76 protein-coding genes, 6 tRNA genes and 2 pseudogenes (1 of these 84 running past the window's edge) are annotated in these 115343 nt (G+C 69.3%); 44 read left to right on the top strand and 40 right to left on the bottom strand.

The annotated features are described in order from the left end of the window. Window positions 1–14: the 3' end of a 16S rRNA (cytidine(1402)-2'-O)-methyltransferase gene (rsmI, locus tag JGU66_17835; GenBank protein MBJ6762629.1), read on the top strand. 820 nt of this gene lie to the left of the window's left edge; 14 of the gene's 834 nt are visible here — the last part of the coding sequence; its start codon lies beyond the left edge, outside the window; its stop codon occupies window positions 12–14. 43 nt (window positions 15–57) lie between these two features. Here the strand turns inward: rsmI and JGU66_17830 are convergent, their stop codons facing one another. The 5 genes from JGU66_17830 to JGU66_17810 all read right to left on the bottom strand — a co-directional run bounded on the left by JGU66_17830 (window position 58) and on the right by JGU66_17810 (window position 5400). After that, the gene (locus JGU66_17830; protein MBJ6762628.1) at window positions 58–1353 is read right to left on the bottom strand and encodes a hypothetical protein; all 1296 of its coding nucleotides are present in this window, start codon (window positions 1351–1353) and stop codon (window positions 58–60) included. Between the two features lie 75 nt (window positions 1354–1428). Then, window positions 1429–2493: a peptidoglycan DD-metalloendopeptidase family protein gene (locus JGU66_17825; protein ID MBJ6762627.1), complete on the bottom strand. Its 1065-nt coding sequence runs from the start codon at window positions 2491–2493 to the stop codon at window positions 1429–1431. A 98-nt stretch (window positions 2494–2591) separates the two neighbouring features. Then, window positions 2592–4013, bottom strand: coding sequence for a sigma-54-dependent Fis family transcriptional regulator (locus JGU66_17820; protein ID MBJ6762626.1), 1422 nt, complete (start codon window positions 4011–4013; stop codon window positions 2592–2594). An 11-nt stretch (window positions 4014–4024) separates the two neighbouring features. Beyond that, window positions 4025–4891, bottom strand: a complete 867-nt coding sequence (locus JGU66_17815) for a bacteriocin family protein (GenBank protein ID MBJ6762625.1) — start codon at window positions 4889–4891, stop codon at window positions 4025–4027. A gap of 50 nt (window positions 4892–4941) precedes the next feature. Continuing rightward, complete coding sequence (locus JGU66_17810; GenBank protein ID MBJ6762624.1) at window positions 4942–5400, bottom strand: ferritin; 459 nt, start codon at window positions 5398–5400, stop codon at window positions 4942–4944. Window positions 5401–5598: 198 nt separating this feature from the next. On the opposite strand from JGU66_17810, the gene murJ reads away from it, so the two are divergent. From murJ to JGU66_17775, 7 genes are all read left to right on the top strand, one after another. After that, window positions 5599–7215 carry a murein biosynthesis integral membrane protein MurJ gene (murJ, locus tag JGU66_17805; GenBank protein ID MBJ6762623.1) on the top strand — a complete coding sequence of 539 codons (1617 nt, stop codon included), beginning with the start codon at window positions 5599–5601 and terminating at the stop codon, window positions 7213–7215. Between the two features lie 225 nt (window positions 7216–7440). Continuing rightward, on the top strand, window positions 7441–9462 hold the full coding sequence (locus JGU66_17800; GenBank protein MBJ6762622.1) for a S1 RNA-binding domain-containing protein: 2022 nt from the start codon (window positions 7441–7443) through the stop codon (window positions 9460–9462). 99 nt (window positions 9463–9561) lie between these two features. Continuing rightward, a tRNA-Met gene (locus JGU66_17795) sits at window positions 9562–9635 on the top strand. A gap of 75 nt (window positions 9636–9710) precedes the next feature. After that, window positions 9711–9784: transfer RNA gene (locus JGU66_17790), tRNA-Met, on the top strand. 75 nt (window positions 9785–9859) lie between these two features. Beyond that, window positions 9860–9933, top strand: a tRNA-Met gene (locus tag JGU66_17785). A gap of 75 nt (window positions 9934–10008) precedes the next feature. After that, window positions 10009–10082, top strand: a tRNA-Met gene (locus tag JGU66_17780). Between the two features lie 149 nt (window positions 10083–10231). Next, window positions 10232–12619 (top strand): cation:proton antiporter, encoded by a 2388-nt coding sequence (locus tag JGU66_17775; GenBank protein ID MBJ6762621.1) that lies wholly within the window; start codon window positions 10232–10234, stop codon window positions 12617–12619. 9 nt (window positions 12620–12628) lie between these two features. On the opposite strand, the gene JGU66_17770 is transcribed toward JGU66_17775, so the two are convergent. Continuing rightward, window positions 12629–13693: a patatin-like phospholipase family protein gene (locus JGU66_17770; GenBank protein ID MBJ6762620.1), complete on the bottom strand. Its 1065-nt coding sequence runs from the start codon at window positions 13691–13693 to the stop codon at window positions 12629–12631. A 98-nt stretch (window positions 13694–13791) separates the two neighbouring features. On the opposite strand from JGU66_17770, the gene JGU66_17765 reads away from it, so the two are divergent. Beyond that, window positions 13792–15486, top strand: coding sequence for an amidase (locus JGU66_17765; protein ID MBJ6762619.1), 1695 nt, complete (start codon window positions 13792–13794; stop codon window positions 15484–15486). 60 nt (window positions 15487–15546) lie between these two features. Here JGU66_17765 and JGU66_17760 read toward each other — a convergent pair whose 3' ends face one another. Beyond that, a complete protein-coding gene (locus tag JGU66_17760) occupies window positions 15547–17835 on the bottom strand; it encodes a zinc-dependent metalloprotease (GenBank protein MBJ6762618.1) in 2289 nt (762 codons plus the stop codon). 427 nt (window positions 17836–18262) lie between these two features. Here JGU66_17760 and JGU66_17755 point away from each other — a divergent pair, with 427 nt between their 5' ends. Further along, window positions 18263–20146 (top strand): M4 family metallopeptidase, encoded by a 1884-nt coding sequence (locus JGU66_17755; protein ID MBJ6762617.1) that lies wholly within the window; start codon window positions 18263–18265, stop codon window positions 20144–20146. A 72-nt stretch (window positions 20147–20218) separates the two neighbouring features. Here JGU66_17755 and JGU66_17750 read toward each other — a convergent pair whose 3' ends face one another. Continuing rightward, a complete protein-coding gene (locus tag JGU66_17750; protein ID MBJ6762616.1) occupies window positions 20219–20413 on the bottom strand; it encodes a hypothetical protein in 195 nt (64 codons plus the stop codon). Window positions 20414–20520: 107 nt separating this feature from the next. Beyond that, window positions 20521–21252, bottom strand: a complete 732-nt coding sequence (locus tag JGU66_17745) for a 2OG-Fe(II) oxygenase (GenBank protein ID MBJ6762615.1) — start codon at window positions 21250–21252, stop codon at window positions 20521–20523. 134 nt (window positions 21253–21386) lie between these two features. Here JGU66_17745 and JGU66_17740 point away from each other — a divergent pair, with 134 nt between their 5' ends. From JGU66_17740 to JGU66_17730, 3 genes are all read left to right on the top strand, one after another. Continuing rightward, window positions 21387–22169: a hypothetical protein gene (locus JGU66_17740; protein ID MBJ6762614.1), complete on the top strand. Its 783-nt coding sequence runs from the start codon at window positions 21387–21389 to the stop codon at window positions 22167–22169. A gap of 126 nt (window positions 22170–22295) precedes the next feature. Further along, window positions 22296–24455 (top strand): hypothetical protein, encoded by a 2160-nt coding sequence (locus tag JGU66_17735; protein MBJ6762613.1) that lies wholly within the window; start codon window positions 22296–22298, stop codon window positions 24453–24455. Between the two features lie 83 nt (window positions 24456–24538). Then, on the top strand, window positions 24539–29986 hold the full coding sequence (locus JGU66_17730; GenBank protein MBJ6762612.1) for a DNA repair ATPase: 5448 nt from the start codon (window positions 24539–24541) through the stop codon (window positions 29984–29986). A gap of 9 nt (window positions 29987–29995) precedes the next feature. Here JGU66_17730 and JGU66_17725 read toward each other — a convergent pair whose 3' ends face one another. Together JGU66_17725 and JGU66_17720 are read right to left on the bottom strand one after the other, a co-directional pair. Then, the gene (locus JGU66_17725; protein MBJ6762611.1) at window positions 29996–30685 is read right to left on the bottom strand and encodes a hypothetical protein; all 690 of its coding nucleotides are present in this window, start codon (window positions 30683–30685) and stop codon (window positions 29996–29998) included. A 98-nt stretch (window positions 30686–30783) separates the two neighbouring features. Then, window positions 30784–32556 (bottom strand): von Willebrand factor type A domain-containing protein, encoded by a 1773-nt coding sequence (locus JGU66_17720; GenBank protein ID MBJ6762610.1) that lies wholly within the window; start codon window positions 32554–32556, stop codon window positions 30784–30786. A gap of 149 nt (window positions 32557–32705) precedes the next feature. On the opposite strand from JGU66_17720, the gene JGU66_17715 reads away from it, so the two are divergent. After that, window positions 32706–33191 carry a VOC family protein gene (locus JGU66_17715; protein ID MBJ6762609.1) on the top strand — a complete coding sequence of 162 codons (486 nt, stop codon included), beginning with the start codon at window positions 32706–32708 and terminating at the stop codon, window positions 33189–33191. Between the two features lie 12 nt (window positions 33192–33203). Here the strand turns inward: JGU66_17715 and JGU66_17710 are convergent, their stop codons facing one another. Together JGU66_17710 and JGU66_17705 are read right to left on the bottom strand one after the other, a co-directional pair. Beyond that, window positions 33204–34232: a DUF1624 domain-containing protein gene (locus JGU66_17710; GenBank protein ID MBJ6762608.1), complete on the bottom strand. Its 1029-nt coding sequence runs from the start codon at window positions 34230–34232 to the stop codon at window positions 33204–33206. Between the two features lie 179 nt (window positions 34233–34411). Beyond that, entirely contained in the window at window positions 34412–34957 is a 546-nt protein-coding gene (locus JGU66_17705) for a DUF3105 domain-containing protein (protein MBJ6762607.1), read from the bottom strand. A 161-nt stretch (window positions 34958–35118) separates the two neighbouring features. Here JGU66_17705 and JGU66_17700 point away from each other — a divergent pair, with 161 nt between their 5' ends. The 3 genes from JGU66_17700 (at window position 35119) to JGU66_17690 (ending at window position 39504) form a co-directional block, all read left to right on the top strand. After that, window positions 35119–36969, top strand: a complete 1851-nt coding sequence (locus JGU66_17700) for a M2 family metallopeptidase (GenBank protein MBJ6762606.1) — start codon at window positions 35119–35121, stop codon at window positions 36967–36969. A gap of 118 nt (window positions 36970–37087) precedes the next feature. Beyond that, window positions 37088–37291 carry a cold-shock protein gene (locus JGU66_17695; GenBank protein ID MBJ6762605.1) on the top strand — a complete coding sequence of 68 codons (204 nt, stop codon included), beginning with the start codon at window positions 37088–37090 and terminating at the stop codon, window positions 37289–37291. A gap of 86 nt (window positions 37292–37377) precedes the next feature. Next, window positions 37378–39504 carry a hypothetical protein gene (locus tag JGU66_17690; protein ID MBJ6762604.1) on the top strand — a complete coding sequence of 709 codons (2127 nt, stop codon included), beginning with the start codon at window positions 37378–37380 and terminating at the stop codon, window positions 39502–39504. 55 nt (window positions 39505–39559) lie between these two features. Here JGU66_17690 and JGU66_17685 read toward each other — a convergent pair whose 3' ends face one another. Beyond that, window positions 39560–40297, bottom strand: a complete 738-nt coding sequence (locus JGU66_17685; protein ID MBJ6762603.1) for an FKBP-type peptidyl-prolyl cis-trans isomerase — start codon at window positions 40295–40297, stop codon at window positions 39560–39562. A gap of 294 nt (window positions 40298–40591) precedes the next feature. Here JGU66_17685 and JGU66_17680 point away from each other — a divergent pair, with 294 nt between their 5' ends. The 17 genes from JGU66_17680 (at window position 40592) to JGU66_17600 (ending at window position 55055) form a co-directional block, all read left to right on the top strand. Beyond that, window positions 40592–40927 (top strand): PilZ domain-containing protein, encoded by a 336-nt coding sequence (locus tag JGU66_17680; protein ID MBJ6762602.1) that lies wholly within the window; start codon window positions 40592–40594, stop codon window positions 40925–40927. Window positions 40928–41079: 152 nt separating this feature from the next. After that, window positions 41080–41889 (top strand): hypothetical protein, encoded by an 810-nt coding sequence (locus JGU66_17675; protein MBJ6762601.1) that lies wholly within the window; start codon window positions 41080–41082, stop codon window positions 41887–41889. A gap of 19 nt (window positions 41890–41908) precedes the next feature. Further along, window positions 41909–43096 carry a flagellar assembly protein T N-terminal domain-containing protein gene (locus JGU66_17670; protein ID MBJ6762600.1) on the top strand — a complete coding sequence of 396 codons (1188 nt, stop codon included), beginning with the start codon at window positions 41909–41911 and terminating at the stop codon, window positions 43094–43096. Next, on the top strand, window positions 43093–43458 hold the full coding sequence (locus JGU66_17665) for a PEGA domain-containing protein (GenBank protein ID MBJ6762599.1): 366 nt from the start codon (window positions 43093–43095) through the stop codon (window positions 43456–43458). The genes JGU66_17670 and JGU66_17665 overlap by 4 nt, the downstream gene beginning before the upstream one ends. Continuing rightward, entirely contained in the window at window positions 43455–44231 is a 777-nt protein-coding gene (locus JGU66_17660; protein MBJ6762598.1) for a FecR domain-containing protein, read from the top strand. The genes JGU66_17665 and JGU66_17660 overlap by 4 nt, the downstream gene beginning before the upstream one ends. A 120-nt stretch (window positions 44232–44351) precedes the next feature. Next, window positions 44352–45455, top strand: coding sequence for an AI-2E family transporter (locus JGU66_17655; GenBank protein MBJ6762597.1), 1104 nt, complete (start codon window positions 44352–44354; stop codon window positions 45453–45455). Next, window positions 45452–46309: a hypothetical protein gene (locus tag JGU66_17650; GenBank protein MBJ6762596.1), complete on the top strand. Its 858-nt coding sequence runs from the start codon at window positions 45452–45454 to the stop codon at window positions 46307–46309. The genes JGU66_17655 and JGU66_17650 overlap by 4 nt, the downstream gene beginning before the upstream one ends. Further along, the gene (locus tag JGU66_17645; GenBank protein MBJ6762595.1) at window positions 46306–46992 is read left to right on the top strand and encodes a uracil-DNA glycosylase; all 687 of its coding nucleotides are present in this window, start codon (window positions 46306–46308) and stop codon (window positions 46990–46992) included. The genes JGU66_17650 and JGU66_17645 overlap by 4 nt, the downstream gene beginning before the upstream one ends. A 101-nt stretch (window positions 46993–47093) precedes the next feature. Beyond that, window positions 47094–47165, top strand: a tRNA-Val gene (locus tag JGU66_17640). A 76-nt stretch (window positions 47166–47241) separates the two neighbouring features. Then, on the top strand, window positions 47242–49170 hold the full coding sequence (thrS, locus tag JGU66_17635; GenBank protein MBJ6762594.1) for a threonine--tRNA ligase: 1929 nt from the start codon (window positions 47242–47244) through the stop codon (window positions 49168–49170). 106 nt (window positions 49171–49276) lie between these two features. Next, entirely contained in the window at window positions 49277–50020 is a 744-nt protein-coding gene (gene infC / locus JGU66_17630) for a translation initiation factor IF-3 (GenBank protein ID MBJ6762593.1), read from the top strand. A 95-nt stretch (window positions 50021–50115) separates the two neighbouring features. After that, window positions 50116–50322: a 50S ribosomal protein L35 gene (gene rpmI, locus JGU66_17625; GenBank protein ID MBJ6762592.1), complete on the top strand. Its 207-nt coding sequence runs from the start codon at window positions 50116–50118 to the stop codon at window positions 50320–50322. Between the two features lie 88 nt (window positions 50323–50410). Further along, complete coding sequence (rplT, locus tag JGU66_17620) at window positions 50411–50758, top strand: 50S ribosomal protein L20 (protein ID MBJ6762591.1); 348 nt, start codon at window positions 50411–50413, stop codon at window positions 50756–50758. 158 nt (window positions 50759–50916) lie between these two features. Beyond that, entirely contained in the window at window positions 50917–51966 is a 1050-nt protein-coding gene (gene pheS, locus JGU66_17615) for a phenylalanine--tRNA ligase subunit alpha (protein MBJ6762590.1), read from the top strand. Between the two features lie 30 nt (window positions 51967–51996). Next, window positions 51997–54411 (top strand): phenylalanine--tRNA ligase subunit beta, encoded by a 2415-nt coding sequence (locus JGU66_17610; protein ID MBJ6762589.1) that lies wholly within the window; start codon window positions 51997–51999, stop codon window positions 54409–54411. Window positions 54412–54508: 97 nt separating this feature from the next. Further along, a complete protein-coding gene (locus JGU66_17605; protein MBJ6762588.1) occupies window positions 54509–54895 on the top strand; it encodes an integration host factor subunit alpha in 387 nt (128 codons plus the stop codon). A gap of 83 nt (window positions 54896–54978) precedes the next feature. Continuing rightward, window positions 54979–55055: transfer RNA gene (locus JGU66_17600), tRNA-Pro, on the top strand. 413 nt (window positions 55056–55468) lie between these two features. Here JGU66_17600 and JGU66_17595 read toward each other — a convergent pair. Further along, window positions 55469–55906 carry a TetR family transcriptional regulator gene (locus JGU66_17595; GenBank protein MBJ6762587.1) on the bottom strand — a complete coding sequence of 146 codons (438 nt, stop codon included), beginning with the start codon at window positions 55904–55906 and terminating at the stop codon, window positions 55469–55471. 69 nt (window positions 55907–55975) lie between these two features. Here JGU66_17595 and JGU66_17590 point away from each other — a divergent pair. After that, window positions 55976–56454: pseudogene (locus JGU66_17590) on the top strand (hypothetical protein). Window positions 56455–56512: 58 nt separating this feature from the next. On the opposite strand, the gene JGU66_17585 reads toward JGU66_17590, so the two are convergent. After that, entirely contained in the window at window positions 56513–57154 is a 642-nt protein-coding gene (locus JGU66_17585; GenBank protein MBJ6762586.1) for a hypothetical protein, read from the bottom strand. 541 nt (window positions 57155–57695) lie between these two features. On the opposite strand from JGU66_17585, the gene JGU66_17580 reads away from it, so the two are divergent. Continuing rightward, window positions 57696–58607, top strand: coding sequence for an acyl-CoA desaturase (locus JGU66_17580; protein ID MBJ6762585.1), 912 nt, complete (start codon window positions 57696–57698; stop codon window positions 58605–58607). Window positions 58608–58639: 32 nt separating this feature from the next. Then, entirely contained in the window at window positions 58640–59551 is a 912-nt protein-coding gene (locus tag JGU66_17575; GenBank protein ID MBJ6762584.1) for an SDR family NAD(P)-dependent oxidoreductase, read from the top strand. Here JGU66_17575 and JGU66_17570 read toward each other — a convergent pair. From JGU66_17570 to JGU66_17555, 4 genes are all read right to left on the bottom strand, one after another. Further along, window positions 59532–60602, bottom strand: a complete 1071-nt coding sequence (locus JGU66_17570; GenBank protein ID MBJ6762583.1) for an LLM class flavin-dependent oxidoreductase — start codon at window positions 60600–60602, stop codon at window positions 59532–59534. The two genes, JGU66_17575 and JGU66_17570, sit on opposite strands and share 20 nt — an antisense overlap. A 76-nt stretch (window positions 60603–60678) precedes the next feature. Then, on the bottom strand, window positions 60679–61137 hold the full coding sequence (locus tag JGU66_17565) for an SCP2 sterol-binding domain-containing protein (GenBank protein ID MBJ6762582.1): 459 nt from the start codon (window positions 61135–61137) through the stop codon (window positions 60679–60681). A 36-nt stretch (window positions 61138–61173) separates the two neighbouring features. Continuing rightward, entirely contained in the window at window positions 61174–61971 is a 798-nt protein-coding gene (locus JGU66_17560) for an SDR family oxidoreductase (GenBank protein ID MBJ6762581.1), read from the bottom strand. A gap of 59 nt (window positions 61972–62030) precedes the next feature. Beyond that, complete coding sequence (locus JGU66_17555; protein ID MBJ6762580.1) at window positions 62031–64385, bottom strand: patatin-like phospholipase family protein; 2355 nt, start codon at window positions 64383–64385, stop codon at window positions 62031–62033. Between the two features lie 116 nt (window positions 64386–64501). Here JGU66_17555 and JGU66_17550 point away from each other — a divergent pair, with 116 nt between their 5' ends. Beyond that, the gene (locus tag JGU66_17550; protein MBJ6762579.1) at window positions 64502–65854 is read left to right on the top strand and encodes a cytochrome P450; all 1353 of its coding nucleotides are present in this window, start codon (window positions 64502–64504) and stop codon (window positions 65852–65854) included. 51 nt (window positions 65855–65905) lie between these two features. Here JGU66_17550 and JGU66_17545 read toward each other — a convergent pair whose 3' ends face one another. From JGU66_17545 to JGU66_17535, 3 genes are read right to left on the bottom strand one after another with little or no spacing between them, the layout of a single operon-like run. After that, a complete protein-coding gene (locus JGU66_17545; protein ID MBJ6762578.1) occupies window positions 65906–68029 on the bottom strand; it encodes a GMC family oxidoreductase in 2124 nt (707 codons plus the stop codon). A 41-nt stretch (window positions 68030–68070) separates the two neighbouring features. After that, on the bottom strand, window positions 68071–69081 hold the full coding sequence (locus tag JGU66_17540) for a hypothetical protein (protein MBJ6762577.1): 1011 nt from the start codon (window positions 69079–69081) through the stop codon (window positions 68071–68073). After that, entirely contained in the window at window positions 69078–70649 is a 1572-nt protein-coding gene (locus JGU66_17535) for an AarF/ABC1/UbiB kinase family protein (GenBank protein MBJ6762576.1), read from the bottom strand. The genes JGU66_17540 and JGU66_17535 overlap by 4 nt, the downstream gene beginning before the upstream one ends. A 119-nt stretch (window positions 70650–70768) precedes the next feature. Between JGU66_17535 and JGU66_17530 the strand changes: the two genes are divergently transcribed. Then, window positions 70769–72361, top strand: coding sequence for an AarF/ABC1/UbiB kinase family protein (locus JGU66_17530; GenBank protein ID MBJ6762575.1), 1593 nt, complete (start codon window positions 70769–70771; stop codon window positions 72359–72361). Between the two features lie 14 nt (window positions 72362–72375). On the opposite strand, the gene JGU66_17525 is transcribed toward JGU66_17530, so the two are convergent. Together JGU66_17525 and JGU66_17520 are read right to left on the bottom strand one after the other, a co-directional pair. Next, complete coding sequence (locus JGU66_17525) at window positions 72376–72630, bottom strand: acyl carrier protein (protein ID MBJ6762574.1); 255 nt, start codon at window positions 72628–72630, stop codon at window positions 72376–72378. 24 nt (window positions 72631–72654) lie between these two features. Further along, window positions 72655–74334: a fatty acyl-AMP ligase gene (locus JGU66_17520; protein MBJ6762573.1), complete on the bottom strand. Its 1680-nt coding sequence runs from the start codon at window positions 74332–74334 to the stop codon at window positions 72655–72657. Window positions 74335–74421: 87 nt separating this feature from the next. Between JGU66_17520 and JGU66_17515 the strand changes: the two genes are divergently transcribed. The 4 genes from JGU66_17515 (at window position 74422) to JGU66_17500 (ending at window position 79924) form a co-directional block, all read left to right on the top strand. Further along, window positions 74422–76758 (top strand): molybdopterin-dependent oxidoreductase, encoded by a 2337-nt coding sequence (locus JGU66_17515; GenBank protein MBJ6762572.1) that lies wholly within the window; start codon window positions 74422–74424, stop codon window positions 76756–76758. Window positions 76759–76855: 97 nt separating this feature from the next. Beyond that, the gene (locus tag JGU66_17510; protein MBJ6762571.1) at window positions 76856–78106 is read left to right on the top strand and encodes an acyl-CoA/acyl-ACP dehydrogenase; all 1251 of its coding nucleotides are present in this window, start codon (window positions 76856–76858) and stop codon (window positions 78104–78106) included. Window positions 78107–78171: 65 nt separating this feature from the next. Beyond that, window positions 78172–78555, top strand: a complete 384-nt coding sequence (locus tag JGU66_17505) for an SCP2 sterol-binding domain-containing protein (protein MBJ6762570.1) — start codon at window positions 78172–78174, stop codon at window positions 78553–78555. Between the two features lie 25 nt (window positions 78556–78580). Then, entirely contained in the window at window positions 78581–79924 is a 1344-nt protein-coding gene (locus JGU66_17500; protein MBJ6762569.1) for an APC family permease, read from the top strand. Between the two features lie 9 nt (window positions 79925–79933). On the opposite strand, the gene JGU66_17495 is transcribed toward JGU66_17500, so the two are convergent. The 15 genes and pseudogenes from JGU66_17495 to JGU66_17425 form a co-directional block, all read right to left on the bottom strand. Next, window positions 79934–82816 carry an aminotransferase class III-fold pyridoxal phosphate-dependent enzyme gene (locus JGU66_17495; protein MBJ6762568.1) on the bottom strand — a complete coding sequence of 961 codons (2883 nt, stop codon included), beginning with the start codon at window positions 82814–82816 and terminating at the stop codon, window positions 79934–79936. An 8-nt stretch (window positions 82817–82824) separates the two neighbouring features. Then, complete coding sequence (locus JGU66_17490; protein MBJ6762567.1) at window positions 82825–83097, bottom strand: acyl carrier protein; 273 nt, start codon at window positions 83095–83097, stop codon at window positions 82825–82827. 20 nt (window positions 83098–83117) lie between these two features. Then, window positions 83118–83933, bottom strand: coding sequence for an SDR family oxidoreductase (locus JGU66_17485; GenBank protein MBJ6762566.1), 816 nt, complete (start codon window positions 83931–83933; stop codon window positions 83118–83120). Then, the gene (locus JGU66_17480) at window positions 83930–85117 is read right to left on the bottom strand and encodes an aminotransferase class I/II-fold pyridoxal phosphate-dependent enzyme (protein MBJ6762565.1); all 1188 of its coding nucleotides are present in this window, start codon (window positions 85115–85117) and stop codon (window positions 83930–83932) included. The genes JGU66_17485 and JGU66_17480 overlap by 4 nt, the downstream gene beginning before the upstream one ends. A 203-nt stretch (window positions 85118–85320) precedes the next feature. Then, entirely contained in the window at window positions 85321–86106 is a 786-nt protein-coding gene (locus JGU66_17475) for a CPBP family intramembrane metalloprotease (GenBank protein ID MBJ6762564.1), read from the bottom strand. A gap of 131 nt (window positions 86107–86237) precedes the next feature. After that, window positions 86238–87017, bottom strand: coding sequence for a glutathione S-transferase (locus JGU66_17470; GenBank protein ID MBJ6762563.1), 780 nt, complete (start codon window positions 87015–87017; stop codon window positions 86238–86240). 52 nt (window positions 87018–87069) lie between these two features. Beyond that, window positions 87070–87318 (bottom strand): annotated as a pseudogene (locus JGU66_17465) (glutamate-1-semialdehyde aminotransferase). A 272-nt stretch (window positions 87319–87590) separates the two neighbouring features. After that, entirely contained in the window at window positions 87591–88823 is a 1233-nt protein-coding gene (locus JGU66_17460) for a hypothetical protein (GenBank protein MBJ6762562.1), read from the bottom strand. 27 nt (window positions 88824–88850) lie between these two features. Beyond that, window positions 88851–91037: a TonB-dependent siderophore myxochelin receptor MxcH gene (mxcH, locus tag JGU66_17455; protein ID MBJ6762561.1), complete on the bottom strand. Its 2187-nt coding sequence runs from the start codon at window positions 91035–91037 to the stop codon at window positions 88851–88853. 15 nt (window positions 91038–91052) lie between these two features. Further along, window positions 91053–92429 carry a 3-deoxy-7-phosphoheptulonate synthase class II gene (locus JGU66_17450; GenBank protein MBJ6762560.1) on the bottom strand — a complete coding sequence of 459 codons (1377 nt, stop codon included), beginning with the start codon at window positions 92427–92429 and terminating at the stop codon, window positions 91053–91055. Next, window positions 92426–96784 carry a myxochelin non-ribosomal peptide synthetase MxcG gene (gene mxcG, locus JGU66_17445; GenBank protein ID MBJ6762559.1) on the bottom strand — a complete coding sequence of 1453 codons (4359 nt, stop codon included), beginning with the start codon at window positions 96782–96784 and terminating at the stop codon, window positions 92426–92428. Before mxcG ends, JGU66_17450 begins: the two co-directional genes overlap by 4 nt. 18 nt (window positions 96785–96802) lie before the next feature. After that, window positions 96803–97702 (bottom strand): isochorismatase family protein, encoded by a 900-nt coding sequence (locus JGU66_17440; GenBank protein MBJ6762558.1) that lies wholly within the window; start codon window positions 97700–97702, stop codon window positions 96803–96805. A 17-nt stretch (window positions 97703–97719) separates the two neighbouring features. Next, entirely contained in the window at window positions 97720–99339 is a 1620-nt protein-coding gene (locus JGU66_17435; protein ID MBJ6762557.1) for a (2,3-dihydroxybenzoyl)adenylate synthase, read from the bottom strand. Window positions 99340–99353: 14 nt separating this feature from the next. Beyond that, the gene (gene dhbC, locus JGU66_17430) at window positions 99354–100583 is read right to left on the bottom strand and encodes an isochorismate synthase DhbC (GenBank protein MBJ6762556.1); all 1230 of its coding nucleotides are present in this window, start codon (window positions 100581–100583) and stop codon (window positions 99354–99356) included. A gap of 64 nt (window positions 100584–100647) precedes the next feature. Next, window positions 100648–101421, bottom strand: a complete 774-nt coding sequence (locus JGU66_17425; protein ID MBJ6762555.1) for a 2,3-dihydro-2,3-dihydroxybenzoate dehydrogenase — start codon at window positions 101419–101421, stop codon at window positions 100648–100650. Window positions 101422–101732: 311 nt separating this feature from the next. Between JGU66_17425 and JGU66_17420 the strand changes: the two genes are divergently transcribed. Next, window positions 101733–115343, top strand: a 13611-nt coding sequence (locus tag JGU66_17420) for an amino acid adenylation domain-containing protein (GenBank protein MBJ6762554.1), incomplete at its 3' end; no start/stop codon positions are given.

The following is a 115343-nucleotide window of genomic DNA, read 5'->3' as shown; positions in this document are numbered from 1 at the left end:
TGAAGCAGCGTTAAGACAAGCCCCAGGGCACGCGTGCCCCAGGGCCGAGGCCCTCGGTCAGAAGCTGAAGCTGGCCGAGAGGTCGAAGCGGAACGTGGTGCTCTCCGTGGCGCGGAAGCGACGGCCGGCCACGTCGTAGCGCCAGTCGAAGTTCGGATTCACCTCGGAGGGGTTCGCCGCCACGTTGACGTTGCCGCTGCTGTCCTCGTCCTTGCCAATGGTCTCGGACGTCAGCAGGTGGTCCGAGTTGTAGAGGAACGTCCCCGAGGCGCGGATGCTGAAGGCCTCGGCGGCGCGCGCCGAGACACCCACGAGCCCACCGACCTGGAAGTAGTCCTCCGACGTCAGCAGCTTGCGCAGCGCCGAAGACAGCTCGTTGTAGTAGCGGCCCTTGCCCACGTAGTTGCCGATGGCGCGCAGGTCGAAGGCGAACTTCTGGAACTTTTTGTCGTTCTGGAAGGGCACCAGCTCCACGCCGAAGAGCATGCTGGCCTGCGTGGGGGACTTGATGCCCGTCTCCCTGCGATCCCATGGGCCCGTGAGGCAGTTCTCTGGCGCGCCCAGGTTGGGGGGCGAGGCGTCGCGCTGATCGCAGTTGGAGTAGAACTTCGGGCCGCGCACCGGGATGGTGTACGAGGCGCGGAAGTACGGGTCCGCGATGCCCATGCGCCGCGAGAACGACGTGTAGATCTGGTACTTGTGCACCCGGTCGCCCACGTTGCCGCGGTTGTCCGGATCCGTGGTGTCCACGCTCGGGTCGCGCTGCTTCGCGGTGGGGGCTTCCCAGTCCAGGCCGATGATCCACGTGGGCTTGGTGTCGTCCTTCTCCTGGTTGAAGAAGGCGTAGGCCATGCCGAAGTGCATGTTGCCCAGGCCGCCGCGGAAGCTCTCCTGCGGCACGCCGAACAGGGGATGCCCCAGCCCGGCCGGGTCCGCGAGGCAGCCCGGAATGGTCGAGCCGTCCGCGTTGATGCAGTTGTTGGTGATGGTGGAGTTGGCCAGCGTGGTGCCGCTGACGAAGTCCCAGCGCTCGTTCTGCTGGAAGACGATGGGGACCGCGAAGGAGAACTCAAGGTCGCGGTAGAGGCCGAAGGCCAGCCGCAGGTTCAGGCGCGAGTCCACGCCCTTGTACCAGAGCTCGTTGCTCTCCTGGAGGTGGCCGCCGTCGACCGACGGAGCCTGCTCCCGGACGAGCTTTGCGCGGGTTTGTGTCCGCTCGAACCCCACGTCGATGAAGAGATCGAACGGATCGTCATCCTCGAACGAGGACGCGATCCGCGTGATATCCGCCGCGCTGGCGGCCAACGGCGCGCTGAGCGTCAGCGCGGCGAGAACGGCGCGAAGCCTGTGCATCCGACCTCCGACGACAAATGGCCAGGGCTGTCAGCTAGCCGTGCCCTCGGAGGGGTGTCAAGAATCAGATGGCGTTTACTTGCCCGCGACCGGGGTCCCCAGGAGTCCATCGAGCCGGCGGACCTCCTGTTCAAAGGCGGACTTCTGCGTCGCCTTAAGTGCGCCACGGTAGGTCTTGTGCTGATCGAAGGGGTCCAGTACGCGGTCATCCTGCGTCATGAGCTGGTAGTGCAGGTGGGGCGCGAAGGAGTGGCCCGTGTTGCCGCTGTGGGCCAGCACCTGGCCCACGTTGAAGCGCGCCCCGGCCTGGAGGCTCTTGGGCAGCTCGGACAGGTGCAGGAAGAGGGCGCGGCGCGCCTTGCCGCCGGACTCGACCAGCTCCAGTGAGTTGCCGTTGCTGCCCCAGTTCCAGTTCTTGCGCTTGATGACGCCGGCGAACGGCGCCTTGACGGGCGTGCCCACCGGGGCGCGGAAGTCCACGCCCTTGTGTCCGCGGCCGTCGCGCAGCAGCGACGTCACCTGCTCATACGTGTCGATGGGGGAGTGCTCGAGCCGCAGCTCCAGCTCCTCGCCCGTGGGCAGGTAGTAGCGGGCGTTGGCCTCGCCCTCGGGCTGGAAGCGATAGGCCCGGTGCGTCTGGCCCGTCTTCGCGCTGACGAACCGGACCGCGTACACGAGCGGCTCCTCGCCGTCGCGGCGCTGGTAGATGACGTCGAGCGTGTCACCCCGGAGCACCTCGCCCGGGACGCGCACCCACCACACCAGCGTGCGGGTGACGACCTGGGACAGCGCGGGGCCCACGTCCGAGCCGGCGGCCTGGACGAACGCGGTCTCCAGCGGACCGTTGATGCGCATGGAGGCGTGCTCCAGGCCCGCGGCCTTCGCCGGGGTCTCCGGCGTCGCGGTGGGCGTCGCGCCGGTGGGGGCCGCGGCGGCGGTCGCTTGCTGGGGCGCCGGGGTGCCGGCATCGGGCGGAGCGGCCTGCGCCTCCGCGCTGACCTCCTGCGTGGCCTGCGCCATGCGCTGCTTCCACCACCACACGCCTCCCGCGGCCGCGCCGAGGATGACGGAGACGGCGACCACCGGTCCGAAGGGGTTGCGCTTCGGTGGGGCACCGAGGGTGGGAAGGTTCGGCCGCATGCAGGCTCCCGGAGGGTGGCAATGGGTACGCGGGCCCGAAACCGCCGGCATTCCGGCGATATTTCGGCCCGCGGTCGTGGGTGGGGAACAGCGAGGGGTTACTCGTCCGGCCCCTCGTCCTGGCCTTCCGGCGACGGGTCGCGGAGGCCAAACTCCTTCATCTTCGTCTGGAGCGACTTGCGGCTGATCTGCAGCAGGCGCGCGGCCCGCGTCACGTTGCCGCCCGTCTCATCGAGCTTCTTCACGATGAGGTCGCGCTCCAACTCGGCCGCCTTCATCCGGACGATGTCCTTGAGGCCCACTTCGCCCGTGGGGACCTCGAGCGTGGCCGAGGAGGACGTGCCCGCGCCCGCGGTCATGCTCGTGCCCTGTCGCACGGGCTCGGGCAGGTCCTTCGCGGTGATGAGGGGACCATCCGCGAAGAGCAGCACGCGCTCGATGAGGTTCTCCAACTCGCGGATGTTGCCGGGCCACGCGTAGGTCTGCAGCAGGGCCAGCGCGTCGTCCGCGATGCCCTCGATCTTCTTGTTGAGGCGCCGGTTGTACTTGTCGACGAAATGCTGGGCGAGCATGGGGATGTCGCTCCGGCGCTCACGCAGCGCGGGCAACACGATGGGGACCACCGCCAGGCGGTAGTACAGGTCCTTGCGGAAGCGTCCCGCTTCAATCTCCGCCTGCAGGTCCCGGTTGGTGGCCGCGACCAGGCGCACATCCACGCGCGTCGTCTTGATACCGCCCACGCGCTCGAACTCGCCCTCCTGGAGCGCGCGCAGGAGCTTCACCTGCATCTCGACGGGGATCTCGCCGATCTCGTCCAGGAAGAGGGTGCCTTCGTCGGCCAGCTCGAAGCGGCCCGGCTTGGAGGTGACCGCCCCGGTGAAGGCGCCCTTCTCGTAGCCGAACAGCTCGCTCTCCAGCAGCGTGGCGGGGATGGCCGCGCAGTTGATCTTGATGAAGGGCTTGTCGCGCCGGCTGGAGGCGCCGTGCAGCGCGGTGGCGATGAGCTCCTTGCCCGTGCCGCTCTCTCCGGTGATCAGCACCGTCGAGGGCGTGTCCGCGACCTTGTCGATGATCTTGTAGACGTCCTGGATGGTCGGGGACTCGCCGATGATGGCCGCGCGCGCCTTGTGGTCCGGGCGCACCGAGCGCTTGGCGCTCTCGTTCGTCTTGGCGGCCTTGGCCACGACGGAGGACAGCTCGGCCTGATCGAACGGCTTGGTGATGTAGTCGAACGCACCGGCCTTGATGGCCTCCACCGCGGAGTCCACCGTGCCGTGCGCGGTGATGATGATGACGGGCACGTCCGAGTTGGCCGCGCGCACGGAGGCGAGGACCTCCATGCCGCCCACCTTGGGCATCACCAGGTCCGTCACCACGATGTCCGCGCCGTTCTTGTGGAACTCGGCGAGCCCTTGCTCGCCGTTCTCGGCGACGGTGACGTCGAAGCCGTCCCGGCGCAGCAGCGCGGCCAGCACCTTGCGCAGGTTGGCCTCGTCGTCGATTACCAGGACCTTGGCCATGGACGCGGGGCCTACGACTGGCGCGGGGCCGAGGGAGTGCCCTCGATGGTGCAGATGGCGTCCGGGTGTTTGATGCGCAACAGCAGCGACTCCAGGACCCGGAACGGGTGGTTCATCTTGCTGGCGCCCAGGTAGGCGGTGACCATGTCCATGGCCACCGCGAGGTCCATGTTCTCGCGGCCGGTGGACACCACCACGCCCGAGTCACCGCGCAGGCGGTTGGACTGGAAGATGCCATCCGAGGCGAGCTGCCGGATGGTCTCGATCTCCAGCACGCCCGACTTCTCGTAGATGCGGTGCAGCTGCGAGTACAGGCGCGGCGACAGCACCACGGCGTAGGGGCCGTAGTGGCCGTGCTCGTTGAGCTTGCGCGTGGCCTCGACGATGGCCTGGAAGCCGCCACCCGCGGCGGTCCAATCTCCGAGCGAGACCGAGAGTCGGCCCACGGCCGTCATCAAGCCCTCGTAGCCGAGCTTGGTGTCGCCGTAGAAGATGAGCTCGTCCTCCTGCTGAGCGCACAGCGCGGCGGCACCCGCGGCGGCGGACACGTCCAGCGGCATGTTGTGCGAGCGCGCCGCCTCGATGTCCCGCCAGTGCAGCAGGAAATCCTTGTAGATGATGGGGATGGTCTTGAACTTGCGCGCGTCGGTGAAGACCATCGCGGTCTCCTGCTCCCCGACGATGTCCACGGCGCCGGGGGACACGCCCTGGTACTCATCGTAGGGCACCGTCTGCACGCCCGCGCCGAGCGGACCGTAGATGTCCAGGATGCGGCGGCCGACGAGCGAGCGGCGGGCGACCTGGATCACCGTCTCGTTCAGGCGCGCCCACTCCTCTTCGCGCAGCGGGTTCTCGGCATGTCCAAGAAAGTCAGGCATCGGAAGGCTCCGTCACGACGGCAACAAACGGGAGGAGAATCGAAAGAGGCTCAGCGTCCACCGCCGCCGCCTCGGCGCAGGGGACCCACGGTCAGCGGATGGCTGCCCTCGGAAGGGGGCGGGGCCGGCATGCCGTAGATGAGGCGGTGGGGGGGCAGGGGAGTCAGCGGCTCGGGAGGCGTGCGGCCATGGGGCGCGGCCGTGGAGGGCGAGGGAGGCGGCGCGGACGCCGCGGCCTTTCCTCCCGCGATGGCCTGCTGGAAGTGCCCGGGCGCGATGGGGTGCGTGAAGTGCGCGTCCTGTCCGGCATCCAGCATGCGCAGCATGTGGGTGGCCTCGAAGACGTGCTCCTTCTCCTCGGCCGCCAGGTGCAGGAAGAAGGCGCGGACTTCCGGATTGGTCGAGGCCTCCGCGAACGCCTCGTACTCGTTGATGGTCTCCAGCTCGCGCGCCAGCACGGCGCGGATGCGCGCCACGTCAGACCGCTCGGTGTCGGAGTTTCCGGCCATGGGGGCGCGACCCTCGCAATCCGTTGGGGGCACCGTCAAGTGAAAGAGGGCTCGGTGGGTTTCCTGCTTCATGGCGCTGGACACGGCGCTAGAGTCCGCGCCCGCGTGACCGCCCCAGCACCCGCATCGCCCGCCGAGCCGCCGAAGCCCGCCGTCGCCACCCAGGCCCCCCCGGAGCGAGGGAGCGGACGGGGGGCCATGCTCGTCGCCATCGGCATCCTGGCCTCGCGCCTCATGGGGCTCGTGCGCGAGCGCGTGTTCGCCCACTACCTGGGCAACGCCGCCGCGGCCGCCGTCTTCAAGGCCGCGCTGCGCATCCCCAACTTCCTGCAGAACCTCTTTGGTGAGGGCGTGCTGTCCGGCTCCTTCATCCCCGTCTATGCCCAGCTGTTGGGCAAGAAGGACGCGGAGGAAGCGGACCGGGTGGCGGGCGCGGTGTTCGGCCTGCTCGCGCTGGTGACGGGCCTGACGGTGGCGATGGGCATGCTCGCCACGCCGATGTTCGTGGAGATCATCGCCCCGGGCTTTCATGGGGAAGAGCGTGAGCTGGCCATCCGGCTGGTGCGCATCATCTTCCCGGGCACGGGGCTCCTCGTACTGAGCGCCTGGTGTCTTGGAATCCTGAACAGCCACCGGCGCTTCCTGCTCTCGTATCTGGCCCCCGTGGTGTGGAACGTGGTGATGATCGCCACGCTGCTCGGGGCGGGTGGCCGCTACGGCGAGGAGAAGCTGGCGGAGATCCTCGCCTACAGCGTGGGCGTGGGCAGCTTCTTCCAGTTCGCCGTGCAGCTCCCCACGGTGCTGCGCCTGCTGGGGCGCTTCCGCCCGGCGCTGTCGCTGGCGAACGCGTCCGTGCGACAGGTGCTGCGCAACTTCGGCCCCGTGGTGTTGGGCCGCGGCGTGGTGCAGTTCAGCGCCTGGGTGGACACCGCCTTCGCGTCGCTCATCTCCAGCCGCGCCCTGTCTTCCCTGCTGTACGCGCAGACCGTCTACCTCATCCCGGTGAGCCTCTTCGGCATGGCGGTCTCGGCCGCCGAGCTTCCCGAGATGGCGCGGGCCACGGGAGAAGGAGACGCGGATGCCCACGTGAAGTTGCGGACGCGCATCGATGGGGGCGCGCGGCGCATCGCCTTCTGGGTGGTGCCCTCGGCCGCGGCGTTCCTCTTCGTGGGCGACCTGGTGAGCGCGGCGCTGCTGCAGACGGGGCGTTTCGACGCGGCGGACTCCCGCTACCTCTGGTACCTGCTCATGGGCGCGGCCGTCGGGCTCGTGGCTTCCACGGTGGGGCGCCTGTACGCCTCCGCCTTCTATGCCCTGAAGGACCCGAAGACGCCCCTGCGCTACGCCGTGCTGCGCGTGGCGCTGGGCACGGCGAAGGCGTACGTGTTGGCGCTGTGGTTGCCCGACTGGCTCGGTGTGCCCCGGGAGCTGGGGGCCGCATTTCTCACCCTGTCGAGCGGCATCGTGGCCTGGTTGGAGACCACCCTCCTGCGCCGCAAGCTCGTGCAGCGCCTGGGGCCCGTGGGCCTGCCGGCGGGACTGCTGCCCCGGCTGTGGCTGGCGGCGGGCGTGGCCGGCCTCGTCGGACTCGGCATCAAGCTGGGGCTGGCCCGGTGGCTGGGACCCATGCCCGGGGTGACAGCGGAGTGGGGGGGGCACCTGCTCGTTCCGCCGCACCTGAACCCCGTCCTGTCGCTGCTCGCCGTGGCGATTCCCTTTGGGGCCGTGTACTTCGCACTCGCGGCCGCCCTGGGCGTCCCCGAGGCGGGCGCCGTGTTCCGCAAGGTGGGGCGCCGGCTCGGAATCGCTCGCTGACGCGCCTCGTCGCTCGGGGCCCAGGCGGGCTTCCGGGCAAAGGTTTGAGGCGCAACGGGATGATTGTTCCCGACGTGTAAGTTGTCCCGGGAGCATCGGTGCGCTCGGCGTGTGCGTATCGATCTTCCTCTAAAGGTGGCGCGCGTGTAGAGTGCGCCGCCTTTTTCATGGGACTTGGACTTCACCGGAAGTCTGGGTCGACATCGTCTACGGAAGGTCTCGGCAGTGAGCGACGAGAAGAGCGGCGGAAATTCGGGTGGTCCTGGTGGCTTCGGTCCGAAGAAGCCCAAGGCCACCTTCGGCGACGTGATGCTCGGAATTCCCTCGGGCGGCCGGAGCGACGAGCGCGGTGGGCGTGGCGGCGGCCGGGGAGAGGGCCGGGACAATCGCGGACCGGGCCGTGGCGGCGAGCGCGACGCACAGCCTCGTCCCCAGGGTGATGCTGCCGCGTCGGCGCGGGATGACCGCCGTCCGCGCGGTGGCAACGACCGCGGTGGCCAGCAGCGTGGCCCCGGAGGAGGCGACGCAGGTCAGCGCCGTCCGCAGGGGCCCATGGTCGTCGTGAAGCGCGCCTCGGGCGTCATCGAGACGCGTGGCCCGGCGGGTGACAAGCCGGCCGATGCGACCGCGACCGCCGAGGAGACCACCGCCACGGCGGAGGCTTCCGCGGCCGCTCCGGCGCCGGCGCCGCGTCCGGTGGCTCCGACTCCGGCGCCCTCGAGCGCGCTGTACGAGGAGGTCGCCGAGTCCGAGTCCTTCGCCGACATGTTCGAGGCGCAGGTGAAGGACGGAGGCGCTCCCGGTCGTCGCTCGGTTCGGGTGGGCGAGAAGGTCGCGGGCACCATCTTCCAGCTCGGCGCGGACACCGCGTTCGTGTCGCTCGATGGCTCGGCCAAGAGCGAGGCGATGATCGAGCTGCGCGAGCTCAAGGACGACGAGGGCATCCTGCGCTTCGGCGTGGGTGACCGCATCGAGGCGCACGTCGTGGAGATGGGCGCGCGCGGCATCCTGCTGAGCCGGGCGCTGGCCAAGGGCAACGCCTCCATGGCGATGCTGGCCGAGGCGCGCGCCTCGGGCATGCCGGTGGAAGGCATGGTCCTGGCCGTCAACAAGGGCGGCGTCGAGGTCGCCATCGGCGACGTGCGCGCGTTCTGCCCCATCAGCCAGCTGGACATCCGCTTCGTGGAGAAGCCGGATCAGTTCATCGGCGAGAAGCTCCAGTTCCGCGTCACCGAGGTTCGTGACCGCAACGTGGTGCTGTCGCGCCGCTCGCTGCTCGAGGACGAGCAGCGCCGCCTGGCCACCGAGACGCGCAAGAACCTGGCGGACGGCAAGGTCGTCAAGGGCAAGGTCTCGGGCGTCCGGGACTTCGGCGTGTTCGTGGACCTGGGCGGCGTGGAGGGGATGATCCCCGTCTCCGAGCTGTCCTACCAGCGCGTCGGCCACCCGAGCGAGGTCGTCAAGCAGGGCGACGAGGTCGAGGTGGAGATCCTCCGCATGGAGGCCGCCCAGCCGAACTCTCCGGACAAGTCGAAGCAGAAGGAGCGCATCACGCTCTCGCTGCGCGCCCGTCAGGAGGATCCGTTCAAGAAGGCCCTCACCGAGCTGAAGGAGGGCGACCGCCTGCAGGGCAAGGTCGTCCGGCTCCAGCCGTTCGGTGCCTTCGTGGAGCTGCGTCCGGGCGTGGATGGCCTGGTGCACATCTCCGCGCTGAGCGACCGCCGCATCGCGCACCCGCGCGACGTGGTGAAGGAGGGCGAGGTCGTCTGGGTGGTGATCGAGAAGATCGACCCGAACGACAAGCGCATCGGCCTGCGCCGCATCACGGAGGAGGAGGCGTCGCGTCCTCCCGAGGAGCGTCCGGCTCAGGCCGCCGCTGCCGCCGCGCCCGCGGCCCCCGCCGCGCCGCGTCCCCAGCCGGGTCAGGTCGTCGTGGGCAAGGTGGATCGCATCGAGCAGTACGGTGTGTTCCTCGCGTTCCCGGGCGGCAAGGGGCTCATCCCCGCGAGTGAGACGGGCACGGATCGCGGCACGGATCTGCGCAAGCACTTCTCGCTGGGCCAGGAGGTGAAGGTCGCCATCCTGGAGATCGACGCCTCGGGCAAGATCCGCCTCTCCATCCCGGCCGCGCAGCGCGCCGAGGAGCGCGCCGAGGTCGAGGCGTGGCAGAAGACGCAGCAGCCGCAGGGCGCTGGCAAGAAGGGCTTCGGCACCTTCGCGGATCTGCTCAGCAAGATGCGGAAGTAGTGGTGACTCTTTTTCGGCGCCCCTTGCCGATACATGAAGGGGTGCCGAAAAAGGTGTTGACGGTCCAGGGTGTGGGAGGTACTAACCCTCTCACTTCGCCGCGGGGTGGAGCAGCCTGGTAGCTCGTCGGGCTCATAACCCGAAGGTCGCAGGTTCAAATCCTGCCCCCGCAACTCAGTAAGCTGAGGCCCGATTTTGAATGCAGGATCGGGCCTCAGTTGTTGAAAGACATACAAGACAGATGGTGCCGCGGGGTGGAGCAGCCTGGTAGCTCGTCGGGCTCATAACCCGAAGGTCGCAGGTTCAAATCCTGCCCCCGCAACTCAGTAAGCTGAGGCCCGATTTTGAATGCAGGATCGGGCCTCAGTTGTTGAAAGACATACAAGACAGATGGTGCCGCGGGGTGGAGCAGCCTGGTAGCTCGTCGGGCTCATAACCCGAAGGTCGCAGGTTCAAATCCTGCCCCCGCAACTCAGTAAGCTGAGGCCCGATTTTGAATGCAGGATCGGGCCTCAGTTGTTGAAAGACATACAAGACAGATGGTGCCGCGGGGTGGAGCAGCCTGGTAGCTCGTCGGGCTCATAACCCGAAGGTCGCAGGTTCAAATCCTGCCCCCGCAACTCGTAAAACAAGGCCCCGTCCTCCGAACCTGGAGGACGGGGTTTTGTTTTTGGTGCGCAGGGCCGCGCCACGATTGTGTTTTCAGGCGCACGTGAGGGTTTTCGCGCGGATGCGCTGAAGGAATGCGTGGGGTCTGCTGTGAGGCTCCATGTTCCTGTTTGCCTCCGCCGCGCCGCCGTTCTTTCCGGAAGTGGTCGCGATCATCGTCGCGGGCGCGGTGATGGCGTACGTGGGCCACCGCTTTCGCCTGGTGCCCATCGTCGGGTTTCTGCTCGCGGGCGTCGTCATCGGGCCCCACGGTCTGGGGCTGGTGCAGGACCTGGAGCTGGTGAGCGCGGCAGCCGAGGTGGGCGTCATCCTGCTGCTGTTCAGCATCGGCATCGAGTTCAGCCTGGAGAAGCTGGCGCGCCTCCAGAAGCTCATCTTCGGCGGCGGCGGACTTCAGGTGGGGCTGGCCACGGCGGCGACGTGGCTGCTGCTGGCCTCGTTCGGCGTGGACTGGCGCGCCGGAGTGTTCACTGGCTTCCTCGTGGCGCTGTCCTCGACCGCCATCGTGCTGAAGCTCCTGGGCGACCGCGGCGAGACGTCCACGCAGCCAGGGCAGGTATCGCTGGGGCTGCTCATCTTCCAGGACCTCGCGGTGGTGGTGATGGTCCTCGTGGTGCCGATGCTCACGGGGAAGGGGGGCTCAGGCTGGGCGCTCGTGTGGGCCTTGGCCAAGGCCCTGGCCATCATCGTCGCGGTGCTGGTGGCGGCACGCCGGTTGATGCCACCGCTGCTGGAGTCGGTGGCCCGCACCTGTTCGCCCGAGCTGTTCCTGCTCACGCTCATCGCCGTGTGCTTCGGCACGGCCTACCTCACCAGCCTCGCGGGGGTGAGCCTGTCCCTGGGCGCGTTCCTGGCGGGGCTGGTGGTGAGCGAGAGCCGCTTCAGCGAGCACGCCTTCGGGGAGATCCTCCCGCTGCAGATTCTCTTCAGCGCGACGTTCTTCGTGTCGGTGGGGCTGCTGCTGGACGTGCACTTCCTGTTCACGCACCTGCCGGTGGTGGGCGCATCCATCGTGGCCATCCTCCTGCTCAAGGTGCTGACCACGGGCGCGAGCGTGCTGGCGCTCGGTTTTCGTCCTCCGGTGGCGGTGGCGAGCGCCCTGGCCCTGGCGCAGATCGGCGAGTTCTCTTTCGTCCTGGAGCGTTCGGGTCGGGCACAGGGGCTCTTCTTCGCGGGCGTGCCCGACGGCTCGCAGGCCTTCATCGCCGCCACGGTGATGTTGATGGTGCTCACGCCGCTGGTCTCGTGGCTGGGGGGCTGGCTCGCCGGGCGGATGGTGGTGCGCCGCCAGGAGCGCGCGGCGGAGGTCGCGGCCGGCGAGGAGGGCGCGAACGACGAAGCCGCGAGCGAGCGATTCGGGGCGCTGGAGAACCATGTCATCGTCGCGGGCTATGGCGATGGGGCTCGGCGACTCGTGCGCGTGCTGCGCGGCTCGGGCATTCCCTTCGTCATCACCACCCTGAGTCCCTCGGGCGCGGCGGAGGCGGAGTCCGAGGACATGCCCGTGCTGCGCGGCGACTACGCCCGCCAGCGCACGCTGCTGCTCGTGGGCGCGCAGAAGGCCAAGGTGCTCGTCGTCGCGGATGATGAAATCTCCATGGCCCGTCGTGCGGTGGCGGTGGCTCGGACGGTGAATCCGACCATGCGCGTGGTGCTGCGCGCGCGCTCCGTCGCGGACGTGGCGCCGTTGACCGAGGCGGGAGCGGACATCGTCATCACCGAGGAGATGGAGAGCATCGTCAGCATGTTGGTCGCGGTGCTGCGCGACTACCGCCTGCCCGCCGAGGAGATCGATGCCCACGAGGCCGCGGTCCGCCGCGCGGGCTATGCGGCGCTGCGCGAGCCCTCGGGTGATGCGAGGCCCGTGGTGGTGTGCTCGCTGGGCGAGGACTGTCTGGACTCGCGCGAGGTCACGGTGCGCGCGGGGGCGCCCGTGGCGGGGCGCACCGTGGCGGAGCTGGACCTGGAGAAGACCCATGCCTTGCGCGTGGTGGAGGTGCAGCGCGAGGGCATGAAGCTGCACGGCGTGGCGGAATCTCTCCGATTGGAGGTCGGAGACGACGTGACGCTCGTGGGGGACGCGGAGGCGTTCGCTCGGGGCGCGTCGTTGTTCCGCGCTCCGATTTCTGGAGACGCGTCAGTCGAGCCGCCCGCGAACGCGGACTCGCGACCTCCTCAAGTGGCGGACTGGATCGACACCGAGGCCACCATCGTGTTCGAGCCCCATCCGGGGGCGCCGCCGTGCTCGCATCTCGCGCAGATTCATCCGGTGCGTCCGGGCACGCGAGGCTGCGAGGAATGCCTGCGGCTTCATGACCGCTGGGTCCATCTGCGGCTGTGCCTGACGTGCGGGCACGTGGGGTGCTGTGACGACTCGAAGAACCGGCACGCGACGAAGCACCACCAGGACACCTTGCATCCGCTCATCCGCTCCGTGGAGCCGGGAGAGGACTGGGGTTGGTGCTACGTCGACCAGGTGACGCTCTGAGGCGTGGCGCTACAGCGGCTGGAGGTGGTCCGCGATGCGGCCGGTCGCAAGCAGCTCGCGCAGCTCGTCACCCATTCTGCGGCCCTCGTCGAGCACTTGATTCCAGGCCTGCGTGCGCTCGGCGTCGGAGCGCTTCACGAAGTCGTCGCGGTCGGGAATGCGGCGGCCCGGGAGCCGCGCCAGGTGCGCGGGCGACGGCGCGATGATCAGGGCGCGCCGGAAGTTCAAGGGGCTCGCGCGCCGCCAGGGCAGGGACTTGTCGAACCAGCCAGGCACCACGTGGGGATAGAAGTGCGGATACAGCACGAGCCCCTCGCCCGCGCCGTAGTCGACGTCGAGGTGGTAGTCGATGACGCCGCCATCCCGGTACATCCCTGGAGGTCCGCCCGGAATGTCCTGCACACCGCTCAGGACCATGGGGATGGAGCCCGAGGCGAGCAGGGCGGGGCGCAAGTTCTCGCGCGTGAGCGGATGGTGCGCGGTGGGCAGGTCCTTCAGCGCCGCGAAGGGAGAGGTGTCCCCGCCCGTGTGGAAGAGGACGCGCTCCAGATGCAGGCCGAGCGTGCGGCGGCTGATCAGATTGCCCAGCGCTCCCACGCCGAAGCCGAGCGCCTGAAGGGTGGGATTCTCCAGGGCCATCCACCCTCGGCAGCGCGCGGTCACCACGTGGAGGCGTGCCCACGCGTGCGTGAGGATGTCCTCCACGCCGGTGTCACCCAGGAGCTTCTCGAGGATGGCCGCGCTCGTCTCGCTCACCAGGGTCGGGGGCGGCTTGGGCGGATAGCGCTGGGCGACATAGGCCGACGCGAAGCGGTCCAACGCGGCGACGGGGTCTCGATTCGCCAGGCACGCCAGCCGCCAGCTCCCAATCGAGCTGCCCAGGAGGTGGAGCGGGCGCGAGCGTGGCGCGCGGAAGAACTCACCAAAGAGGACGCGGTCGAGGCCGGCGAGCACCAGCCACTTCGGTCCTCCCGATGCGCCCGGAACGACGTCCACGTCATCGGCGCGCAGGCCGCGCTCGCGAATCAGGCGCAGCGCGTCGGGGCCAGCCAGGAGGGTCAGGCTCGTGCTCATCGCGGCGCGGCACGCTAGCAGCCGGTGGGCGACGGAGCCTGACTGACGGGCCGCGCCTTGCGATGCCCGACCCGCGCTGCTGTAGTCCCTTGCATCCCATGAAGAAGCCCAGCTCGTCGGATGTCGAGGCCCGCACACTCAGCCGTCGAACCTTCCTGGGCGGGGCGGTGGCCGCGAGCGCCCTCGTCGCGGGCGAAGTCGACGCGAAGGAGCCGACCTTCCGGCGGGCCGCCGCGTCGGAGAGCGGGTCGCAACGAACTCGGCGCCCGTTCGAGCTGGAGGAGGCCACGCTGGTGGACCTCCAGCGCGCCATGCAGGCGGGCAAGCAGACCGCGCAGTCGCTGACCGAGCTGTACCTGGCGCGCATCAAGGAGCTGGACCGTTCCGGAGAGCTGCCCCTCAACTCCGTCATCGAGCTGAACCCCGAGGCCCTGGCGCTGGCCACCGCGTTGGACTCCGAGCGCAAGCTCCAGGGCGCGCGTGGCCCCTTGCACGGCGTCCCCGTCCTGCTGAAGGACAACATCGGCACGGCGGACAAGCTGCAGACCACGGCGGGCTCGCTCGCGCTCGTGGGCGCGGTGCCGACGCGCGATGCCTTCCTCGTGGAGCGACTGCGCACGGCGGGCGCGGTCATCCTCGGCAAGACGAACCTGAGCGAGTGGGCCAACTTCCGCTCCACGCGCTCGACCAGTGGTTGGAGTGGACGGGGAGGGCAGTGCCGCAATCCGTATGCGTTGGATCGCACGCCCTCGGGATCCAGCTCGGGCTCGGGCGTGGCCACCGCCGCGAACCTGTGCGCGGTGTCGGTGGGGACGGAGACGGACGGCTCCATCGTCTCGCCCGCCGCCGCGTGCTCGCTGGTGGGGATCAAGCCGACGGTGGGGCTCGTGAGCCGCTCGGGCATCATCCCGCTGTCGCATACCCAGGACACGGCCGGCCCGATGGCGCGCACGGTGGCGGACGCCGCGGCGCTGCTGGGGGTGTTGGCGGGAGTGGATCCGCGAGACCCGACCACCGCCGCCGCACAGGGACACCTCGCGGCGGATTACACGCGCTTCCTCGATGGCGATGGCCTCAAGGGGGCGCGCATCGGCGTGCCGCGCGAGCGGCTGTTTGGCTATCACCCCGCGACGGACCGACTGGTGGAAGAGGCGCTGTCGCTGATGGCCTCGCGCGGCGCGGTGCTGGTGGATCCGGTGTCACTGCCCACGCTGGCGAAGCTGGACGAGCCCGAGCAAGTGGTCCTGCTGTACGAGTTCAAGGCGGACCTGGAGACCTATCTGTCGGGCCTGGGCGCCGCGTCGTCCGTGCGCACGCTGGCGGACCTCATCCGCTTCAACTCGGCGCATGCGGATCAGGAGCTGGCGTACTTCGGACAGGAATTGCTGATCCAAGCGCAGGCGAAGGGGCCGCTGACGGACAAGGCCTATCGCAAGGCGCTGGAGACGTGCCGGAGCCTGTCGCGCGAGCGTGGCATCGACGAGGTCATGGCGAAGCACAAGCTGGACGCGCTCGTCGCGCCGACGCAGGGTCCACCGGGGCTCATCGACCTGGTGATGGGAGACCACTGGCTCGGCGGCAGCTCGACGCTGGCGGCGGTGGCGGGCTACCCGTCCATCACCGTGCCGGCGGGCTACGTGCAAGGGCTGCCCGTGGGCATCTCGTTCTTCGGTCGGACCTGGAGCGAGCCGACCTTGTTGCGGCTGGCGTATGCCTTCGAGCAGGCCACGCATCATCGCCGGCCGCCTGCGTTCGTGCCGACGGCGGAGCTGCGGCCCCCGGGCGGAGCGTGAGGCGCCTTCCGCCCGAGGGTTCCGAGCGGGCCAGGGACTCCGGCCCGCTCGGAGGATGACTCAGCGGTAGTAGGGCGAGATGGCCGCGTTGATGCGGGCCAGCAGGTCCTCGGTGCGCAGCAGCTCGTCACCGCTCAGCGTGGGCAGCCGGGCCACCAGGGTGTCCTTCGCGGTGCGAAGGGCCGAGTAGGCGGCCAGCGACTGGTGCGTCTTCAGGATGTCCACCGCCGTGCGGCGCGAGGCCGGGCTGCGGATGCCGTCCACGTTGAGCACGATGCCGCTCAGGTCGGCGATGACCATGGACGTCAGCGGCTGCGTGTTGGCCGGATTGTTGACGAAGCTGCCGCGCGCGGCGGCCGGATCCAGGTACAGGCGGGACAGGATGCGCGTGGCGAGGAAGTCGGCGCGCGCGCCGTAGCCCGGGATGTCGTCCGGAACGGCCAGCGGCGGACGGACCTGCGCCATGGCGATGTCGTAGGCGTAGGCCTGCGTGCCCGCGTCTCCGGCGCGGATGAAGCCGAACTCGCGGTTGCCGTAGTAGTCGAAGGCGCGCGCCAGCTCGGAGTACGACGCGCTGCCCGTGAGGATGAGGTCGAGCACGAGCTGGTGATACGGGCCGACCCAGTAGGTGAGCGGGTCGTCGTAGCGATCGTACGGGAGGCAGTACGGATCCAGCTCGGTGTCCTCGTCGGTGCAGAACGGGTACGTGGGCAGGTCCGAGGACAGGCCGTACAGCAGGCGGATGGCCTGCACGTCATACGGGCCGGGCGTGCTGACGTAGACCGCGTCCGGATCGTAGATGTACTCCATCACCGAGCTGGAGCGCGGCGTGCTCGGCGAGCCGTCGAACGCGAGCGAGCCCGCGAAGTTGTGGCGCAGGCCGAGCGTGTGGCCGACCTCGTGGAGCACCACGTGCGTCACGTAGTTCTCGACGATCTGCTTCTTGGTCAGCGCGGTGGCCGCGGCGGAAGCCGTCCCGGCCTTCTCGGCGGGAGCGCGGCCGCGGGTGTCCGGGCGGAACTGCGGCGCCGCCAGCTCGCAGAGCGAGTCGGACTTCATGCCCGCCCACGTCAGGCGCGTGGGGCGCTGCGTCTTGGCGGTGGTCTTGGCCGTGGCGCTCGCGCCGCCGCCCAGCTCGGAGTCCGCGTACTCGAGCCACAGCGTGTTGAAGTACACGCTGGCGCCGCGGATCTCGCCGGTGTTGGGGTTGGTGCGCCAGTTGGCGAACGCGAAGCCCACGGAGTCATCCGGATCGAAGATGAGGACGTTCTTGTCGTCATCCGCGAAGCCCAGCGAGCTGTCGGCCACGACAGCCTCGAAGACCTTGTAGCCGAACACCGCGTTCCAGTTCTCGATGCCGCGCTTCACCGCGGCCACCACGTCGTAGTTGGCGTAGCGCGGGTCGGCCTGGACGGCCTTGATGTTGTCCGTGATGTACCACTTGATGGGCTTCATGCCCGGGTGCACGTTCCACTTGGCGGCCGTCTGGGTGATTGCCCCCGTGTTCGGGATGATGCGCGGCTCGCTGCGGAAGAAGTACTCCTGGGGCGGCAGCTCGGTGGGCGTGTAGCCCGAGCCCTCGGCGTACTTGCGCAGGCCGATGCCCAGCGTTCCGGACGTGCGGAACTGGTTCTTCTCCAGGAGGTCGCCCGAGCCCGGGTCCGGCGTGTCCGAGTAGCCCGTGAAGACCTGCTCGAAGGTGACGCCGTCCGCGATGCGACGGAAGCGCTGCGCGAAGCTCAGCTCCACCTGGAAGCGCTGCGCGTACTCGCCGAACTGATCGCCCACCACCCCGAAGTGGTTGAGGCCCGCGGTGGGATCGAACAGCACGTACTGATCCGAGCCGCGCGTGCGGTTGAACGCGTCGTAGTTCGTGACGACCGGATAGGCCTCGACGAGCACCTGCGGATCGAACACGTCGCTGTTCGCCTTGCGGTCATCCACGTCGAAGACGAAGAGCTTCCCGTTCTGCACCTTGAAGCTCACCACGCGGGTGCCCAGCGAGGACGCCGCGGAGTAGCTCACGCCACCGGGGAAGTTCTGCTTGAGGAACGCGGACAGGAACCACTTCTGCGCCAGCTCGCTCTTGCGAATGGCGATGTAGAAGCTTTGCCCCGAGTCCTCCACCGCGCCATCCAGCTTCTGCTGGACCACCTGCTGCTGCTCCGTGCTCACCGTGCGCGGAATGGCGACGAACGCCTCGTCCAGGGCGACGTTCAGCTCCGCGGTGGGAGTCTCGGGAGCGGGTGCCGCCGGGGTCTGCTCAGGGCCACTGCAACCCGCCACGAGGCTCGCGGCCAGGGTCACGGCGCCCAGGGAACGCCGTAGCGGGAGATGCCACCTCGTCATGTCTGCCTCCAGAGTCACACTCGGGTGTGCGGCGGACGTCCGGCGTGGACGCCCTGCGCAACCGAAGTATCCGGGAAACAGGCAACTCAGTTGCGTATGCAATGATTGATGGATTTTCCGGACACAAGTCATCATCAAATCGCAACGAACCGCCGCGCTCGGAAGAACGCGCTTGCATTTGCATGCGGATGTTTCGCCTTGCGGGAGGCGGAAGGTGAGGGACTGGAAGTTGCCCTCGCCGCGCGGGGGGAGCGGCTGTTGATTGCGGGAGCGATGGCGGGGACTCGCTGTCCCTCGTTCAACGTTCCCGTTGCTTCCGCACTTCAGTTCTCGGACCGGCATCGCCAGAGGTTGCTCTCCCAGAAGCAGGGCCCGGGGTGGCCCCGGTGCCTGTTGGGTTGGCGTGGTCGGTCGCGGAGGCATGGCGTTGGATCATCGATATTGGAAGGTGTTGGGGATGGCGTGGTTGGGTCTGTCGCTCGCGGCTTGTGGGGACGAAGCCCCGCGCGCGAAGCCGGGGACCTCGGGTGAGGACATCCGCTCCGCTCTGGGTGCGCTCGGGGGCGCGAAGGTGCTGGGGACGCAGGTGGAGGGCGTCATCCCCGACACGATTCGTGGAGAGCTGGCGCACGTGGAGCGAGGCCGCGCGGGCCTGTCCGCGGAGCAGTCCCTGGCGCCCGCGCTCGCCGCGGTGGCTCCGGTGTTCCGCCTGAGTCCGAAGGACCTGGTGTTCCGCAAGGCGAGCACGGATGCCCAGGGCAATGAGCACCTGCGCTACCAGCAGACGAAGAACGGGCTCGAGGTGGTGGGCGGCAACCTCCTCGTGCACGTCCGTCGGGATGGCACGGTGTACATGGCGAACGGCTCGGCGCGGGATGGGGTGAACCTGTCCGCGCGTCCGAGCGTGGCGGCCTCCAGCGCGAGCGCGGCGGCGTTGCGCGCCACGCACGGCACGGACCTCTCGCTGAAGGGGACGCCTCGGCTGGTGTACCTGCGCACCGAGGACGGTCAGCTTCGCCTGGCGTGGGAGACGCGCGTGGTGGGGCAGGGCGAGGGCATGCCGCTGCGCGATCGCGTCTACGTGAGCGCGGCGGATGGCGCCGTGCTGCTGCGCGTGCCGGAGATCCACTCCGCGCTGAACCGCGAGGTCTATGACGGGCACGGCCTGTTGTTGCCGGGCGAGCTGATGCGTGCCGAGGCCGACGCGCCCACCGGCGACACCACGGCCGACACGAACTTCGACATGCTCGGGTACACGTACCGGTGCTACCAGGAGAACTTCGGCCGCGACTCGTATGACAACGAGGGCCACACGTACGTCAGCTCGGTGCACTACGGCTTCAACTTCGTGAACGCCTTCTGGGACGGCGAGCAGATGGTGTACGGCGACGGAGACGGCGTGAACTCGGGGCCGCTGGGGCGCGATGGCGACGTCACGGTCCATGAACTCACCCACGCTGTCACGCAGAACGAGTCGAACCTCCTCTACTTCGGCCAGTCCGGGGGGCTCAACGAGGCCATGTCCGACACGTTCAGCGCGGTGTGCGAGAGCTGGAAGTCGGGCACGTGGAGCACCGACGCGGACATCTGGAAGATTGGCGAGGACATCTGGACGCCCGCGGTTCCGGGCGATGCGCTTCGCTACATGGATGACCCGTTCGCGGATGGGGACTCGCTCGACTACGCGCCGGACTTCAGCTCGGGGACGGATCCGCACTACTCGTCGGGCATTCCGAACCTCGCGTTCGCGCTGCTCTCCAAGGGCGGCACGCATCCGCGCGGGCGCTCCACCGTCCAGGTGCCGGGCATCGGCGTCGAGAAGGCGGCGCACATCTGGTACTACGCGAACACGGTCTTCTACTCGGAGCTGACGACCTTCGAGCAGGCTCGGGCGTGGACCATGCTGGCCGCCGCGGACCTTGGCTACGATCAGGCGACGCAGGACGCGGTGAAGGCCGCGTGGGACGCGGTGGGCGTGGGCGTCGTGCTCCCGCCGCCTGAATCCATCGCGCTGGTCAACGGCGAGAGCGTCACCGGCTCGGACTCCGAGATCGGCCACGGCACGCTGTACAGCCTGGACGTGCCGGCCAACACGCCGGTGACGTTCGCCATCACCGGCGGCACGGGGGATGCGGACCTGTACGTGCGGTTCGGGGCCGCGCCCACGTCGGATGCGTATGACTGCCGCCCGTACCTCAACGGCAGCAGTGAGGTGTGCTTCATGGCGCCGAGGAGCACCGCGGGGACGTTCTACGTGATGCTCCGGGGCTACCCGACGTACTCCAACGTGAGGCTCACGGGGCAGTTCTAGGCGGACCGCGCGCGAGCGCCGGGGCCAGCGTGGGGACGAGCCATCGTGTCCCCGCGCGCCCCATGTCCGCCGCTATTCCTCGGGGGGGATGTCCGGGGCCAGTGGATGCAGGGTGACCACCTCGTGGGGATCGTCGGACGCGCTGCGGACTTCGTCCAACTCCTCGGGCGTCTGCGGCGCCCGCTCGGAGAAGTTGTCACCCTCCAGGTGGCGCTGACGCTGCTCGCTCGTCTCTCCGTAGCCCTCGTGAAGCTTTTTCCTGGCCATGCTCGTGCTCTCCGCGCGTCGTCCCACCGCACAAGGGTTGGGGGCCGCGAGGGCTCGGGCAACTCACGCGCGTGGGTCGTTCCGAGGGCGAGGAGGCACGCCGCGCCTCACTCTTCCTGCTGGAGCTCAGCGCGCGCGTCGGCGGGCCGCTCGCGCTGGGCATCCAAGTAGGCAGCGAAGCCCGCCTTGGACTGGATGCGCAGCGTGGGCAGCCGCGCCAGGGCCTCGGGTGCGAAGGCGTACTGCTCACAGACGAGGCTCGCTCGCTGCTCGCCCGGACCACCGCCCGTGAAGGGGCGCACCTCGTGTTGGAGGTCGCCTCGGAAGTGCACCAGCATCCCGGGTCGGGGCTTCACCTCGCCCACGGAGCGATCGTCGCGCAAGAGGTGCAGCGCGCCGCCGCGTGCCTTCTCCGGGAACTGGAGATACAGGACGCTGACATGCTCGGGCATCGCGCCGGGCACGCCGCTGGGATCCTGCAGCGTGGCGTCGATGTGGCGGCCCACCTCGGTGCCCGCGTCGAGCAGCAGCAGGTTCAGGTAGTACGCGTTGGGGCGCGGGCGATCCGCGCGCGGCCCCCACCACCGCTCTCGCCAGGGCCAGAGTCCGCGCGCGCTCTCGGGATCGAGCACGCGCGAGAGATAGGTGCCCAGGAAGGGGAAGCGCTGCTCGAGCGCGGCGCGCCCCTCGTGCGTGAAGATGAACGCGAAGCCGCGGCTGGCGCGGAACGTCCCCATGAGCGGGCTGCGCGCCACGAAGCGCGAACCCAGCAAGGCATCGCGCAGGGCGACCCGTTCGTTATTGGAGAAGGCATTGCGCCGAGTCACGAAGTCGCGCACGGGGCAAGGCTATTCCAGATGCCTCGGTGACGGGTCAGCCAAGCCGCCGGAAAAGCGACCGCTCGCGTTTTTCTCTCTCGGTGTGGTCGTTTAGAGTTCGTTGCGACTCCTACCTCCTTCCACCACCGAGCCGAATGAGCGCGTTGCTCGAAGCCCTGCTGGCCTTTCCGACCGCCGTCTTCACCATCCTGCTCGGGGTGGTGTTGAGCTACTGGCTGTTCGTCATCATCGGGGCCGTGGGCATCGACGTGCTGGATGGCGACGTGCACCTGGACGTGGAGTCCGGGGCCAAGGCGGTGGGGGGCGCGATCCAGGGTGGGGCCAAGGCGGTGGCGGGACACGGGGACGCGTCGCATTCGCACCTCGATGACGCGGAGGCGGCCGCGGGTCTCTTCGGACTGCTGGGCTTCAGTGGGATTCCGGTGACGGTGTCGGTGAGCCTGGTCGTCTTCCTGTCCTGGGCGCTGTCGGTGGCGAGCGGGCAGGCGGTGCACGCGGCGCTGAGCGCGTTGCCTTCGGCGCTGGTGAGCGCGGGGCTGGGGCTGCTGTGCTTCATCGCGGGCACGCTGGTCGCGAGCGTGCTCGTGCGGCCGCTGCGGCCGGTCTTCGTGGCCAAGCGGGCCCCGGGGCGTGAAGCGCTGATGGGCCGCGTGTGCGTCGTCTCCAGCGGCTCCGTGACGGAGCGCTTCGGCCACGGCACCTTCGAGGATGGTGGCGCGGGCCTCATCCTCAACATCGTCTGCGCCAAGGCCAACACGCTCAAGCGCGGCGAGCCCGCGCTCATCCTCGGCTACGACGCCAGCCGAGACGTCTACGAAGTGGAGCCCGTGGACTGGCTCCTGCCCGAGGAAGCGGCGCGCCTGGGGAATCCCAGCGAGGCCCAGGCCTTGGCTCGCGCCCGGGTTCGAGCGCGATGAGTCCTTGAATCGTTTCGCGTCACGACCCGACTGTCGGGCCGATGTGACAACTCGCTCCGGAGCGCTTTCGCGGGGGACTCCGGGGCCTTGGTACAAGGCCCGCCCATTCACTTCACAGGAAAGGCCATGGATCCCATCACGCTGGTCGCAATCATCGGTGGCGGAGTCATCATCCTCTTCGGCATCTTCGTCACGGTCGCGAAGTTCTATCGGCAGGTCGACCAGGGCAAGGTGCTCATCGTCAACACGTTGAAGAGCGAGCCCGTCGTCACCTTCACCGGCTCCGTGGTGCTGCCCATCGTGCACCGCTCCGAGGTGATGGACATCTCGCTCAAGACGGTGGAGATCGATCGGCGCGGCAAGGAAGGCCTCATCTGCAAGGACAACATCCGCGCGGACATCAAGGTCACCTTCTTCGTGCGCGTGAACAAGACGCGCGAGGACGTGCTCAAGGTGGCCCAGTCCATCGGGTGCGCGCGCGCCAGCGATCAGGAGACGCTGGAGAACCTCTTCGAGGCCAAGTTCTCCGAGGCCCTCAAGACGGTGGGCAAGAGCTTCGACTTCGAGGAGCTCTACACCAAGCGCGAGGAGATCAAGGACCAGGTGGTCCGCGTCATCGGCCGCGACCTCAACGGCTACATGCTGGAGGACTGCGCCATCGACTTCCTGGAGCAGACCCCGGTCGAGATGCTGGACAAGGACAACATCCTCGACGCGCAGGGCATCCGGAAGATCACCCAGCTCACCACCGAGCAGAACGTCTTCACCAACGAGCTGCGCCAGAGCGAGCGCATGGCCGTCACCAAGCGCAACGTGGAGGCCGATGAGGCCATCTTCGCGCTGGAGCGTCAGCGCCAGGAGGCCGCGGCGAAGCAGAAGCGCGAGATCGAAAGCATCCAGGCCCGCGAGACGGCCGAGGCCGACCGCGTGAAGAGCGAGGAGCACGCCAAGGCGGAGCTGGCGCGCATCAAGGCCGAGGAGGAGATCCTCATCACCGAGCAGAACAAGTCTCGGCAGGTGGAGGTCGCCCAGAAGAACCGCGAGCGCGTGGTGGGCGTGGAGGCCGAGCGCGTGGAGAAGGACCGCGCCCTGGAGGCCATCAACCGCGAGCGTGAGACGGAGCTGCAGCGCATCGCCAAGGAGAAGGCCGTCGAGGGCGAGAAGAAGCTCATCGCGGACGTGGTGCGCGCCCGCGTCGCCGTGGACAAGACGGTGGCCGAGGAGGAGGAGCGCATCAAGGACCTGCGCGTGACGGCCGAGGCGCGCCGCAAGAAGGACGCGCTGGTCATCACCGCCGAGGGCCAGGCCCAGGAGAAGCTGGTCAAGGATCTCAAGGCGGCGGAGACGAGCGCGGACGTGGCGAAGTTCACCGCGCGCGAGAAGCTCACCCTGGCGGACGCGGACCTCGAGGCCGCGGACAAGACGGCCAAGGCGAAGATGCGGCTCGCCGAGGGCGTCCAGGCCGAGGCGGCCGCGGCGGGGCTCGCGAACGTGCGGGTGCGCGAGGCGGACGCGGTGGCCACCGAGAAGCAGGGCATGGCGCAGGTGCGCGTGAAGGAGGCCGAGGCCAGCGCCATCGAGAAGCAGGGACAGGCCCAGGCCGTGGTCGTCCGGGAGCGGCTGCTCGCGGAGGCCGCCGGTGCCCAGGAGAAGGGCATGGTGAGCGCGCGCATCCAGGAGGCCGAGGCCAGCGCCATCCACAAGCGCGGCGAGGCCGAGGCGTTCGCCACGAAGGAGAAGCTGCTCGCGGAGGCCGCCGCCATCCAGGAGAAGCTCATGGCCGAGGCGCGCGGTCTGGCCGAGAAGGCCGCCGCGATGAAGGCCCTGGACGGCGTGGGCCGCGAGCACGAGGAGTTCCGCCTGCGGCTCCAGAAGGAGCGCGACGTGGAGCTGGAGTCCATCCGCGTGCGCAAGGACATCGCCCACGCCCAGGCGGAGGTCCTCTCCAAGGCGCTCGCCAACGCGAAGTTCCAGATCGTCGGCGGCGACGGCGAGTTCTTCGAGCGCTTCGTCAAGGCGGTCTCCTTCGGCTCCTCGGTGGACGGCGCGCTGGACCACAGCGAGTCGCTCAAGAAGGCGTTGGGTGGCTACCTCTCCGGTGAGAAGGACCTGCCGTCGGACATCAAGGAGATCCTCTCCAAGCCCGGTCTGACGAACGACGTGCAGAACCTGGCCGTGGCCTCGCTGCTCAACCGCATGAACGTCAACCCGACCGCCTCCGCCGCGAGCAACCTCAAGGCGCTGGTGAACGCGGACGGACAGCCCAAGAGCGACAAGCAGGGCTGACCCTCACGCTGGCGGTTGGGACAGGGGGCCCGTTCGCGGGCCCCCTTCGTCGAGACGCAGTCGGTTCTATCCGGTGAATCTTCATGGCAAGTGGCGGCGACAGGGCCTCGGGCGAGGCGACGCTGGAGGGCGGCAGCTACGAGGTCATCCGCACGCGCTTGCTGGCGCACGCGGACGCGCTGGCGACCCAGGCGAATGACCTCAACGCGCGGCGCAAGACGCTGTTCGGCGGCACGGAGTTGTCCGTCATCGGCAACGAGCGCGTGCGCACCGAGAACAACTGCGTCCCGCGCGACATCGTCAGCGTCGGCAAGTACGTCCTCTTTGGCTACAACGTCTTCATCGGGCTGAAGAAGGAGACGGCCGTCTCGGACGTCTTCTCGCTGCACCGCTTCGAGGCGACGGCGGAGGGGTTCGACCTGTCCGCCGTGCCGCACACCGAGGCCGGCGGCTTCCTGGCGGACCCTCGGTTCGTGAAGGACTTTGGGGAGCTGTACAAGTACTACAAGGACACGCGGCTCACTCAGCTCCGGCGCCGGGACTCGCGCCTGCTGGCCGTCTTCCAGACGGGGCAGTCCGCGCGGGACGTGAAGGTGTTCCGCTTCAACGTGGACGTGGAGGGCCGCGCCACGTACCTGGACAACCAGGGCGAGCGCGACCACGTCTTCCCGCCCGCGCAGGACTTCGAGTGGACGGTGGCCACGCGTGAGCACTACGTGCTCGGCCAGCACCCGCACGTCAACGTGTTGGATCAGGTCTTCGTAGAGACGGTGAAGGGTGACCTCACCGTCAAGGTGGAGAACAACACCACCACGGGGCTGGGCATCTACAGCGAGCCCGTGGAGGATCCGGATCAGTCGCTCGATGACGCCGAGTTCGCCTGGGCGCAGGTAGGCGGCCTCATCCTGCTGCGCGTGCTGCCGTTCCGCGAGAAGGCTTACCGCTACCTCGTCTTCAACTCGCGCACGCAGCATGTGGTGCGCATCGATGCCATCGGTCAGTCGTGTGTGCGGCTGCCGGAGGACCAGGGCATCGTCTTCCCGGGCGGCTATTACCTCCAGACGGGGGACTTCAAGGTCTTCGAGGGTGCCTCCGAGGGGATGGAGTTCCATCAGGCGGTGCGCTCGCCCAACGGCGAGGACGTCCTCTACGTCTTCCACCGCCGCGACGAGGGGGCCTACGTGCTGTTCGCGTACAACCTCGTGCGCAAGGAGGTGCAGAACCCGCTCGTGGGTCACGGCATGAGCCTCTTCGCGGACGGGCGCCTCGTCGTCTTCCGCGCGACCTCGGCCGAGCCCACCCGCGTGCATCCGATGCAGGTGTGGCAGACGCCGTTCGTCTCGGCTGAGCACGCCGCCGCGACGCCGCCGGTGCCGGGCTACCTGGGCAAGGTGGGCAACGCGGAGTTGGTGCGCGGCATCTCGGACGCGCTGACGCTCCAGCGCATCGCGAAGACGAATCAGCCCTCGCGGCGCACGTACGAGGACCTCGTCTCCGCGGCCACGCGCGCGCTGGATGCGTACTACTGGCTCAACCACGCGGAGGTGGGGCTCCAGTCGCACGTCGAGCAGCTTCGCCGCACGGCCGAGCTCATCATCGATGAGTTCGAGAAGGTGCTCGCGCTGCGCCGTCGCGCCACCGACTCGCTCGCCGAGGCGGAGAAGAAGCAGGACGCGCTGCTGCTCCAGGTGCAGCCCGAGGGGCTCGTGGATGCGGAGGGCTACATGCGGGCGCTGGCGGAGCTGCGCCAGCATCGCGGCCACCTCATCACCCTGAAGGACATCCGCTACATGGACGTGGCGCGGGTGGACGTCCTGGAGGCCGCCGTGGAGGAGGCCTCTGGCCGCGTCAGCACCGCGTGCGTGGAGTTCCTCCAGAAGGGCGAATCGCTCCAGCCCATCGCTCAGCGCCTCGATGAGCTGCTGGGCCGCTTGGAGCCCATCACCACCACGATGGAGCTGGCGCCGCTGGCGCAGGACGTGGAGATGACGGGCAAGGGCCTGGAGGTGCTGGGCGAGGTGGTCGGCGGACTCCAGGTGGGCGACCCGCTGGCTCGTGCCCGCATCCTCGAGGGCATCTCCGAGTTGTTCAGTCGCGTCAACCGCGTGCGGGCGGGCGTCCAGGCCCGGCGCAAGGAGCTGAGTGGCAAGGAGAAGCGGGCGGAGTTCGGTGCCCAGTTCAAGCTCCTGGGCCAGAGCATCGAGAGCGCGCTGACCCAGTCGGACACTCCCGCGCGCTGTGACGAGGCGATGTCTCGCCTCACGGTGCTCCTGGAGGAGTTGGAGGGCCGCTTCGGGGAGTTCGACGAGTTCCTCGGGCAGATCACCCAGAAGCGCGAGGAGCTGCTCGAGGCCTTCGGCGCGCGGAAGCAAGCGCTGGTGGACGAGCGTCAGCGCCGGGCGAGCAACCTGTTCGGTGCCGCGGAGCGCATCCTTCAGGGTGTCCTGCGCCGCGCGAAGTCGTTCCCGTCGGATGACGCGCTGAACGCGTACTTCGCCTCGGACGCGATGATCCAGAAGCTGCGGCAGCTCGCCGATCAGCTGCTGGAGCTGCAGGACAGCGTGCGCGCGGATGAAATCCTGTCGCGCGTGAAGTCCGCCAAGCAGGAGGCCCTGCGCGCGCTTCGCGATCGCCAGGACCTGTACGAGGGCGGCGAGGGCCTCATCAAGCTGGGGCCCTATCGCTTCCACGTCAACACGCAGTCGCTCGACCTGACGTTGATTCCGCGCGATGGCGCGCTCTTCCTCCAGCTCACCGGCACGGACTACACGCGGAAGCTGGAGGACCCGGAGCTGCTCAAGTACCGCGACCTCTGGGAGCAGCACCTCGTCTCGGAGTCGGCCGAGGTGTACCGCGCCGAGTATCTGGCCGCGTGCGTGCTCTCGGCCGCGGAGGACGGCGAGCGGGGCAGTTCGTTGTCTTCGCTCCAAGAGGCGGTCGCGCAAGGCACGCTGATGGAGAAGGTGCGTGCGCTCGCGGCCGAGCGGTTCGACGAGGGCTACGAGCGAGGCGTCCACGACGCGGACGCGGCGGCCATCCTGGAGAAGTTGCTCGGGCTGTACCAGGGCGCGGGCCTGCTGCGGTTCTCTCCGACGGCGCGCGCCTGGGCGGCGCTGTACTGGGCCTTCGACTCGGACGACGCGGCGCGCGCGGTGCTCCATCGTCGGGCGCGCAGCCTCGCGCGGCTGCGCACGGTGTTCGCTTCGTCCTCGGAGCTGAGCGCCCTGGGCGATGCGCTGGGCGAGCGCGTCGAGGCGTTCCTCCGCGCTCATGGGCTCGCGCATGCGGAAGCGGATGCGCGGCAAGCGGGCCGCTACCTCGTGGAGGAGCTGGCGGTGGAGCGCCCCCGGTTCACCACCGCGCGGGAGACGGTGGCGCTGCGGGATGCGTTCCTCGCGCAGCTCGACAAGCAAGGGTCGCGCGCGGCGTTCGAGGATGACCTCCGGGGCCTGGAGAAGAACCTGCCCGAGCGGCTCCTGCTCGCGCGGGCGTGGCTGGAGGCTTCCCTGTCGCGGCGGGAGGAGGGCCCCGGTGACGCGCGCCTCCTGGTCGACGAGGCGGCGGTGCTGCTCGTCACGGAGCGCAAGCTGGAGCGCACCACGGCGGGCGCGCTGACGTCCACGGAGGTGACGGGCCTGTTGGGAAGCCACGCGCGCATCCAGGACCGGAAGCTGGTGCTGCGGCTGGATGAGTACCTGGCTCGGTTGGAGGCGTTCCGTCGGACGCGCGTGCCCGCGTACCTCGCGTATCGCGGGCTGCTGCGGGATCTGCTGGAGCGCGAGCGGCGCAAGCTTCGCTTGGAAGAGCTGACGCCCAAGGTGCTGACCAGCTTCGTGCGCAACCGCCTCATCGACGAGGTGTACCTGCCCCTCATCGGCGCGAACCTCGCCAAGCAGCTCGGGGCGGCGGGGGAGGGCAAGCGCACGGATCGCATGGGCATGCTCTTGCTCATGTCTCCGCCGGGCTACGGCAAGACGACGTTGATGGAGTACGTGGCCAGCCGCCTGGGGCTCACCTTCGTGAAGGTGAACGGTCCGGCGCTCGGCCACGCGGTGAAGTCACTGGACCCCGCCGAGGCGCCCAACGCCACCGCGCGGCAGGAGGTGGAGCGCATCAACCTGTCCTTCGAGATGGGCAACAACGTGATGCTCTACCTCGACGACATCCAGCACACGGATCCGGAGCTGCTCCAGAAGTTCATCTCGCTGTGCGACGGCCAGCGCCGCATCGAGGGCGTCTGGGAGGGCCGCACGCGCACGTATGACCTGCGCGGCAAGAAGTTCTGCGTGGTGATGGCGGGCAATCCCTACACCGAGACGGGCGAGCGCTTCCGCATCCCGGACATGCTCGCCAACCGCGCGGATACCTACAACCTCGGCGACATCCTGGATGGCAAGGAGGAGCTCTTCGCGCTGAGCTACCTGGAGAACTCGCTGACCTCCAACGCGGTGCTCGCGCCGCTGGCGACGCGGGACCCTGGCGACGTGCACCGCCTGTTGCGCATGGCGAAGGGCGAAGAGGTGCCCTCGGGCGAGCTGAAGCACGGCTACTCGGCGGCGGAGCTTCAGGAAGTCATCGCGGTGTTCCAGCGCCTCTTCCATGTGCAGCGCGTGCTGCTGAAGGTGAACCTCCAGTACATCGCCTCCGCGGCGCAGGATGAGCGCTTCCGCTCGGAGCCCGCGTTCAAGTTGCAGGGCAGCTACCGCAACATGAACAAGCTCACGGAGAAGGTCGTCGCGGCGATGACCGACGAGGAGCTGGAGCGGCGCATCGATGACCACTACCAGGGCGAGTCCCAGACGCTGACCACGGCGGCCGAGCAGAACCTGCTCAAGCTCGCGGAGCTGCGCGGGCGACTGAGCGAGGCGCAGGCGAAGCGCTGGGAGGAGATCAAGCAGGGCTTCGCGCGCGTCAAGCGCATGGGGGGCAAGGAGGACGACCCCGTGGCGCGCGTGACCGGGCAGCTCGGGGCCATCGAGGAGCGGCTCGGCACCGTGCGGGATGCGCTCGTGGAGGCGGCCTCGCGTGCGCGGCCCCGTGCCTCGGAGCAGGACTCGTTGGCGCCTCGGCTCGATTCGCTCCGCGAGGCGCTGCTCGACGTGGCGCGCTCTGGGGCAGAGGCCCCGGCACCGCAACAGGCGCCCGCGTTGGACCTGTCGCCCTACGTGAAGCACCTGGCCCAGTTGCTCAAGGCCCTCACGGAGCGCGCCGCGGCGCCCGTCGTGGCCCCGCCCGCGAGTGCGCCGGACGTCAGCCCGCACCTGGCCGAGCTGACCCGGGCCATCGCCTCGCTGGCGGATCGCCCGGCCCACGTCACGGTCACTCCCTCCGAGCCAGTCGCGCGTGGGCCGGTGGCACCGTCACCCGCGGAGTTGAGTCGGCAGATCGAACTGGTGGAGGGCGCGCTGCTGCCGCTGGAGCGCGCGTCTCGCCGAGCCATTCAAGGCGAAGAGGAGGCCGTCAAGGCGCTCCAGGTCTGGCAGGGCGTGACGGAGGCGCTGGAGGTCCTGCGCGGCATGCTGCGCAGATAGGCCCACGGCTCACTTGAACTGCGCGCTGCCCTGGACGCTGGAGTTGTCGAGCACCTTGGGCAGCGTGTCGGTGAGCTGCTGTCCGTCGCTCGCGGTGACGCGCACCTGGAAGCTGCCGGTGCCCACGCCACTGTTCGCGACGAAGTAGTTGTAGTCCTCGCGAGGAATGGCCTTCCAGTCGCCGTCCCGCTTCCACTCGAGCTTCTGGATGGGCAGCCGGTGGTTGCGGATCTGGATGGCCGTCCAGTCCGGGTTGCTGCCGTCCTTGAAGTGGTACTCGATGTTGCCCGCCACATCGCAGGACACGGGCGTCCATGAGATGTCCACGCGACCCAGACTCATGTCCGCGACCTTCGCGAACGCCTCGCGGCTGAGATCCAGGTGGCCCTTGTCGCAGTCCGGGCACTGGTCGACGATGCGCACGCGCACCGTGCCCTTGGGGCCCACCACGTCGACGCACTGGCCGCACGTGGCGCTGCGTGCGTACTGCGCGGTGTTGATGGCGGCGACCATCAAGTCACCGCTCGGATCGAAGCTGCAGTTCCCCGCGCCCGTCGCGTCGTAGAAGGTGGCGATGCCCTTCTGCTGCTCGCCCAGCGGGAGACCTCCGCCAGAGGGATCGTCTCCACAGGCGAGCCCGGTCAGCAGGGCGGTGGCGGCCAACGACACGGCAAGGCGCGGAGCAGGGCGTCGGTTCATGCGCGCGAGCATACACGCCGCATGAAAGACACCGCCCACGCCCGAGCAGGTCGGACGTGGGCGGTGTTCCCCCCTGGGTTCTGACGTCCCCCCGGACGTCAGTTGCCGCGCGCCGAGGCGCCAGAGAGCGCGCGGGCTTGTGTCACCAATCGAACGAACTCGGTGCGATCCGCGTCACCGTTGGCGGACCCCTCGGCCAGCTTCTGCGTGGTGCCCAGGCTCCAGCCCTCGGCGGCGGGCGCGGCGCGGAGGATGTCCGCGGTGGCGGCCACGGCGAGCGCGAAGCGGAAGTCCGGCGAGGCCTCATCCAGCGAGGTGTGCACCTGCGCACGGGTGAGCGGGAAGGACTGCTCGGCGGCCTCGGTGCCGTTGGGCGCCTTGGCCCGGATGCGCACCGTGGCCAGCTCCTGGGCCGCGCCCGTCAGCTCGACCTCGTAGAGGGCGGTGACGTTGTGGCCCGCGCCAATCTCGCCGGCGTCCACCTTGTCGTCGCGGAAGTCCTTGTCCGCGATGTCCCGGTTCTCGTAGCCGAGCAGGCGGTAGCGGCTCACCGACTTCGGGTTGAACTCCACCTGGAACTTCACGTCCTTGGCGATGACCTCCAGCGTGCCGGTGAGCTGCGTCTCGAAGACCTTGCGCGCTTCCTTGAGGCTGTCCACGTAGAAGCTGTTGCCGTTGCCCTTGTCCGCCAGCTTCTCCATCATGTCGTCGCGGTAGTTGCCCATGCCGAAGCCGACCGTGGTGAGGGTGACGCCCTCGGCCACGTACTTGTGGACGCTCTCCAGCATGGCATCGGCGCCCAGGTTGGGGCCGATGTTGGCGTCACCGTCGGTGAGCACGACGACGCGAGACACCACGCCGCCCGCGGCCTTCTTCACCGCGTGCCCATAGGCCATCTGCATGCCCGAGCCCATCGCGGTGCCACCGCCCGCCGACAGCGTGTCGATGGCGGAGTAGATGCGCTGGACGTCCGTGGCCGGCGTGGGGGGCAGCACATCCCGCGTGGAGCCCGCGTAGGTGACGATGGCCACCGTGTCGTTCTCGTTGAGGTTCTTCACGGCGATCTTCATCGCCTCGCGCGCCAGGGGCAGCTTGTCCTCGGACTGCATGGAGCCGCTGGTGTCCACGAGGAAGACGAGGTGCGCGGGCTTGCGCTGCGAGCGCGAGACGACCTTGCCCTGCACACCCACGCGCAGGAAGTGGCGGCGCGGATTGAACGGCGAGGGCGCGCCCTCCAGATGCACCGAGAAGGCGCCGGTGGTGGGCGGGGCGTAGCGGAACTTGAAGTAGTTGACGAACTCCTCCACGCGCACGGCGCTGGTGGGAGGAAGTTGGCCCTGCTGCAGGTAGCGCCGCGCCACCGTGTACGAGGCGGTGTCCACGTCCGCGGCGAAGGTGGACAGCGCGTCCTTCGCGGTCTCCGTGAAGGCGTTGGGCTTGTACGCCTCGAACGTGTTGCCGCCCGCGGAGGCGCGCGCGTCGCCGTCCTTGTCCTGCATGAACTTCTCGGACGCGGGGACCTTCTTGGAGGGCGCCTCACGGCGAGCCGCCGAAGGGGCAGGAGCGCCGCTTGAACGCATCACCATGACCGCCTCGGCTGCGGGGGCCACGTCTTTCGGCGCGGGAGGCGGCGGGGGCGTCGAGGGTTGTGCGATGGCGCCTGTGGCCTGAGGGGCATCGTCCGCTTCGGCGCTCGCACCCTCCGGCTTCGGTGTGGCAGGGCCGGTGCTGGAGAGGCTGCCATTGCTCACCCGCGGCGCGGTCTTCGACTCGACGGGGGCGAGCTGCGAGGAGCAGGAGGACAGCAGACTGGCGGCTAGGATGGCGCAGCCCCATCGGGTCGCGCGGCGCTTCTGGAAGGTCGAGGACATGGGGGCTCCGAGGGCTGCGAGTAGGTCGGGGCCTCGAAACGCACGACCTTGGAAATGGGTTTTATTCCCCGATTATTCGGCGGCGGGACGGTTCCCTCGGACGTGTCGGACGCTTGCGTGGCGAGGGCCCATTTGCGACGGTCCGCGCCATGCAGACGACACGGCCATTTCGCATCCTGGGCGTTCAGCAGGTCGCCATCGGCGGGCTCGACAAGGGCGGGCTCCGCAAGCTGTGGGTGGACATGCTGGGCCTCCATCCCCACGGCACCTACCGCAGCGAGCGCGAGAACGTGGACGAGGACATCGTCATCGCGGGGGCAGGGCCCTTCAAGGTCGAGGTGGACCTCATGCAGCCCATCCAGCCGGATGGGAAGCCGCGCGTGCACGACCCCGCGCTCAACCACGTGGGCCTCTGGGTGGATGACCTCGCCGTCGCGGTGAAGTGGCTGGAGTCGCAGGGCATGCGCTTCACGCCGGGCGGCATCCGCAAGGGCGCGGCGGGCTTCGACGTGTGCTTCATCCACCCGAAGGGGAACGAGCAGTTCCCGCTCGGCGGCGAGGGCGTGCTGATCGAGCTGGTGCAGGCCCCGCCCGAGGTCATCCGCGCCTTCGAGCAGGCCTCGGCGCAGCCGTAGCCGCGCGTCGCCTCACTGGGACGAGGCGGGGGTTCGGGGGCGCAGGTGCTTGCGCACGCTCCCGAAGCCCTGCTTCACCGCGCGCTCCAGCCAGTCATAGGCCCGGCACAGCAGGTACGTGAGCACGATGATCGCGAGCGTCAGCCCCGTGTAGAGGAGCCAGCCGCTGCGGTCGCCCCAGAAGCGCTGGAACGAGAAGACGCCCGCTGTCCGGTAGAACAGCAGCATCTGGTGGAAGAAGTACGCGGAGAGGGACGACGTCCCGAACACCTCGATGAAGCGCCGCGAGCGACTCGGCGGCGCATCCGAGGCCCGCTTCGTCTCCAGCCACACAAGGACGAGCAGCGCGGCGCAGACCCACGCCCAGCGCGCCGCCGAGTTGGACGGGTTGGCCACGAAGAACCGGTGCGCGGGATACAGCGCATAGAGCGGACGCGCGGCCAGCGTCCCCACGATGCCCAGCCCCACCAGGAACACGAGCGCGCGAGCCAGCCCCGCGCGACCCCACGCGCCCGCCGCGGTCCCCGCGAAGGCACCGAGCCACGCGAAGCCCACCCACGGCAGCAGCGGGAAGGGCGCCCACGAGGACTTGCGCAGGAAGGACGCCCACGGCTCAGGCGCGATGTCCCCCAGGGGCGCGAGCGCGAACGCGACCATGGCCAAGAGGAACGCCACCGCGCCCAACACCCGGGGACGGAACGCGAGCCCCGCGGCCACGGGCAGCACGAGCAGCAGACACACGCCCACGCACTGGAGGATGTCCATGCGGAGGATCCACTTCGGCTCGCGCAGCAGCGGGAACCAGGCCCAGTTGACCAGCGTGGCCACCACGAGCACCTCGCCGATGCGGCGCAGGTTGCGGGGCACGCGCTCGCGCAGGACGCCATCGGCCGCGCTGCGCACCATCACCAGCGCCAGCGCGAAGCCCGCGGAGAAGATGAACGCGGGCGCCACCAGCCCATCCAGCTTCAACAGCCGGCCGGTCCACGCGCTTCGGCGCAGCTCGGGCGTGAGCAGCGCCAGCGTATGGCATTGGATCATCACCAGCACCGCGAGCCCGCGCAGCCAATCAATGGCCCGCACGCGCTCGCGCGAAACAGGAAGCAGAGGTGTCGAGGGTCCCACGGAGGGGGCACGCTAGGGCAGCCGTGACGCCGTTGCACGTCCCGGTGCTCGGGTCGTGACGCTTGGCGTAGCAATCATCGGCGCGGGCTCGGGGCTCAGGGGGAGCACGCCAGGCCAGGCTCGTTGGCGTCCACGTCCTGCAGTTTCAAGAGGCAGCGCAGGGCCTCGGGGTCGGCGGAGTCCGCGAGATAGGTGTGCCGCCAGAGCAGGGCCGCCACGCGCTTGGGGAGGCGGGGATCCGGCGCGATGAGGGCCCGGTGCACGCCGTTGGAGCCCGCCAGTGCCTGGGCCTGGGCCTCGCGCAGCTTGGCGACCTCGTCGGGGCAACCTTCCGGGCAGTTGTAGAGGAACACCGCGTGCCCATGCTCCAGGTTGTGGAGCCACGAGCAGCGCGGCTGCTCCTCGGTGTACTCGCGGCAGGACAGCCAGGTGGGGCAGTGGGGGCCGGCGTTGGGCGGCTCCTCGCCGTTGCCGCACCCGGTGCTGATGCACGTCGCGACGTGGTTCGCGGAGGCGGGCTCGGACGTGGTGATGGTGAAGCGGCTGCAGTCCTGCGGCTCGGGCTCTGGCTGCGGCGTGGTGGAGCCACAAGCGAGCAGCGGGGCGGCGAGCAGGGCGAGCGCGAAGGGCGAGCGGAGCATGACCGCCCTTCATAGCGCATCCGGTCGAAGGACTCGTCCCATCCTCGAACACCTCGGGAGAGGGGTTGGGGGGCTGCTCGGCCCTCGGACGGCCCAGGGCGGGTGGCGGCCCCGCACTTCCGGGATGCCGGAGGGCGGCGGTTCTTCTACTGTCCGCCCCCATGACCCGACCCCTCACTGTGCAGCCCCGGATGCGAGCGCTCCTGGCCGTCCTCGCGCTGACGGCCCTGCCGTCGGCGGCTCAGGAGACGCGTGTTCCGCGCGCTCCGGCCGCCAAGGCCACCCCCGAAGAGGCGAAGAAGTTCGTCCAGTCGCTGAACGCCGACCTCAAGCGGCTGTGGGTGAAGCAGTCGACCGCCGAGTGGATCAAGTCCACGTACATCACGGACGACACCGAGCGGAACGCCGCCTCCGTCAACGAGGAGGTCATGGCCTTCACCAACACCGCCATCAAGGCGTCCCGCCGCTTTGACGGGCTGAAGCTGGATCCGGACACCGCCCGGATGATCCACCTGCTCCAGGTGTCCCAGACGCTGCCGGCCCCGGCGGACGCGGGCAAGCGCGCGCAGCTCGCCGCCACGGCCGCGAAGCTGGAGGGCCTGTACGGCAAGGGCAAGTACTGCGGCAAGGACGGCAAGGGCACCTGCCGCGACCTGGAGGAGCTGTCCGATGTGATGGCCAAGAGCCGCAACTACGAGGAGCTGCTGGACGCGTGGCGCGGCTGGCACGCCATCTCGCGCCCCATGCGCCCGCTGTACGAGCAGCTCGTGACGCTCTCCAACGAGGGCGCCAAGGACATCGGCTTCAACGACCTGGGCACGCTCTGGCGCTCCAGCTACGACATGACGCCCGCGGAGTTCGAGAAGGACGCGCAGCGGCTCTGGGGCCAGGTCAAGCCCATGTACGACGAGCTGCACTGCTACGTGCGCGGCCGTCTGGCCAAGCAGTACGGCGAGGCCAACGTGCCCGCGGGCAAGCCGATCCCCGCGCACCTGCTCGGCAACATGTGGGCGCAGGAGTGGAACAACATCTACCCGCTCGTCGAGCCGTACCCCGGTCAGGCCAGCCTGGACGTGGATGGCGCCATGCAGGCGCAGGGCTATGACGCGCAGAAGATGGTGAAGCTCGGCGAGAAGTTCTTCACCTCGATGGGCCTCAAGTCGCTGCCGCCGTCGTTCTGGGAGCGCTCGCAGTTCACCAAGCCGCGCGACCGCGACGTCGTCTGTCACGCCAGCGCGTGGGACGTCTCGTTCGACAACGATCTGCGCGTGAAGATGTGCATCAAGCCCACCGAGGAGGATCTGATCACCATCCACCACGAACTGGGCCACAACTACTACTACACCTACTACTACCAGCTCCCGGTGCTCTTCCAGGCGGGCGCCAACGACGGCTTCCACGAGGCCATCGGTGACGCGCTCACGCTCTCCATCACCCCGGCCTACCTGCAGCAGCTCGGCCTGCTCAAGGCGGTGGAGAAGAACGACAAGAACCTCATCAACCTGCAGCTGAAGGACGCCCTCGAGAAGGTCGCGTTCCTGCCCTTCGGCCTGCTGGTGGATCAGTGGCGCTGGGACGTGTTCTCCGGGAAGGTGAAGCCGGCGGACTACAACAAGTCCTGGTGGGCGATGCGCGAGAAGTACCAGGGCGTCAGCGCCCCGGTGGCGCGCAACGAGCAGGACTTCGACGCGGGCGCCAAGTACCACGTGCCGGCCAACGTGCCGTACACGCGCTACTTCCTGGCGCGCATCCTCCAGTTCCAGTTCCACAAGGCGCTGTGCGAGGCGGCCGGCTACAAGGGCGCGCTCCACGAGTGCTCCATCTACGGGAACAAGGAGGCCGGAAAGCGGCTGCAGGCCATGCTCGAGATGGGCGCCAGCAAGCCGTGGCCCGACGCGCTCTACGCCATGACGGGCACGCGGCAGATGGATGCCACCCCGATGCTCGAGTACTTCGCGCCGCTGCGCCGCTGGCTCCAGGAGCAGAACCAGGGCCAGAAGTGTGGCTGGTGAGGTTGCGGGCTAGACGTGGGAAACCTGGACGAATAAATTCTCGCCCGTCTTGCTGGGTTGACTCTGCCGAGACCGGGCGGCGGATCTTCGCGTCCGAGATGGAAAGAAGAAGAAGGCAATGGCGACTGGTACCGTGAAGTGGTTCAACGACGCGAAGGGCTTCGGCTTCATCACCCAGGACGGTGGCGGTGAGGACGTGTTCTGCCATCACTCGGCCATCAACATGGACGGGTTCCGCACCCTGGCCGAGGGCCAGAAGGTGGAGTTCGACGTGACCCGCGGCCCGAAGGGTCTGCAGGCGCAGAACGTTCGCGCGGCGTGATCCCGTCTGTCGTTCGGACGACTTCCTGATTCAACATGAGGGTCCGATCCTTCCCAGGGTCGGACCTTCGTGTTTTTGGAGCCCTCGTGTCCCTGAGAAAATCCCGGGCCTCTCGCGCCCGCCTGTTTCCGCTGCTGGCCGCGCTCGGCTGCGCGACCACGTCTCCCGTGCCCGCAGCCCCTTCGCCGTCGAAGGAGGCCGCCCCGGCGCCACCGCCCGCCGCCACCGCACCTCAACCTCAGGCGGACCTCTCCGCGCTGAAGGCGGAGCTGGTCGCGAAGCATGGCGAGGCGCAGCGCGCGCGCATCGAGCGAGGCCTGACGCAGGTGGCAGCGCTCTGGCGGCCCGAGGATGGGGACCTGGCCGAGTTCGCGCGGGAGCAGTTCGTCTCGGATCCGAAGCTGCTCGACGCGACGTTCGCGCGCATGGAGCGGCTGTTCGAGCAGCTCGATGGGCACATGAACGAGATGGGGCGCGAGCTCCAGTGGTACACGGACCTGGACCTGGGGCCGCTGTTGCCGGTGGAGCCGTTGCTGGCGGCGTATGACCCCTCGTCGAACCTGGTGTCGGACTTGTTCCGCGCGCGGGTGGGCTTCGTGGTGTTGCTCAACTTCCCGCAGAGCACGCTGGCGGAGCGCACGACGCAGGGCTCCACGTGGACGCGGCGTCAGTGGGCGGAGGCGCGCCTCACCGCGCGCTTCAACCGGCGCATCCCGGCGGAGGTTCAGCAGCACCAGGCGCAGTCCATCGCGGCCGCGAACCTCTACATCGCCGAGTACAACGTCTGGATGCACCACCTGCTGGACGCGCAGGGGCAGCGGCTGTTCCCCAAGGGGCTGCGCCTCATCAGCCACTGGAACCTGCGCGACGAGCTGAAGGCGGACTACGCGGATCCGCAGGGCATCGCCAAGCAGCGGATGATCATCCAGGTGATGGAGCGCATCGTCACGCAGACGATTCCAGCGGCCGTCATCGACAATCCCCGCGTGGACTGGAACCCCTTCACCAACGCGGTGACGGTGGCGCCCGCCGCCGAGGTGGAGGAGAACGCGCCGGCCCGCGAGGCGAAGGCGGACCTCGCTCCGGAGCCGGACACCCGCTACGCGCGGCTGCTGGGGAACTACCGCACGGCGCGCGAGGCGGACCCCTATTCGCCGGTGGCGCCCACGCAGATCGCCCGCAGCTTCGAGCTGGGGCGCGAGCTGCCCGAGGAGCGCGTGCGCGCGATGCTCACGCAGCTGCTCACGTCGCCGCTGGTGCCGCAGGTGGCCCGCATCATCCAGACGCGCCTGGGGCGGCCGCTGGAGCCGCAGGACCTCTGGTTCGCGGGCTTCAAGCCGGGCGGCAAGGTGCCCGAGGCGCAGCTGGATGCCCTCACGCGCAAGCGCTATCCCACGGCGGACGCCTTCGCGAAGGACATCCCGCGCATCCTCCAGGGCCTGGGCTTCACGAAGGAGAAGGCGCAGTTCCTGGCCGAGCACATCCGGGTGGACCCCTCGCGCGGCGCGGGCCACGCACAGCAGGCCATGCGGCGCGGTGACTTCCCGCACCTGCGCACGCGCGTGGAGCCCGGAGGCATGAACTACAAGGGCTACAACATCGCGGTGCACGAGCTGGGGCACAACGTGGAGCAGGTGTTCAGCCTCTACGAGGTGGACCACACGTTGCTCGCGGGCGTGCCCAACAACGCCTTCACGGAGGCGCTGGCCTTCGTGTTCCAGGCCCGCGACCTGGAGCTGCTGGGGCTGGGCAAGTCCGACGCGTCGAGCGAGCGTGAGCGCGTGCTCAACGACTTCTGGCAGGCCTGGGAGATCGCCGGCGTGGCGCTGGTGGACATGGCCACGTGGCATTGGATGTACGAGCACCCGGACGCGACGCCCGCGCAGCTGCGCGACGCGGTGGTGGCCATCTCGCGGGACACGTGGGACCGGTACTACGCGCCGGTGCTGGGCGGGAAGGGCAGCCCGCTGCTCGGCATCTACAGCCACATGATCAGCTACCCGCTGTACCTGCCGGACTACCCGATCGGCCACCTCATCGCGTTCCAGATCGAGGAGCAGCTCAAGCGCAAGGGTCCGCTGGGCGCGGAGTTCGAGCGCATGGCGAAGGAGGGCGCGGTGACCCCCGATGAGTGGATGCGCAACGCGACGGGGGCCCCGGTGAGCGCCGATTCGCTGCTGCGCGCGACCGAGACGGCGGTGAAGCAGCCGTAAGGGCCGCGGCGGTGCCTTCCCGCGCAGGAGGCGGGGAGGCACCGCGCGCGGAGCGCTACTTCGCGGACGTATCTCCGGGGATCTCCACCAGCTCCACGTCGAACACGAGCACGGCGTTGGGCGGGATGCGCGAGCCCTGGGGCGGGCGCTCGCCGTAGGCGGTGCTGCCCGGGCACGTCAGTTTGGCCTTGCCGCCCACCTTCATCTTCTGCACGCCCTGCGTCCAGCAGGGGATGACGCCGTTGAGCGGGAACTCGACGGGCAGGCCACGGCCGTAGGAGCTGTCAAACTCGGTGCCGTCCACCAGCGTGCCGCGGTAATGCACCTTCACGGTGTCGGTGGCGCGCGGCGTCTTGCCCTGGCCGGCCTTCACCTCGCGGTAGATGACGCCCGAGGGCAGCTTCGTCGCGCCCGGCTCCTTGGCCGCGCGCTCCAGGTAGTTCGCGTTGACCTGCGCCTGGCGCGACTTCGCGAGCGCCTGGATCTTGGGCGCGTAGTCCTCCAGCTTCACGGCGGGCGTCGCGCCGTTGAGTCCGTCCTGCATGCCCCGGTGGAGGACCTCCACCTCGGCCGGGGAGAGGGCGAACAGGGACAGGTCCTTCCCCACCGACAGGCCCAGGGCATAGACGGTCTTCTGGTCCTCCGTCTCCAGCCCGGCCGACGAGGTCGCGGCCTCGGTCGTCGAGGGCTTCGTGCCCGTATCGGGCTTGCTGGCCTTGGGGGCCGGCTTCGCGGCCGGAGCCGTCTGGGCCTGGACGCCCGTCGCGCCGAGCGCGAGCACCAGGGCCGTCATCCATGTCGTCCTTCGCATGCTTCCGCCTTTCAAGAGAGCGGCGCGACTATAGGGGGTGCGCATGTGGCCTCGTGTGTGAAACGCGCGCGGCGCACATCGGAGGCGAGCGCGAGTGATGGCCCGCGCACACAGTCCCGCGCGAAGAATCCAGCGAGCGGCGCTGCGAATGGCCCGCTCGCGAGCCCTCATGCGCGGAGGCCGGTCGTTTTCTTGCGTGGGGAGTGAGTGCCTCTACCCTGGCCGCGCTGCTTCAACGACGAAGCATCCTGTTGCACCAGCCGGAGGCCATGACCGATGAGCGAGAAGCGGAAGTCGAAGCGGGCGCCCCTCGACATCTATCTGAACAAGTACATGGGCGGCGTGCCGTACATGGCGCGCGCGGCGGACATCAGCCAGGAGGGCGTGAGCCTCTCGCGGCTGTTGGAGCCGCAGCACCACGCGCGTCGCGTGGGCCTCCAGTTCCAGCTCCCCGGCTCGGAGGAGATCATCTACGCCGAGGGCGAGGTGGTGCGGGACTGGCTGGAGACGCCGCGCAAGGCGGATCGCTCGGGCGTGCGCTTCACGCTGCTGACCGAGCGGCACCGTCGGATGATCGACGACTACGTCGATAGCCACAACGACGAGGGCTGACGCGAGGTGTCGCGCCGCGTGCGGACCCACGGTCGTCCGAAGGGGTTCGCGGCGGCGGCTCGCCTTGACTTCCCGCGAAGCGCCCCCCTTGAATGCCAGCGATTCTGTCCTGTCGGCTCGCTGGTGACGCGGTGAGTCCCGGAGGAGTTCCCGTGAGGCACTCGTTGTGGGGGTTGTTGCTGGCCGTGCCGTTGACGGCGCTGGGCCAGGGCAAGGACGTGAAGCCCGCCACACCCGCTGCCACCGAAGCCGTGCGCTCGGCGACGCGCGGGGTCAATTGGGAGGGCCAGGTGCTTCGGGCCACGGGCTCGGGAGCGCCGGACCTCAAGGCGGCGAATCCGGCGCAGGCCCGGTTGGGCGCCGAGCGTGCCGCCAAGCTGGACGCCTTCCGCAACCTCATCGAGCAGGCGCGCGGCATCCAGGTCAGCGCCACCCGCACGGTGGGCGACGAGATGGGGCGCGACGAGGTGCGTGGCCGCGTCGAGGGCGCCATCAAGGGCTACAAGGTCGTGGCCAAGCGGTACTTCTCGGACAGCGGCGTGGAGATGGACGTGGAGGTGCCACTGGCCGCCATCACCTCCGCGCTCGCCGCTCCGGCCGCGGAGCCCGCCATCGTGCTGAACGCCGAAGGGGCCCGTCGCTACACGGGGCTCGTGGTGGATGCGCGAGGTTTGAACGCGAAGCCGGTGCTGGCGCCTCGGTTGGTGGATACCGCGGGCAAGGCGCTCTATGGCTCTGCGGCGTTGTCCCAGGAGGCTCGCTCGACCACGGCGGTGGCTTCGTGGATGGACAGCCTGGACGCGGCGAAGAAGGCGGCGCTCGTCGGGGACAAGCCGCTGGTGGTGAAGGCCCAGCAGCTCCAGGGCTCGGACCTGGTGCTCGCCGCCGAGGGCGCGCGAGCCCTGTCCGAGGTGAACACGCGCTTCCTGGCCGAGGGCCGGGTCGTCATCGTCACCCAGTAGTCCTGTGAGGACGCGACGTATGTCCTGGAAGCTCTCTGTCCTATGCGTGTTGCTGTCCTGCCTGGCCGTGGCCGCGGAACCCACGGCGCCCGCGACGGTGGTGAAGGAAGCGACGGGCGAGGCCGCCATCGTCGACGGCAACCGCGAGAAGGCCTTCACCGATGCGCGCAACGCGGCGCTCCGCGAAGCGGTGGAGCAGGTGGCGGGAGTGCTGGTGTCCTCGGACACGCTCACCTCGAACAGCCAGTTGCTCAGCGATCGCGTCTTCACGAACAGCGCGGGCTACGTGCGCAAGTACGAGGTCCTGGAGCGCAAGGACGAGGGCGGAGTGACGCGCGTCACGGTGCGCGCGGAGGTCGGCACCGCTGAACTCGACAAGGATCTCCAGGCCGCGCAGGCCCTGGTGCGAAGGCTCGGGGGCAGCAAGCTGCTCATCGTCTTGAGCGAGCAGTCCATCAGTCCCGAGAAGGTCATCACCAGCAGCTCCGTACTGACCCAGGTGCTCACCGAGACGTTTCGCAAGGACGGCTGGCGGATCATCGACCCCTCGTTCGCGGCCGGGAAACTGGAGGTGAGTTCAGGGGTCTCTCTGACGACGCCGGACAAGAAGATCATCCAGGACCTGCGCGTGGCGGACTACGTCATCTCGGGGACGGTGACGTTCCGGCATGAGGGCGTGCTCGGCACCACGAAGGAGCTGGTGAAGGACGTTGGCTATTACCCGGTGGCGGGCGAGTGGGAGCTGGCGGTGTTCGCCACGGACTCGGGCACGCAGCTCGCGCGGCTGACGGACGCGTTCAACAGCGGGAACGCCAGCACCGGACAGGCGCCCGTGACGTCGTATGAGCGGACGTCGTTCAACATCGCCAAGGTGCGCGGCGCCAAGATTGTCGCCGAGGTGCGCAAGGCGGTGCTGGAGCACCTCGCGCAGGCCGAGCAGAACGGGAACGTGGTGGCGATGACGGTGGTGGGGCTGCCGGACTACGCGGCGGTGCGCGCGTTCCAGAAGGTCCTCGCGCAGTCGGTTCAAGGCGTGCGAGACGTCAAGGCGGGCGAGTTCGCCGAGGGCAAGGCGCGCTTCGACGTGACGTACCTCGGTGGGACCGACACGCTGGCGGAGAGCCTGGGCGCGGCGACGTATCAGAAGCGGAAGGTGCGGGTGACGGCGGTGAGTGGCAATCGACTCGAGCTGACCGTGGCGCGATGAGGTTCGTGCTTTGGATGGGAGTGGTGGCCTGGACGGGCTGCGCGTCGAGCCAGCCTGAGCCCGCGACGATGGCGCGGGCGCGCGAGCTGATGCGCACGGCGGGCACTCCACGCGGTGATCTCGTGCTGCGGTGCGATCCATCGGACGCCGAGGTGTCGTTGGACGGGGTGCCGCAGGGCATGTGTCGCGACTTCGCGGGCTCTCCACGAGGGCTCGGCGTGGGCGAGGGCCTGCACCAGATCGACGTGCGGAAGCAGGGCTTTTGGCCCTACACGACCTACTACGAGGCCAGTGGCGCGCGCGCGACGCTGCACATTCAGTTGCGCGCCTCGGGCACCCCCAGCGGGGGAGGGACACCGTGACGCGACAGCGCGGAGGATGGCTTCAATTCGCTCGGTGGCTGCTGCTCGTCGTGCTGGCTCCAAGCTGGGCCTTCGCGGCCATCGGTCGCGTGGAAGTGCTCGAAGGCACGGCCTCGCGAGCACCCGAGCAAGGTTCCGCGCAGTCGCTGAACGTGGGCTCGGACATCGAGGTGCGGGACACGCTGGAGGTGGGCGCCGCGTCGAACCTCAAGCTCGTGTTGAACGATGGCAGCGTGCTGATGCTCGGGGAGCGCAGCCGGTTGTTCATCAGCGAGGCGGACTTCGAGGGACAGGAACGCAAGGGCTTCGTCGCCAGGCTCGGCCTGGGCAAGGTCTGGGCGAGCGTGAAGAAGGCGCTGGCGGGCTCCTCCGCCAAGTTCGAGGTGGAGACGGACCGAGCGGTGGCGGGTGTGCGCGGCACGATGTTCCGCGTGGATGCCGCGGCGCCGACCGTCGCGGGCGCGCTGTCTCCCTCGACATTGGTGCAGGTCTCGGAGGGGCAGGTGCAGGTCGCGGCGCGCGTGCGAAAGGCCGCGGGGAAGGGCGGAACAGCACCTCCCAAGCCCGGACCGTCGGGGCGCGTGCAGGTGGATGGGCCGCATGAAGTGTCGCTGGATGAGTGGGAGCAGACCTTCATCCAGCTTCAGAAGGACCGTCAGGTCCGGGTGGACGGTGAGCTGGGCAAGGCCACGGTCGGTGCGTTGGACCGCAAGGTGGCGAACGATGCGTTCGGGCAGTTCGTGAAGCGCAATCAGCCAACGAAGGCGCCGTAGCCCCAGCCGTAGCTTCGGGAGGAGAACGTCATCGCACGTCGCATCCAAGGTCGTGGCCGCGCGAGCAATCCTCGGGTAGAGCCCAAGCCCGCTCCCGCCCCCGAGCCACACTTGCACCTCGTGGAGTCGGAGTCCTTGCCTGAAGCCGAGGGACGTCGCATCGACTTCATCTGGTCCGCGGTGATGGTGGGCTCGTTGGGTTGGGTGTTCGCGCTGTTGTCCGTCTTCGGGGGCGTGGCGGTGCCGGTGTTGCTCGCGCTGACGGGCGCGTATGCCCTGAACCCGCTCGTGACGGCGCTCGAGCGACGAGGGATGCGGCGAGCGCTGGGGACCACATGTGTCTTCGTCGCGGGCCTGCTCGTGTGGGTGGGCGCGATGCTCTACCTCGTGCCGGTGTTCCGCGACGAGGCGGCGAAGCTGCCAGAGTTCTTCCAGCGCGCGAGCACCGAGGTCGTGCCGCGAATCGAGGCGCTCCTCGGTGTCTCCCTGCCCGAACTGGTGAGCCGTCGCGCGGCGGAGATGGGCGAGAAGGCCTCCGAGCTGCTCCAGAGCGCGGGCCCCACCGCGGCGCGATTGGTCGCGAGCTTCGCGGGCAACACAGCGCGCTTCGTGGCCACGCTGCTGGGGTTGGCGGTGGTGCCGGTGCTCGCGTTCTTCTTCCTCAAGGACTACCCCGCGCTCGTCGAACGCGTGCAGGCGCTGCTGCCCCGTCGAGCCGTGACGCTCGTGAGTGGCCGATTCCGCGAAGTGGATGAGGTGCTGTCCGCGTTCGTGCGAGGCCAGCTCACGGTTGGAGCCATCCTGTCGGTGCTGTACGTGTCGGGGCTGTCGGTGGCCCGCATTGACCTGGCCATCGTGATCGGCGTGCTCGCGGGCTTCGGCAACATGGTGCCGTACCTGGGGACGGGCATCGGAGTGGTGCTGTCGTTGCTGGGCGTCCTGTTGTCGTGGCAAGGCCCGTGGCAGTTCGCCGTGGTGGCTGCCACGTTCATCGTCGCGCAGGCTGCCGAAGGGCTCGTCATCACGCCGCGCGTGGTGGGCGAGAAGGTGGGGCTGGCCCCGGTGGCGGTCATCATCGCGGTGCTCGCCTTCGGAGAGCTGTTCGGCTTCGTGGGCATCCTCCTCGCGGTGCCCGCCAGTGCCATCCTGAAGGTGGTGCTGCGCGTGGTCATTCAGCGCTATCGCCGCACGGCGCTGTATCTGGGCGAGGCGCGAGGCCCGTGACGCCCGCGGCGCTGGTGGTGGCGGCGATGCTCGCGCAGTCTCCGGGGCCTCGGACCCTGGCGTTGTCCGGATACCGTCTGCACCTGCGCGTCAACGAGTCAGTGGATCCCGAGCAACTGCGGAGTCTGGCCGCCAGCGGAACCGTGCTGTGGCTGCGCACGCACTCGAACATGCTGCGGGATTCGACGATGGATGCCGTGGCGCGCTTCCCCGAGGCCTACGTCGAGCTGCGTCCTCCACTGCGAGATGCCCAGGTCCAGCAGTTCCGCCACGCGCCTCGGGTAGGAGTGTGGCTGGACGCGGCGATGGTCTCGGGGGATTGGTATCGGCTCGGTCCGCGCCCGGTGGCCGTGGACATCCGGGGAAGCCTGGAGACGGATCAGGCCACGCGGATCGCCGCGCTGCGGCCGAGGCGGGTGACCTGGATGCCCCGCACCCGCGACGAAGCGACGCTGGCGGCCTGGGGAGAACTCGTCTGGCTCCCAGGGATGAAGGTGGTGGATCTCTCCCAGGTCGCGTCGAAGGAGCCCTCCGAAGCCACGCCGAATCCGCCCGAGCCTCCAGCCGCTGAGTCCTCCACAGCCCCCGTGGAGTGGTGGCAGGGGCTTCGTGGATCCTGGGCCCGGGTGGCCTGGATGGAAGGGCAGGGCACCGTGAGACCGCCGCGGCGCTGGGCGCTGGGCAGGCGGGTGCGTGTCCAGGGGCCCCCGGATGAGGAGGCCCTGGTCGCGCTGTTCAGCCTGACGCCCGGAGCCGAGCTGGAGCTGGAGGTCGGTGACGACGCGAAGTCGCTGGCGATGGCTCGGGCCTGGGTGGAGCGGCTGGAGGCCGCGGTGCGTGGAGGCGCGCAGTGACGAAGTGGGAGCGGCTGCATCAGGACATCGTGGAGTGCCGTGCCTGCCCTCGCCTCGTGGAGTGGCGCGAGGAAGTGGCCCGGGTGAAGCGACGGGCCTACCGGGATTGGACCTACTGGGGCCGCCCCGTGCCGGGGTTTGGTGATCCGCGGGCTCGGCTCGTCCTGGTGGGGTTGGCGCCAGCCGCTCATGGGGCGAACCGGACAGGGCGGATGTTCACGGGCGACCGCTCCGGGGACTTCCTCTTCGCGGGACTTCACCGCGCGGGCTTCGCGAACCAGCCGACGAGCGAGCATCGCGACGACGGGCTCCGCCTGAAGGACGCGTTCATCGTCGCGGCGGGGCGGTGTGCGCCCCCGGACAACAAGCCCGAGCCGGAGGAGCTGGCCCGCTGTGCCCCCTTCATGGACCGGGAGCTGGCGCTGCTGCCCGCTCGGGTGCTGCTCGCGCTGGGGGCCATTGGCTGGAACGCCGCGCTGGTGGCGTTGGCTCGGACCGGCGTCGTGATTCCCTCGCCGCGACCAGCGTTCGGCCATGGCGCCGAGCTGCCCCTGCCGGGCGGGCGAACGCTGGTGGGCTGCTACCACGTCAGCCAGCAGAACACGCAGACCGGCCGGCTCACCCCAGCCATGTTCGACGCAGTGATGGCCCGCGTTCACACCTTGCTGGCGAGCGGGGCGTGAGGCCGGTTTGGAGCGCGCCGAAAGAAGAGTGCAGGCATGTGTCGGTGTTCTCTTGACAGGTGAGGGAGCCCACTGCTATTCCCCGCGCACCTCAGCACGACGGGTCGTTAGCTCAGCGGTAGAGCACTACCTTGACACGGTAGGGGTCAGTGGTTCGATCCCACTACGACCCAACACAGTAAGCGTTTAAACAGCGGGCGGCATGGCTTCCACAAGCCTGCCGCCCGCGGCATTTCCGAGGTCTTGCTCATGTCCGAAATGATCACGGTGACGCTCCCCGACGGCAGCCAGAAGCAGACGGCCCGGGGAACCACCATCGGCGATTTCGTGCGGGAGGGCATCGGGGCCGGGTTGGCCAAGGCCGCGCTCTTCGCGCGGGCAAACGGTCAGGACATGGACATGTCCCGCCCGCTCACCGAGGACGTGAAGCTCCAGATCTTCACCTCCAAGAGCCCCGAGGGTCTGGACCTCATCCGCCATGACGCGGCCCACGTGGTGGCCAGCGCCGTGCAGCGCCTCTTCCCCGGGACGCAGGTCACCATCGGCCCGTCGACGGAGGAGGGCTTCTACTACGACTTCTTCCGCGAGAAGCCCTTCACGCCGGAGGACCTGGAGAAGATCGAGGCCGAGGCGAACGCGCTCCTGAAGAAGGACGAGGCGTTTGTCCGCACCGAGATCTCCATGGAGGACGCCGTTCGCCTCTTCGAGCAGAAGGGCGAGACCTTCAAGGTCGAGATCGTCAAGGACATCGCCGCGAAGGGCGCCAAGACGCTCACGCTCTACACCCACGGCGACTGGGTGGACTTCTGCCTGGGGCCCCACGCTCCGAGCACCGGGAAGATCGGCGTCATCAAGATCCTCTCCTCCAGCGGCGCGTACTGGCGCGGCGACCACCGCAACCCGATGCTCCAGCGCATCTACGGCACGGCCTTCTTCGACAAGAAGGCGCTGCAGGAGTACGTGACGCGCATCGAGGAGTCGAAGAAGCGCGACCACCGCAAGCTGGGCAAGGAGCTGGATCTCTTCCACTTCCACCCGTACGCGCCTGGCGCCGCCTTCTGGACCCCGAAGGGCACCGCGCTCTACCAGACGCTCTCCGACTGGATGCGCGGCCTGACGGCGGGCGATGGCTACGTGGAGATCAAGACGCCCCTGATGTTCAACAAGGGGCTCTGGGAGACCAGCGGCCACTGGGGCAAGTACAAGGAGAACATGTTCCTCGTGCTCGACAACGAGACGGGGGAGCACGACTTCTCGCTCAAGCCGATGAACTGCCCGTCGCATCACCTGTACTTCGGCTTCAAGCGGCACAGCTATCGCGACCTGCCCCTGCGGCTCCACACGCAGGATGTGCTGCACCGGAACGAGGCGGCGGGTTCGCTCGGCGGCCTCACCCGCGTGCGCCAGTTCGCGCAGGACGACGCCCACATCTACTGCATGGAGAGCCAGATCACCGACGAGGTGCGGCGCTTCGTGAAGTTGCTGGACCGCGTCTACAAGGCGGTCGGGCTCACCTATGCGGTGAAGCTGTCCACGCGTCCCGAGCAGCGCCTCGGGGATGACTCGCTCTGGGATCGCGCCGAGGGCGGCCTGAAGACGGCGCTGGAGTCGCTGGGCCTGGCGTACGAGCTGGCTCCGGGCGATGGCGCCTTCTATGGCCCGAAGATCGACTTCACGGTGTCTGACAGCATCGGCCGCCGCTGGCAGCTGGGTACCATGCAACTGGACTACCTGGCGCCGCAGCGCTTCGACCTGAACTACATCGGCGAGGACAACGCCGAGCACCGGCCGGTGGTTCTGCACCGGGCGATCTTCGGCTCGTTCGAGCGCTTCACGGCCATCCTCATCGAGCACTTCGCCGGTGCGTTCCCGGCGTGGCTGGCGCCGATCCAGGCGGTGCTCGTCACCGTGGCGGACCGCCAGCTCGACTACGCGCGGAAGGTCCGCGACGACCTCCGGGCCAAGGGCTACCGCGTCGAGGTGGATGAGCGCGGGATGACGCTCAACGCGAAGATTCGCGAGGCGCAGATCCAGAAGGTTCCGTTCACCCTGGTGGTGGGTGACGCCGAGGTCGAAGCGGGCGGCGTGGCCCCGCGCCGCTATGGCGGAGAGGACCTCAAGAGCATGAAGCTCGCGGACTTCGAGGCGGTCCTGGCCAAGGAGGGCGCCCTCCCGTAAAGCGGGCGGCAGATCCGTCGAGACCCCTGCTGTAGGGCCTTGACTCCCTGTCGCACCTAAGTATGTTGGCGCACTTTCGAGGGGGGGAGGCAGGCCCAACCTCCCGATTTCGGAGGATGTTCACATCGTTCGCGATCAAAGAACGAATCGGCGTATCCGTGCTCGGGAGGTCCGCGTCGTAGGACCGAACGCCGAGCAGCTCGGCGTCATGTCGATCGAAGCAGCCCTGGAACGGGCGCAATCGGATGGGCTTGACCTTGTAGAGGTCAATCCGATGGCGAAGCCGCCGGTCTGCAAGATCATGGACTACGGCAAGTTCAAGTACGAGGAGAAGAAAAAAGCCTCGGAAGCCAAGAAGAAGCAGGTCGTGGTCCACCTCAAAGAGGTGAAGCTCCGTCCCAAGACGGAAGAGCACGATTACGAGTTCAAGGTCCGCAACGTTCGCCGCTTCCTGGAAGAAGGAAACAAGGCGAAGGTCACGATCATGTTTCGTGGCCGCGAAATCACCCACAAGGAGCTGGGCAGCGCCATCCTTGATGACGTGGTGAAGGATCTGAAGGAAGTGGCGGTCGTCGAGCAGGTGCCGCGCATGGAAGGGCGGCAGATGTTCATGATCCTCGCGCCGAGCCCGAAGGTCGCTCAGCGGGCCCGTGAGCTCGCGCGACAGCAGGCCGACGCCGCCGCGAAGAAGGCAGAAGCAAAGCCCGGTGAGGGCACGAAGGTGGGCGAGGGCGGGAAGGTGGAGGCTGGCTCGAGCGGCAGCAAGGGCTCCGAGGCAGCTCCGGTCGTGGCGGCCCAGGCGGGAATGGTTCCGGCCACGGGGAACGCCGCACCGGGCGGAACGAAATAGTGATACAGGCTGTCGGCTGCGGCTGAAGCCTTAGGCGCAACATGCCGGACGCCGCGATGCCGACGGCTTACTGAGTGGAAGGAAGGATTGGGACAATGCCCAAGTTGAAGACCCGTAGCAGCGCGAAGAAGCGCTTCCAGGTGAAGAAGGGCGGCAAGGTCAAGTTTGGTAAGGCCTTCAGCAAGCACCTGTTCACCTTCTCCAAGACGCCCAAGTCGAAGCGCGGCAACCGTGGCACCAGCCACCTGCGCGACATGGACGCGAAGAAGGTCATCAAGGAGCTGTTCCCCTACGGGGCCTGAGCAGTCGGGCCTGGATCATCCGTGAGTCCTGGAGGAGCGGCGAGAAGCCGGCGCCCGGGACCGCCACTGAAGCAGTCAGGAGTGTGTCATGCGCGTCAAGAAGGGTTTCAAGGCTCGTCGCCGTCGTAATCGGATTCTGAAGCTGGCCAAGGGTTACCGCGGCCGCCGGAAGAACTGCTACAAGCGCGCCAACCAGGCGGTCGAGCGCGCTCTGGACTACGCTGCTCGTGACCGTGCGGCCCGCAAGCGGAACTTCCGCTCGCTGTGGATCGTTCGCATCAACGCGGCGGCCCGTACCGTGGGCATGTCCTACTCGAAGCTGATCGCCGGGCTCGCCAAGGCGCAGGTCGCGCTGGACCGCAAGGTCCTGTCCGACATGGCCATCGCGGATCCCGCGGGCTTTGCGGCCGTCGCCAACATCGCGAAGGCGGCCTGATACACGTCCGGCTCGAAAGCCGGCGACCAGAACACGCGAGGGTGGCCGGAAGGTCGCCCCGCTGGACGAAACGGGCTGCCTCCGGTGACGGGGCGGCCCTTTTTTTTGCCCGTCGCCTTGGGGCGCACGGAGTGTGAAACGGAAGGCGGAAGAGGACCATGCGAGACCGGTTGCAGGCGCTGGCGGACGCGGCCCGGCAGGAGATTGCCGGCGCCTCGGAGCTGCCCGCGGTGGAAGCGCTGCGGATTCGCTACCTGGGCAAGAAGGGTGAGCTGTCCAGTGTCCTGGGCGGGATGGGCAAGCTGCCTCCCGATGAGCGCAGAGCGCTGGGCGAGATTGCCAACAGCGTGAAGGCGGAGCTGGAGCAGCTCCTGGCGGACGCCACGCGCCGGGCCGAGGAGGCCGCGCTGGAGGCGCAGCTCAAGGGCCCGAAGCTGGACGTGACGTTGCCTGGGCGCGGCGTGGCGCCGGGGAGTCGGCACCCGGTGTCGCGGACGATGGAGGACATTGTCCGGACGTTCGCGCGGCTGGGGTTCGAGGTGGCGGTGGGTCCGGAGATCGAGCTGGACTACTTCAACTTCGAGGCGCTGAACCTGCCCAAGGATCACCCCGCGCGGGACATGCAGGACACGTTCTACGTGGACGAGTCCACGCTGGGGCACGCGCGCAAGGCGGACAGCCCGTCGCTGCTGCGCACCCATACGTCGCCGGTCCAGGTGCGGCACATGCTGGCGAAGAAGCCGCCGGTGCGTGCGGTGATGCCGGGGCGCGTGTACCGCCGCGACTCGGACATCACGCACACGCCGATGTTCCACCAGGTGGAAGGCCTGCTGGTGGACAAGGACGTGAGCTTCGCGGAGCTGAAGGGCACGCTGGCCGCGTTCGTGCGCGCGTTCTTCGGCGCGGACACGCGCACGCGCTTCCGTCCCTCGTTCTTCCCGTTCACCGAGCCGTCGGCCGAGGTGGACATCTCCTGCACGTCGTGCGGCGGCAAGGGCTGCCGCATCTGCAAGCAGACGGGGTGGCTGGAGGTCCTGGGGAGCGGGATGGTGCATCCCAACGTGTTCACCGCGGCGGGCTATGACCCGGGCGAGGTGACGGGCTACGCGTTCGGCATGGGCGTGGAGCGCATCGCGATGCTGCGCTACCGCATCGACGACCTGCGGATGATGTTCGAGAACGACGCGCGCTTCCTCGAGCAGTTCTGATTCCAGCCTGGTGAGCAAGAAGGTGGACCTGTGAAGATTTCGGTGAAGTGGCTCGGCGATTACGTGGCGCTGCCGCCGTCGGTGGACGAGCTGGCGCGCAAGCTGACCGCGGCGGGGCTGGAGATCGAGGGCGTGGAGCGCCCGGGCGAGGGACTGCGCGGCGTGGTGGTGGCGCAGATCCGCGAGTCCGTGCAGCACCCCAACGCGGACAAGCTGTCCGTCACCCAGGTGGACATCGGCGGCTCCGCGATGCTCCAAGTGGTGTGCGGCGCGAAGAACTACAAAGTGGGCGACCGCGTTCCGCTGGCGACGGCGGGAGCGAAGCTGCCCAACGGGATGGAGATCAAGCAGGCCGCGCTCCGAGGCGTGGAGAGCTTCGGCATGCTGTGCTCGGCGAAGGAGCTGGGCCTCACCGAGGACTCCTCGGGGCTGCTCATCCTCGCGCCGGACGCGAAGCTGGGCGCGCCGGTGGCCGAGGCGCTGGGGCTGGATGACTCGGTGCTGGAGGTGAACGTCACGCCGAACCGACCGGACGCGCTGAGCCACCTGGGCGTGGCGCGTGAGGTCGGCGTGGTGACGGGCGCCGCGCTGAAGCTGCCTCAGCCGAAGCTGGCCGAGTCCGGTGCTCCGGCCTCCGAGCGCGTGAAGGTGCGCATCGAGGACGCGACCCGCTGCACGCGCTATGCGGCGCGCGTGGTGGAGAACGTCACCATTCGCCCGTCTCCGGCGTGGATGCAGGAGCGGCTGAAGTCGTGCGGCGTGCGCGCCATCAACAACGTGGTGGACGTCACCAACTACGTGCTCCTCGAGTACGGGCAGCCGCTGCACGCGTTCGACCTGGACAAGCTGGCGGGCCCGGAGATCGTCGTGCGTACGGCAGGGCGCGGCGAGAAGATGCACACGCTCGATGGCAGGGAGCGCGCGCTGGATCCGGATGACTTGCTCATCTGCGATCGCGACCGGCCGCAGGCCATCGCGGGCGTGATGGGAGGCGGGGACAGCGAGGTGTCGCAGGGCACGACGCGCATCGTGCTGGAGTCGGCGCACTTCGTGGGCTCCAGCGTGCGGCGCACGGCGAAGCGGCACGCGCTGCACACCGAGGCGTCGCACCGGTTCGAGCGAGGCACGGACCTGGATGCCGTCATCCCCGCGGTGGATCGGGCCGCGCAGCTCATCGCGGAGCTGTCGGGTGGCACGGTGGCGCCGGGGCGGGTGGACGTCTATCCCGAGCCCAAGCCCGCGCGTCGCGTGACGCTGCGCTATGGCCGCGTGGAGCGCGTGCTCGGTGTGGCGGTGGCGGAGGCCGAGTGCCGGCGCATCCTCGGCGCGCTGGGGTTCAAGGCCGTGGAGGAGGGCGAGGGGCAGACGACGTATGACGTGCCTCGGGCGCGCGTGGACGTGGAGCGCGAGGAGGACCTCATGGAGGAGGTTGCTCGCGTCTTCGGCTACGACAACATCCCGGCCCGCCTGCCGCGTGGCCTGGACACGCTGGTGCCCGAGCCTGCCTCCGCGGAGGCCGAGCGGCGCCTGCGCCATGCGCTGAGCGGCGCGGGGCTGAACGAGGTGGTGAACTACTCGTTCGTCGCGCCAAAGAGCCTGGAGGTTCTCGGGGCGAAGGACGCGCCGATCGCCCTGGTGAATCCGCTCAGCGTCGAGCAGTCGGTGATGCGGACGAGCCTGCTGCCGGGCCTGCTGGAGAACCTCTCGCGCAGCGTGCGCCACCAGGTGGAGTCGGTGGCCCTGTACGAGACGGGGCGGGCCTACTACCGCGACGCGCAGGGCGGGCAGGGGATGCGCCCGGCCGCGCGCGAGGTGCCGCGTGTGGCGGGCCTGCTCTGGGGCCTCCGCGGCGGGGGACGGAGCTGGACGCAGAAGGACGCGCGGATGGACTTCTACGACGCCAAGGGCGCCGTGGAGGCGCTGCTCCACGAGCTGCACGTCACGGGCGCGACCTTCTCGTCCGCCGAGCGGCCGGCATACCACCCGCGCACGTGTGCCCAGGTGGCGCTCGCGGACGGGACGGTGCTGGGGCACGTGGGCGAGGTTCATCCCCGCGTGACGAAGGCGCTGGGGCTGCCCGAGGGCGTGCTCGTGTTCGAGCTGGACACGGAGCCGCTGTACGCGGCGTCGCGTCTGGTGGCCGAGAGCCAGCCCTTGCCGAAGTACCCGGCGGTGCTGCGAGATCTCGCGGTGGTGGTCCCGGTGGAGCTGGCGAACGAGGAGGTTCGCCGGGTCATCCTGGAAGTGGGGGCGCCGCTGGTGGAGGACGCGCTCGTGTTCGACGTGTACACGGGCAAGCCCATCCCCGAGGGGAAGAAGAACCTCGCGTACGCGCTGCGCTACCGCTCACCGGAGCGCACGCTCACGGACGTGGAGGTCACCACGGCGCACCAGCGGATCATCACCGAGGTGAACCAGCGGCTGGGGGCCGCGCTGCGAGCCTGAATTCCTGAATGAAGTCAGGAGGTTGACACGCCTCCTGGAAGGCTGCCAGCATCGTCCCCCGCGTTTCACCGCGCGGAAGGGTGCCAGAGGGGCTCGCATGACGAAGGCGGACATCATCGAGGGGGTCTACGAGAAGGTCGGCTTCTCCAAGAAGGAGTCGGCGGAGATCGTGGAACTCGTGTTCGACACCTTGAAGGAGACGTTGGAGCGCGGGGACAAGATCAAGATCTCCGGGTTCGGAAACTTCCAGGTGCGCCAGAAGAAGGCGCGGGTGGGCCGCAATCCGCAGACGGGCAAGGAGATCGAGATCTCCGCCCGTCGCGTACTGACCTTTCGGCCGAGCCAGGTGTTGAAGAGCGCGCTGAACGGCGAGGCTCCGCCCGAGGATCACGCGGAGATCGACGCGCGCGAGGAGGCTGCGTTGGATGCGGCCGAGGCGCGTGGCGAGGACTTCGACGAGGGCATGGACGAGGGGGAGGATTGAGTTTTCACACGGTGCCCGCTGCTCTTGCTTGACCTCGTCGTCGTGTAGGGGCATAAGGGCGCACCGTTTCACGACGGCAACGCCGGGGCGTAGCGCAGCCTGGTAGCGCACTTGCTTGGGGTGCAAGTGGTCGCAGGTTCAAATCCTGTCGCCCCGACCATCGAAGGCCCTGGAGTTCCGGTGTCAAAGCCGGTGACTCCAGGGCCTTCACCTTTTGGGGGCACGAGGCGCCAGCGAGGCCGCTCGCATCCTGTGCGGGTCGCGCTGATGAGAGGTCGTCCGACCCAGGGAGGCTTGCTTGACGACGCTCGACGGGTCGCGGCCTCGCGCCGTGTAGCCGCCTGTCTCGCCCGCGTTGGGCCTCGCAGGGCCCGGTGCCGGCCTGGTGGGTGTCGAGAGGGAGGGCCTGCTGGTTCGGCCGTGCCTGCATGCGCTTCCTTCGCGCTGGCGCTGGCGAGTGCTTCGCGGGATGCCGCCCGGTAGGACGGTCCTGGATGTCGTCGCGTCGCCGTGGGCTCGCGGCGGGTTGACCGTCAGTGGCGCCCTTCGTGCTCCGCGCTAACGCTGACTTGATCAGCTTCGCGGCGGAGTCCAGGAGGGCCTGGGCAGGGCCTGGGCCTCCGCGTCGTCGGGCAGTGCTCGTGCCAGGGTGACCGCTCCCTGCGCGGCGGCGAGGATGCCAAGCGCGGCCTCGCGGCTGCCCACTCTCTGGACGAGAGCGTCCACCACTTCCGTGAGTGTGCCGCTGAATGCCTGCCGAACGGACGCATCTGCTCGGGCGACGTCCGAGGTGATGGCGGGTAGCGCGCATCCCTGGGTGGGGGCTCTCGTATGGGCGAGGCTCAGGTACCGCGCGAGCATCTCGTCGAACGTCGTGTTCGCCGAGAGGAACCTCCGCGCAGTGGCCCCCAGCTCCTCGCGCAGGATGGCGCAGAGAAAGTCCTGCTTCGAGTCGAAGTGCGAGTAGAGGGCCGCTCCCGTCAGGCCGACACCTCGTGCGATGCCGTCCACTCCAGCGCCGAGGACGCCTCGCTCCTTGATCTGGCGCCCCCCCCTCCGCGACCCGAAAAGCGCAACGCCATGAACGGCGCGATGCTCGAACAACTGTCGGGCGCGTTTTCTCGGGCGGAGTCGGACCCGGAGGTCCGCGTCATCCTGTTGTTCGCGCACGGAACCCTGTTCACGGCAGGGCTCGACCTGATGGATGTGTTTCCGCGTCAGGGGATGCCGAGCAGCTCTTTCGTGCCGCGGGAGTGGACCCGTGGGCGACCCATAGCCCCGCGCGGACGAAGCTGTTTGTCATTGCGGTCCATGGCAAATGTCTGACGCTTGGAATCGAGCTGATGCTTGCTGCGGACATCACGCTTGCCTCGGACGACGCGACGGTCGCGCAGATCGAGCTTGATCGCGGCATCTTCCGCTTCGGCGGAGGCACGGCGCACTGGGTTCAAACCGTGGGTTGGGGCAATGTCATGCAATATCTGCTGACAGGTGACTCGCAGTCACGCGGTGCAGGGCAGCGCCGCGGATGTGCGCTTCGAGGCGCGGCCCGAATGTGAGAAGGCCCTGGAGCATCGGCGTGTGCCGGTGACTCCAGGGCCTTCGTGTTCCGGGGGCTCAGGTGGAAGTGGGGCCCTTCTCGTGGCTGCTGCGCTCCACCTTCACGCTGGTGCTCGACTGGCTCTCGACGGGGCGGCCCTGCGCGTCCACCACGCCCGAGGGGGGACCTCTGCGTACGCGGCGCTCGACCGAGTAGCGACGGCCTCGGCCGGAGCGTGAGCGGGTCTCGGAGCCTTGCTGCTCCGGGCGGTCGTCGTCGTAGGAATCGTAGAAGCGATCCAGCGAGCGACCGAGGATGTGCGAGGACTCTCGCAGGGCTCGCGAGAAGCTGTTCGCTACGTCGGTCCCTCGGACTCGGGCCTCGCGTTGGATGTCCGCCGCGCGGCCTCGGTAGCCTCGACGGCGGTAGCCTTCCGGGGGCGGCTGCGCTTCGTAGTCCGCGTCGGGCTCGTACTCGGACCGCGTCTCGGGTTCCTCGTCGTAGTCGTAGTCTTCGTCCGCCTCGTCGTGGTCGTGCTCGTAGTCGGTGTCCTCCTCGTAGTCACCCACGCCGAGGAAGGACTCCGCTACGTCGATGGCGAGATCGCCCAGGACCTGCGTGCTTCCCGCCACCATCTCCGTGGTGGCGTCGCTCCAGGCCCTCGCCAGTCGGCCCACTTCGCGCGTGAACTCCGTCGAGTTGTCGACGAAGGTCTGCATGTTGCTGCGCGCACTGGAGCGACCCCGTGAAGTGCTCCGACGGCCTCCGCTGCGATTGCGCTGTGGGGGATCTCGCGGGTAATCACTCCGTCTGACCTCGGACCTTCTGTACTCGGACATGCGGGTTTCCTTTCGTGCACTCCGGAGGGTTCTCGCGGGCCCGACCAGGCATGACTCCGCGTGCTGCGCTGATTCCCAGACACCTCGATCGCGCGGAATCCCAGACTGCCTCACGCCTTCCGCGCGCGCCCGCCTGCCGAGGAATGGAATGGAGCCACATCCAGTTCCCCAGGCGAACAGGACACCGGGATTCAGTGTCCGCCGCAAGATAATTCCCTCCCAAGGATAGTGGCGTGGATGCGATTTGGCACCTGCTGCCCTGGAGCGCCGAAGTGTGTCTGGAATCCGCCTGCGCCTCCGACTCCAGGGCAAGGGACGTGGTGACTGAGCGGCAGTTAGCATGCCGCGCCTTCCCACCTCGTACGCTCTGAGTTCGGTTGTCATTGGCCGTCCTGTCCCCCCGGTAACAGGAGCCCGTCCCATGACGCGCGCCAAGCAAATCCAAAACGCTCTCGCGGTCCTTCTTGGCTTTCTCTTCCTGGACGTCGCCATCGTCGTCTGCTGGAAGCGATGGGTGACCCCCACGGACCTCGCCATTCTCTCCGTGACGTATGTCCTGTCCGCCCTGGGGATCGCCATTGGCTATCACCGACTCCTGACCCACCGTGCGTTCAAGACCCACAAGGCCATTCAGTACCTCTTCGCGGTGATGGGCTCGACGGCGGCGCAGGGCCCCGTCATCGAGTGGGTGACGGATCACCGCAAGCACCACTCCTGCGCGGACCAGGAGGGTGATCCGCACAGCCCTCACGTCAACTATGGCCCTGGGCTCGGCGACCGCGTACGGGGGTTCTGGTATGCCCACGTCGGCTGGTTGATCAAGACGCAGGGCGAGGCCCAGCGGACGTTGTTCTCGCGCGACCTCCTCGAGGACCGCGGGATGCGGTTCATCGACTCGGCGTTCCCGGCGCTGGTGTTCCTGTCCATCGTCATCCCGGGTGCCGTGGGCTTCCTCGTCACGGGGACGTGGCAGGGGGGGCTCGGCGGGTTGTTCTGGGGCGGGCTGATCCGCATCGTGCTCCTGCACCACGTGACGTTCTGCATCAACTCCGTCTGCCACGTGGTGGGGACCAAGCGCTTCGAGACCCAGGATGAGGCTCGGAATGTCTTCTGGTTGTCGCTCCCCACGCTCGGTGATTCGTGGCACCACAACCACCATGCCTTCCCGCGCTCCGCCTCGCATGGCCTGCAGTGGTGGGAAGTGGATCCCTCCGCGATGGTCATCCACGGGATGCGCCGCGTGGGCCTCGCCTGGGATGTGGTGGAGATCTCCGCCGAGCAGCAGCAGGCGCGCCTCCTCCCCAGTGCGGAAGTCGCCGGGCGGGCCACCTGATGGCGGTCAGCGTGCCGCGGAAGGGAGCGGGCATGGGTTGGCGACGCGGCCTGGCGCTGACGGGGAAGCGGGCCTTGGTGACGGGCGCCGCCAGTGGAATCGGGCGGGCTACGGCGCTGGCGCTCGCGGACGAGGGGGCGCACCTGGTGGTGTGCGACCGGGACGCGGGGCGGCTCGCGGAGGTGGCGCGGGAGATCTCCTCGCGTGGCCGAGAGGTCTTCTCCCGTCAGGTGGACGTGGCGGACCGCGAGGCGATGCGCGCCTTCGCCGCCGAGGTGGAGCGCGAGGTGGGCGTGCTCGACATCCTCGTGAACAACGCGGGCGTGGCCCTGGGGGCCCGCTTCGTGGAGACGCCGCTGGATGACTGGGATTGGATCGTCTCCATCAATCTCTTCGGCGTCATCCATGGCTGCCATTTCTTCCTCCCGGGAATGATTGCCCGAGGACAGGGCGGCCACGTGGTCAATGTCTCGTCGCTGACGGGCTTCTTCGCCACGGAGCCCTTCGCCGCGTATGGCACCACCAAGTACGCCGTGTTTGGACTGAGCGAGGCGCTTCGGGCGGACCTCAGTCGGTATGGCATTGGCGTGACGACGCTCTGTCCCGGGATGACGGACACCGCCATCACCGAGAATGCGCGGGCTCGGGGTGAGTATGGCGATACGGCCGCGCGGGCTCGGACCGCGGACCTCTTTCATCGTCGGCGCTATGGCCCGGAGCGGGTGGCGAAGGTCGTGCTGTCCGCCATCCGCCGCAACCGGGCCGTGGTGCCCGTCACGTGGGAGGCGTGGCTCCTGTACTACCTGAAGCGCCTGGCCCCGGGCCTGCTGCTCTGGCTGGGCAAGGTGTTCGCCGCCTACGTCGCGGGACGAGGACGGTTCGGCCACGCGGGCACTGCGCGCGTGACCGAGCCGGGGAGCTCGCCTAGCGGAAGTGGGGAATGACCTTCTCCGCGAAGGTGCGCAGGGACTCCATCACCAACTCGTGCGGCACCGTGCCGAGCTGCATGACCATGAGCAGCTCATCGATGCCCGCGTCAGCGAAGCGCTTGACGGACTCGCGGGCGTGTTCGGGGTCTCCGATGATGTAACCGGCGGGGGAGCCGGGCTGGTTGCGATAGGCCATGGCCTCGCTCAGCTCGTCCTCTGGCAGGAAGTCCCGGGGAATGGCCAGACGCCCAATGGGCCGTGTCCCGGAGAGGTAGTACTGGAACATGGACTCGCCGAAGAAGCGCGCGCCGCGCAGGCCGTACTCGCAGGCCTTGCGATCGTCGTCGAGGACCAGCGTGGGCGGTGAGCACGCGAAGTGGTTGTTCTTCTGCCATGCGGTGGGCTTCGCGCGGCCGACGGCCTCTCGGTAGGCGCGGACCTTCTCCGCGAGATACTGGTCGCTCCCCACCGCGAAGTTCAGCGCGCCCAGGCCCAGTGCGCCGACGGCGGCGGCGGACTCGGGCTTCGAGCACGCCGCGAACATGGGCGGGTGCGGCTGCTGCACGGGCTTGGGAATCACCTGGGTGGGGGGAATCTTGTAGTACTTCCCCTTGAACTCGAAGACGTCCGACTGCCACATGCGCGGAATCATCTCCAGCGCCTCGAGCCACTGCTCGTGGAGCTGCGGGATGCTGACCTCGAAGGCCATCTGCTCGACGAGCGAGGAGGACTTGCCCGAACCCCAGTTCACGCGTCCACCCGAGAGGATGTCGAGCGTGGCGATGCGCTCGGCGATGCGCATGGGGTGGTTGTAGCGCTGGGGCGTCAGCGTCACGCCGTGGCCCAGGCGGATGCGCTGGGTGCGCGCCGCCACATAGGCGAGGAAGATCTCCGGCGCGGACGAGTGTGAGTACTCGCGCAGGCCATGGTGCTCGACGACCCAGATTCCGTCGTAGCCAAGCGTGTCCGCGAGGACGGCTTGGTCGACCGAGTCTCGGAAGAGCTGGGTCTCGGTCTGCCGGGTCGGGTCGGCGATCTGCATTTCGAAGAACAGGGAGAACTTCATGCGCGGGGCTCCTGGGGCCGCGGAGCGCGGGCCCTGAATGCGGGGGACGGGGCGTGGCGTGAAGCGTCGAGGTGCTTCAGGAGGAGGCGCGGGCTTCCGGTTGCACGGGGGGCCGCCCCGCTCGGCGAAGGATGACGCGCGCGAGCGCTCGGCCCATGCGCGACTCTCCGGTGGCCAGGACGCGGAACTGACTGCACAGCGCGATGAAGATGAGGCCGAAGTGCGCGTCCCCCTGGACTTGAACCCGACCCGTCATGATCGCCGTGGCGGAACTCAGGGTCCCGTCGAGCAGTTGGAGGAAGGTCTCCTCCTTCAGTCGGATGGTCGCCGCGGGGGTGGGGTGCAAGCCTTTGCGAACCCAGAAGTGCTCGTCGCGGACGTCGAGGTGCCAGCCCGTGGGGGGCGTGCCCGGAAGCTCGATGTTGCCGATGCCTCGGGTGCCGCGCAGGTCCACCTTCTGGGTGTTGATGGCGCCTCCCATCAGCCCCGTTCCGAGCGACAGGCCATTCATGAACCAGTGGATGCCAGGATTCATCCGTCGTCCTTCACGCCTTCACACCTTCGGGTGGGACTACAGGCCGACTTTCTTGCGCACGATGCGGTCAATCACTCCCGGGACGAAGAGCCGGGCGTACTGCCCCACCTTGCCCGCCACCGTCATGATCTCCTCGCGCTTGCCCTTGCGCGTCGCCTCCAGGATGCGCCGCGCGCACTCCGCGGCGCTCATGGAGCCCGACTCGTCGATGGACGTGTGCCCCAGCGCGGTGCCGTCGGAGCTGAGGGCTCGCTGCCGCACTTCGGTCAGCACGGGCCCTGGGCAGACGATGGTGATGCGGACGCCCGAGGCGTGCAGCTCGCCCCGGAGCGACTCGAAGAAGCCGTGGAGGGCGTGCTTGCTGGCGGCGTAGGCGCTGCGGGTGGGCAACCCTGTCTTGCCGCCCAGGCTGGAGACGACGACGAGGCGACCCTTGGACTCCTTCAGGGCGGGCAGCGCGTAGCGCGTGCAGTACACGGCGCCCATGAAGTTGGTCTGCATCAGGGTGTTGAAGATGGAGAGGTCCCGGATGTCCTCGAAGCGGGAGTACATGGAGATGCCGGCGTTGAGGATGGCGATGTCGAGGCCGCCGCCGAAGGCCACCGCCTTTTCCATCAGGACGCGGCAGTCGTCCTCGCGGGCGACGTCCGCGCGCACGGCCAGCGCCGCGGCTTCGGCCTTCTGGCAGGCGTTGGCGACCTCTTGGAGTCGCTCCAGGTTCCGGGCGGCGAGCGTGAGTCTGGCTTTCTTCACGGCGAGCTGCGTGGCCAGCTCGGCGCCAATTCCACTGGAGGCTCCGGTGATGACCACGCGTTTGCCTTCAAAGAAATCCATGGCGCGAGCGTAGCCTCGGAGGTGACGGGGGAAAGGAATGCCTCGGGTTTGAGCCAATGTCAGGCACTGCCATCGTCCGGGAGGGCAGGTCGTTCAAAAGGCCGCAGTTCCCGAGAGAAGTGCTGCCATTCGCGATGCAGTTGCTCGGCGAACTTCTCCACGCTGGGCTCCGCGAGGGCGGCGATCTCCCGGGCCCGCTTGATGGACCAGGGGGGGATGGAGATGTCATCCGAGGTGTAGACGAGGTCCGCCATGGCCGTCTCCGCGCGCGCCCCCTGGTTGAGCAGGATGAAGAGGCCGCGGATGAGGTCGCGCGTGCGGGCGATGGGGTTGAGCCCCGCGAGGAATCTGCCGAACGCTCCCGGGATCCAGGGGTGCTGGGGCGGGAGGATCATGGGCATGGGGATGACGTTCGCGCCGATGTTGAGGCCCACGCCCTCGCCCACGAGGAGGCTGCACGGGATGTTGTTCACGAAGGCGCCATCGACGTGGCGCAAGCCGTTGATCATCGTGGGGGGATAGCGAAGGGGGAAGCTCGCGCTCAGTCGCACGGCCATGCCCAGCGGTCCCTTGCGGCAGACGAGCATCGTGCCGTTGGACACGTTGGTGGAGACCGTGAGGAGAGGAATCTCCAGGGACTGAAGCTCGTGGGGCCCCAGCTCCGAGTCCATGTAGCGGCTGATGGCCGAACCCGTGAAGAAACCCAGCATCGTGGCGCGGTCGAGGCGGCCCGCGCTCTCCAAGGCGTGTTCGAGTCCGTCCACGCCCTCCACGCAGTAGAAGGCCGCCATCATCGACCCCATGCTCGTGCCCGCCAGGATGTCGATGGGGATGCCCATGGCGCGGATGCGCCGCAGCAGCGTGACGTGCGCGTAGCACCAGCCCGCGCCACCGCCGAGCGCGATGCCGACCCTTCGCCCCGTGAGCGCTCGGCCCCAACGGCAGAACGTCGCTTGCTGCGTGGCGTCCAGTTCGTCGAACCGCGCGACGCCTGTCAGATGGCGTGACGTGAGCCCCGCGAGGTCGAGCTTCAAGCGGAGCGTCCCGGGAGGGAGTCCGAGGATGGGGGTGCCATCCAGGAGCGCGGCCAGCACCACCGTGGCTCCCGAGAGTTCCGGTGGCGTGCGCACCGCTCCCGGGCGACGTGAGAGGTACACGAGCCGCGTGACGGCGGGCCCCAGCTCCGCGGGGGCCTGTGCGCCCAGCGCTGATGCATCCACGAAGATGAGATCGAACATCGCGGGGTGCTCCTCGCGGACCTGCCGAAGCACCCGTGCGGCCTCGTGGCCATCCGCGACCTGGGCGCGCAGGTGGACGACCTGTCCGGAGATCGCGGTCGCGCGTGAGAGTGGCGCTCGTGGCGCTGTTCCCGGAGGCACGAGCGTGAGGTGCAGCACGCGGTCGTGATGCTGCGTGGCCACGGTGTCCGCCAGCAGCGCGGTCAGTGTGGCCAGGGGCGCGTCGGGGATGTCGCTCTGGAGCAACACCACGTCTCCTCGCGCGCGCGTGGGGGGATGGACTCCCGGGCGCCTCCCGAGCGTGACGGGGATGGGATGCAGCGAGCCCGGGAAGGGCTCGGCCGTGCTCCCCACGCTGGGGAGGAAGGCGAGGCGCGTGGGGTGCATCACGGAGAGGCGGACCGGGGCTCCTGGGGGAACGTCCCCGGGCTCGGCCCAGAAGACCGCGCCGCGGGTCAGCTCGGTGGTCTGCTCGGCGGACTCAGGGGGCGGAGCGGGATGGAGGAGGTGAGGTGGGTCGGGGGGCTGGACTCCCGGTCCCCACCAGGCGCGCAGCGTGCCGGCGAGGACGATGTACCAGCCTCGGCCCGTGAGGCTCCCGCCGCGACCCACGAGCTCCTCGCCCTCGGGGCAGGCCCTCACCACGGCGTTGTCCATCCGCTCCGCCCAGTACTCCGCCGCTCCGTGGGCGGGGCCACTTCGCCGCGTGGACGCGAGCGCGAAGACGCGCTGGCGACGCAGGGCGCGGAGATCCAACACGGCCGCTTCGAGCGCGGGCACTCGCGCCACCATGCGCGCGTACGCTTCGCGGCGGATGCGAAGCACCGTGGTGGGGACGAGGACCTTCGGGGCTCCGCCCAGCGACCAGGGCTCGCCGGTGAGGTTCTCCTCGCCCCAGGCCATCCCGGGGAGCAGGCGCTGCTGCACGCGATAGCCGTCCGCCGCCGCGACCTCCAGGTAGACCGCTTCGCCCGAGAGCAGCACGTGGAGTCCCGCGCTCTGCGCGTCGTCTCCCAGGTGGCTGCCTGGGGCGAAGGCGATGCGCTCCAGGCCCTCGCTGAGCGTGTCCGTCTCCGCCACGGTGAGGAGCGCCTCGCGCAGCGAGGGGAAGCGCGTGAGGCGCAAGTCATCGCGCAAGGCTTCGTCGCGCGAGGCGTTGAGTGTTGGATTGTTCATGGATGCGCTCCCGCGCGAGTCCTTGGGTTGAATGGCTCGCAGCGCGCCTCTAGCGTGCTCGCGAGGCCACCGGCGGGAGGCAATGCCTGCCATTGGCGACGAAAGGGATTGTCACCATGGCGCAACTTCCCCCGGGGCCAAGGTCCGCCACCCTGGCCACGCTGCACTACACGCTGGATGCCTATGGCTACTATTCCAAGTGCTTGAAGAAGTACGGCGACCCGTTTCTCTATCCGTCGCTGTATGGCCCCCTGGTGGTGACGGGGAGCCCCGAGGGCATTCGCGCCATCTTCAGCGCGGACCCGGACACGTTCGAGGTCTTTGGCCGCAAGGCGGTGGAGCCGCTCTTCGGTCCCGCGTCCATCTTCCTGGTCACCGGCCAGCGCCACAAGCGCAGCCGCCGGTTGTTGATGCCACCGCTGCACGGCGCGCGGATGCACAAGTACGGGATGCTGATGATGGAGGCCGCGCTCACGTGCGCCGAGCGCTGGCGCACGGGCGATCCGTTCGTGGCTCGGGAGACCATGCAGGAGGTCTCGATCCAGATCATCCTCCGCGCGGTCTTCGGCGCGAGCCTGGAGCGCTCCGAGCGGTTGCGCGAGGCCATCCTGGAGACGGATCGCACCATCAATCCGCTCATCGTCGTGTTCGAGGCGGTGCGACGGAACTTCGGGGGAGTCGGTCCGTGGGCCCGGTTCCAGCGCGCGCTGCAGAAGCTGGACGCCGTGGTCTACGAGGAGATCGCCGAGCGACGGAAGGCGTCCGGGGGCGAGGACATCCTCAGCTTGCTGCTCGCCGCGCGGCACGAGGACGGCACGGGCCTCACGGATCCGGAGGTTCGCGACGAGCTGCTCTCGCTGGTGACCGCGGGACACGAGACCACCGCCATCGCGCTGTCGTGGGCGCTGTACTGGGTGCACCGCCAGCCCGAGGTTCGCGAGCGCTTGCTCGCGGAGTTGGACGCGCTGTCGGTCGACGCGACACCCGATGCCATCGCCGCGCTGCCGTACCTGGACGCGGTGTGCAGCGAGACGCTCCGGCTCTATCCCATCATCCCGGAGGTGACCCGGCTGCTCCGCAAGCCGCTGGTGCTGGGCGGCTACACGGTACCGGAGGGCATGGGCGTGGGCGCCATCACCGCGCTCGCGCACATGCGAGAGGACACCTTTCCCTCGGCCGAGGCGTTCAATCCCGAGCGCTTCCTCGCGCGCACCTACTCGCCCTTCGAGTTCATGCCGTTTGGGGGCGGTGCTCGGCGGTGTATCGGTGTCGCGTTCGCGATGTACGAGATGAAGCTCGTCCTGGCGGCCATCCTGCGTCGCTACGCGCTGCGGTTGGAGACCGATGCTCCGGTCCGCCCTGTCCGGCGCAGCGTGCCCGTGGGGCCTCGGGGCGGCGTCGTGATGCGGCTGGAGGGGATGCGCGTCCCCGCTCGCCAGCCCGCCGTCGCGGCGCAGGTGGCGAGCTGAGGCGTGGGCCCGCGGAGGCCGTGAGGGAAGGGCGGTGCGCATGGCGCTCGCTCAGACCTGCGCTTGGGTGTCCCGGACAATGAAGGGCGCCGCGTAGCGCGCGAGCGCCATCACGGTCAGCGCGATGTTCACGGTGATGGGCGAGGGGATGACGCTCGCATCGCAGATCCACAGGTTGTCCGTTCCGTAGACCTTGAGGTGCTCGTCCACGACGCCCAGCGTGTCCTTGGGCGCGATGACGTTGCCGCCTTGCATGTGCGCCGACTCGACGGGGATGAAGTCCGCCGCGCCCATCCCGGCCAGGTACATGTCGATGTCCTCGGGGCGCCGGATGGAGAGCGCGTCGAAGCGGCGGTTGAAGACCTCCTCGGCACCCACGGCGAACATCGCCTGGGCGGAGAGCTTCATTCCGGTGGCCAGCCGGCGCCAATCCTCGTCGATGAGCGTGAAGTCGATGGCGAAGCCGCTGTCACCCAGGAGGCTCTTCTTGATCTGCCCGTACGTCAGGCTCGAGAGCACGGGGATGGCCGCGACCATGTTGTTGCTGCGCGAGATGAGGCGGTTGAACGCGTTGCCCCACTGCGGCGCCATCATCCCCACTGCGGCGGGCGGGGCGAAGCCCGTCTCGATGACCATGCGCTCCTCGGGGACCTCGATGGCGAAGCCCGCCTGTTGCCCGGCGAAGGCGTTCAGCTCCTGGGGGAAGACGCCGATGACGGCCGTGCCCAGGTTGACGCTGAAGCGCTTGCCCACCGTGCGCACGCCGGGGACGACGCCGGTGAAGCCGCTGCGCCAGAGCAGCTTGGATGAGGCATAGGCTCCCGGTGCGAGGATGAAGCGGTCGGCTTCGATCTTCACCTTCTCGCCGGACTCGGTGATGACCGTGACGGTCTTCACGTGGTGGCGGAGCTGTCCTTTCTCCTCGAACTCGATGGAGTCCACCTTGGCGTCGGGGACGAGCAGCCCGCCGTTGCGCACGAAGGTGGGGAGGATCTCCACCATCATCGACTGCTTGGCGTCGTACTGGCAGCCGAGGTTGCAGCGCCCGCAGCCGATGCACTTCACGACGTTCAGCGGCGCGCGGACGATGTTGTCCTTGAGGCCAATCTTCTCGAAGCCGTCCCGGAGCACATGGGACGCGCGCGTGACGACGCGGTCATCCACGGGGGCGACGTGGATGAGCTTCTCCAAGTCGTCATAGGCCTTGTTGAGCGCGTGCCAGTCCAGCTTGACGCCCAGCGCCTCCCAGCGCGCGACCAGGTTCTGATCCCACCAGTAACCCACGGGGCGGAACGCCAGCGAGTTGTTGACCAGCGTCGAGCCGCCCACGCCACGTCCCTGGCGGAACGTGAACATCTGGTCCTCGGACAGCGTGATGGCTGCGTTCATGTAGTTGACCGCCACGGCGTCGAGCAGCCGCGTGGAGAACTCGTTGCCGGTCGTCAGGGGGCCGCCCTCCAGGAGGATGATGCGGGCCTCGGGGTCGTGCTCCTGGATGGACAGGGCCGCGACGGAGCCTCCCGCCCCCGAGCCGACGATGCAGTACGTGCGCTTGCCCGCGGGCTTCTTCGCCACCTCTTGGGGCGTCCGGCGCGAGCGGATCAGCAGCTCGCCCGCGGCGGTGAGGGGCGGATTGGCGAGGTCCGGGCCGGAGGGCGGGGCGAAGTCGTGTTGCTGATAGGGCTTGTAGCCGAGGGCCTTCCAGATGGCGTCCGTGTCGAGGTAGGCCGCGCCGATGACGCCCTTGAGGATGGTGAGGGTGACGATGGTCTTCACCATGTCGTCCTCCTGCTCCGGTGCCTCGTGGACGAGCCGGCGGAACATGGCGTCGACGAACTCGACCCGCTGCTTCCTCGACTTCGCGAGGAACGAGGCGCGCATGAAGTTGCTCTTGATGCCGTACCAGAGCTTCACCAGGCCGCGCGCGATGCTGCCACTGGGCAGGGGCATGGGCGGCACCGCGAGCGGGATGGTGGCCACGGTGGCGATGAGCTGCACATAGACAGTCCGGCTGACTGTCTTCAGCAGCTTGTCGATGGCGTCCACGATGGCTTTTCCATCGGGTTGGAATGGGCCGGGCTCGTCGCCCAGCAGGGCCACGGAGAATGCGATCAGGAAGCGGCGGTTGGCCTTCCAGTACAGCCACAGCAGTTTGTCGAACAGCTTCGCGAGCATCGTGCACCTCCATCCGTCGGATGGCACGTCTGAACCTGTGGTCACGTCGTGTGCTGGAAGACCTTCCGCTTGTTGAAGAGAAAGACGATGAGATCGATGCCGATCCCAATGAGCCACTGGATGGTCGGCGCCAGGAGGGCGTTTCGCAGCAGGCCCTCCTGCTCCAGGAACATCGTCACGAGGTCCGTGGCGTACTCGCGCTTCTGCGGGCCGGAGAGTCGGGTGAAGCGCTCCGCCTCGCGCGTGCCCACGGAGACCAGATCGACGAAGCCGATGAGTCGCTGGCGGTTCGTCCCCACCCAGCGGAGCATCTCGCCCAGCCCGCGCGTGAGCACCTGCGGCTCCAGCATCTTCTCCCGTTGGATCTTCAGCACCATGGCCGCGGCCGTGGGGGACAAGGGCGCACGTCGCAGGACCCAGGCGCGCGCCACGGCGGAGAGGCCCTTGTCCAGCCATCGCAGCGGCGCGGCGAGCACGCGCAGGATGCGGCGAGGGAGGCTCAGCTCCACCACCTGGCCCGCGGTCCACATCTCGTTGCGGTTGAGCAGCATCACCACCGCGTCGATGGCCCAGTTCGTGGCCGTCTCGACGATGAGCGCTTGCAGGAAGCCCGGCGCTCCGGGCACGAGCGGCACGTCGATGAGCAGGTGGATGAGGGCGGACTTCACGTCCTGCGCCTTCTTGGTGCCTTGGCCCGGTCCCGGGCCATACCGGCGCTCCGCGTCCTGCACCAGGCTCTCGACGCAGTCCACCCAGACCAGGACCGCGGGCCCCAGGTCCGTGGTGAGCGTGCGCAGCACGCCGAGCGCTTCCTCGAGCGTCTCGATGCCGTGCGGCCCCACCACGTCGTCATAGGCCCGACGCAGCCTCCAGACGGTGTGGCGCAGGGACGCATCTCGCCGCGAGGAGGAATCGCTCCCCGAGGACAGCCGACGCCTCGACCCGGGGAGGGCGAGCAGCAGCAGGGCCTGGGTGCCGCTCACCATGGCCTGGAAGAACCCGAGCACGGGTTGCCACAGGGCGGCGATGGCGAACCCCGGGCGCCGACTCATGGCAGGCGCCTCCACTGCACGGCGAGCACCACCCAGCTCAACCCGAGCAGCGCGGCGAGTCCTCCACGCACCGGAAATTGATCAACCCAGGGCAGTCGCTCCGCGCCCACGAGCAGCAGCGACAGCCCGACCTGGAGCAACGCCAGGACGACGAGCCGGGCTCGGCCGTTCTCCTCGCGCCGATCCTTGAGCGAGGTGGAGGTCCGCACCCGCAACCACAGCCGCTCGTCCGCGAGGTCGCCGAGGAGCTGGTGAAGCTGCGCCGGGCCGTCCTTCAGCAGCGCGACGACATCCGCCAGGAGGAGCTGGACCTGCTCCTTGTCCGGGACCACGCGCATCTCCGCGCGCTGCAGCTTGACGAAGAAGCGCTTGCCCACGCTTCGCAGGTTGGTGCGGCTGCCCAAGCGGTTCGCCACCGTCTCGGCGGTGAGCAGCGAGCGGTACATGGACAGCAACGTGGGCGGGATGCGCAGGTGGTTGCGCCTCGCGGCGGACAGGACATCCACCATGTACTGGCCAACGGGAGAGCGGCCGCTCTCCGGGGCTCGGCCCATGCCGTCGCGCTGGCTGATCCACGCGCGCGTGGCCTCGGCGAAGTCCGCGTGGAAGGCGTCCAGGTCCGTGTCATCGCTGGGGATGAGCAGCTCCGTGAGTGCTCGGTACATCGCCTCCTGGCGCCCGGTGTAGATGGCGGTCAGGTAGCGGGCCATGCCGGCGCGGAAGGTGTCGTCGAGCGTGCTGACCAGCCCGAAGTCGACGAAGCCCACCTGGTTCCCGGGCAGCGCGATGAGGTTGCCGGGGTGCGTGTCCGCGTGGAAGAGGCGGTCCTGGAAGATCTGCGCCAGCACCGCCCAGAGCAGGTTCCGCGCGAGCCGGTTCGGGTCCAACCCCAGGTCGCGGATTCGCTCGGGCCGCCCTTGGCGGATCTCGTGCAACAGCTCGGTGAAGGGCACACCCGCGAGGTACCCGCTGGTCACGACGCGCTCGCCGGACAGCTCGGGGAAGGGGCGCGGGATGCGCCACTCGGTGTGGTCCATCGCGAGCGCGTACATGCGCTCCAGGTTCCGAAGCTCCAAGCGCAGATCCAACTCCTGGTGCAGCCAGCCCTCCAGCTCCTCCAGCACCATGCGCGGTGGGATGGCGAATGACGCGCCCGTGGCCTCCAGGATGGACGTGAGCAGCCGCACCCGGCGCAAGTCCTCGCGGACCCGGCGCGGCATGTCCTCGCGCTGCACCTTCACGATGACCGAGGCGCCGTCGTGCGTGCGCGCCAGGTGGGCCTGGGCCAGTGAGGCCGCGGCGATGGGGCGCGAGTCGATGGAGGCGAAGCACGCCTCGGGCGGCTGGCCCAGATCCTCGGTGATGATGCGGCGCGCGACCTCCCACGGGAACGGGGCGGCCCGGTCCGACAGGGTCATCAGCTCATCGCAGTACGCCTGCGGAATGAGGTCTGGCCGAAGTGCCAGGAATTGCCCCAGCTTCACGAAGGTGGGCCCCAGCTCCTCCAATGCCTGTCGGACCGCGACCGGGTCCTTTCGCTTGAGCGGGAAGAGGGAGAGCAAGGACATTCACGAACCTGTCATGATGGGCGAGGGGAGGCGCGGGGTGTCCAATGCCTGACACACCACGGAATGCACGCTCTGGGCGTCGGGCCTGGGGTGACGTCTGGTCGGACGTCCGGCTCGACGTGTCTCGGGTTCTCCTCCTGCTGGGATTGGTGGTGCGGCAGGCCTTCCGCGTGTTGGTGCTGCGCGCGACGGGCCGAGGCTCTCCCCAGGAACTCGCGGTGGGGCTGCGGCGCTCGCTGGAGGGCATGGGCCTGACATACGTGAAGCTGGGCCAGTACCTCTCGTTGCGCATGGACCTGTTGCCCCGCGAGGCCTGCGTCGAGCTGGGCAAGCTGTTCGAGCGTGCCCGGCCCATGTCCCCCGAAGCTGTTCGCCGGCGCGTGGAGGAGGAGCTGGGCGGCGCCTTGGAGGACGTCTTCCCGGAGTTCGACATGGAGCCGCTGGGCTCCGCGTCGATTGCCCAGGTGCATCGCGCGCGCACCGCCGCGGGGGAGGTGGTGGCGGTGAAGCTCCAGCGGTTCGACCTGGAGCGCACCTTCCGCTCGGACATGCGGCTGTTTCGCGCGCTGACGCGCTTCGTGGATCGGCACCGGCTGCTGGGCGCCATCCCGGTGACGGAGACGCTGGAGCAGTTCTCCCTCTTCACCTTGCGCGAGCTGGACTTCTTCGCGGAGGCGCGCATCGCCGAGACCGTGCGCCACGACGTGGGCGACCGGTTGATGGTGCCGCGCGTGGACTGGGCCTTGAGCACGCAGCGACTGCTGACGATGGAGTTCGTGCGAGGCGTGAGCCTTCAGAAGGTCTTCGACCTCTACGACGCGGGGCAGCGCGACGAGGTCGAGCGACTCCTGCCGGGGGTGGACCTGCAGGCCGCCGTGCTGCGCATCGCCGATGCGTGCCTCTTCCAGCTCTTCTCCACGGGGCGCTTCCACGGCGATCCGCATCCGGGGAACCTGCTCATCCGTCCGGACGGCGCTCCAGTCCTCATCGACTTCGGCATCTACGGGATGCTCACGCGCACGCGGCGCGAGGAGCTGTGCGACTACATGGAGGCCATCGCCATGGGGCGCTTCGAGCGCGCCGCCCGGGTGCATGACCGGCTGTCCGTCCCCACGGATGAGACGGATGTCGCCAGCTACCACCGCGACTTCGCCGACATCATGTCCCGCTGGTTCTCGCGGGCGAAGTCCCCGGACGCGCCCGCCGAGGAGCGACACCTGGGCAGCGCCATCGGGGAGATCACCGAACTCCAGCGGCGCTACCACGTGCGCATGGAGCCGGATCAGCTCCTCGTGTGGCGGGCCATTGGCTTGTTGGACGCCACGGCGCTGCGGGTGCCGGAGCACGTGGATCTGCTCGCCTTGATGGAGGCGTTCTTCCTGCGCACTCGCCCCACGCCCATGGTGCGGCTGTTGCGGTTGGTGGGCGACAAGGGCGTGGCCTCCGCCTCGGTCCAGGAGGGCCTGTCCTGGCCTGGGCAGGCGCGCGCGCTGCTCGCGGACGCTCGGCGTGACGCCGTCGTGAACGTCCATCGCGAGCGCGCCTCGGGCCGCGGGGCGAGCGGCGCTGTCCGGCCTCTCGCGCTCGCGGTATCGGCCCTGGGGCTCGGGATCCTGTCCCTGGGGGGCTGGGGCGGGGGGATGCCCATGGGGCTGTCCCTCGCGGCCGCGGTGGCGCTCGCCGGGCTTGCCTGGGTCCTGGCGAGTCGCTGAGCCCATGTCGTGGCTCAGACCGTGATCCCCGTGGCCCGCACCAGCGTGGCGATGTCGCGCACCTTGCTGGCCTTGGCCATGTCCGCCCCGCGGAACGTGGTGGCCAGGTGGTCCTCCAGGTAGCCCACCGTCTCCATGAAGGCCAGCGAGCCGATGCCGAGGCTCTGGAGGTCCGTGTCGAGCGTGACCTGCCCGAACTCGCTCTCGCGCTCCGGCAGGGTGCTGCGCAGGGCCTCCTGGATGAGGCGGAGGACTTCGTCGTCGCTCATGGTGTGTTGCCTCCTCGGCTTCGGCTACTGGAGCTGGTTGCGCAGGTACAGCTCGCGGACCTGGTGGCGCTTCACCTTTCCGGAGGACGTCTTGGGCAATCCTCCCGGGCCGATGCACACGACCTCGGCGCGGCGCACGTTCTGGGACAGCCGCACGACGTATTCGATCTGCGCGCTGAGCCCCGCGCGATCCGAGCTGTTCGTCTCCGCCACGACGACCAGCTCCTCGCCCTCATCGCCGGGGCGCGAGAAGGCCACGACGTTGCCGCGGCGCACGCCCTCCACTTCGGACACGGCCCACTCGATGACCTGCGGGTGCAGGTTGCGCCCGTTCAGGATGATGAGGTCCTTGGTGCGCCCGGTGACGTAGAGGTGGCCGTCACAGAAGTAGCCCAGGTCTCCGGTGTGCAACCACCCGGCCTTGAGCGCCTCGCGTGACTGCTCCTCGTTCTGGAAGTAGCCGGCCATGACGGAGGGGCCGCGCACATGGATGGCGCCCTCCTGTCCGTCGGGCAGCGGTCGTCCCTCGCGATCCAGGATGACGACCTCGTGCTCCGGGAAGGGAACCCCGCAGGACACGTGCTCCAGCCCGGGCGCGTCCGGTTCGGCGAGGCGGGCCTGGCCTGTCTGTTGGAACGCGGCGTCCACGCGACGGGTGCGGAACTCCTCGTCGAGCGGCTTCATGGTGACCGCCAGCGTGGACTCCGCGAGTCCATAGGCAGGCAGCAAGGAGCGGGGGGACAGCCGGCTGTGCTCTCCCAGCACGCGCGCGAACTGTCGCAGCGTGCCCGGCGCGATGGGCTCCGCGCCGCACCCGAAGGCCTTCATGCAAGACAGGTCCCACTGGGCCATCTGTGTGGGTTTGGACTTCCGCAGCGCCAGCGCGTAGGCGAAGTTCGGTCCGAACGAGACCGTCCCGCGGTGGCGGTGAATGGTGTCCAGCCACACCGAGGCGTTGCGCACGAAGCGCAGCGTGGGGATGAACACCACGGACACGCCCCAGACGACAGGGCCGAGCACGAAGCCGACCAGCCCCATGTCGTGGTACAGCGGCAGCCAGCTCACGCCCTTGTCCACGCCGGGCACCATCTGGAGGCCGTGCCCCATGAAGCCGCGGATGTTCCCCAGCAGCGCGCGGTGCGTGACGACGACGCCCTTGGGCGCGGACGTCGAGCCTGACGTGTACTGAAGGAACGCCACGTCATCGGGCTGGATGTCGGGGAAGCGCGGCGGTGACTCGACGCCTTGCAGCGTGTGGCAGCCGACCACGTGGCCCTGCAGCTCGGGGAGCCACTCGAGGAAGGCCTCCAGCGGGCCCAGGAGCTCATCCGAAGCGACGAGGAAGCGCGTGCCCGCGGCCTTGAGGATGGTGGTGGTGGTCCGGGCGTAGTCCTCCAGGTTGCTCAGGTACATGGGCGGATACACCGGCACGGGGATCACCCCCAGGCGCAGCGCCGCGAGGAACGTCAGGATGAAGTCCTCGGGCAGGATGATGAGCAGGCCCAGGCGATCCCCTCGCTCCAGCCCGAGCCGCTGAAGTCCCGCCGCCAGGCGCGCGGTGCGGCGCTCCAGCTCCGGGAACGCCACGAACGTCTCGTGGCCCTCGAGGTCCTGGAACGTGAAGCCATTCTCGGGATGCAGCACCCCCACGCGCTCGATGGCCTCCGCGAGCGTTCGGTGAGACGGCCATTCCTGTGCGTGCATCGCTTCACTCCTCCCGCGAGTTCTTGCGTGATGGATTGCGAAGGAAATGCGAATGTCTGCTCTAGAGACTCGCGGTGAACCTTGTCAATGCACTGCTGGGCAGGCGTTTGTGCGAAAGCGGGCAGTCCCATTGCTCTGGGTTGTGTCGAGGGTTCGTGGCTGGACTTGGTTGGGATTGACGTGTTACCCCTGCCGCTCGTCTGTCTTCGGGATGTATGCGCTGGGAGGCGTTCCGACGTGGCGAAGACCCACTTCCGCACTTGTCCCTTGTGCGAGGCCATGTGTGGCATCGCCTTGAAGTGTGAAGAGGGTTTGATTACTGACATTCGTGGAGATCCAGACGATCCGCTCAGTCGTGGGTACGTGTGCCCGAAGGCCGTCGCGCTCAAGGACATCCATGAGGATCCGCTCCGGCTGCGCCAGCCGCTGCGACGGGTGGGCTCTCGCTGGGAGCCCGTGGGCTGGGACGAGGCGCTCGACGAGGTGGCGGAGAGACTGCACGCCGTGCGCCGGGAGCACGGCGCGGACAGCGTGGCGTACTACCAAGGCAATCCGCACGTGCACAATCACGGCGCGCTGCTCATGGCCATGGAGTTCACGCGGAGCCTGGGGTCGCGGTCGCGCTTCTCCACCGCGTCCATGGATCACCTGCCGCACCTGCTCACCGCGTTCCAGATGTTCGGGCACCAGTTGTTGATGCCCGTGCCGGACCTGGATCGCACCGACCTGCTCGTGGTGCTGGGCGGCAATCCCGCGGTGTCCAATGGCAGCCTGATGACGGCGCCGGACATGACCCGCCGGCTCAAGGCGCTGCGGCAGCGAGGCGGGCGGGTGGTGGTCATCGACCCGCGACGGACGCGCACCGCGGAGCTGGGGGACACCCATCACTTCATCCGTCCGGGGACGGATCCGCTGTTGCTGCTGGCGCTCATCCAGACCCTGTTTCACGAGGGCAAGGTGGCGCTGGGCCGCCTGGCGGACTTCACGGACGGGGTCGAGGTGCTTCGTGAAGTCGCCGCGCCCTACAGCCCCGAGCGGGTGGCGGCGCGGGTGGGGATTGCCGCCGAGGACATCCGCGCGCTCGCGCTCGACCTCGCGGCGGCGCCCACCGCGGTCGTCTATGGGCGGCTGGGCGTGTGCACCCAGGAGTTCGGGACGCTGAACTGTTGGCTCATCAACTCCATCAACGTGCTGACCGGCAATCTGGACAGGCCGGGAGGCGCCGCGTTCACGCGGCCCGCGGTGGACACCGTGGCGGTGGGCAAGTGGATGGGGCAGCAGGGCGAGCTGGGGGGCTGGACCAGCCGCGTGCGCGGGCTGCCCGCGTTCACCGGAGAGCTGCCCGTGGCCACGTTGGCTGAGGAGCTCGACACGCCGGGCGAGGGGCGGATCCGCGCGATGGTGTGCGCGGCGGGCAACCCCGTGCTGACCGCGCCCAATGGTGGACGACTGGCGCGTGCCCTGGATGGGATCGACTTCATGGTGGCCATCGACTTCTACGTGAACGAGACGGCCCGGCACGCGCACTTCGTGTTGCCGCCCACCTTCGCGCTGGAGCGAGACCACTACGACGTGGCGATGCACATGATGTCGGTGCGCAACACCACGCGCTACTGCCCGCCCATGGTCCCCGCGGGGCCGGAGGCCCGGCACGACTGGGAGATCTACCTCGACCTCGCCATCCGCCTGGACGCGCTGCGCGGCGGTCCCATCGGGTGGCTCGGCGTGCTGCGCGGCAAGCTCTTGCGCTGGCTCACGCCCACGCGGCTCATCGATCTGTTCCTGCGGATCGGGCCCTATGGGCGACGGTCGCCGCTGGGGCGCGGGCTGTCGCTGGCGGCCCTGCGCGAACAGCCCCATGCCGTGGACCTGGGGCCGCTGGAGCCGTGTCTGCCGGGGCGGCTGTACACGCGGGGCAAGCGCCTGCAACTGGCGCCGCCGCTCCTGGTGGCGGACCTGGATCGGCTGGAAGAGCGATTCACGTCGCAGGGCGTGAAGGCCGCGGCTCCAGCGCTGGTGCTCATTGGCCGGCGGCAGCTGCGCACGAACAACTCCTGGATGCACCACGTGCCGCGGCTCACCAAGGGGCCGGACACCTGCACGCTGCTGATGCACCCCGAGGACGCGCGTCGGCTGTCGCTTCAGGATGGACAGCCGGTGGCGGTGTGCTCCCGCGTGGGCCGCGTCACGGCGCCGCTGGAGGTGACGGACGCCATCATGCCTGGCGTGGTGAGCCTGCCGCATGGCTTTGGGCAACACGCGGGGGATGCCGCGCCCGGAATGCCGGCCGTCACCCATCCTGGCGTGAGCCTCAACGATTTGACAGACGACGCGCGCGTGGACGCGCTGTCGGGGACCATCGCGTTCTCGGGCGTGCCCGTGACGGTGGTCGCGGCGGAGGCAGCGGTCTCCGCGACAGGATGACCCCACGCCTGACGTGGGGAGGACACGGCCGAGTGCCCGGGGTCGTCAAGCTGGTCGGGCCTTCAACTCGCGGTCTGAACGGGAGGGGATAGGAACCATGGGCAGCTTCCTGAACCTGGATGGCCTTGCGCTCAGTGCGGAGCAAGGGAAGTGGAAGCGCAGGGCGGAAGGCGTCGCTCGAGAGATCCTCCGGGCGCACGCCGCTCGGGTCGACCAGGACGCCTCGTTTCCGAGGGAGAGCATCCGCGCGCTCGGCGAAGCGGGCATCCTCGGCATGGGCCTGCCCAAGGAGTGGGGAGGCGGTGGGCAGAACATCTTCACGTCCATCGTCGTGACGGAGCAGCTCGCCAAGGCCTGCGCGGCGACGGCGATGTGCTTCCACATGCACCAGTCCACCTTGCCGCTGCTCATGGCCACGGCGACCCCTGAGCAGGTGGAGACCTTCCTGAAGCCTGTCGCGATGGGCAAGGCGCTCGGGGCGTATGCCATGAGCGAGCCGGGCTCGGGCAATCGCATCTGGCACATGGACAGCCACGCGGAGCGCGAGGGCGACGAGTACGTCATCGACTCGTACAAGTCGTTCTGCACCAGCGCGGGGCACGCGGACTTCTACCTGCTTCCGGTCCGATCCGGGCCCGGTCTCAAGCCCAATGACCTGAGCCTCTTCTTCGTCCCCGGGGACACGCCGAACATCAAGCCGGTGGGCGTCTGGGATGGCATGGGGCTCAGAGGCAATGGCAGCCGGCCGATCCACTTCGACCGTTGCCGCGTGCACAAGAAGTACATGATGGGCGTGGAGAAGACGGGCCTGTCGTTCATGATGGCCTATTCGCTGCCCATCTACCTGTGTGGCATGGCGGCCTGCTACGTGGGCATCGCCCAGGCGGCGTACGAGGCGGCCGTGGAGCACGTGAAGAAGCGCGTGCACACGGACACCAACAAGAGCCTCGCCCACGTGGAGACGGTGCAGCGGCTCGTCGCGGAGATGCGCGTGTCCATCGACGTGGTCCGCTCGACGGTGCTGCGCATCTCGCAGATGGCGGACAACGCCGTGGTGCTGTTCAACGAGTTCAAGTCCACGGACCTCCTGGACGAGGTCATGCGCGACAACCCGGACGACCCGTTCTTCATCGAGGTGGCGACGCTCAAGCCGGCGGCCTGCGAGATGGCCATCGAGGTGACGAGCAAGGCCATGCAGGTCTGCGGCGGCGCGGCCTACAAGCGCGGACACGTCGTGGAGCGTGCGTACCGCGATGGCCGGGCGGGCTCGGTGATGGGGCCCTCGGACGACACGACGAAGATTGTCATTGGCACGCAAATCCTCGGTCTGCCCCAGCCTTGGGTGTGAGGCGCAAGCGGAGCTGACACGAGCGGCGGGCCGTCCAACAAATTGCACCCAAGGGGTGGAATCCGATGTGGAACACGAGCGCAACCACGACGGGGCTGAGCGAGGTCCTTCAGGACTTCCAGACTCGATTCAATGACAACCCACGCGCGAAGAAGCTGGTGACGGGCTGGGACAGGTCCGTGCTGCTCGACGCAACCAACACGGGCAACAAGTTCGTGCTGGCCGTGCAGGACCGAGCGCTGACGGAAGTCCGGAAGGTGCCGGACTTCGATGAGGACTCGGATGGCCTGGTCCACCTGCAAGGGGACGAGAGCGTGCTGACGGAGATCTTCTCCGGTCGCTACAACCCGGCGACCGCGCTGGTGGATGGCGCCATCTCCATCTTCTCGTCGGACCGCGACAAGGTGAAGCTCGAGGCGCTGGCGATGATCCTCTGGCGACTGGGCTGAGCGCGCGCACGCGTTCGGGGGGCGGATGAAAGCCAGAACGGAGTTTCTCTTCTACGTCTCGGTGGGCGTGGGGATGGCCCTGGCCACCAGCAGCTTCACGGTGGTGTCAGGGCTGTTCCAGATCCTCAGCAGCCCGTGGGTGTTGCAGCTCGCGGTGCTGCTGGCGGGGGTGTTCTGCGCGGTGATCGCGCTGTCCATCGCGGAGTTGGCGAGCATGTTCCCCTCGGCGCCCGGGGTGCGCACGTACCTCAAGGCAGCGTTCGGGCCTCGCTCCTCGCTGGTGCTCGTCTACCTGTACCTCATCTTCACCGTGCTGATGGCGGGGGTGGAGGGGTACATGTTCGCGCTCGTCTTCAAGGCGGCCTTCCCCAGCGTGCCGCCCACGCTCACGGCGTTGGTGCTGATGGGCGGGGTGATTGTCATCAACGGGGTGGGGTTGGAGCTGCCGAGAGATCTCCAGATGGCGACCACCTACGCGAGCGTGCTGCTGCTGCTGGGCGCGTCCGCGTATGGCCTCATCGCGGCGCCCGCGCCCTTGCGTGACGTGGTGACGCTGTCGGAAGGCGTGGGGCAGCTCTCGCAGCTCCCCGCCGCCGTGGGCATGGCCATCTTCCTCTACATGGGCTTTGAGTGGGCCGCGCCCGTCGGGCTCAAACCCAAGGCCTACGAGCGCAAGATTCCCATCTCCCTGCCGGTGTGTGTGGCGGTCCTGTCCGCCATCTACATCCTGTTCGTGCTGGCGCTGCCGCTGTATGTGGCTCGGGGCACGGTGGCCGCCAGCTCCGTGCCGCATGTGCTGTACTTCGAGGCGATGTTCGGACGGGCGGGGACCTACGTGGCGTTGGTGCTCTCCTTCGGCGCGGTGGTCTCCACGTTCAACGCCGGCATCATGGGCGGCTCGCGGCTCGTCTTCATGCTCGCGCGCGAGGGCTTGTTGCCCGCGTGGTGCGGGACGACTTCGGCGAAGACGGGCGCGCCCATCGGCGGCGTGCTGGCGCTGGGGGGTGTGGCGTGCGTGTCCGCGCTCGTGGTGTCCCGCTACGAGCTGCAGCTCGTCCTTGCCCTCATCAGCGCGACCATCATGTGCGTCATCTACGCGGCGTTCCTGGCGGCGGCCCTGTCCTTGCGCAAGTCGAGACCCCAGGCCCGGCGCAGCTACCGCACCCCCATCTTCCCGTGGCTGCAGGGGGCGGTGGCGCTGGTGCTGCCGTGTCTGGGTTTGGGGACCTTGCTCTCCGTTCCCGAGCAGGGCCTGCTGCCCGTGTACTGGATGCTGGGCTGTCTGGTGACGGCGCTGGTCACCACCGAGTGGTCGCTGCGGTTCGTGGCCATGAAGGAGCAGCGCGGCTCCTCGGCCCTCGCGCCGTAGCGTCTGGCCTCAGGCCGGCTTCAGGTCGAACTGGAAGCCGTGCAGCCGGGCCAGCTCTCCCAGGTGGCGGATGTTCTCCGCCACCAGCGTGCCCTGAGAGCCGTACTCCCGCTGCCCGCTGAAGCCCAGGAGCAGCGTCTCGGCCAGACAGCCGAAGACCTCGCCGGGGCCCAGTCGCGCGCCGGGGATGCGCAGGTCCTCGCCGTGCGGCGTGCGCACCAGCCCTCCGCGCAGCACGAGGGCCTGGGGGCGCTGCTGCTTCACCGAGGCGTCCACGTCCTGGGGCACCGCGATGTCGCAGAGGACGGCCGGCGCGTCCGTGACGTGCGCGGGGAGGATGACCGGTCGCGCGGCGTTGGTGGCGGACACGATGAGCTGGCAGCCCCGCAGCAGCGTGTCCTGCTCGGTGGCGATGCGAATGGGGGCGCGCTCGCCCAGCTCCTCCAAGAGTCCTCGGCGGAGGACTTCGCCCACGTTGACCGGCAGCGCATGCGGGTTCGCGAGGAGCGAGCGTCCCAGGAGGGACGTGGACACCGTGGCGGCGAGGCCCGTGGCGGGGCCTCCGCGGAGGAGTCGCCGCAGCTCGGAGGCGTAGATGGCGGCGGCCACCGGCTCCAGATAGCGCTGCGCGCCGGGCCGGCCGAAGAGGATGAGTTCACCCACGCTCTCCGCGGCGATCTCTCCCATGGCGGCGCCGATGTTCCCGGTGGCGCCCACGATTCCCAGCCGCGCGCGCTCGACGGGGATGTGTTGTTGGCGGGCCGCGCGAAACAGCGCGTCCAGCGCCGCGGCCACCGTGAGGCTGTTGCCGCTGGTGAGGACCAGGTCGTCCTCGACGAGCGCCCGGCAGTTGTCCGTCACGATGGAGGTGTGGCCTCCGAGGCCCACCACGACGCAGCCCTCGCGGCGCGCCAGCTCGACGCCGCGGCGGACCAGCTCCAGGGTCCACGTCTCGCCCGCCCGGAGGGCCTCCATGGCCTGGGCGGAGGTGAACGGGACGCCGATGACCGTGAGGTCCACCTGGCGCCCCTGCGCGGATTGCACCTGGGAGCGGCTGACCACGAAGGGCTCGATGAGTCCCTTCATGCGCGAGAGGAAGCGCACGCAGCCCTCATCGCTCGCGTGCGCGAGGCGAGGCTCCCAGGCGCGCAGGTCCGTGGGCTCGGAGAAGTGGATGAGGAAGGCCACCCGGGTCGGCTTGCGCGCGCGCCGTGGATCCACGGTCGGCGGAGGGATAGGCGCGGAGGGCTCGGCGCGAGGCGACTCCGGAAGGGGCTCGCTGCCGGCGTCGAGGAGGTGATGGGTGAGCCGTCCCACGTCGCTGTCGCGCAGGAGCACGAGCACCTGCTCGAGCGCGCGGAGGAAGCGCTCCAGGGACGCGGGCGCGATGTACGCGGAGGGCTCCAGTCGGATGGTGCCGTGCGCGGCGAGGGTGGGGGCAACACGGATGCCGTGCTGCCGCAAGAGGTAGCCGGAGATGACGTAGCCCAGGAGCCCCTGCGCGGAGAGCACCCGCAGCAGGGAGGAGGGTGAGTCCTTGGGCGGAGCCAGCTCCAGGCCAATCATCAGCCCCACGCCGCGAACGTCGCGGAGCTGCTGGGGGAAGCGAGCCTGGAGCGCGCGCAAGGACTGGAGGAAGCCCTGGCCTGTCTCGCGGCAGCGGCGCAGGAGCGCTTCGTCGTCGCGGGCCAGCAGGTCCAGGGCCTTCAGCGCGAGCGTGCTCGCGAAGTCGTCGTCCGCGAACGTGGAGGAGTGCAGGTAGCCGAACTCGGGGATGTAGCGGGGCTCCTCCACCAGCAGCGCGGAGATCTTCGCGAGCCCGCCGCCCAGCGCCTTCGAGAAGAGGTAGTAGTCGCCCGACACGCCCGAGGGCTCGGAGCCCAGGAACGTGCCGGTGCGTCCCAGGCCGCATTGAATCTCGTCGAGGACGAGGGGAAAGCCGCCCGCGTCCGCCGTGGCGCGCAGGGCCGCGAGGAACTCCGACGTCATGACGCGGATGCCGCCTTCGCCTTGAACGGCCTCGACGAAGCAGGCGCAGACGTTGACGAGGTGGGCCTCCTGCACGCGCACCTCGCCCTCGCACGTCACCTCCAGCTCCAGGTAGTTCACGCGCGCGCGCTCGGCCTCTTGTGTGGGCCGCTGCGTGTCACCGGGGGGGAGGAAGACGACGGGGGAGATGTCGCTGGGGCTCCAGGGGACGCGGAACTCGGGGTTGTGCGTGAGGCTCAGCGCGCCCAGTGTCTTTCCGTGGAAGCCGCCCTCCACCGCGAGCACGCGAGGGACGGTGGACAGCGCTTGCGCCGCGCGCTGGAGCAACGCCGCCTCCAAGTCATCCAGCGTGGCGATTGGACGCTCTCCGAGCTTGCGCGAGGCCTGGGTGAAGACGTCCTCGCTGAGCCGGGCATCGCCCGCGCGCAGGCGCAGCCGGAGTCGGCGGAACTGCTCGCGCAGCCGGTCCACGATGCCGGTTTTGCGCTGGAGCAGCTCCAGGCTCGCGTGCTTGAGCGCGGCCTCCACCACCTCCGTGCCCGTGCTGGCGAACGTGGCGACATACGTCCGCCCCGTCACCCGGCCCACGCGCTCGGACAGGCTCGCGGCGAGTCGCGCGGCCCGGGGCCGGAGGCTGGCCTGCGCGCTGAATGGGCGCTGCTCGCGCAGGAGTTGATGGGCGGTGTCGAGCAGCTCGGGGTGGTTGTGCCCCAGCAGGGACGTGCCGTAGCCACCGAGCAGGTCGAGGACTCCGAACTCGCGCCCGCTCGCATCCAGGGCGTACAGGAAGTCGCCCTCGGCGCGGTGGAACGCCAGGTCGAGCCCGGCGGCGGCGAGCATCCGGTGGAGATAGGGCTTGAAGTGCCGCGACGCGTCCGGCCACGCGAGGTCGTCTGAGCGCATGGAGCCCGTCACCGGGTGGCCGCTGCTTCCACGGGTGCATTGCGCGCGATGACGCGGTCGATGTGCTCGGCCAGGTCTCGCACCGAGGAAATGGTGCCCATCTCCTCGACGCGAAGCTGGACCTGGAACTCGGACTCGATGGTGGCCACCAGGTCCATGATCCGAATCGAGTCGAGGCCGTAGCCGCGCAGCATTCCCTCGCCGCGAATGGACTGAGCATCCACCGCGCAGAGATCGGCGATCATCTGCTTCAGCCGCTGGAGCGTCCGTTCCGCATGCAAGCCGATACCCTCCCAGGCCGTCAGAGGCCGTAGAACGACATCAACGCCTTTTCGAACATGCCCGAGGGCAGGATGGCCTTGGCCGCCACCGACGAGGTCTGGGACAGCCGCCCCACGCGGTAGCGCACGCGGAAGGAGCGGCCCGTCACCAGTCGCAGCACCTGCTGCGCCACGGCGGTCGGCGGAATGCCAGCCTGCTCCTCGCGCTCGATGACCTTCAAGGCCCCCTCGAAGTGCTCCTGGTACGTGGAGCCCGGTCCGGTGGCCTGGGCGCGCACGCGGTTCTGGGTGATGCGCGTCTGGATGTCTCCCGGCTGGATGAGGACCGCATGGATGCCGAAGGGACGGACCTCCTGGCGCAGGGCCTCGGTGAAGCCCTCCAACGCGAACTTGCTCGCGCTGTACAGCCCCTGGAAGGGCAGGCCAATCGCTCCGCCCAGGGAGCTGATGTTCACGATGAGCCCGGCCTGGAGCTGGCGCATGGTGGGCAGCACGGCCTTGCACACGCGCATCACGCCGAAGAAGTTCGTCTCGAACTGCAGCCGGGCCTCGTCCAGCGACGTGTCCTCGATGGAGCCCGCGAGCCCGTAGCCCGCGTTGTTCACCACGACATCGATGCGGCCCTCGCGCGTGAGCACTTCGCCCACCGCCTGCTTCACCGAGTCGTCCCGCGTGACGTCCATGGGGATGAGGGTGCAGCCCTCCGGAGCCGACTGGGCCTGTCGGGCGGTGCCGTAGACCGTCAGGCCATGAGCGGCGAGGAGGGTGGCGCACGCCTGGCCGATGCCGGACGAGGCGCCCGTGATGAGCGCGACCCGAGGCGCCGGAGCGGTCATGGCCGCAGCTCCGCCGGGCGCATCTTCCTCAGGCCCGCGAGGGTGCAGTCGGCGATGTAGTCGATGTCGTCGGGCTTCAGCTCCGAGTAGACGGAGAAGCGCAACATGCTGATGCCTCGCGGGATGGCGGGGTAGACGAACACGGAGGAGAGGATGCGCCGCTCGCGCAGCTCGCCGTAGAGCTGGCAGGCCTGTTCGTCCTTGAAGAAGAGGGAGACGATCTGGCTGCGCGAGGCGCGCGTGTCCACGCCCGCGCCCTCCAGCGCGCGAACGAACCGGGCCGCCATCTCCAGGCAGTGGGCGGCGCGCTCGGGCTCGCGCATGAGCACCTCCAGCGCCGCGGCGTGGCCGGCCGCGAGGATGGCCGAGGTGGAGGAGCTGAACAGGACGGGCCGCATGTGGGAGCGCAGGCTGCGCAGCATGTCCGCGCTGCCCGCGACCAGTCCGCCGTGGCCGCCCAGCGCCTTGCTCAGGCTCACCGTGCGGAAGTGGACCCGGTGCGCCAGGCCCAGCTTCACCGCCAACCCGCCGCCCTTGGCGCCGAACATGCCGAAGGAGTGCGCCTCGTCCAGGACGAGGATGCAGTCGTGCCGCTCGCAGATGTCGATGTAGCGCGGCAGATCCGGGAGGCTGCCGTCGGTGCTGTAGAGGGCGTCGATGCAGATGACGCCGGGGCCGTGAATCTTGATGCGCTTCTCCAGGTGGTCGCAGTCGTTGTGCCGGACGATCACCTTCTTGGCCTGGGAGAAGCGGATGCCATCCACCATGGACGCGTGCGCTTCCACGTCGATGTAGACCGGCGTCTCCTCGCCGCAGATGGCTTCCAGGAGCCCCGCGTTGGCGGTCCATCCCGCGGTGGTCAGGATGACGTCGTTGGCCTGGAGTGACTCCTTGAGCAGCTCCACGAAGCGGTCGTGCTCGGACGAGACGCCCCCGAAGACCGAGGACGAGAACGACTCGATGCGCGGGCGGAGGTTCGCCTCGGCTCGCGCGTGCACGACCTCCGGATGATTGGAGAGCCGCAGATAGTCATTCTGGTGCAACGAGTAGAAGCCGCGGATGTCCGCCGGCTGATCGAAAGGAAATGGGCGCAGGTTGTCGATGAATTCCCGCTGCAGTCGGACACGGTTCGCGATCCATGACGGATACGTGGGTTGCCCATACACCGCTGCGCTGCTGCTCATATCAGGGAGCCCCTCGGCGTCGTTCACCGCAGAATGCCCTGCATCCCCCACGAGCCCACCCGAACCGGGTCGGAGCGTCCGTCTGCCCTTGGGGCCACGTTCATGGTTGGGTTTCTGTACCTGAGCGCGGTGGCGTGATGCAAGGCGTTGTCCGGACGTTGTGAGTCTTTTGCGTGAATCTGGGAGGTGTTGAACACGACGGATCACACTGGCGGAGGCCGCGTGCTCGATAACGGCGGGTTGCCCCCGAGGGCGATTGACCGTTGAGCGCCCTGCCGCAGCGCGAGCAACGCGAAGCCTTCCGACGAGCAGGCAATGCAGACATGGATGAGGAACGGGCTCACGATGGAGTTCGTGAAGAGCGCCACGGCGCCAAAGTAATACCCGAGCAGGAAGGTGGAGACCGTCTCCTGCGGGCTCTTGGGGACATGCGCATACGCGTACAGCGCGGTGGTGATGGCGATGGCGGGCCAGCTCCCCAGGTTGCGTGCGAGCGGGAAGAGCATGAGCCCGCGGAACAGCAGCTCATAGCCCGCCAGATAGAGCATCCAGCCCAGGAGGTTGAGGGCGTGGAGCCGAGCGGGCCACGGCGGCTGCACCTTGATCTCAGGGTAGAGCGCGAACGCGCCTGGCCAGACGCGATAGCCGAGGTACTCGGCCGTCAGCGCCGAGCCGATGCCCACGAGGGTGAAGAGGAGGTCCCAGCCCGGGCGCGCGAGCGTGAGCCCGAAGTCGTGCTCGGAGTCGGGCAGCAGCGCGCGCACGACGAACAGGGGGATGACTCCCAGGAGGATTCCGCCCACCAGCCGGGAGAGGAGGACGCAGCCCACCGCGAGCTTCTCGCCCGTCCAGCCCGCGCGACCGAGGAGTGCGCGGCAGACGGAGATGCTGGTGGCGAAGTAGCTGAGCGGGAAGGCGATGGTGCCCGTCACCAGGACGATGAGGGGCGTGCGGTACTCGGGACGCCAGGACAGCGAGCCGACATCCATGCACAACCCCCGCGGGCGCCGTGAAAGACATTCACGCGGGGCGCCAGCCCTTGCCGGGCGGAACGCTGCAAGGGCTGTCAATGACTGTCAAGCGAAACGCCAGACATCGCACTGGAGGGTGAGCCAGGTGTTCACCCCAGAGCGCTCTTGCTCCCTGTCTCCGCGAGGCTCAGGGTGGGTCGGCGATGCTTGTCATAGAGCGCGTCGCGCCACGCCAGCAGGTCTGGGTATGCCTGGGCGAGCGACTCGTGGCTCCAGGCCTCGCGCGTCCCTGGCTTCAGCTCCAGGTGACGGGACTCCACCGGGCGCACGAACTGGAGCATCACCGAGGCGGTGACGTCCGCGTAGGTGAAGCGATCCGCCAGGTACGGCCGGCCGCCGAGCGCGGCACGGAGTTGATCGAAGGCGGGGACGGCGACCTGCTGGACCGCCGATTCCCCGTCGGCGGGGACCTGGTGCTTGCGCGCGATGAAGCTCACGCCCATGTGCGCCATGGGGGCGAAGGCAGGGCGCAGCCAGCTGGGGACGAAGCCGGGCAGGGCATCTGCCTGGGCCCGCTTGTTCCTGGCGATGCGCGTGAGGATGTAGGCCCGGCCGGCGCCGATGACGCGGTCGCTGATGGCCTCCCAGTGCTCGATGATGGCGGCGGCGCTGGTGGGGAACAGCGGCGCGGTGCCAGGGCTCAGCGCCTCCGCGCGCCGAGCAATGGCGATGGAGCCCGTGGTGGAGCGCTCCTCGTCCAGGAAGAGCGGGACGGTGGGGCGCTGACCGGGCTGCGTGTGTCGTCGCAGCCAGAACTCGCCCAACATGGGCGAGTGCTCTCGGTAGGTGTAGTCGAGCCGGTGATGATCCAATGCCCAGCGAGCCTTTTCGGTCCAGGGCGAGTAGTGAAGTCCCGCGAGCGTGCGCATAGGACTTGCGAACCTATGCCAGCGGGTTCATCGAGGGTAGCGCTTCGGTATGTCAACTCGCGGTGGCGGCGCGCAGGGACTCCAACACCTCGCCCGCCATCTCGATGGTGTATTCGATCTGCTCCAGTGTGTGCGCGGCGCCAGGGCAGTTGACATCGCGGCGCAGGAGGATGCCTCGACGCGCCATGCCGGCCTGGAAGGGCTGCATGCGTCGCGCGTGCTCCGCGGGATCCTTCGCGAAGCGGAAGAAGGGGATGGCGTCGTAGCCAGCGCGCCGTCTGGAGCCGTGGCGATGAGCGCGCCACTGGCCCAGGCCGCGAGGCCGGAGGCACCCCCACGCCACCTCCGGCGAGGCGAGGGCGGCGAGCGACGGTGGATTCGATTGCGAAGCAGCCGGCGCGAGGTGCCGACAGATGGGCGGGAGCACGCGCGCGAGGCAGAGCCAGACCACGGTGGCGAGCCCTCCAATGGCCCAGATCCGCGCTCGACATCGATGGACTCCGAAGGAAGAGGAGAGAAGGGGGGCAGGACTCGTGCCCCACGCGGTGCCGCGCGTGGGCCCGGCGTGGTGGGTCAGCGAATCTGGAGCATCGAGAACGTGAGGCCCTGCGTCGTGGCCGTCACCTTGCCGACCTGGCCGGACAGCTCGCGGAAGTTCGTCGTCGACGAGCTGTTGGTGAACTCGGTGTAGAGCGTGCGGTTGTCCGCGATGTCGAAGAGGAACGTGCTGCCAGTGGTGGGCGGGAGCGTGGAGACCTTCTTGGCGCTCAGCGTGCTCAGGTCGAGCTGCCACCACGTCCACGCCGACGCGCTCGCGAGCGCGCGGGGGTTGGTGGCCGGCGACACCGGGGCGATCGTCTCGTCCAGGACGCGCAGGTACGCGCTGCCGTCCGGCCCCCGCAGGAGCGAGCCCGTGGCGGCGCCGCCCGTCAGCGACGACAGCTCCTTGTAGAAGTCAGTGTCGAACTTGGACGTCGTGGGGTCGAAGCGGAGCAGGCACGGCGTTGGGGCGGAGGCCGACGAGACGCGGTAGACGGCCGCGGCATAGGCCTCGGTCGCCAGGTAGACCTTGCCGTCGGGGGCGATGACCCCGTCGCGCGCGTAGCCACAGCGCTTGTCGAGCACCACCTGCGCGGTGTCCTCGCGCGTGTCGACGACGACGACGCCTGCTTGCGGCGTGATGCCCACGCTCATGGAGGGCCGCCAGCCCAGGGGCATGATGATCTGGTTCGGCAGGCGCAGCGGCGCGGTGGCGAACGTGGTGGTCGCGCCGTTCACGTTGATGCCGCGGATGTCGATGGCGCGAGTCACGGACATGTCCGTGGGGTTCCAGACGACGATTTGCGCGGTGCGGCCGTCGAAGTAGTAGGCCTTGGTCGCGGAGACGAACTGGAACTGGTTCTGGTACTCGCCGATGGACGAGACGCCCTGGCGCGCGAAGCTCACCGTGCCGTCCTCCTTCAGCGTGCCGGTGTCCGTCAGCGTGTAGCGGGTGATGACGGCGCCCTCGCTGCTGCTCACGTAGACCGAGCGGGACTTGGGAATGCCCGAGCCGAGCGCGCGACCGGGAACCTCGATGGCCTTGTCCAGCGCCAGGGGCCCGTCGAGGTCCAGCTTGTCGGTGAGGGCCACGTAGCTCTGCGAGTCATCCGAGGTGTTGACCTGCGTGACGACCGCATAGAGCGGCGTGTCGGGCGTGTTCTCGTTGGGCTCGGTCGGCTTGTCGTCGCCGCAGGCCGCGAGCATGCCGGCCGCGAAGGCCAGGGAGAGGAGACGGGGGAGGCGGAGGAACGGGACGACCTTCATGCGATGGCCCTTTCATGGGTGTGGGGGCTAGAACTCGGCGACGACCTTCAGGGAGAGCGCGCGGCCCGGCCGCTGGACGCCGTAGAAGTCGACGGCGGTCGCGTCGGTGAGGTTCTGGATGTCGAACGTCCAGCTCACCGTGCCGACGGAGGCGCGGAAGACGTAGGTGAGCGCCATCGAGTGCAGCAGCTGCGCGTCGACTTGTTGCTTGCTGCTCTTGACGCCCAGTCGCTCCCAAGCTCGATAGAAGGCGTGGATGTAGCGGCTGTGCCACGACAGCGAGAGTTCGTCGGTGTCGCGCAAGAGCCCAGGCCACTGGAGCCGCACGCCCGCATGGGCCAGCAGGCTCGGGCGGTTGGGGATCCGCTGCCCGTCGAAGGCCCCGAACGCGCCCTCGCTGGAGGTCGCGCGCAGGTCCTGCCACGTGACATTCGTGTCCACCGCCACGTGCTGCCCCGGGGACGTCCAGCCCAGCGCTCCCGCCGCGCCGATGCACCGCGCGGAGAGCACGTTGCGATGCGTGAAGTAGCCCTGGTCGCCGAGCAGGACGATGAGCTGATCCGCCAGCCGACCGAAGCCCATGACGCTGCCACGGAAGTCGCCGTGCGGTGTGTCGCGCAGGTCCGCGCTCAGCTCGAGGTTGAGGTTGTGGCTCGTCTCGGGCTTCAGGTCGAGGTTGTCGCCGATGAGGACGCCGTCTCCGAACACCGCGTCGGGCGACGGAAGGCGCGTGGCGCGTTCATAGGACGCCTTCGCGAGCAGCGCCGAGGACACGCGATACCGGAGGCTGTCGCCCACGCCCATCGAGTGATGGTGCTGTCGCGCAGGGGCGAAGACGTTGCTCGGCAGCAGGCGTTCCGCGGCCATCCGCTGCAGGTAGTCCTTGGCGAACACGATGTTCTCCACGCGGCCGTCGAGCGCGTCCCGCTCGTACTCGAGGCCCGTCACCAGGGTGGTCATCTCCCGGGCCCCGGTGAGCGGATCCAACTGGCCGCGCTCGCGCAGGGCCCGGTCCTCTCCAGAGCGGCTCACCACCGTGGGCGCGAGCGACAGCCGCACGGCGTGCTCCGGTGCGGGCGTCCATTCGAGGTGGGCGCGGGCGAACCCGGTGTGCTGGCGCACGGAGCGATCGACTCCGCCCGCGAGCATCTCCCCGGCTTGCGGCAGCTCCACGATGCACTGCCCGAGCCAGTCATAGGCACAGCGTCCCAGGTCGACGAACCGGGCTCGCCGATGGACGTAGCCGCCCACCACCTCCGCGACGAGCGACTCGGCGAAGGTCTGCTCGAAGCGCAGCGTCGCGCCCGCGGAGCGAGTGCCCGAGTCGACGTCGCCGAAGGGGACCTGCATGGTGGCGTCGTGTTGAACCTCCTTGCTCGCGTCGCCGAGGAACACGCGCAGGAGGAGCCGATGGGCCCACGGTCGATCGATGACACCGGCTTCGATGGCGCCGCCGCCAGCGCGGAAGCCATCGTGGAAGCGGGACACCTGGGTCATCACCAGACGGCCCTGCTCATCGGGGACCTGGACGCGGATGCGGTAGTCATTGGGCGAGCGGTCGAAGTAGCCCGTGGCGCGCACGAAGACGCCCGAGGACTCGCTCAGGTGTCGCCCGCTCAAGGTGAGGCGGTGCGTCGCGAAGGAGCCCAGCTCGTAGGAGGCCGAGGCGTGCGTGCCTTGAATCTCGTCGGTGGTGACGAGGTTGACCGCGCCGCCCAGGGCATCCGCGCCGAAGCGGATGGGCACCACGCCTTGATAGACCTCCAGGCGTTGGACGAGGTTGACGGGGACGTTCGCGAAGTCGGGCCCCAGCCCCGCAAGCTCCAGGGGCACGCCGTCCACGAAGAAGCGGACCTGATCATCCGTGAGGCCCGCGAGCGAGAACCGAGCGCGGCTGCCGAGCCCACCCGCGCGACGGACTCCCACGCCCTCGGTGCGCGAGAGCGCCTGGCCCAGGTCGACCGCTTCGCGCTGGATGTCCTTGAGGTCGACGACGCGCACGGCCTCGGCGGACTGGCGCATGCGCTCCTCGGGCGAGACGCCCTGCACGTTGACCTCGATGACCTCGTCCGCGGGGGGCTCCAGGACAGGCTCATCGGTCGACGTGGCGGGCGCGGGCGTGGACTGGCCATGGGCCACGCGCGCCGCGAGCAGCAGGAGGAGGGCGAGGCCGCGGGCCCGGGGCGCCATGGAGGGGGAGTGGGCGGAAGGCATGAGGAACCCGTGCGCTCAGGCGGCGCGGGCGCGAGGGGCCCGTTGGGAGTGCAGCGTGTCCGCGACGACGAAGGCGAGTTGGAGGGCCTGGTCCGCGTTGAGGCGAGGGTCGCAGTGGGTGTGGTAGCGGCTGGACAGGTCGGCCTCGGTGACCGGCAGGGATCCGCCCAGGCACTCGGTGACGTTCTGGCCCGTCATCTCGAGGTGGAGCCCACCTGGATGGACGCCCTCTCCCGCGGCGATCTGCAGGAAGGACGTCACCTCGGAGACGATGCTGTCGAAGGCGCGCGTCTTGTAGCCGTTGCTCGCCTTGTGGGTGTTGCCGTGCATCGGGTCGATGGACCAGATGACGGGGCGGCCATCCTGGCGCGTGGCGGCCATCAGGGCCGGCAGCCGCTCCTCGATGAACTCCGCGCCGAAGCGCCCGATGAGCGTGAGGCGTCCCGCGATGCCCTGAGGGTTCAGGACATCCATCAGGCGCAACAGTTCGTCCGGCGCCATCGTGGGGCCGCACTTGAGTCCGATGGGATTCTTGATGCCGCGGAGGAACTCCACGTGAGCGCCGTCGGGCTGCCGGGTGCGCTCGCCCACCCACAGCATGTGGGCGGACAAATCGAACCAGTCCCCGGACGCGAGGTCGGCGCGGGTCATCGCCTCCTCGAAATTGAGGAGGAGCGCCTCGTGGCTGGTGAAGACATCCACGGGGCCGAGCACGGGCGGTGACTCCGATGGGAGGCCGAGCGCCTGCATGAAGCACAGCGACTCGAAGACCTTGTCCGCCAGCTCGCGATAGCGATCGCCTTGCGGGCTGGCTGCGACGAAGTCGAGCGTCCAGCGGTGGAGATTGCAGAGGTCCGCGTAGCTGCCCTGGGAGAACGCGCGCAGCAGGTTCAGCGTGGCCGACGACTGGTGATAGGCCTGGACGAGTCGCCGGGGATCGGGCGTGCGCGCCTCGGCGGTGAACTCCATGCCGTTGATGATGTCGCCGCGATAGCTGGGCAGGGTGGTGCCGCCTTGAGTCTCCAGGGGGCTCGAGCGCGGCTTGGCGAACTGGCCCGCGATGCGTCCGACGCGCACGACGGGACGTCCCCCCGCGAACGTCAGCACCAGCGCCATCTGGACGATGAGGCGGAAGGTGTCCCGGAGGTTGTCGGTGGTGAACTCCTTGAAGCTCTCGGCGCAGTCACCGCCCTGGAGCAGCAGCGCCTTTCCCTCGGTGACCCGCGCGAGCGCGGTGGTCAGGCGGCGCGCGTCGTTGGGGAACACCAACGGTGGCAGGCGCGTGAGTTCCTCCTCGGTGCGCCGCAGCGCTCGGAGGTCCGGATAGTCATCCGGCATGTAGCCCGCCGGCTTCTCCCGCCACGAGCGAGGGGTCCAGTTTCGATTCATCACGTGGGAGTCGTCTCAGAGCGGGGCGCGGAGCGAGAAGGCGAGAGGTCCCACGGACGGGCAGGTGGGGGCAGCAGTCCTTGCGCGACGCAGGTGTCGAGGTAGCGGTGAAGCAGGGCGCGGTCCGCGGCCGGGCAGGTGATGTCCGTGTCCGCGAGCGCTTCGATGATCCGCTCCGCGCGAATCGCTCCCAATCCGAACACGGGGCGAGCGTCACCCGAGCGCAGGTCGAAGAACGCGAGCGTGGAGTCGTGTTCCGGAGAGCGGGAGTGCTGGGCCACGCGGGCGCTCCACTCGGGCGCGGAGCACAGCTCGATGGGGTATCCGAACTCCCGCACCCAGGTGAACAGCTCGGGCAGACGAACCTCGGGCACGGGCGCGAGGTTGAAGACAGTGCCGGGACGCGGCTCGCGGACGAGCTGGACCACGGCCTTGGCCACGTAGTCCACCGGCGTCCACGTCTCGCCCATGTCGAGCCGTGGCAGCGCGCCCACCGGAATCCCCGCGAGCAGGATGCGCCACACGAGGTCCTGGGGATTGACCAGGGCGGTGTCCGGTGCGCCCACGACACGGCCCAGGCGGTACACGTTGACGGGGAGCCCGCGCTCACTGGCTTGCTCCACGAGTCGCTCCGCCGCCCACTTGCTCTGCTGATAGCCGTCGCGCAGGCCCGCGTGGGCGGGCACGAACGCCTCGGGCACCTCGGGGTGGAGGTCGCGCTGGGGCGCGACCGCGAGCGTCGACACGTGGTGGAAGGGCTTGGCGCGTCCGGTGACGGCCAGCCGCAAGAGCTCGCGCGTGCCGCGCACGTTGGCGGCCTGGAGGCTGCTGTACTCGCGCACGACGCTGACCACGGCCGCGTTGTGGAGGATGGCGTCGCACTCCTGCGCGAGCGCGTCGTAGCGTGAGCGCTCCAGGCCGAGGTGGGGCTGGGTGAGGTCCGCCGGAAGGGCGACGACCCGCTCGTTCAGCCCACGCGGTGCGAGTCGCTGAGACGTCAGCGCTGCCTGGAGTCGCTTCATGGCGTGCGAGGCATCCCTCGCGCGCACCGGACAGATGACGCGTGCGTCGGTGCGGCGAAGGAGCTGATCCAGGAGGTGCGCGCCCACGAAGCCGCTGGCCCCCGTGAGCAGGATGCAGCGCGGCGGTCCTGAGGTCGCGGTGAGGCGCGGAGGCACCACGTCCTCGGGCAGCGCGGCATCCGCGAGGAGCGACGCGGGGAGTCCCTCCGCTCGGGGAACCTCGGCCTCACCGTGTTCGAGCGCCAGCGCGAGCGCCGCCGCGGTGGGGTGACGGAACACGGTGGCGACGGGCACCTCGCGCCCGAGCATGATGCTCAAGCGGTTCGCGACCTGGATGCTCTGGAGGGACTGGCCGCCCAGATCGAAGAAGTCATCGCGCGGAGAGGCCCCTCGAACGCCGAGGACCTGCTCCCAGACTTCGAGCACGCGCCGCTCCATCACGGTGGTCTCTTCGGTGAAGCCCGGGTCCTCGGCCGGGAAGGCGCGGAGGAGGGCCGCGCGATCGATCTTCCCGGTGCTGGTTCGTGGCAGGGACTCCACGAAGACGAGCGCCCCGGGGACCATGGGGGCGGGCAGCCGTGCGCGGACGTGCTCGCGCAGCGCCGCTGTGGTCGGGACCGGAGCCTGGGCGACCACCTGCGCGCAGAGCCGGCGCGCGCCGCTGGGGAGGACCTGGCCCACCACGGCGACGGCCTGGACCGCGGGGTGGGTGAGGAGGACGGACTCCACCTCGGCGGGGGCGATGCGGTGACCGGAGATCTTGAACTCGTCGTCCACGCGCCCCACGAAGACGAGCTGCCCGTCTCCACGCATCCGTGCGCGATCCCCGGTGCGATACGCACGGGGCGCATCCGGCAGGGACGTGATCGGGACGAACCGCGCGGCCGTGAGCGCGTCGCGCCCGAGGTAGCCGCGCGCGAGTCCATCGCCCATGAGGTACAGCTCGCCCTCGTCACCGCGCGGGACGACGGCGCCGTGCGCGTCCACCAGCGCCGCGCGAACACCGGGGAGCGGCAGCCCGATGGGGATGCCAGGGTCCGCGGCCTCCGCGCCCGGTGCGCCCAGCCGCGCGGATGTCGCGACGACGGTGGCCTCGGTGGGGCCGTAGGTGTTGAGCAGCTGTACGGAGGGCGGAACGGTGTCGCGCCATCGCGCCACACGCTCGGGGAGCGCGGCCTCGCCCCCGATGATGACGGTGCGAAGCGAGGGCGGGAGGGCGACCGCGCCGGTGGAGACCGCGTAGGCCAGCTCGTGCCAGAACGCGGTGGGCAGATCGAGCACGGTGATGTCGCGCTCGGCGCAGGACTCCAGGAGGCGCGGCACGGACTGGAGCATCGCGTCGGTGCGGAGCACCAACCGCGCGCCGGTGCAGAGGGTGAGGAAGAGTTCCTCGACGCTGGCATCGAAGTGGAGCGGCGCGAACTGGAGCACGCGATCCTCGGCGCTCAAGCCATAGCGGTGCGTGGCCCCCGCGACGAAGTGCGCGAGCGCGCCCTGGGTGACCTCCACGCCGTTGGGCTGCCCCGTGGAGCCCGAGGTGTAGATGACGTAGGCCAGACGATCGTCCGCCTCACGCGGTGACGGCTGGCGGGCCTGCTCCATCTCGCGCCGACGGAGGACCAGTCCGCCCACGGGAAGCGGGCCCGCGCCTTGCCCCAGCCGCGTTTCCACCAGCGAGAGGATCAGCTCTGGATCCGCGTCCGCGAGGATGGCGGCGGTGCGCGTGACGGGGCCATAGGGGTCGATGGGGAGGTAGCCCGCTCCCGAGAGGAGGACGCCGAGCACCGCCGTGATGGCATCCAGACTCCGCGGCACCATGACGGCGACCGGTGTGTCCGGTCGCACGCCCGCGTCCACGAGCCGGGCAGCGACGTCCGTCGCGGCCGTGAGCAGCGCTTCGTAGGTGAGCGAGTAGGGGCCATGCTCCACCGCGATCGCCTGGGGGCGGAGGCGCGCCTGCTCGGTGATGCACGCGAGAACGGCGCGGGGTGCGACGGGCAGCGGCCCGCCATCGAGCAGCGACGGGGAGACTGATCCCGTTGAAGCACGCGCGATGGGGCGCTCCGGCGCGGTGACGAGATCCTCCAGGAGCTGGATGAACTCCTGCTGATGCGCGGCGAGGCGCTCCTCGCGGTAGCACGCGGGGTTGGCATCGAAGTCCACTCGGAGCCCACCGCCATCGGAGCGGGCATACACGCCAATGGACAGGTCCTCGACGGGGCCCGCCGAGACGTTGTGCGCGATGGAGGGGATGCCAGCGAAGCGCACGCCGTAGTCGAACGGCATGATGTTGACCACGGGGCCGAACAAGCGCCGCGGGCCACCCACGCGGCGCAGGTCGCGTCGAAGCTGCTCATAGCGATAGCGCAGGTGCGGACGCGCCGAGCGGACCTCATGGGCCACGCCTCGGGCGATGTCGAGCAGCCCCGCCTCAGGACGCGCCTTCACGCGCAGCGGCACGATGTTCATGGCCATGCACGGCACGCGCAGCGCGGCGGAGCCCAGTCGCGACATGACGGGCAGGCCCAGCACGACCTCCGTCGAGGACGTCTCGCGATGCAGCCACGCCGCGGTGGTGGAGAGCAGCAGGTCCGGCCAGCTCAGCCCCTCGCGCCGGGCCAGGGACTGGAGCCGCTCGACCTCGGAGGTGGACAGGTGGTGCGTCCGCCGCACGAACGTCGCGGACATCGGCGCGGGCGCCGCGAGGGTGACGGGCGTGAGGCCATCCGCGAATCGCTCCATCCAGAAGGCGCGGTCCGCCTCGCGCTGGGCGCTGCGCTGGTACGCCACGTCCTCGTCGAGGACGGCCTGAAGCGAGCCGAAGCCTCCCGGTGCGGCACGCCCCGTCATCCGGGCCGTGTAGAGGTCGGCCACGCGGCGGGTGAGCAACGAGAACCCGAACCCATCCAGCGCGATGTGGTGCACGCGCAGGAACCAGAAGAAGCGTTCCGGCGCGGCCTGGAGCAGCGCCGTTCCGAAGAGAGGGCCCTCGCCCAGGTCGACCGTCTGGCCCAGGTCCCGATGCATCCAGTCCCGCGCGGTGGCCCAAGCGTCGGTGGCGCCGCGCAGGTCCACGCGCCGCAGGGCGATGGTCGCGCGCGGGAGCAGGTGCTGGCGCGACTCGCCAGACAGGACGCTGAAGCGAGCGTGGAGGGCCTCGGCCTCACCCAGCGCCTGCTGGATCGCGACCTCGAAGTGCTCGGTGTCGAGCGGGCCACGAATCTCGATGCACTCGCCGGCGTTGTAGATGGGGCTCCGGACGTCGAGCTGCTGGCCCACCCAGATGCCCTGCTGGGCCGCCGACAAGGGCAGGCCCGTTTCCGCTGACTCATGCATCGTGGATTCCACGGGGACTCAGGTCGAAGGGGACGGATGGGGGGACGCGGAGGGCGCGCGGAGCAGGCCGAACCACTCGGTGAGCGAGGGCCGCTCGGCGAGATCGACGAAGGTGACCTCGGCGCCCGTGCTCCGCCACCGCTCCACCAGGCTCATGATGCGAATGGAGTCGAGCCCGCGGTCGAGGAGGTTGTCGTCATCTCCGAGGTCGCTGGCGGACTGCTGGAGCAGCTCGGCGACCTCCTCGCGGATCCGCTCGCGGCTCAGCGCGGCCTGGGGCGCGGGACCGAGCTGTTCGAGCAGCTGCTGCGTCGTGGCCGTCACCGCGCAGAGCTGCGAGGCGTAGTTCAGCGCGAGCTGGTGGTGCTCAAGCGAGAAGTCGCCCAAGGCATCCGCGACGAGGAACGGACGCACGTCGCTCATGAAGGCATCGCTGGCCGTCTGGAGGCAGCCGATGTGCGCGTAGATGCCGCAGATGAGGATCTGATCGCGTCCGCGCTCGCGCATGATGTCCATGAGCGGCGTCTTGCGGAACGCGCTGTAGCGCCACTTGGTGAGGCGGATGTCTCCCTCGCCCGGCGTGAGCGCGTCGATGATGTCTTTCTTGTGGTGGCCGTCGCTGACGCCCGCGCCCCAGAAGTCGAGCAGGAGGCCGCGCTGCTCGGAGGTCTGTCCTCCGGGCTGCGCCGAGTACACGACGGGGATTCCCAGCGCGAGGCAGCGCTGCCGCAGCCGCTGGATGTTCGCGACCAGCTCCTTGACGGGGGACTGGTCCGCCGTGAAGACGTCCACGAAGTAGCGCTGCATGTCGTGGATGAGCAGCACCGCGCGGCGCGGGTCGGGCGTCCAAGAGACCTTGTTGCGAGGGAGGTCGGCGACGCCGGGCATGGGATAGGGAGCGATGATGGGGAGCGCCATGGTGGGGACCTTTCTGCTCAGCGCGACGGAGCCGAGGCGCGCGCGAGGGCCTCGCGCAGCGCCTTCTTGCTGACCTTGCCGACGCCGGTTTGAGGGAAGGCGTCGATGAACTCGACGCGGTCGGGAAGCTTGAAGGCCGCCAGCCCGCGCTCGCGCAGGAAGGCGGTGAGCGACATGGGGTGCGGCGGCGTGCCTCGGGGTATGACGAACGCGCAGGTGCGCTCCCCGAGATACGGATCCGGCAGCGCGACCACCGCGGCGTCATGGACGGCGGGATGCGCCAGCAGGTGGTTTTCGATCTCCTCGGCGGCGATCTTGTCGCCTCCGCGGTTGATCTGATCCTTCGCGCGCCCCTCGACGACGAGGCACCCCTCGGGCGTCCGTCGGACCAGGTCGCCGGTGCGGTAGAAGCCGTCCGAGGTGAAGGCCCGCGCGTTGTGTGCCTCGGCCTGGTAGTAGCCGCGAATGGTGTAGGGGCCGCGCGTCAGGAGGTGGCCCGTCTCGCCCGGCGCCACGTCGCGGTCGTCGTCATCGACCACCCGGACCTCATCGTCCGGAGAGATGGGACGGCCCTGCGTGGTGACGATGCGATCCTCGGGGTCGTCCAGGCGGGTGTAGTTGACCAGCCCCTCCGCCATGCCGAAGACCTGCTGGAGCGTGCACCCCAGCACGGGCCGCACGCGGCGGGCTGCCTCGTCGCTCAGTCGGGCACCGCCCACCTGCAGCACGCGGAGGCTCGACAGGTCATGCCGCCGGGCCGTGGCGGATTCCATCCAGACCATCGCCAAGGGCGGCACCAGCGCGGTGATGCTCACGCGCTCGCGCTCGATGAGCGGGAAGGCCGTGTCCGGGCTGGGGTTCGGCGCCATCACGACCGTCGCGCCCGCGTGAAGCGCGCCGAGCACTCCCGGCGAGCTGAGCGGGAAGTTGTGCGCCACCGGGAGCGCGCAGAGGTAGACGCTGGAGGCATCCAGGCCGCAGATGTCCGCGCTCGCGCGCACGCTGTAGAGGTAGTCGTCGTGCGTGCGCGGGATGAGCTTCGGCACGCCGGTGCTTCCGCCCGAGAGCTGGAAGAACGCCACGTCGTGTGCCTGAGGGCTGTCCACCGCGATGGGCGGGGCGTAGAGCGTGCTCAGTCCGACGAACGGTCCGGCGGCGCCCGCCACGATCACGTGCCGCAGCGTGGGCGTCTTGGCGCGGACCTGCTCGGCGAGCATGCGGTAGTCGAACCCCGCGTGCTGTTCGGGAATCACGTAGGCCACGGCTTCGGTGAAGGCGCAGAAGTAGCCAATCTCAGCGCCGCGATGGGCGGGCAGGGCGAACACCGGCAGCGCGCCCAACCGGAAGAGGGCGAAGCACACCTCCAGGAACGCCGCGACGTTGGGGAGCTGCACCACGACGCGGTCCCGAGCGCGGATGCCCAGGGCATGGAAGCCCGCCGCGAGCTGATCCACGCGCGCGTCGAGTTCGCCGTAGCTCAGCCGCTGGGCGCCGGACACCACCGCGGTGCGATCCCCGTGGCGTCGCCCCCGTTCACGCAGCAGCTCGCCGAAGGTCTCGCCCTTCCAGTACCCCGCGGCGCGGTAGCGCGTGGCGAAGGACTCGGGCCAGGTGGGGCAGCCCAGCAGGATACCCATGGGCGCGGGCGTGCTCACGCCTGCACCTCGGAGCCCAGACCCATGGCCTGGAGCATGGTGCGGAACTTGGCCTCGGTCTCCGCCAGCTCTGACTCCGGGCGGGAACCCGCCACGATGCCCGCGCCCGCGAACAGTCGGAGCGTGTGCGCGTCCGCCTCGGCGCAGCGGATGGTCACCGCCCACTGCCCGTCTCCCGTGGCGTCGCACCAGCCCACCGTGCCGGTGTAGTAGCCCCGCGCGAATGGCTCGATGTGGCCAATCGCTTCGTGCGCCAGCCGCGTGGGGAAGCCGCACACGGCGGGGGTGGGGTGCAGGGCGGTGGCCAGCATCAGCGACGAGATGGCCGGGTCGCGCAGATCTCCGCGGATCCGACTGGAGAGGTGCCACATCGTGGACGTGCTCACGAGCGATGGGGCCTCAGGCACTTCCAGCGTCGTGCAGTACGGACGGAGGGCCTCCGCGACGGCGTCGATGACCACCGCGTGCTCGTGCAGGTCCTTGGGCGAGGAGCGCAGCGCGTTGGCCCGCGCCTGGTCCTCCACTGGATCCGCGGACCGCGCGGCGGAGCCCGCCAGCGGATTGGCGAGGACCTGGAGCCCGGAGCGCGAGACCAGCAGCTCGGGGCTGGCGCCAATCAGCGTCCGTCTCCCCGTGCCGGGTGCGCCGCTTCGCGCCATGGGGAGGTCCGCCGCGAACGTGTAGCCCGTGGGGTTGCGCCGCGCGAGGTTGTGCAGGAGCTGCTGAAGGTCGATGGGGCCCGCGGCCTCCAGGTCCAGGGCGCGCGACAAGACCACTTTGCGAAGCGGCCCGCTGCGCATCAGCTCCAGGGCCTGTGCGACGCCGTTCAGGTAGACGGTGGGCTCGGGCACCGGCCGCACCGTGTAGCGAGCCTGGAGCGGGCGGTGCGCGGGCGACTGGGTGTCGAACTCCAGGGGGCCCGCACGCTGGAGGGTCATGGGCACCACGAGCTGCGCGGGCGCCGAGCCATCGAAGGGAACTGCGCCCACGACGACGGGGATGTCGTGCGCCGCCTGTCGCGCGTCGTGCAGCACGGTCGCCACGCGAGAGGGGAGGTGCGCGAGCGCGTCCGGCCCTCCCGAGCACGGCACCGTCGCGAAGGTGCCACGCGCCAGCAACGTGCGCCGCGGCGTCGCGAAGAAGAACGATGAGCCCGGCTCGTAGCTCTGCAACAACTGCGCGGCCAGCATGCGGGGCGCCTGGGCCTGCTGCTCCACCGTCCTCATCGCGGAACTCCCATCATGAAGTTGGAACTAGTAATCATTCTCAATTGATGGATACACGAAGACGCTAGACCCCCAGCGTGGCGCCACCATCCACGCAGAGGTCATGCAGGGTGATGTGGCGCGCCCGGTCCGAGGCGAGGAAGCGCACGGCCTCGGCGATGTCGTCGGGGGAGGCGATGCGTCCCAGTGGGATGCCCAGTCGGAACGCCTCCAGGGAACCGGCGATGACCGCCTGACCACCCTGTTCGTCCGGCCAGAGCGCGCGCTGCATGGCCGTGTCGGTGGAGCCGGGCGACACGACGTTGCAGCGGATGCCGTGGGGCGCCAGCTCCAATCCCAGACACTTGGTGAACATCGCCGAGGCTGCCTTGGAGGCGGAGTAGGCGGCCATCCCTATCCGGGGAACTCCAGAAGCATTGGACGCAACCGTGACAATACAACCGGCCCGTCGCGGCACCATGCGTTGCGCCACCGCGCGCGAGACATGAAAGACGCCCTGCGTGTTCACCGCGAACGTGGCCGCCCAGTCCTCGTCTGTGATTGAGAGAGCGGGTGATACGCGCAGTATGCCAGCGACGTTGGCGAGCACCGCGATGGGGCCCAGCTCCCGTTCGACGCGATCGACGGCGGCGTCCACCGAGGCGCGGTCACTCACGTCCACGGGGAAGCCCGTGACGTCGAGCCCCCGGGCGCGCAGCTCCCGCGCGGTGGCGCCCAGTCGCTCCGCATTCCGGTCCAGGGCGGCGACGCGGCCTTCCTCGGCGAGCGCCCGAGCGACGGACGCACCAATCCCCTGAGCGGCCCCCGTCACGAGGGCCACGCGTATCTGCTGTTCCATCGGGTGCCGCGCGCCTGTTCTCCGGGGGCGTCCGGGGCTGGGAGGTGGGGATAGTGAGAATGGTTCTCATTATCGTTATTGGGCGCCTTAGTGCCACGTCGCGGGAAGCGTGTCAAGAGTCCGCCCATGCGCGGAGTCACAGTGTTGTCTGGTTCACGTTGATGTCGCGCGAAGGTGCCGATTGCCGTTGGAGCTTCACGGTTGCTGTGAGCCTGGACCGAGCCGTGGGTTCGCCTGTCTGTCTTTTCTCAAGACATTGGCGAAATGAATGAAGTCTCGGCTATTGAGGGAACCGCAGAAAGACAGCCCGCGTGTCTCTCGCCATGACCGAGCCCAGCACTCTCATCGAACTCCTCGAAGAGCGAAGCGTCACCCACGCCTCGCAGCGCCTGTACACGTTCCTGGAGGATGAACCGGGAGGCGAGGCGACCCTCACGAGCGACGGGCTCGCCGCGCGCGCACGAAGGATCGCCGCGCGGCTCCAGTCGGTGGCCTCGGCGGGGGAGCGCGCGGTGCTGCTGTATCCGCCAGGCGTCGAGTACGTGGCGGGCTTCTTCGGCTGTCTCTACTCGGGATGTGTCGCGGTGCCGGCGTATCCGCCGGACCCCACGCGGCTGGAGCGCACGCTGCCTCGACTGCGCGCCATCGTCGAGGACTCGGGCGCGACGGTGGTGCTCACCACGTCCGTCATCGCGGAGATGGCGGAGTTCCTCACCCAGGACGCACCGGACCTGCGCGCGCTGCGCTGGGTGGCGACGGATGCGCCGGAGCTGGAGCACGAGACGGGGTGGAGACGTCCGGAGGTCTCGGCGGAGTCGCTCGCGTTTCTCCAGTACACCTCGGGCTCCACCGGCACGCCGAAGGGCGTGATGCTGAGCCACCGCAACCTGCTGCACAACCTCGGGTTGATACGCGGTGCGTTTCAGACGCGTGACGACAGCGTGGGTGTCATCTGGTTGCCGCCGTATCACGACATGGGGCTCATCGGCGGCATCCTGGTGCCGCTGGCGCAGGGCTTCCACACCGCGCTGATGTCGCCGCTGGCCTTCCTCAAGCGCCCTCGCTTCTGGCTGGAGGCGCTCACGCGCTTCGGCGGAACCATCAGCGGCGGACCCAACTTCGCCTTCGAGCTGTGCACGCGTCGCATCCCCGTGGCGGAGCGAGAAGGGCTGGACCTGAGCCGCTGGGAGGTGGCCTTCTGCGGCGCCGAGCCCATCCGCGCCGAGACGCTGCAGCGCTTCACCGACGCCTTCGCGCCGCACGGCTTCCGGCGCGAGTCGCTCTATCCCTGCTACGGCCTGGCCGAGGCCAGTCTCATCGTCACGGGCGGCGTGAAGGCCGAGCCGCCTCGCTTGCGGCGCGTGGACATCCAGGCGCTGGAGCAGGGGCACGCGGCGCCGGTCCTCGGGGAAGGTCGCGTGCTGGTGGGCAGCGGCAGGACGCTGTCGTCGCAGGAGGTCCTCGTCGTGGACCCCGAGACGGCGCGAGTCCGCGCCCAGGGGGACGTGGGAGAGATCTGGGTCCGAGGGCCCAGCGTGGCCCGGGGCTACTGGCGACGCGACGAGCAGTCCCGCGAGGTCTTCCAGGCGCACCTCGCGAGCGGAGAGGGGCCGTTCCTGCGGACGGGGGACCTGGGGTTCCTCGACGCGGGGATGCTCTACGTCACGGGCCGGAAGAAGGACCTCATCATCCTGCGCGGACGCAACCTGTATCCGCAGGACCTGGAGCTGACGGTGGAGCAGAGCCACCCGGCGCTCCGGCCCGGGTGTGGCGCGGCCTTCGCCCTCGACCTGGAGGGCGAGGAGCGGCTGGTGGTGGTGCAGGAGGTGGACGCACGCAAGCTGGAGGGCTCCATCGACGACGTCGCGGGCGCGATCCGTCAGCGGCTGTCGGAGGTGCACGAGGTGCTCCCCGCCGCGCTCGTGCTCATCGATCCGGGGAGCCTGCCGAAGACCTCCAGCGGGAAGGTGCGGCGCGCCGCGAGCCGTGAGGCCTTCCTGGCTGGTGAGCTGCGCGAGCTGCACGTGTGGCGAGCGGGGAGCTTCGAGTCTCGCGAGGCCGCGGATGCGCTCGCGGAGGGGGAGCTGCCGTCGCTGGAGTCGTCCGTGCTCGCGCGCATCGCCGCGCGGCTGGGCTCCCGGGTGGAGGCGCTGGAGTCCGATGTCCCGCTCACGCGATACGGACTCGACTCGCTCGCCGCCGTGGAGTTGGCGCACGGCCTGGAGCGGGACCTGGGCGTCGCGATCCCCATGGAGTCCCTGCTCCGGGGCGCGAGCGCCGCTGAATTGGTGCGGGAGATCGCCGCGCGCCGGACGCGCGAGCCTGCTCGTGAGGCCATTCCTCGGCGTCCAGCGGGTGGGTCACCGCCCCTGTCATTCGCGCAGCAGCGCTTGTGGTTCCTCGAGCGCCTGGAACCCGGAAGCGCGTTCTACAACGTCCCGGTGGTGGCGCGGCTGGCGGGGCGCTTGGATGCCTCGGCGCTGGAGCGCGGACTGCGAGCGCTGACGCGGCGGCATGAAGTGCTCCGCATGGTCGTCGCGGAGGACGCGAAGGGCGAGCCCCTGGCTCGCGTCCTCGAGTCCGTGGCGTTGGCGCTACCCGTCGTGGAGCTGTCCTCGTCGCCCGAGGCCGCGCGCGAGGCCGAGGTCCTCCGGCTGGCGCGCGAGGAGGCCCGTCGCCCGTTCGACCTGGGACAAGGCCCGCTGCTCCGCGCCACGCTGTTGCGTTTGGAGTCCGAGCGCCACGTGTTGCTCCTGACGATGCATCACCTCGTCACGGACGGCGGCTCCATGCGGGTGCTGGTGGGGGAGCTGGGTGAGCTCTATGCGGCGGCGCTGGAGCGGCGCGCGCCCGTGCTTGCCGACCCTCCCGTGCAGTTCGGCGACTACGCCATCTGGCAGCGGCAGTGGCTCCAGGGCACCCGCTTGGAGACGTTGATCTCCTGGTGGCGCGAGCACCTGGCTGGAACTCCACCGGTCTTGGAGTTGCGTGGCGATCGTCCTCGTCCCGCTGTCCAGTCCTACCGAGGCGCGCAGGTGCGCCGCCGCTTGGAGTTGTCGACCTGGGAGCAGGTGCGCGCGCTGGCGCGCCATGGCGGCACCACGCCCTTCGTGACGTTGTTGGCGGGGTTTCAGCTCCTGCTTCATCGCTACTCGGGACAGGAGGATCTCGTCGTCGGCGTGGACGCCGCGCACCGTGCGCGCCCGGAGCTCGCGGGGCTGCTGGGCCTGTTCGTCAACCAGCTCCCTCTGCGTGGCGACTTCTCCGGCGCGCCGAGCTTCCGCGAGGTGCTCGCGCGACTCCATGACGAGGCGCTCGCCGCGTGGGCGCACCAGGACCTGCCCTTCGACGAGCTGGTCCGCGCCCTCAACCCGGAGCGCAGCCTGTCCCATGCGCCCGTGTTCCAGGTGAAGCTGGTGCTCCAGGAGGCGCTGCCCACTTCGGCGCGCCTGCCGGGTGGACTGACGCTCGAAGGCAGCCTGGGCGACACAGGCGCGACGAAGCTGGACCTCACGCTCTGCGTGACCGAGACGGCCACGGGTGTCGAGCTGCTGTGCGAGTACGCCACGGACCTCTTCGACGCGGACACGGTGGCGCGCATGCTGCGTCACCTGGAGATGCTCCTCGTGGGCGCCGTGGCGGAGCCCGAGCGTCGCGTCTCCGAGCTGTCGATGTTGACGCCCGAGGAGCGCCAGCGCGCGCTGCTCGAGTGGAGCCACACGAGCCCCGCGGCTCCCGCCCGATGCGCGCACCACCATGTCGAGGCCTGGGCGCGGCGGACTCCCGGCGGTCCCGCGCTCACGCTGGGGACGCGGTCCTGGTCGTATCGGGAGCTGGATGCCCGCGCCAATCAGCTCGCGGCGCACCTGCGCTCGGTGGGCGTGGGGCCCGAGGTCCGGGTGGGCGTGTATCTGGAGCGCACGCCCGAGCTGGTGGTGGCGCTGCTGGGCGTGTTGAAGGCGGGTGGCGCCTTCCTGCCGCTCGACACGTCGTATCCCCCCGGTCGTCTTGCGGCCATGCTGGGCGAAGCCCGTGTGCCCGTGCTGATCAGCCAGGAGGCGCTGGCGGACGAGCTGGGCACGAGCGGTGAGATGCTGGTGCTGCTCGACGCGGATGCGAGCGCGATCGCTCGCTTCCCGGAGTCCGCGCCCGAGTCCTCGGTGTCTCCCGAGCACCTGGCCTATGTCCTCTTCACCTCCGGCTCGACGGGAACGCCCAAGGGCGCGCTCATCGAGCACCGGGGGCTGAGCAATACGGCGGTCGCGTTCGGTGAGGCGCTCGGCCTGGGGCCAGGGCGGCGCATCCTCCAGCTCGCGTCCTTCGGGTTCGATGCCTCCGTGTGCGAGGTGTTCACCGCGCTGTGCTCGGGCGCGGAGCTGGTGTTCGCGCCTCCCGGCACGCTCCTGGCGGGTCCCGCCTTGCAGGAGGTATTGGGAGCGCAGCGCATCGACGTGTTGATCGCGACGCCCACCTCGCTCGCGCAGCTGAGTCCGTCCGCGCTGCCGGCGCTCGGGGTGGTCGCCTCCGTGGGCGAGGCCTGCACGCCGGAGTTGGCCGCCGCGTGGCAGGCCGGCCGGCGCTTCCTGGACGGCTACGGGCCCACCGAGGTCTCCATCTGCGCGACCGTGGAGCTGGAGGTGGATCCTCGGCGTCCGTCCATCGGGCGGGCCCTCGCGGGCGCGCGCGTGTACGTGCTCGATCGCGACATGCAGCCGGTGCCCGTGGGCGTACCGGGTGAGCTGTGCGTGGGCGGCATCGGCGTGGGGCGCGGCTATCTGAACCAGCCCGCGCTCACCGCCGAGCGCTTCGTGCCCCATCCCTTCACGCAGGACCCGGGGGAGCGGCTGTATCGGACCGGGGACATGGTGTGTCAGCTCGCCGATGGTCGCCTGGAGTTCGTCGGGCGCCGCGACGCGCAGGTGAAGGTCCGCGGCATCCGCATCGAGCTGGGCGAGGTCGAGGCCGCCCTGTCCCGACACCCCGGTGTTCGACAGGCCGTGGTCGTCCCCCACGAGCGTGGAGGGGAGACGCGCCTGACGGCCTATGTCGTGGGCGAGGGAGAGCTGGACGCGGGGACGTTGCGTCGCTTCCTGCGCGAGCGGCTCCCGGATGCGTGGGTGCCCTCGTTCTTCATGCGGCTGGAGCACCTGCCGCTGACGCCAGGAGGAAAGGTCGACCGTCGCTCCTTGCCGGAGCACGAGCCCCTCGCAGCCGCTGCCGCACCGGAGTCCGTCGAGCCGACGACCGAGCTGGAGCGGACCATCGCGGGGGTCTGGGCGCGGGTGCTCCAGGTACCCCGAGTGGGCATGCATGACCACTTCTTCGAGGCGCTCGGAGGCAGCTCGCTGACCGTGGTGAAGGCCAGCACCCAGCTTCGCGCCGAGCTGGGGCGCGAGGTCCCCGTCACGCACTTCTTCGAGCATCCGACGGTGCACGCGCTCGCCGCGCGCTTGGAGCGCGAGCGGGTGGAGCCCGAGCCTCGCGCGCCACGCCGCTCCGAGACCGAGGTGAGAACCGAAGGGGAAGGGCGAGACATCGCCATCGTCGGCATGGCGGGCCGGTTCCCTGGGGCCAAGGACGTGAAGGCCTTCTGGGAGAACCTGCGGCAGGGGGTGGAGTCCATCTCGCGCTTCTCCGCCGAGGAGCTGGAGGACTCGCCGCTGTTGTCCGCCGCGATGCGAGAGCATCCGGACTTCGTGCCGGCGGGGGGCGTGCTGGATGGCGCCGACGACTTCGATGCGGGCTTCTTCGAGGTCTCCCCGCGCGAGGCCGAGTGGATGGATCCGCAGCAGCGCCTCTTCCTGGAGTGCGCGTGGCATGCGTTGGAGGACGCGGGCTACGACGCGCAGCGCGTCCTGGGCGCCATCTCGCTGTATGCCGGCGCGGGCTCGTCGGGAGGGCACCTCCTGTCGCTCCTCGGCCAGACGAAGAAGGAGCCAGCGGCTCTGTTCGAGGCGCTCGGCACCACGACCGGCGAGAACGTGGCCACCAAGACGGCCTACAAGCTCAAGCTCTCCGGCGAGAGCCTCAACGTCTACACCGCCTGCTCCACGGGCCTCGTCGCGGTGCACCTCGCCTGCCAGAGCTTGCGCACGCGCCAGTCCGACGTGGGGCTCGCGGGCGCGGTGAAGGTGTCGCTGCCTCAGCGCACGGGCTACCTCTTCCAGGAGGGGATGATCCTCTCTCCGGACGGGCACTGCCGCGCATTCGATGCCCGCGCGCGGGGCACCGTGCTGGGCAATGGGTTGGGCGTGGTGGTGCTCAAGCGCCTCGCGGATGCGGTGCGCGACGGCGACACCGTCTACGCGGTCATCAAGGGCTCGGCCCTCAACAACGACGCCGATGCGAAGGTCAGCTACACCGCGCCCAGCATTCAGGGGCAGCGCGAGGTCATCTCGCGCGCGCTCGCCGCCGCGGACGTGGACGCCTCCACCATCGGGCTCGTCGAGGCGCATGGCACGGGGACCTCGCTCGGTGACCCCATCGAGGTCGCGGCGCTGACCCGCGCCTTCCGCGCGCACACCGAGCAGCGGGGCTACTGCGCCCTCGGCTCGGTGAAGACGAACATCGGACACCTGGACACGGCCGCGGGCATGGCTGGCCTCATCAAGGCGGTCCTGTCACTGCATCACGGCGAGGTGCCGCCCAGCCTTCACTTCGAGCAGCCCAATCCCGAGGTGGACTTCTCGCGCGGTCCCTTCTTCGTGAACACCTCGCTGCGGCCCTGGCCTCGGGGCGACGTGCCTCGGCGCGCGGCCGTCAGTTCCTTCGGAATCGGCGGCACCAACGCGCACCTCGTGCTGGAGGAGGCGCCGCCGCCTGAGTTGCCGATGGGCAGCTCTCGCGGTCGACAGCTCGTCACCTTGTCGGCGAGGAGCGAAGGCGCGCTGAGGACGCTGGGGCAAGAGCTGGCCCGCCATGTCCTCGCGCACCCCGATGTGGACCTCGCGGATCTTGCCCACACCCGGGCCGTGGGGCGTCGGGCCTTCGAGTTCCGCCAGTCCGTCGTGGTCGAGGATGGCGCGGAGCTGGCCCGCGTGCTCGCGGAGCCGGGGCGGGCGGCGCAGGCCGTCTCGAATGAGGTGGCGCGAGCGCGGCAGGTGGCGTTCCTCTTCCCGGGGCAAGGCGCGCAGTCGGTTGGAATGGCGCGCGACCTGTACTCGTCCGAGCCCGCGTTCCGGCGCGCGCTGGATGCCTGCCTGGAGATCCTCCCCACTGTTGGACTGACCGAGGACCTGCGCGCGGTGCTCTTCCCCGAGCCTGGGAGCGAGGCCGAGGCCGAGGCGCGCCTGCGAGAGCCCCGCTTCGCGCTGCCCGCGCTCCTGGCCGTGGAGTACGCCCTCGCTCGTACCTGGATGGGCTTTGGCATCCAGCCCAGCGCGTTGTTGGGGCACAGCTTTGGTGAGTACGCGGCCGCCTGTTTGTCGGGCGTCCTGTCCCTGGAGGACGCGCTCGCGCTGGCCGTGCTGCGGGGCGAGCTGATGTCCCGCCTGCCTCCGGGCGGCATGCTCGCGGTGGGCATGTCCGTCGAGGCCCTGCGTCCGCTGTTGCCGGAGGGCGTGGAGATCGCCGCCGTCAACGCGGTCGATCGCTGCACGGTGTCCGGACCTCGCGAGGCACTGGAGGTCCTGGAGCAGGCGCTCGCGGAGCGGCGCGAGGGCAGGGTGGCCATCGCGACCGCGCACGCGTTCCACTCCCGCGCGGTGGAGCCGATGATGCCGTTGCTCGAGAAGGCCGTGGCCGGCCTGACGCTCAACGCGCCGTCCATTCCCTACGTCTCCAGCCTCACCGGCACCTGGATCCGTCCCGAGGAAGCGATCTCGCCCGAGTACTGGGCTCGGCAGATGCGTGAGCCCGTGCGCTTCTCGGCGGGCCTCGCCACGTTGGTCGAGTCCGGGTGTCGCTGGTTCATCGAGGCGGGACCGGATCAGCACCTCACCACGCTCGCGCGTCCAGCGCTCCGGACGCAGCGGGACGCGCGCGTGGTGCCGTCGCTGCGCCGGCAGGGCACGTCGAACTCGGATGAGCAGACCCTGCTGGAGTCCTTGGGGGCGCTCTGGTGCGCCGGCGCGATGGTGGATTGGGAAGGCTTCTTCGCGCACGAGCGCCGCCATCGGGTGTCGCTCCCGGGCTATCCCTTCGAGTCCCGGAACGTCGTGCGTCCTGCCCTGACGCTTCCGGATGTCGTCGTGGCCCCGAGCGCCCCGCCCGCGCCGCGCGGGGACATCGCTCAGCGCCTGACCGAGCTGTGGCGCGAGCGCCTGGGCGTGGAGGACATCGGGCCGGACGACAACTTCCTCGCCTTGGGCGGCAACTCGCTCATGGCGGCGCAGCTCCTCACGCGCCTTCGCGAGGAGTTCCGCGTCCAGATTCCCCTGAGCGACTTGTTCGAGGCGCCCACCGTGGCGAGCCTCGCCGCGCGCATCGAGGCCCGCCTCCAGGTGGATGCGCCCGAAGCCGCCAGGGCCGGCGTGGCCATCGCGCCCATTCCTCGAACCGGCGAGCTGCCCCTCTCCGTCGTCCAGGCTCGCGTCTGGGAACTGGAGCGGCAGGAGCCCGGCAGCTCCATCTTCAACGAGCCGCTCGCGATCCGAATCACGGGTGACTTGCGCGTGCCGCTGTTGGAGCGCGCCTTCAACGACGTCATCCGTCGTCACGAGTCCCTGCGCACGGTCTTCCGAGACGTGGCGGGCCGGGCGGTGCCTCACGTCCTCTCGGAGGTTCGCATCTCGGTGCCGGTCGTGGACCTGCGCGAGTTCGCGGGGGACCGCGAGGCGGAGGCGATGCGGCGCGCGCGGCTCGATCCGGCTGCCCCGTTCTCGTTGGACGCGGGCCCGCTGGTGCGCGTCCACCTGCTGCGCCTGGCGGATGCGGAGCATGTGTTGCTGCTCACCATCCATCACATCGTCGCGGACACGCTCTCGCTGGTGAACTTCATCCGCGAGGCCGTCGCGCTCTACACCGGCTTCGTGCACGGGCACTCCGTGGCATTGCCGGAGCTGCCCATCCAGTACATCGACTTCGCCGCGTGGCAGCGGCAAGCGGTGGTCGACGGGTCGCTGTCATCGCAGCAGACGTATTGGCGGGAGCGGCTGGCTCGGCGACCGGGGCCGCTGCCCCTGCCGCTCGACCGGCCTCGCGTGGCCGGGGCGCGGCGGCGCGGCGCGAGACACTCGTTCGCGTTCTCCCGGGGGCTCAGCACCGCGCTGGAGGCGTTCAGCCAGCGTGAGGGCGTCACGCCGTACATGACCCTGCTCGCGGGCTTCAAGGCGCTGCTGGCCCGGTGCTCGGGTCAGGACGACATCGTGGTGGGGACGTCCATCGGCAACCGCACCCGGCCTGAGCTGGAGCCGCAGATCGGCTACGTCGCCCATGCCCTCGCGCTGCGGACCTCTCTGGAGGGAGACCCGAGCTTCCGCGAGCTGGCCCTCCGCGTGCGCGACACGACCCTGTCCGCGTTCGCGAACCCGGATGTTCCCTACGAGCAGCTCCTGGGCGAGCTGGAGCCTGGCGAGGAGAGCGGGCTGTCCCGCCTGTTCGACGCCGTCTTCCTCCTGCACACCCAGGATGTGTCCGCGCCCATCCTCGAGTTCCCCGGGCTGCGGCTGAGCTACTTCGACGTCACCGAGCTTCCCGCGCAGTACGGCACCGCGCTGGCGGACCTCACCGTGCTCATGCGGCAGGACGAGGACGGCTTCTCCGGCATCCTCGAGTACGCGGTCGACTTGTTCGATGCGTCGTCCATCGCGCGGCTGCTGTCGCAGATGGAAGCGCTCCTGACGGACGCGATGGCGTCTCCGGACCTCGCGATGTCGAGGCTGTCGCTGGAGCGCGCCGAGCCGGGTGCGTCCTTGGGGTCCGCCTCCATTCCCGCGCTGCTCCTGGCTCGCGCGGAGGCCGAGCCCGAAGCGGTGGCCCTGCGCGAGGGTTCGCGCTCGCTGACGTGGCGCGCCTTGCGGACGCAGGCGCTCGCGCTCGCGACCCAGTTGCGACGCCTGGACGTGGGCTCGGGCATCCCCGTGGCGGTCTGTGTCGATTCGCCGCTCGAGCGCGCGGTCGCGCTGTGGGGCGTGCTCGCGGCGGGAGGTGCCTATGCGCTCGTGACGCCGACGCAATGGAGCACGGTGGCGTCCCTGGCCTTGGAGGGACAACCCGCGGTGCTCGTGGCGGGAGCCTCGGTGCGGGTTCCGTCGGAGCTGGCGGGCGTTCGGGTCGCCCGACTCCCGCTGGCGCCAGATACGGTGTCGAGCGAATGGGCACTGCCGCGCGTGGAGGTGGAGGGCATGGCCTGCCTCGTGCCGGAGCACGGTGGCGAGGACTCGGCGCGGGTGGTGCTGAGCCACCAGAACCTCGGGCACCGGTTCGCGTTGCTCGATGCGCGCATGTCCGCGAGCCCTGGGGAGCTCTGGCTCGTGACGCCCGAATTGGCGCGCGATGGCGCCGAGCTGGAGACGTTGTGGGCGCTCACGCGTGGACTCCAGGTCGTCGTGGCCGGAGCCGTGGCCGAGGACCGCTCCGTGGCAGGGCGCACGGGAGGCTCGCGCACGCTCGACTTCAGCTTGTTCTACTTCGCGGCGGACGCTGACGCGGCGGGCCGCGAGAAGTACCAGTTGCTGCTCGACGGCGCGAAGTTCGCTGACACGCATGACTTCAGCGCGGTGTGGACGCCCGAGCGTCACTTCCACGCCTTCGGTGGTCCCTATCCCAGCCCGACCACGACGACCGCCGCGCTGGCCATGGTCACCGAGCGCGTGTCCCTGCGCGCCGGCAGCGTCGTGCTCCCGCTGCACGACACCGTGCGCGTGGCCGAGGAGTGGTCCGTCATCGACAACCTCTCGGATGGACGCGCGGGGGTGTCCTTTGCCACGGGTTGGAACGCGAACGACTTCGTCTTCGCTCCGGAGAACTTCAAGCAGCGCCCAGAGGCCGTGCGGCGTGGCGTGGAAGAGGTGCGAAGGCTGTGGCGGGGTGGATCCATTCGCCGTGTCAACGGCGCCGGAGTCGAGGTGGACGTCTCGATCCGCCCGCGGCCCGTTCAAGCCGAGCTTCCCTTGTGGATCACCGCCGCCTTCAACCCTGAGACGTTCCGGATGGCGGGTGAGCTGGGCACGGGGTTGCTCACCAACGTGCTCGGGCTGGGACAGGACTTCGAGGAGCTGGGCCGCAAGGTGGCCCTCTACCGGGCGGCGCGGCGTGCGGCGGGCCACGACCGAGGCCACGTCGTCCTGATGCTGCATACGTTCGTGACGGAGCGCCGCGAGGACGTGGCCCGCCTCGCGCGCGAGCCGTTGCTGCGCTACTTCCGCAGCTCGGTGGAGCTGATCCAGGGACTGGTGGCCAGCCAGGGCTCGGGCTTCGACGTGCGACAGCTGTCGCCCCAGGACCTGGAGACGCTGCTGGAGCAGGGCGTCACGCGCTACCTGGAGGCGGGCGGATTGTTCGGCACTCCGGACTCGCTCGTCGCGCGGATGGAGCAGCTCCGGCAGGCGGACGTGGATGAGGTCGCGTGCCTCGTCGACTTCGGTCTCCCGCATGCCGTGGCCATGGAGGGCCTGCGACACTTGGACACGCTGCGGCGCCGCGTGCAGGGAGACCGCGCGCGTCCTTCCTTCGTGCTGCCTCGCGAAGACGTGGGTCCGTCGCTGGTGGACTGGCTGCGCCCGGAGTCGCCCGCGCATCTGCGCTGCGGCGCCGCGTTCGCGCAAACGCTCGCGAACCTGCCCGAGGCCGAGGCGCGCCTGGGCTCGGTGCGCACGTGGGTCGTGGACGAGACAGAGGGAAGCCCGGTCGAGCTGGCCGCGTCGCTCCAGCGGGCGGCCTCCGCGCGGGTGGTCTCTCCCGTGCCCGTGTTGCCTCAGGCGACCGAGACCCACGGGCCACGGTTCGTGCTCGATGCCTCGGGGCGTCGTGCCCCGGTGGGCGTGGTGGGCGAGTTGTTCGTAGGGGGCGAGGCCGTACCGATCGGCTTCTGGAATGATCCGGAACGCTCGCGTGCGCGCCTGCCTGGATCCCCCGAGGGAAATGGGACGCGCCTGTACGGCACACATGTCTCGGCGCGATACCGAGCGGACGGGCAGGTGGAGGTTCTTGCGAACCTTGCGCGGCGGCCCGCTTCGACTCGGGCGCCCAGCCCAGGAGTCACCCAGCCACCCGCCACCGACAGCCGGTCCGCCGTCGTGGCACGCCCATCCTCGAGTGTGCCGCGCGCGCCCGGCGCAGACGTGCATGGGGCTTCGTCCCCGCCGCGTGTTCCGTCGGCTCAGTCGCGGGGCGAGTCATCCGCGTCTCGCTCGCACCCTGCCTCTTCGCACGTGGCTGCGGCTGTGTCCCAGGGCTCTGGATCCGCGCGTGGCACGGAGCTGGCCTCGGGCGCTCCGGGTGGTGCGATTCGCCGCGTGTCGCGCGCGGGGCCGCTGCCGCTTTCGTTCGGACAGCAGCGGTTGTGGTACCTCGCTCAGCTCGATCCGACGAGCGTTGCGTACCACTCGCCCATCTCGTTGCGCCTGAGTGGCGCCCTGGATGTCGCCGCGCTGGAGAAGTCGCTCCAGGAGTTGGTGGTGCGACATGAAGTGCTGCGCACGGTCTACCGTCACGCGGCCGACGCGCCCATTCAGCACGTCTTCCCCTCGATGGCGCTCCCGTTGGAGCAGGTGGACCTGCGCCACGTTCCCTCCGCTCGGCGCGAGACCGAGCTGCTGTCAGCTCTGCGCGAGCGGATCCTCCATCGCTTCGACTTGGAGCAAGGGCCGCTGATGCGCGCCTCCTTGCTGCGGGTGGGGGAGGAGGAGCACGTCCTGTTGCTCGTCCTCCACCACATCATCACGGACGGGTGGTCCGGCGCGGTGCTCTCGCGCGAGCTGGTGATGCTCTACACCGCGCGTCGCCTGGGCGCGCCTACGAAGCTCCCCGAGCCGCCCCTCCAATACGTCGACTTCGCGCTGTGGCAGCGAGGCTGGCTCCAGGGCGCCGAGCTGGAAGCGCAGTTGAGTTGGTGGAAGCAGGCCTTGCGCGGCGTGAATGGCGCACTGGCGTTGCCCACGGACTTCCCACTCCCGGCGAAGCCTTCGGGCCGAGGGGCCAGTCAGCCCGTGCTCGTGCCGCGGGCGCTCACCGAGCAGCTCAAGGCTGTGGCGTTGCGAGAGGGCGGCACGCTCTTCATGGGCATCATCGCGGCGCTTCAGGTTGTCCTCGGTCGCTACTCCGGCCAGGAGGACATCACCGTCGGCACGCCCATCGCGGGTCGCAACCGCAAGGAGCTGGAGGGCCTGCTGGGCCTGTTCGTCAACACGCTGGTGTTGCGAGGGGACCTCTCGGGCGATCCCTCGTTCCGGACCTTCTTCGGGCGCGTGAAGCGCATGGCCCTGGGCGCGTACGCGAACCAGGACGTGCCCTTCGAGAAGCTCGTGGAGGTGATGGACGTTCCCCGAGGACAGCGACGTCCGCCCTTGTTCCAGGTGCTCGTCGCGCTCCAGAACGTACCGGTTCCGGATGTGACGCTGCCGGGGCTGAAGGTGAGTCTGCAGCCCATCCCGAGTCTCGGCGCGAAGTTCGACCTCACGCTCGATGTCACGGAGACGGAGGACGGTCTCAAGGGCATCCTGGAGTACAGCACCGACCTGTTTGCGGCCTCCACGGTCGCTCGCATGAGCGAGCACTTCCAGCGCGTCCTGGAATGGGCCGTGACTTCTCCCGATGCGCCACTGTCCGAGCTCTCGCTCCTCACGGAGGCAGAGCGGGGGCAGGTGCTGGTGGCGTGGAACGACACCGCCGCGGAGTACCCGAGGGACGAGCTGGTGCACCACCTGGTGGAGCAGCAGGTGGCGAAGCGTCCCGAAGCCGTGGCGGTGGAGTCGGAAGGGACGCGACTGACGTATGCGGAGGTGGACGCACAGGCCAACCAACTGGCGCACCAGCTTCGCGCC

This window comes from Myxococcaceae bacterium JPH2 (genome assembly GCA_016458225.1).
GTDB lineage: Bacteria > Myxococcota > Myxococcia > Myxococcales > Myxococcaceae > Citreicoccus.
The sequence above is the reverse complement of the archived record's forward strand: the minus strand, read 5'-3'. Positions and strand labels throughout refer to the sequence as shown.

What these genes read in the sequence shown, in the direction of transcription:
- JGU66_17830 (MBJ6762628.1), bottom strand. Translation starts at nt 1,353, where the DNA reads ATGCACAGGCTTCGCGCCGTTCTCGCCGCGCTGACGCTCAGCGCGCCG.
- JGU66_17825 (MBJ6762627.1), bottom strand. Translation starts at nt 2,493, where the DNA reads ATGCGGCCGAACCTTCCCACCCTCGGTGCCCCACCGAAGCGCAACCCC.
- JGU66_17820 (MBJ6762626.1), bottom strand. Translation starts at nt 4,013, where the DNA reads ATGGCCAAGGTCCTGGTAATCGACGACGAGGCCAACCTGCGCAAGGTG.
- JGU66_17815 (MBJ6762625.1), bottom strand. Translation starts at nt 4,891, where the DNA reads ATGCCTGACTTTCTTGGACATGCCGAGAACCCGCTGCGCGAAGAGGAG.
- JGU66_17810 (MBJ6762624.1), bottom strand. Translation starts at nt 5,400, where the DNA reads ATGGCCGGAAACTCCGACACCGAGCGGTCTGACGTGGCGCGCATCCGC.
- murJ (MBJ6762623.1), top strand. Translation starts at nt 5,599, where the DNA reads ATGCTCGTCGCCATCGGCATCCTGGCCTCGCGCCTCATGGGGCTCGTG.
- JGU66_17775 (MBJ6762621.1), top strand. Translation starts at nt 10,232, where the DNA reads ATGTTCCTGTTTGCCTCCGCCGCGCCGCCGTTCTTTCCGGAAGTGGTC.
- JGU66_17770 (MBJ6762620.1), bottom strand. Translation starts at nt 13,693, where the DNA reads ATGAGCACGAGCCTGACCCTCCTGGCTGGCCCCGACGCGCTGCGCCTG.
- JGU66_17765 (MBJ6762619.1), top strand. Translation starts at nt 13,792, where the DNA reads ATGAAGAAGCCCAGCTCGTCGGATGTCGAGGCCCGCACACTCAGCCGT.
- JGU66_17760 (MBJ6762618.1), bottom strand. Translation starts at nt 17,835, where the DNA reads ATGACGAGGTGGCATCTCCCGCTACGGCGTTCCCTGGGCGCCGTGACC.
- JGU66_17750 (MBJ6762616.1), bottom strand. Translation starts at nt 20,413, where the DNA reads ATGGCCAGGAAAAAGCTTCACGAGGGCTACGGAGAGACGAGCGAGCAG.
- JGU66_17740 (MBJ6762614.1), top strand. Translation starts at nt 21,387, where the DNA reads ATGAGCGCGTTGCTCGAAGCCCTGCTGGCCTTTCCGACCGCCGTCTTC.
- JGU66_17735 (MBJ6762613.1), top strand. Translation starts at nt 22,296, where the DNA reads ATGGATCCCATCACGCTGGTCGCAATCATCGGTGGCGGAGTCATCATC.
- JGU66_17730 (MBJ6762612.1), top strand. Translation starts at nt 24,539, where the DNA reads ATGGCAAGTGGCGGCGACAGGGCCTCGGGCGAGGCGACGCTGGAGGGC.
- JGU66_17725 (MBJ6762611.1), bottom strand. Translation starts at nt 30,685, where the DNA reads ATGAACCGACGCCCTGCTCCGCGCCTTGCCGTGTCGTTGGCCGCCACC.
- JGU66_17720 (MBJ6762610.1), bottom strand. Translation starts at nt 32,556, where the DNA reads ATGTCCTCGACCTTCCAGAAGCGCCGCGCGACCCGATGGGGCTGCGCC.
- JGU66_17715 (MBJ6762609.1), top strand. Translation starts at nt 32,706, where the DNA reads ATGCAGACGACACGGCCATTTCGCATCCTGGGCGTTCAGCAGGTCGCC.
- JGU66_17710 (MBJ6762608.1), bottom strand. Translation starts at nt 34,232, where the DNA reads ATGATCCAATGCCATACGCTGGCGCTGCTCACGCCCGAGCTGCGCCGA.
- JGU66_17705 (MBJ6762607.1), bottom strand. Translation starts at nt 34,957, where the DNA reads ATGCTCCGCTCGCCCTTCGCGCTCGCCCTGCTCGCCGCCCCGCTGCTC.
- JGU66_17700 (MBJ6762606.1), top strand. Translation starts at nt 35,119, where the DNA reads ATGACCCGACCCCTCACTGTGCAGCCCCGGATGCGAGCGCTCCTGGCC.
- JGU66_17695 (MBJ6762605.1), top strand. Translation starts at nt 37,088, where the DNA reads ATGGCGACTGGTACCGTGAAGTGGTTCAACGACGCGAAGGGCTTCGGC.
- JGU66_17685 (MBJ6762603.1), bottom strand. Translation starts at nt 40,297, where the DNA reads ATGACGGCCCTGGTGCTCGCGCTCGGCGCGACGGGCGTCCAGGCCCAG.
- JGU66_17680 (MBJ6762602.1), top strand. Translation starts at nt 40,592, where the DNA reads ATGAGCGAGAAGCGGAAGTCGAAGCGGGCGCCCCTCGACATCTATCTG.
- JGU66_17670 (MBJ6762600.1), top strand. Translation starts at nt 41,909, where the DNA reads ATGTCCTGGAAGCTCTCTGTCCTATGCGTGTTGCTGTCCTGCCTGGCC.
- JGU66_17665 (MBJ6762599.1), top strand. Translation starts at nt 43,093, where the DNA reads ATGAGGTTCGTGCTTTGGATGGGAGTGGTGGCCTGGACGGGCTGCGCG.
- thrS (MBJ6762594.1), top strand. Translation starts at nt 47,242, where the DNA reads ATGTCCGAAATGATCACGGTGACGCTCCCCGACGGCAGCCAGAAGCAG.
- rpmI (MBJ6762592.1), top strand. Translation starts at nt 50,116, where the DNA reads ATGCCCAAGTTGAAGACCCGTAGCAGCGCGAAGAAGCGCTTCCAGGTG.
- rplT (MBJ6762591.1), top strand. Translation starts at nt 50,411, where the DNA reads ATGCGCGTCAAGAAGGGTTTCAAGGCTCGTCGCCGTCGTAATCGGATT.
- pheS (MBJ6762590.1), top strand. Translation starts at nt 50,917, where the DNA reads ATGCGAGACCGGTTGCAGGCGCTGGCGGACGCGGCCCGGCAGGAGATT.
- JGU66_17605 (MBJ6762588.1), top strand. Translation starts at nt 54,509, where the DNA reads ATGACGAAGGCGGACATCATCGAGGGGGTCTACGAGAAGGTCGGCTTC.
- JGU66_17585 (MBJ6762586.1), bottom strand. Translation starts at nt 57,154, where the DNA reads ATGCAGACCTTCGTCGACAACTCGACGGAGTTCACGCGCGAAGTGGGC.
- JGU66_17580 (MBJ6762585.1), top strand. Translation starts at nt 57,696, where the DNA reads ATGACGCGCGCCAAGCAAATCCAAAACGCTCTCGCGGTCCTTCTTGGC.
- JGU66_17575 (MBJ6762584.1), top strand. Translation starts at nt 58,640, where the DNA reads ATGGGTTGGCGACGCGGCCTGGCGCTGACGGGGAAGCGGGCCTTGGTG.
- JGU66_17570 (MBJ6762583.1), bottom strand. Translation starts at nt 60,602, where the DNA reads ATGAAGTTCTCCCTGTTCTTCGAAATGCAGATCGCCGACCCGACCCGG.
- JGU66_17565 (MBJ6762582.1), bottom strand. Translation starts at nt 61,137, where the DNA reads ATGAATCCTGGCATCCACTGGTTCATGAATGGCCTGTCGCTCGGAACG.
- JGU66_17560 (MBJ6762581.1), bottom strand. Translation starts at nt 61,971, where the DNA reads ATGGATTTCTTTGAAGGCAAACGCGTGGTCATCACCGGAGCCTCCAGT.
- JGU66_17555 (MBJ6762580.1), bottom strand. Translation starts at nt 64,385, where the DNA reads ATGAACAATCCAACACTCAACGCCTCGCGCGACGAAGCCTTGCGCGAT.
- JGU66_17550 (MBJ6762579.1), top strand. Translation starts at nt 64,502, where the DNA reads ATGGCGCAACTTCCCCCGGGGCCAAGGTCCGCCACCCTGGCCACGCTG.
- JGU66_17545 (MBJ6762578.1), bottom strand. Translation starts at nt 68,029, where the DNA reads ATGCTCGCGAAGCTGTTCGACAAACTGCTGTGGCTGTACTGGAAGGCC.
- JGU66_17540 (MBJ6762577.1), bottom strand. Translation starts at nt 69,081, where the DNA reads ATGAGTCGGCGCCCGGGGTTCGCCATCGCCGCCCTGTGGCAACCCGTG.
- JGU66_17535 (MBJ6762576.1), bottom strand. Translation starts at nt 70,649, where the DNA reads ATGTCCTTGCTCTCCCTCTTCCCGCTCAAGCGAAAGGACCCGGTCGCG.
- JGU66_17525 (MBJ6762574.1), bottom strand. Translation starts at nt 72,630, where the DNA reads ATGAGCGACGACGAAGTCCTCCGCCTCATCCAGGAGGCCCTGCGCAGC.
- JGU66_17520 (MBJ6762573.1), bottom strand. Translation starts at nt 74,334, where the DNA reads ATGCACGCACAGGAATGGCCGTCTCACCGAACGCTCGCGGAGGCCATC.
- JGU66_17515 (MBJ6762572.1), top strand. Translation starts at nt 74,422, where the DNA reads ATGCACTGCTGGGCAGGCGTTTGTGCGAAAGCGGGCAGTCCCATTGCT.
- JGU66_17510 (MBJ6762571.1), top strand. Translation starts at nt 76,856, where the DNA reads ATGGGCAGCTTCCTGAACCTGGATGGCCTTGCGCTCAGTGCGGAGCAA.
- JGU66_17505 (MBJ6762570.1), top strand. Translation starts at nt 78,172, where the DNA reads ATGTGGAACACGAGCGCAACCACGACGGGGCTGAGCGAGGTCCTTCAG.
- JGU66_17500 (MBJ6762569.1), top strand. Translation starts at nt 78,581, where the DNA reads ATGAAAGCCAGAACGGAGTTTCTCTTCTACGTCTCGGTGGGCGTGGGG.
- JGU66_17495 (MBJ6762568.1), bottom strand. Translation starts at nt 82,816, where the DNA reads ATGCGCTCAGACGACCTCGCGTGGCCGGACGCGTCGCGGCACTTCAAG.
- JGU66_17485 (MBJ6762566.1), bottom strand. Translation starts at nt 83,933, where the DNA reads ATGACCGCTCCGGCGCCTCGGGTCGCGCTCATCACGGGCGCCTCGTCC.
- JGU66_17480 (MBJ6762565.1), bottom strand. Translation starts at nt 85,117, where the DNA reads ATGAGCAGCAGCGCAGCGGTGTATGGGCAACCCACGTATCCGTCATGG.
- JGU66_17475 (MBJ6762564.1), bottom strand. Translation starts at nt 86,106, where the DNA reads ATGGATGTCGGCTCGCTGTCCTGGCGTCCCGAGTACCGCACGCCCCTC.
- JGU66_17470 (MBJ6762563.1), bottom strand. Translation starts at nt 87,017, where the DNA reads ATGCGCACGCTCGCGGGACTTCACTACTCGCCCTGGACCGAAAAGGCT.
- JGU66_17460 (MBJ6762562.1), bottom strand. Translation starts at nt 88,823, where the DNA reads ATGAAGGTCGTCCCGTTCCTCCGCCTCCCCCGTCTCCTCTCCCTGGCC.
- mxcH (MBJ6762561.1), bottom strand. Translation starts at nt 91,037, where the DNA reads ATGCCTTCCGCCCACTCCCCCTCCATGGCGCCCCGGGCCCGCGGCCTC.
- mxcG (MBJ6762559.1), bottom strand. Translation starts at nt 96,784, where the DNA reads ATGCATGAGTCAGCGGAAACGGGCCTGCCCTTGTCGGCGGCCCAGCAG.
- JGU66_17440 (MBJ6762558.1), bottom strand. Translation starts at nt 97,702, where the DNA reads ATGGCGCTCCCCATCATCGCTCCCTATCCCATGCCCGGCGTCGCCGAC.
- JGU66_17435 (MBJ6762557.1), bottom strand. Translation starts at nt 99,339, where the DNA reads ATGGGTATCCTGCTGGGCTGCCCCACCTGGCCCGAGTCCTTCGCCACG.
- dhbC (MBJ6762556.1), bottom strand. Translation starts at nt 100,583, where the DNA reads ATGAGGACGGTGGAGCAGCAGGCCCAGGCGCCCCGCATGCTGGCCGCG.
- JGU66_17425 (MBJ6762555.1), bottom strand. Translation starts at nt 101,421, where the DNA reads ATGGAACAGCAGATACGCGTGGCCCTCGTGACGGGGGCCGCTCAGGGG.